Raw genomic sequence first — 115343 nt, 5'->3', positions numbered from 1 at the left:
TTCTGCGCGGTGGCGACGGCGTCGGCGAAGGGCTTCGCGGCGTCGGGGCCGAACTGGGCCGTCGCGAAGCCGACCTCTTGTTCAGCGGTCCGGAGCTCGTCGTCGATGGTCACGAGCGCGGCACCCGCTGTGCGCTCGAGGTCCGCCAGGGACGCCTGCTGCGCCTTGGTCGCGGCGGCGGTCTTCCGCTTGTTCCGCGTCCGGATCACGAGCACGATGACGACGATCGCGACCACCACGACGAGCAGCAGGATCCAGAGCCACGTGAGGTTCGGCGGCTGCTGCGTCTGGGCGAGTCCGTTCGCGAAGGCGGTGGCGGCCCCTGCCCAGTCGTCCGCCTTGAGCTTGGGGAGCAGGTCGTCGTTGACGGCTGACTCGACGTCGCCGGAGCTGATGGAGGTCTCGTTGGTCTGCTGGACGTCGTAGTTGCGCTCGTCCACCGCGATCGAGAGCAGGATGCTGTCGTTCTGGATCTGGTTCTTGCTCATCACCGCGTCGCCCCAGGCGCCGTGGTCGGTCGGATCCGTGAACTCCGGCACGAACACGACGTAGAGCTGCGTCTTCGTCTCCGAGTAGAGGTCCTGGACCGCCTGCTCGACGTCGGACTGCTGCGACGACGTCAGCGCATCGGCGTCGTCGAGGACGTACGCGCCATCGAGGCCGACCGGCGCGGTCGCCCGAGCCGCGGTCGCCGGCGCGAGCACCAGCAGGGCGGTGATCGTCGCCGCAGCGAGTCGCGCTGCCCAGCGCCTGGACGTCCCCCTGCCCGTGATCGACCCGATCCTGCTCGATCCGCCCTGGACCGCTCGCATCCGTCCTCCGTCCGTCGGCGGCACCGTCCCGACCGTCCCGGTGCATCCCCGGAACGCCGCGGAAGGGCGCCGTCGCCCGGAGTCTATCCAGGCAGCGCAGCCCTCGTCCGGGAAGCGTCGCACCTGTGGAGAACACTCACGGGGGACACCGTCTGTCCCCCGATCGGGGTAGTATCCGCGGTGACCGTTTCGACGACGAAAGGGGTCGACGATGGAACGAACGACCAGCACCGAGGTAGTCCCGCTCGAGGACGGCTTCCACCGCGTCTCGACGCCCGCCAGTGGGGTGATCGGTTTCGTGCGCGAGCACGACGGCCGCTACGAGGTGCTCCGTGGACGCGTGCGCCAGGCCACCCGATCCGAGGGGCTGTACTCGACGATGAACGTCGCGCTCATCGCACTGACGCACGCCTGATCACCGCGGACTCACCGAGACACCGCACGACCTCCGAGACACCGCCGCATCCGGCGGTGTCTCGCTGTGTTCGCAGGACGTCGGCACGCGCGGTCGTATGGTGCGTGTGTGGGTGATCCGGGCCTCCAGACCGTGTCGGTGCGCGTCAGCGCGCCCGGCGTGACGCGGACGGCCGACCGGGAGGCCCTGCTCGCGTTCGTCGCGGAGGTCACCGGAGCGGACCCCACGACGGTTCGCGGCGGGCGCCGGTGCGCGCACTGCGGCAGCACCGCGCACGGGCGGCCGTGGGCCGCGGTGGAGGGCTGGGCAGCGCACACCCGGATCGGCGTGAGCCTGTCGCGGACGGACGGTGCCCTCGCACTCGCGGTCGGTCCTGCAGCGCTCGGCGTCGACGTGGAGCGCGTCGGACGGGTGGCCGCCGCGCCCCTCGACGCGTTCACGGCGGGGGAGCGCGCGCGGTCTGCGGGCGATGCGGCGCTCCTCGCGGCGTGCTGGGCCGGCAAGGAAGCCGTCCTGAAGCGCGACGGCAGGGGCATTCGCGTCGACCCCGGCGCGGTCGACGTCGACGTGACGACCGGGTCGGCCGCCCTCGAGGGGGTGGCGCATCCGGTATCCCTCGTGCGCCTCGAGGAGGACCTCGTGCTCGCCGTCGCAGCGGACGGGGTGCCGCTGGAACTCGAGGACCGCCGCTAGGGGAGTTCCGGGACGCCCGGGTCGTCGATCCACGGTGCGACGACGGCGTCGATCGCCGTCACCGATCGGTCGGACGCCGTCGCGAATGCGTCCAGCACGTCGGACGGCGCGACGGTGCCGTGGCGGTGTCGCTCGGTGATCGTGCGCAGCCCGTCGAAGAACGCGTCGTCGCCGATGGTCCGACGCAGTGCGTGCAGTGCGAGTGCGCCGCGCTTGTAGACCCGGTCGTCGAACATGTCCTTCGGCCCGGGGTCCGCGACGACGAGGTCCTCCGGCTGGTCGAGCAGTCCGGCGCGGTGCTCGTCGGCCAGCCGATCGGCGTCGTCACCGCCGCGGTGCTCGGACCAGAGCCACTCCGCGTAGCAGGCGAAGCCCTCGTGCAGCCAGATGTCCCGCCACCGTCCGAGCGTCACAGAGTTGCCGAACCACTGGTGCGCGAGTTCGTGGGCGATGAGTCGATCGGTACCGTGCTCACCGTCGACGTGGTTCCGGCCGAAGACCGCCAGCCCGTGGGCCTCGAGCGGGATCTCGAGCTCGTCGTCGGTCACGACCACGCCGTACGCGGGGAACGGGTAGGGCCCGAACCGGTCGGCGTAGAGCGCGAGCATGTCGGGCACCTGCCCGAAGTCGGACTTCGCCGCAGCGGCCAGGTCGGCCGGGTGGTGCAGCGTCACGGGGACGTCGGCACCGCGGATCGCGTGCGTCCGGTAGCGCCCGATCTGCACGGTCGCCAGGTAGGTGGCCATCGGGTCGGTCGTCGCGTACGTCCACCTGGTGCCGCGACCGGTGCGCTCCTTGCCGAGCAGCTCGCCGTTCGCGACGACGTCGTACCCGGTCTCGCACGTGATCTCGAAGCGGTAGGTGGCCTTGTCGTCCGGTCGGTCGTTGCACGGGAACCACGACGGCGCACCGGTGGGCTGGGCGGCGACGATGACACCGTCGGTCAGTTCCTCCCAGCCGATCTGGCCCCACGGGCTCCGGAGCGGTCGTGGGGTGCCGCGGTACCGGACGTGCACGGTGAACTCGGTGCCCGACGTGATCGGGGTCGCCGGCGTCACCGTGCTCTTATGGACGGCGGTGGTCGTCTTCCGCGCACGCTGCCCGTCGATGTCGACCCGATCGACCGACAGCCCGTGCAGGTCGACGACGACCTTGTCCAGGTCCTCGAGCGCGGTCGCGGTGATCGTCGCGGTGCCGTCGAGGCGGTTCGTCGCGACGCGGTAGTCGAGCCGGAGGTCGTAGTGGTCGGCACGCCAACGACGGTCTCCACTGTGCGGGGTGTACGGGTCGGCTGCGTTCGTCGGCTTCACGGTGCCGTCGAGTCTGCCACGCGGGCGGACGGCCCATCCCAGGCGGAGTCCCCGGGGGAGTCCTCCCACGGGGCGATGGGGTTCCCTGCCCAGCGGGTGCCGCCAGGGACCTGCTCGCCGCGCATCACCAGGGACGCCGGTGCGACGGTGGCTCCCGGGCCGATCCCGGCGGCGGGCAGGACGACGCTGTGCGGCCCGAGGGTGCCGCCGGCGTCGACGCGGACCTCGTCGAGCTGCATGACGCGGTCGTGGAACAGGTGCGTCTGCACGACGGTGCCGCGCGCGATGGTCGCCCCGGCACCGATCGTGACGAGGTCGGCCTCCGGCAGCCAGTACGTCTCCAGCCAGGTGCCCCGCCCGATCGTCGCGCCGAGGCTCCTGAGCCACGCGGCCAACGCCGGCGTCCCCGTCGCCTGCTCGGCGAACCACGGCCGTGCGACGGTCTCCACGAACGTGTCCTGCACCTCGTTCCGCCACACGAAGGACGACCAGAGCGGGTGTTCCGTGGCGGTGATCCGCCCGACGAACGCCCACTTCGCGATCGTCGACACGATCGCGGCAACGGCCCCGGCGACGATCAGGACGGGCGCGGCGAGGAGGACCGTCCACCCGATCCCGACGGCCGACCACAGCGCGACGAGGGAGGCGCCGACACCGAGCGCGATCGCCGCGGAGACCATCGGTGCGAGCACCCGCAGCACCTCCCAGCAGCCGCGGGCGACACGGAGGCGCGCCGGCGGACGGAAGGTGCGCTCCTCGTCGAACGTCGTCGCGGCACGTCGGAGCCGGACCGGCGGGGAGCCGAGCCACGACGACCCGCGCTTGGCCTTCTTCGGCACGGCGGAGAGCACCGCGACGAGCGCCTCGCGCGGGACGTTGCGCCCGGCGCCGGTCATGCCGCTGTTGCCGAGGAACGCGCGACGCCCGACCTTGGACTTCCCGATGGTGACCCGGCCACCGCCGAGCTCGTACGTGGCGACCATGGTGTCGTCGGCGAGGAACGCACCGGATGCGATCTGCGTGAGGGAGGGCAGGAGGAGCACCGTGGAGATCTCGGTGTTGCGACCGACCCTGGCACCGAGGAGCCGGAGCCACGGCGGCGTCACCAGGCTCGCGTACAGGGGGAACAGCAGCGTCCGTGCCGCGTCGAGGACCCGCTCGGTGCACCACGCCTGCCAGCCGATCCGGGAGCGGACGGGGTGCCTGCCCTCGTGCAGGGCGATCCCGAGCAGCCGGACGACCGCCACGACGAGCCCGGCGTACACGGCGCCGGCCACGATCGTCGCGAGGGGGACCACGGCGAGGGCGTGCAGCACGGCGGCGCCGAGCGACGTGGCGCCGCCGACGATCGCGACGGCGACCAACAGGCCGACGGCGACGCCGATCACCGGCAGACCGGCCACGGCCACCGACCCGGCCCCGTACGCGACGAGCCATCGACGTCGGGCCGGGGGACGGGCCTCCCGGTCGTGCCTGGCCGAGCCGACGCGTTCCGCCGGCGATCCCGCCCAGCGTTCCCCGTCCGGGACCTGCCCGGCGACGGCGGAGCCGGCCTCGATCTCGGCACCCGCGCCGACCGCTGCACCAGGCATGAGCGTCGTCCGGCTGTGCACGACCGCGTCCGCGCCGACCTGGACGCGCCCGAGTCGGAACACGTCGCCGTCGACCCAGTGGCCAGCGAGGTCGACCTCGGGCTCGATCGACGCACGCTTGCCGATCGTGAGCATGCCGGTGACCGGCGGCAGCGTGTGCAGGTCGACGTCGCGGCCGATCGTCGCACCGAGGGCCCTGGCGTAGTAGCTGATCCACGGGGCGCCGGCGGTGGACGGGCCGTCGACGGCCTCGGCGATCCGTTCCGCGAGCCAGACCCGGACGTGTACCGATCCGCCGCGCGGGTGGTCTCCCGGTCGGACGCCGAGCAGCACCAGCCGGACCAGGGCGACGGTGAGCGCCATCTTCCCGATCGGGGTGACGAACACGAGCAGTGCGAGCACCAGCACCGGGACCGGCAGCGCCGGCAGGAACGGCAGCGTGGTGACGTGCAGCACCCCGGCGACGAGCGCCGTCCACGTCAGGACCCGCAGGCCGCGGAGCAGCTGCACCGGGAGGCCGAGGAGCGTCAGGGCCAGCCCCGTCGCCGGCGGTGTCGGACGGACGTCGCGCGACGCGGCGGCGACCGGTCCCGATGCGTCGAGCGCATCGGCCAACGCCCCGATCCGCGGGTGGTCGTACACGTCGGCCACGGTCGTCGTCGGGTAGCGCTCACGGATCGCGGACACGAGCTGCGCGGCCGTCAGGGACCCGCCGCCGTGGGCGAAGAAGTCGTCGTCCTCGCCGGTGACGGGCACGCCGAGGATCGCGGTCCAGCGCTCGGCGATCCAGGCGACCGTCGGCGGGAGCACCGCGGTGTCGCCGCCGGCGGGACCGGTCAACGGCCAGGGGAGCGCGGCACGGTCGACCTTGCCGGACGTCCGGGTGGGCAGGGAGTCGACGACGGCGAGGAACGGGACGAGGGCCGCAGGCAGTTCCTCGCGGAGCCTGGCATTCGCTGCTGCGGTGTCGATCGTCGCACCGGCGACGGGGGCGACGTACCCGACGAGGACCTGGTTGCCCGCCGGGGTCCGCTGCACGACGGCGGCACCGCCCGCGACGTCGTCGAGGGCCTGCAGTGCGGCGTCGATCTCGCCGAGTTCGATGCGGCGGCCGCCGAGCTTCACCTGGTCGTCCGCACGACCCTGGAACACGAGACCCTCCTGGTCGTACCGGACCAGGTCGCCGCTCCGGTACGCGCGCTCCCACCCGAGCGACGGGAACGGCGCGTACTTCTCGGCGTCCTTCGCCGGATCGAGGTACCGGCCGAGTCCGACGCCGCCGATGACGAGTTCGCCGACCTCGCCCGGCGCGACCCTGGCGCCCGCCGGGTCCACGACGGCGAGGTCCCAGCCGTCGAGGGGCAGGCCGATGCGGATCGGTGCCGACCCGTCCATCAGGGAGCCGCAGGCGACGACGGTGGCCTCGGTCGGACCGTAGGTGTTCCAGACCTCGCGGTCCCTGGAGGCGATGCGGGCGGCGAGCTCCGGCGGGCATGCCTCGCCGCCGAAGATCACCAGACGGACCTGCTCGAGGGCGTCGTCCGGCCAGAGTGCCGCGAGGGTCGGGACGGTGGACACGACGGTGATGCCGTGCACGATGAGCCACGGACCCAGGTCCACGCCGGTCCGGACGAGGGAGCGGGGCGCCGGCACCAGGCACGCGCCGTGCCCCCACGCGAGCCACATCTCCTCGCAGGACGCGTCGAACGCCACGCTCAGCCCGGCGAGCACGCGGTCCCCCGGTCCGATCGGTGCGCGCTGCAGGAAGATCCGCGCCTCGGCGTCGACGAAGGCCGCCGCGGAACGGTGGGTGACCGCGACGCCCTTCGGGACGCCGGTGGAGCCAGACGTGAAGATGATCCATGCGTCGTCGTCGACGGTCGGAGCCGCCGTCGGCGACTTGTCCCCGTCGTCGCCGACCGGGATCGCGGCGCCGTCGCGGGTGCGCAGCACCCCGCCCGCTCCGATCACGCCGACGACGCCGGCCTCGCCGAACACGAGCGTCGCGCGCTCCTCGGGGTCGTCCGCGTCCACGGGCACGTACGCCGCGCCGGCAGCGAGCACCGCGAGGATGGACAGGTACAGGTCACGGCCGCCGGACGGGATGCGAATGCCCACCCGGTCGCCCCGCCGGACACCGCGAGCCGCGAGGTCGTCCGCTCGCTCGCGCACCAGCGACACGAGCGTCCGGTAGTCGATCGTCCCGTCCGGGTCCTCGAGCGCGAGGGCCTCCGGGTGCGCGTCCGCGGTCGCGGTGAGGACGTCGAGCAGCATACGCGGATCGGCGGCGAGGTCGCCGCGGGCGAGTTCCCGCTGCGGGTTCCCGGTGACGATGGGCATCGCGTCCTCTTCCCGGTCGTGGACTGGTCGACCGGCCGGTGATCCTAGGGGGCCGAGGTGTCGTGCTCGGAAACACCCCGGACGCCGAGGGCGATCCTGGCCTCGTCGAGCGCCGTCGCGAGTCCGATCGAGTCGTCGAGCCCGTGCAGCGGCGACTCCGTCCGGCCGTCCGCGACGTACCGCGCGAGCGCTGCCGCCTGCCACGCCAGACCCTGCCTGCCGCGGAGCCCGGTCGGTTCGGACCACCGGTCCTCACCGGCCGCGTGGTGCAGCACGAACGACGCGGGGAAGACGAAGTGGTCGGTGTACCGAACGGTCGCCTCGGTGCCCGCGACGACGGCGAGACCGGGCGTCCACGCCGTCATCGACGTGGTCACCACGGACTGCGCGCCGCCGGTGGCCGTCGACACGGTGACGGACTGGAGGTCCACCCCGCGATCCGAGACCGCCCCCGTCGTCCGGCTGGTCACCGGGGCACCGGTGGCGAAGCGGGCGAACCAGTGGCCGTAGACGCCGGCGTCGAGGAGCGCGCCTCCGCCGGCCTCCGGGTCGAACATCCGGTCTGCCGGGTCCGGCTCGTGCGGCCAGCCGACGTCGACGGTCGCCAGGTGGACGTCGCCGAGGACACCGTCCGCGATGAGCTGTGCGATGACGGTGGTTCCAGGGAGGTACCTGGTCCACATCGCCTCCATCGCGAGCACCCCGGCGCCGCGGGCCGCGTCGGCGAGGCGTCTGGTGTCCGCGGCCGAGGTCGTCATCGGCTTCTCGACGAGGACGTGCTTGCCGGCGGCGATCGCGAGGAGTGCGTGTCCGAGGTGCTGCGGGTGTGGAGAGGCGACGTAGACGACGTCGACCGCGGGGTCGGCGACGAGTGTCTCGTAGGAGCCGTGCACGCCGTCGACCCCGTGTCGGGCGGCGAAGGCGGCGGCGCGTTCGGGGGAGCGTGACCCGACGGCGACGACGCGCTGGTCGGAGTTCGCGTGCAGGGTGCTCGTGAAGTCGTGCGCGATCTTGCCGGGCCCGATCACACCCCAGCGGAGTGTCGGCCCGCCTCGGAGCGGCTCAGCGGTGTGCACCGGAAACGAGAACATGCACCGCACGCTACCGGGACTGGTGCGTTCCGCCCCGGAGGTGACCACGGGGGAACGGTCGCGGCCTGCCGCGATGTCGCGCGCTGCCGACCGAGCGCAGCGAGGACGACAGCTTGCGCGGGAATGTCACTGTGCCCCCAGGAGGATTCGAACCTCCGCCCCTGCCTCCGGAGGGCAGTGCTCTATCCCCTGAGCTATGGGGGCCCTGGGTGGGAACAACCGTAGCAGGTCCCGACCCCGCCCCGGGACCACCGGCTGCAGCCCGGGCGTGCCCGACTTCCGCCAAGATCGTCCCATGCAGCCAGGAGCGCGTCCCGTCCTCGCCGTGGTCGACGTCAGCGACGCCGACCGACACGATCCCGCGTTCCACGACGCCCTCACGACGCTCACCGGTCGTGCCGTCGAGGTCGCCCGCGCCGCGGGGTGGGAGCCGCGTCGGGTGGCTGCCGAGCAGCTCGGGCCCGCTGGACTGCGGCGGGCGCTGGCGGACGCCGACGGCGTGCTCGTGATGGGCGGCGAGGACGTCGCCCCGGCGCACTACGGCGGCCCCGAGGACTACGAGGGGCGCGGGCAGCACTTCGCCGTCGCCGACCTCGCGCAGATCGAGGCGGTCCGTGCGGCGGTCACGGACGGGCTGCCGACGCTCGGCATCTGCCGTGGCATGCAGGTGATCAACGTGGCGTTGGGTGGCGACCTGGTCCAGCACCTCGAGCACGGCGGGCACGTGGCGCCGGGGGACCCCGCGGAGAGCATGGTCGACCACCGGGTGTCGGTGGCGGCGGGCAGTCGGCTCGCGTCGGTGCTCGGATTCGAGGAGCTCGACGTGCGGTCGTCGCACCACCAGGCGGTCGGGCGGGTCGGCGACGGACTCCGCGTGGTCGCCACCGCGCCGGACGGCACGGTCGAGGCGGTCGAGCACGAGACTGCGCCGCTCTGGGCGGTGCAGTGGCACCCGGAGGACTCCGGTGCCCGTGGCACCGCGCTCCGCGACCTGCTGGTCGCGATGCTGCCGTCACGCGACTGACGACCGACGGGAGGCTCGTGGCGGTCCGGCACCGCGCCTCCAGTCGGTCCGACCCGCGTCAGCCTGCCGGAGTCGCGGTCGAGGAGGCGGCCGGCGCGAGGGCCTGGCGGACGGCATCGACGACCGGCTGGGCGGAACCCGGCTCGGTGAACAGCGTCGAGGACGTGGTGATCCAGTACGGGTCGGCGAACGCGTCGGCACGGCCGACGTCGTCGGTCAGGGCGAAGTACCCCTCCACGCGGTAGGTCGGCACCGACCCGCCGCGTTCGTAGAGTGCGTCCTTGAGGTTCGTGAGCGACTTCTCAGGCAGGTCCGCGACGGCCAGCGTGATCGTCATGGACTCGTCCGTCACCTCGTGGAAGACGCAGACGCGGCCGCGCTGCTGCGCGATCTTCGCCGCTGCCGATCCCTTCTCCGGGGTCGCGGACGCGTCGAGTTCGAACTGCTTCCCGTACACGGCGAAGGTGGTGTCCGGCACGAGCTCAGCGCACGTCTGACTGATGCGCTTGCCGATCGGGGCGGCCGTGGCGCTCGCACTCGGAGCCGTCGTCGGGGTCCGCGTGGGGGACCCGCCGGAGTCGCCGCCGGAGCAGGCGGCGAGCACGAGGGCTGCGGGGACGGCGAGCGCGGCGACGCTGATCGCCCGGGCGGATCGTCGGGTGGTCATGCGGACATGATGCTGCACGTCGCCGGGTGCGACCGGTGGGTCGTCGCTCGCCCGGTAGACTCGTGCGCCGTGACTCCTGCCGAACTCTCCGCCGCGTACCTGTCGATCCTGACCGGGATCGTCGAGCGCCGAGGCGCGTCCGACACCGTGACCGTCGAGGAGTCGCACGTCGCCCTCGAGCGCCCCAAGAACCGGGCGCACGGCGACTGGGCGTCGAACGCCGCGATGCAGCTCGCGAAGCGCCTCGGCACCAACCCGCGGGAGCTCGCGACCGAGATCGCCGGCGAGCTGACCGAGCTCGACGGTGTCGCCTCGGTGGACGTCGCGGGCCCCGGCTTCATCAACATCACGCTCGAGGCTGCGGCGGCCGGCGAGATCGCCCGCACCATCGTGGAGTCCGGCGAGTCCTTCGGGCACGGCGACCTGTACGACGGTGTGCGCATCGACCTGGAGTTCGTGTCCGCGAACCCGACCGGACCGATCCACATGGGCGGTGTCCGCTGGGCGGCGGTCGGCGACAGCCTCGCCCGGGTCTTCCAGGCGCAGGGCGGCCTCGTCACCCGCGAGTACTACTTCAACGACCACGGCAGCCAGATCGACCGGTTCGCCCGGTCGCTCGTCGCGTCGGCGCTCGGGGAACCGGCACCGGAGGACGGCTACGGCGGCGCGTACATCGCCGAGATCGCGGCCCGCGTGCTCGCCACCTTCGACGGGGACGTCCGCGACATCCCCCGCGACGAGGCGCAGGAGATGTTCCGCCGTGAGGGCGTGGACTTCATGTTCGCCGACATCAAGCAGTCGCTCCACGAGTTCGGCGTCGACTTCGACGTCTACTTCCACGAGAACTCGTTGCACGAGTCGAAGGCCGTCGAGCGCGCCATCGAGCGCCTCCAGGAGCAGGGCCAGATGTACGAGGCCGACGGCGCCCAGTGGCTCCGCACGACCGACTTCGGCGACGACCGGGACCGTGTCGTCATCAAGTCCGACGGGGAGCCCGCGTACATCGCCGGCGACCTGGCGTACTACCTCGACAAGCGCGAGCGCGGGTTCGAGCGGAACCTCATCATGCTCGGCGCGGACCACCACGGCTACGTCGGCCGCATGATGGCGATGTGCGCCGCGTTCGGTGACGAGCCGGGCAAGAACCTCGAGATCCTCATCGGCCAGATGGTCAACCTGCTGAAGGACGGCCAGCCGTTCCGGATGTCGAAGCGCAACGGCACGATCGTCTCGATGGAGGACCTCGTCGAGGCAGTCGGTGTCGACGCGGGCCGGTACGCGCTCGTGCGGTTCGCGATCGACACCGCGATCGACATCGACCTCGACCTGCTGACCAAGCGCACCAACGACAACCCGGTGTTCTACGTGCAGTACGCCCACGCCCGCACGCAGTCCGTCGCGCGGAACGCCGCGGCCTCGGGTGTCGACCGTTCGGCGTTCGACGCGTCGCTCCTCACGCACGACACCGAGGGTGCGCTCCTCGGGGCCCTCGCCGAGTACCCGCGCGTGGTCCGGCAGGCCGCCGAGCTCCGGGAGCCGCACCGCATCGCGCGGTACATCGAGCAGCTCGCCGGCCTCTACCACCGCTGGTACGACGCCTGCCGGGTGACGCCGCTCGGGGACGAGGACGTGACCGACCTGCACCGCACGCGGCTCTGGCTGAACGACGCGACGGGCCAGGTCGTGCGCAACGGCCTCGGGCTCCTCGGCGTGGGCGCCCCCGAGCGCATGTAGTCTCCGCGCGCCGGCCGCGCTGGCGTCGGCGCCGCACCCCACCACGAACATCGCGCCCCGTCACGACGGGGCGCGATGTTCGTCAGCGGGCGCAACCGGCGACCGCGCCACGCGCCGGACCCGCGCCGAGCCTCCAGGCGGGCTGCCGGGGGAGGCTGGCAAGGTGGGACGCATGTCCACCGCAACCGACACCCCGAAGCGGCGCCGCCGCGGCCGCACCCTGACGATCGTCGTGATCGGCATCGTGGTCGTGCTCGCCGCGCTCGTCGTCATCGCCGAGTTCGTGCTCCGCGGCGTCGTGGACCGGATGATCGCGCAGCAGGTGGAGCAGTCCCTGCCTGCCGGGACCGAGGGGACGGTCGACGCCCACGCGAACGGCGTCCTCATCCCGCAGCTGATCGGCGGCTCCCTCGACGAGGTCGAGATCTCGTCGGAGAAGATCACGGTCGACGGCGTCCCGCTCGCCGCCGACGTCACGGCGCACGACGTGCCGATCGACGGCGCAGGAGCCGTGCACGACGTGGACGGCACCGTGACGCTCGCGGCGTCGAGCGTGAAGGACCTGTCGAAGTACAGCCCCCTGTTCGACCGGATGTCGCTCGTCGACGGCGGCGTGCAGCTGTCCGGCACGACCGCGGTGCTCGGCTACGACATCTCGTACGAGGCCCGCGGTTCCGTCGTCGCCCAGAGCGACGGCAAGGGCATCACGATCACCCCGAAGACGGTCAGGATCACGAACTCGGCACTCGACCTCAAGGTTGACGACATCCCCGGGGTGACGAACACGCCCGTGTCGGTGTGCACGGCGCAGTTCCTCCCCGAGTCGCTGCGGGTCCGGTCGCTCGACGTGACGGCGGCGCACGCGACGGTGCGCGTCACGGCGGACGAGCTCCCGCTGAGCGAGCAGGGTCTCCAGACCACCGGAACGTGCTGACAGCTCCACAGCGGTTTCGTCCACAGCGGTTTTGTCCACAGCGGCGTAACGCAGGCCGGGAGGCCCGTCCCGGCTCGGTAGGATCGGGTCCCGTGAGCGAGAACCCACTTGCCCCGCCGCGGCTGCGGTTCCCGACGGACGCCTCCGCGCTGACCGCGCGGATCTGGCCCGCCTCCGCGACCAGGACGGACGACGGCTCGCTCGCGGTCGGCGGCGTGTCCGCCGACGACCTGGTGGCCGAGTACGGCACGCCGCTCTACGTGGTCGACGAGCGCGACGTGCAGTCCCGCGCGGTCCGGGTGCGCGACGCCTTCGCCGAGGCGTTCGGTCGCATCGGCACGACGGCGCACGTCTACTACGCGGGCAAGGCGTTCCTCACGACCCAGGTCGCCGCGTGGATGGCCGAAGCAGACCTCCGCGTCGACGTGTGCACCGGGGGAGAGCTCGCGGTCGCCCTGGCCGGCGGGGTCGACCCCGGTCGGCTCGGGTTCCACGGCAACGACAAGTCGGACGCCGAGATCGCCCGCGCGGTCCAGGTCGGTGTCGGCACGATCGTGCTCGACAGCCACGAAGAAGTGCAGCGGGTCGCGGACGCCGCAGCGGCCGCCGGGGTCGTCCAGCGTGTCCGCATCCGGATCAACAGCGGGGTGCACGCCTCGACGCACGAGTACCTCGCGACGGCTCGGGAAGACCAGAAGTTCGGCATCCCGTTGACCGAGGCGGTCGCCGCCGCGGAGACGATCCGATCCCTGCCGTCCCTGGCGTTCGTCGGGCTGCACTCGCACATCGGTTCGCAGATCTTCGACGAGTCCGGTTTCCGTGAAGCCGCTCGTCGTCTGATGGACGTGCACGCGACGCTCGTGCAGTCCGGTCCGGTGCCGGAGCTCAACCTCGGCGGCGGGTGGGGCATCGACTACACCGAGGCGGACTCGGCGTTCGAACCAGAAGACGTGGCGGACGCCCTCGCGACGATCGTGGCGGATGCCTGCGCCGAGCGCGGCATCCCCGTTCCGGAGATCGCCGTGGAGCCAGGGCGGTACATCGTCGGGCCGGCGGGGCTCACGCTCTACCGTGTCGGCACGATCAAGCCCGTGACGCTCGAGACCTCCGACGGGCACGACCAGGCGACGCGCACCTACGTGTCGGTGGACGGCGGCATGAGCGACAACGCGCGTCCCGCCCTGTACGGCGCCGAGTACACCGCGCGCCTCGCCCGCACCTCCGACGCCGATGCGGTGCTCACCCGCGTCGTCGGCAAGCACTGCGAGAGCGGGGACATCGTCGTCCACGACGAGTACCTCCCCGGGGACGTCCACCGCGGCGACCTGCTGGCGGTCGCGGCGACCGGTGCCTACTGCTGGAGCCTCGCGAGCAACTACAACCACGTCGGTCGCCCGCCGGTCGTGGCGGTCGCCGACGGCCGAGCCCGTATCCTCGTCCGTGGTGAGACGGTCGACGACCTCCTCGCCCGCGACACCGGGGTGTCGCCCGCGGCCGCAGCCGGTGCCGCGCGGTGAGCCCCCGAGATCCCGGAGACACGCACCACATGATCGAATACCGCAACGTCCGCGTCGCGCTGCTCGGAGCCGGCTCGGTCGGCTCGCAGGTCGCGCGACTCCTCCTCGAGCACGGCGACGAGCTCGCCTCGCGCGCCGGCGCCGGCCTGGAACTCGTGGGCATCGCCGTCCGTGACGTCGACGCCCAGCGCGACGTCGACCTCCCGCGGGAGCTCTTCACCACGGACGCCGGTTCGCTGATCCTCGGCGCGGACATCGTCGTCGAGCTCATCGGCGGCATCGAGCCGGCACGTACCCTCGTGCTGCAGGCGCTGCAGTCCGGTGCCGACGTCGTGACGGGCAACAAGGCGCTCCTCGCGACGCACGGCCCCGAGCTCTTCGCCGCGGCGGAGCAGGTCGGCGCGCAGCTCTACTACGAAGCCGCCGTCGCCGGGGCGATCCCGATCATCCGCCCGTTGCACGACTCGCTCGCGGGGGACCGCATCGAGCGGATCATGGGCATCGTCAACGGCACCACGAACTTCATCCTCGACCTGATGGACCGCGAAGGCGCCACGTTCGAGGACGCCCTCGCGACCGCGACGGAGCTCGGGTACGCCGAGGCCGACCCGACCGCCGACATCGAGGGGTACGACGCCGCGCAGAAGGCCGCGATCCTGGCGTCGCTCGCGTTCCACACCTCGGTGCCGCTCGCCGCCGTGCACCGCGAGGGCATCACCTCGGTGACCATCGAGCAGGTCCGTGCCGCGCGCAAGGCCGGCTACGTCGTGAAGATCCTCGCGACGTGCGAACGCCTGACGGACGAGAACGGTCGCGAAGGCGTCAGCGCCCGCGTGTACCCGGCGCTCGTCCCGGACACCCACCCGCTCGCGAGCGTCCACGGCGCGAAGAACGCCGTCTTCGTCGAGGCAGAAGCCGCCGGCGACCTGATGTTCTACGGCGCAGGTGCCGGTGGTGTCGAGACCGCCTCCGCGGTCCTCGGCGACCTGGTCTCCGCTGCTCGTCGGCACGTGATCGGCGGCCCCGGCGTCGCCGAGTCGACGCAGTCCGCGCTGCCGGTCTTCCCGATCGGCACCGTCCGGACGAGCTACCAGATCACCCTGCACGTGACGGACGCCCCCGGCGTGCTGTCGACCGTCGCGGGCGTGCTCGCGAAGCACGGCGTGAGCGTCGAGACCGTCGAGCAGTCCAGCGCGCACGGCGAGGGCGGCACCGCCACCCTCGTGATCGGCACGCACGAAGCACGCGAGTCCGACCTCGCCGACACCGTCGCAGCCCTCCGTGGCGAGGCGACCGTGACCGACGTCGCCAGCGTGCTCCGCGTCGTCGGCGCCTGAGCAGCACCGTCCCGACCAGCACCGCCCCCGTTCCACCAGCCCCGAAGCACCAGACAGAGAGAGAACCCTGATGGCCCACCAGTGGCAGGGAGTCCTGCGCGAGTACGCCGACCGTCTCGACGTGACCGAGGCGACGCCCGTCATCACGCTGGGGGAGGGCGGCACGCCGCTCATCCCGGCGCGTCGGCTGTCTGAGCGCACCGGCGCGGACGTCTACGTGAAGTTCGAGGGCATGAACCCGACGGGCTCGTTCAAGGACCGCGGCATGACGATGGCGATCTCGAAGGCCGTCGAGCACGGCGCGAAGGCCGTCATCTGTGCATCGACCGGCAACACGAGCGCCTCGGCCGCCGCGTACGCGACGCACGCGGGCATCACCGCCGCCGTGCTCGTCCCCGAGGGCAAGATCGCGATGGGCAAGCTCAGCCAGGCCGTCGCCCACGACGCCCAGCTGCTGCAGGTCCAGGGCAACTTCGACGACTGCCTCGACATCGCGCGCGACCTCGCCGCGAACTACCCGGTGCACCTCGTCAACTCCGTGAACAACGACCGCATCGAGGGGCAGAAGACCGCCGCGTTCGAGGTCGTCGACGTCCTCGGTGACGCGCCGGACTTCCACTTCCTGCCGGTCGGCAACGCCGGCAACTACACGGCGTACTCCCGCGGCTACCGCGAGGACGTGGCCGCCGGTCGTTCGACCAAGATGCCGCGCATGTTCGGCTTCCAGGCTGCCGGCTCGGCGCCGATCGTCAACGGCGCCGTCGTCGAGCACCCCGAGACGGTCGCGTCGGCGATCCGCATCGGCAACCCCGCTTCGTGGAAGTTCGCTCTCGAAGCGCGTGAGGAGACGGACGGCTACTTCGGTGCGATCACCGACGCCGGCATCCTCGCCGCACACCGCATCCTGTCGGCCGAGGTCGGCGTCTTCGTCGAACCCGCATCGGCCATCGGTGTCGCGGGACTCCTCGAGCGCGCCGACGCCGGGCAGATCCCGAAGGGCGCAACGGTCGTCATCACGGTGACGGGCCACGGCCTGAAGGACCCGCAGTGGGCCCTCCGCACCGAGGACGGCAGCGACGTGACGCCGACGAGCGTCCCGGTCGACACCGCGGCGATCGCGGACGTGCTCGGACTGGCCGGCGCGCAGTGAGCACCGACCGCTCGTCCGGGCCGGACGGGGGCGTCACCGCCCGCAACGCTGTACCGGCCGGACGGGCGGTCCGCGTGCGGGTACCGGCGACCTCCGCCAACCTCGGCCCGGGGTTCGACTCGCTCGGCCTCGCGCTGTCCCTGTACGACGAGGTCGAGGTCCGTGTGCGGCCCGAGCCGGGTGCGACCGTCACGGTCGACGGTGTCGGTGCTGGCGAGGTCGCGACCGACGACACGAACCTCGTGGTCCGTGCGATCCGGCGTGGTCTCGAGCACGCGGGCGTCGAGCAGCCGGGGCTCGAGCTGCACGCGGTGAACGCGATCCCGCACGGCCGCGGCATGGGGTCCTCCGCCGCCGCGATCGTCGCCGGGCTGATGGCGGCCAGGGGACTGCTCGAGGGCATCGTCGACCTGGACGCGTCGACCCTGCTGACCCTCGCGACGGAGATGGAGGGGCACCCGGACAACGTCGCGCCGGCGCTCTTCGGCGGGCTCACCATCGCGTGGATGACCGCAGAGGGCCCCGCGTACAAGCGACTCCTGGTGCACCGCGGCGTCTCGCCGGTGGTCTTCGTGCCGACCTCGACGCTGTCGACCAAGCTCGCGCGGTCCCTGCAGCCGGCCAGCGTGCCGCACGCCGACGCCGCGTTCAACGTGTCCCGCTCGGCACTCCTCGTCGCGGCGCTCATCCAGAGCCCGGAGCTCCTGCTCGCTGCGACCGAGGACCGGCTCCACCAGACGTACCGGGCGAGCGCGATGCCGGAGACCGACGCGCTCATCCGGCTGCTCCGGCAGCACGGGCTCGCCGCCGTCGTGTCCGGTGCCGGGCCGAGCCTGCTGGTGCTCGGGAGCGATCCCGCGCAGCGTCTCACCGCCGCCGGGCTGGTGGAACGACACGCCGAATCCACCTGGCGCGCGCTCATGCTGGCCGTCGATCTGGGTGGTGCTACAGTGGTGCCGCACCCGGCGGTCCACGAAGAACGCCCCTAGCGCGGCTCGACAGTCAGCAGGGAATCTCCGACCCCAGGTGTGATCTCCCTCAGATCACCGATTCCCGGCCCGTCGTCTGAACGGCGGCCGATGCACTGCGCTTGCCCACCCGTGCAAGTGCGCTCCGTGCGGGAGTCGGTGAAAAATCTCCGCGCTCTGCGGTTCGGAAGGAACACAGGAACTTGACCGACGTGAACAACTCTGCCGACACGGTGGAGATCCCCAGCGACCTGCGCGCACTGCGCCTGCCCGAGCTGCAGCGCATCGCCTCCTCCCTCGGCATCACGGGGCTCTCGAAGCTCCGCAAGGGCGACCTCATCGCCGCCATCGAGGACAAGCGCCCCGCCGAGGCGACGACGCCAGACACCACGGCCCCCGCGGCTGCCGCGCAGGCGCCCGAGCAGCCCACCCTGCCCGAGGTCGAGGCACCCGCCGCCGAGGCACCCGCCGCCGAGGCCCCCGCCGCCGAGGCGACCACGACCGAGGCGCCCTCGCGTGCTCGTCGCTCGCGCCGCGCCACCTCCGGCGGCAACGTGACCACCGCGCCGACCACGGCAGCTGAGCACACCAACCACGGTCAGACCGGTACCGAGGACCTCCTCGCCGGGCTCGACCAGGTCCGCGCCGAGAAGGACGCAGCCGAAGCCGGCCAGAACGGTGGCCAGCCCGCAGGCCAGAACGGTGGTCAGCGTCGTCGTCGTGGGCAGAAGCCCGCCGAGCAGGCTCCGACCAGCGCCGCCGAGGCACCCGTCGCCGAGTCGTCGACCGACGCGGTCGACGACCAGTCGAACCAGAACGACCAGTCCAGCCAAAACGACCAGAACGACCAGCAGAACGACCAGAACGGCGAGCACGAGGGCGGTCAGCGCCGCGGTCGTCGCAGCCGTGGCCGTGGTCGCGGACGTGGGCAGAACGCCGACACCGCCGACCAGCAGGGCCAGCAGGGCCAGCAGGGCCAGCAGGCGCAGGACGACCAGAACGGTCGCCAGCAGAACGGCAAGCAGGACGCCGACAGGGGCGACCAGCAGAAGCAGGGCGACCAGCAGAAGCAGGGTCAGAACCAGGGCGACCAGCAGAAGCAGCAGCAGCAGCAGAAGCAGGGCCAGAACCAGCAGGGCCAGCAGAAGCAGAACCAGGGCCAGAGCAGCCAGAACCAGCGCGACGAGCAGCAGCGTCACAACGACGAGGCCGAGAGCGGCCGCAGCCGTCGCCAGCGTGACCGCAAGCGCGGCCGTGGTGGCCAGAACGACGACTTCGAGCCGGAGATCACCGAGGACGACGTCCTGATCCCGGTCGCCGGCATCCTCGACGTGCTCGACAACTACGCGTTCGTGCGGACGACCGGGTACCTCCCGGGCCCGAGCGACGTGTACGTCTCCCTCGGCCAGGTCAAGAAGTACCACCTGCGCAAGGGCGACGCGGTCGTCGGCGCGATCAAGCAGCCGCGCGACAACGAGCAGCAGAGCCGCCAGAAGTACAACGCCCTGGTGAAGATCGACACGATCAACGGCCAGTCCGCCGACGACGCCGCGAACCGCGTCGACTTCCAGGACCTCACGCCGCTGTACCCGAACGAGCGCCTGCGCCTCGAGACCGAGCCGGCGAAGCTGTCGACCCGGATCATCGACCTGGTCGCCCCGATCGGCAAGGGCCAGCGCGGCCTGATCGTCTCGCCGCCCAAGGCCGGCAAGACCGTCGTGCTGCAGGCCATCGCGAACGCGATCTCGAAGAACAACCCCGAGGCGCACCTGATGGTCGTCCTCGTGGACGAGCGGCCCGAAGAGGTCACCGACATGCAGCGCACGGTGAAGGGCGAGGTCATTGCCTCGACCTTCGACCGCCCAGCCGAGGACCACACCACGGTCGCCGAGCTCGCCATCGAGCGTGCGAAGCGCCTGGTCGAGCTCGGTCACGACGTCGTCGTGCTCCTCGACTCGATCACCCGACTCGGCCGCGCCTACAACCTCTCGACGCCGGCCTCCGGTCGCGTGCTGTCGGGTGGCGTCGACTCGTCCGCGCTGTACCCGCCGAAGCGCTTCTTCGGCGCAGCGCGCAACATCGAGAACGGCGGCTCGCTCACCATCCTCGCCACGGCGCTCGTCGAGACCGGGTCGAAGATGGACGAGGTGATCTTCGAGGAGTTCAAGGGCACCGGCAACATGGAGCTCCGCCTGAACCGTCACCTGGCGGACAAGCGGATCTTCCCGGCCGTGGACGTCAACGCATCCGGCACCCGTCGCGAGGAGCAGCTGCTCTCCGCCGACGAGGTCAAGATCACGTGGCGACTGCGTCGTGCCCTCGCCGGGCTCGACCCGCAGCAGGCGCTCGAGATCGTGCTGCGGAACCTCAAGGAGACGCAGTCCAACGTCGAGTTCCTCGTCCAGGTGCAGAAGTCGGTCCCGGCGACCGGCAACGGTCACCACGGCCACCAGGAGTAACCGGTGTTCGAGTCGGTAGCAGGGCTGCTGGCGGAACACGAGGACCTGACGCAGCAGCTGTCGGACCCCGCGCTCCACGCCGATCCGGCCCGGGCGAAGAAGGTCAACCGCCGCTTCGCCGAACTGAACCAGATCAAGTCCGCGTACGAGGCCTGGACGGCGGCGGGGGACGACCTCGCCGCCGCCCGGGAGCTCGCGCGCGAGGACCCGGCGTTCGCCGAAGAAGTCCCCGCGCTCGAGGAACAGCTCGCGGAGCGCCAGGAGCGTCTCCGCCGGCTGCTCGTCCCGCGTGACCCCGACGACGGCCGCGACGTCATCATGGAGATCAAGGGCGGCGAGGGCGGCGAGGAATCGGCGCTCTTCGCGGCCGACCTCCTGCGCATGTACTCGCACTACGCCGAGTCCAAGGGCTGGAAGATCGAGCTCCTCGAGCGCACCGAGAGCGATCTCGGCGGCTACAAGGACGTCCAGGTCGCGATCAAGTCGAACTCGTCCGACCCCGCACAGGGCGTCTGGGCGCACCTGAAGTACGAGGGCGGTGTGCACCGCGTCCAGCGTGTGCCGGCGACCGAGTCCCAGGGGCGCATCCACACCTCGACGACGGGCGTGCTCGTCTTCCCCGAGGTGGACGAGCCCGAAGAGGTCGAGATCAACCAGAACGACCTGAAGATCGACGTGTACCGGTCCTCGGGCCCCGGCGGTCAGTCGGTCAACACGACGGACTCCGCGGTCCGCATCACCCACCTGCCCACGGGCATCACGGTCGCGATGCAGAACGAGAAGTCCCAGCTGCAGAACCGAGAGGCGGGCATGCGCGTCCTGCGCGCCCGCATCCTCGCGAAGCAGCAGGAGGAGCTCGACGCGATCGCGTCGGACGCCCGTCGTTCGCAGATCCGCGGCATGGACCGGTCCGAGCGCATCCGCACGTACAACTTCCCGGAGAACCGCATCGCGGACCACCGCACCGGGTACAAGGCGTACGACCTGGACCGCGTGATGAACGGTGCGCTCGAGCCCGTCATCGAGTCCGCCATCCGAGCGGACGAAGAAGCACGCCTGGCCGCCGTCGGCGACCAGAGCTGAACCCCGGACTGGAGGCTCGGCTCCTGTCCGGCACGCACGGCGCGCATCCAGCGGATCGCCTCCTCGACGAGGCGACCGCTGCGCTCGTCGCGCACGGAGTCCCGACACCGCGCGTGGACGCGGAACTCCTGCTCGCGTGGGCGACCGACACCTCGCGCGGTGCCGTCCAGGCGCGTGCGATGACGAGCGGGGCGATCGCGGGGGAGCACGTCGAACGGTTCCGTCAGGCCGTCGCGCGACGCATGACCCGTGAGCCGCTCCAGCACATCACCGGCGAGGCGCACTTCCGCGCGCTGACCCTCGCCGTCGGTCCAGGGGTGTTCGTCCCGCGGCCCGAGACCGAGGGCGTCGTGCAGTTCGGCATCGACGCGCTCCGGGCGACGGCGGTGCCGGAGCCGATCGCCGTGGACCTGGGGTCGGGGAGCGGCGCCATCGCGATCGCCATGGACACCGAGGTGCCGAACGCGCTCGTCTACGCCGTCGAACGCTCGGCCGAGGCCCTGCCGTGGACCCGTCGCAACGTCGAGCGGTACGGCGGCACGGTCCGACTCGTCGAGGGCGACCTCGCCGACGCGTTCCCGGAGCTCGACGGGACCGTCTCGGTCGTCGTGTCGAACCCGCCGTACGTCCCCGACGACGCGATCCCGGTGGATCCGGAGGTCCGTGACCACGACCCGGCGCTCGCGCTGTACGGCGGACCGGACGGTCTCGATGCCGTCCGTGCCCTCGCCGGGACCGCCTGGCGCCTGCTCGTCCCCGGCGGCGCGCTCGTCATCGAGCACGCCGAGCCGCAGGGCGCAGCCGTGCGGGACGTCCTGGCGCGCCGGGGGTTCCGATCCCCGGAGACGCACCAGGACCTGACGGGCCGCGACCGCACGACCACCGCGACCCGCTAGGCGGACGCCCCCCGAGCCTCCCGTCCGCCTTGTCGAATCGCGCGTAGGCGACCGATTCGCGCGTAGGGGGTCAGACGTTCCGACCTCCTACGCGCGATTCGGCTTCCTAGTGCACGTGCGATGGGACAGAACGCGCGACGAAGGCGCGGACCGCCTCCCGCAGGTCGGTGTCGTGCTCCACCAGCACCGCGGAGATGCCGACGCTCCTGGCGCCCTCGATGTTCTCGGGCATGTCGTCGGCGAAGAAGGTGTCCTCCGCCCGCGCGCCGTGGTGTGCGAGCGCACGGCGGAAGACCTCGGGGTCGGGCTTCCTGGCACCGAAGTTGCTCGATGTGTCGAGGTGCTCGCCGAACAGCGGCGGCAGTGACGGTGCCCATCGGTGGATCCAGCGACCGGCGAGCGGACCGTTGTTGGTGAGGAGCGCGACACGCCCGTGTTCGCTGGCGATGCGGACCGCCTCGATGCGCTGCGGGAGCTCGGTCATCGCGGAACCGCGGATCCGCGCCCACTCCGTCTCGGGGACCTCGCACTCCATCGCGGCCGCGAACGCGGCGAGGTACGCGTCGCCGTCCGGGAAGTGTCCGGCCTCGGCACGGGACTCGTTGCCGGACAGCCACCACCGGCGGCGGAGCTCGTCGAGCTCGTGCCCGGTGAGGTCGGTCAACCCGGCCATCCGGGTCTTCCAGTCGTAGCGGACGAGGACGTCGTCCATGTCGAAGAGGAACAGGAGTCGGGGCGCTGGCGTCTCGTTCACGATGTCCTCCATTGTGTCGCACTATCATCGTCGAGTCATGGCATCCCGATACGACTGCACCGACCCCGACGGACTCCTGACCGGGATGCGGCTCGCACGTGCCGCACTCGGCCGGGGAGAACTCGTCGTCGTCCCCACCGACACCGTCTACGGCCTCGCCGCCGACGCCTTCGACGCGGCCGCCGTCCAGCGGCTCCTCGACGCGAAGGGGCGGACCCGGCAGTCGCCGCCGCCGGTCCTCATCCCCGGTCCGCCGACGCTCGACGCGCTCGCGAGCGAGGTCCCGCAGCAGGTGCGCGACCTGGTCGCCGAGTTCTGGCCGGGCGGACTGACCGTGATCCTGCACGCGCAGCCCTCGCTGGACTGGGACCTGGGGGAGACCCGCGGCACGGTCGCACTCCGTATGCCCGACTCCCGGATCGCGCTCGAGCTCCTGCAGGAGGTCGGCCCGCTCGCGGTGTCGTCGGCGAACTCGACCGGTGATCCTGCCGCGATGACGATCGACGCCGCCGAGTCGATGCTCGGCGACAGCGTGTCCGTCTACCTCGACGGCGGTTCCCTCGAACCGCACGACGGGTTCGAGGCGTCGACGGGGTCGACCATCGTCGACGCCACCGGGCTCTCCACGGGTGGCGGGCTGCGCATCGTGCGGCACGGCGTGATCCCGGACTCGGAGATCGAACGGGTCGTCGGGGCCGACCTCGTCACGTGAAGTACTACCTGCTCGCGGGGCTCATCTCCGCGGTCGTGAGCTTCCTGGTCAGCTGGCTGGTCTGGAAGCTCGGCCTGAAGTACAAGTGGTACCCGAAGGTCCGCGAACGCGACGTGCACCGCACCCCGACGCCGCGGCTGGGCGGGATCGCGATGTTCATCGGCGTGATGGTGTCGCTGCTGTGCGCGTGGTTCCTGTTCCCCGAGATCGCGGGCGTCGACTACTTCCGCCTGGTGTTCGCCGAACCCGGGCGCGTGCTGGCGGTGCTCGCCGGGGCGACGATCATCGTGGTGCTCGGTGTCGCCGACGACATCTGGGACCTCGACTGGATGACGAAGCTCGCCGGCCAGATCATCGCCGCGGGGATCCTGGCGTGGCAGGGCGTCGCGATCGTGTCGCTGCCGATCGGCAACACGCTCGGCGTCGGGTCGTCCTACATGAGCCTGATCTTCACGGTGCTCGCCGTCGTGCTGGTGATGAACGCCGTCAACTTCATCGACGGGCTCGACGGGCTCGTCGCCGGCGTCGCGATCATCGCCGGTGGGGTGTTCTTCCTCTACACGTTCTTCATCAACCGCGTGGTCGTGCAGACCGAGTTCTTCTTCAACCTGCCGTCGCTGCTGACGGCGGTCCTCGTCGGCGCGTGCTTCGGGTTCCTCATCCTGAACTGGCACCCGGCGAAGCTCTTCATGGGGGACGCCGGCGCGCTGCTCGTGGGCTTCCTGATGGCGACGAGCGCCGTGTCGATCACGGGCAACATCGATCCGGCTGCCGTGCGCACCCGGACCGACCTGCTGCCGGCGTTCATCCCGATCCTGCTGCCGTTCGCGATCCTCATCGTGCCGATCCTCGACTTCGGGCTCGCCGTCGTCCGGCGACTGAGCGCGGGGAAGTCGCCCTTCTCGGCGGACCGGAAGCACCTGCACCACCGGTTGCTCGACATGGGGCACTCGCACTTCCACGCCGTGCTGATCTTCTACGCGTGGACGGCGACCGTCGCGATCGGCTGTCTGCTCTTCCTGTTCCTGCAGTGGTGGTGGGTCGTGGCCTTCGTCGCGGTCGGGTTCACGATCTGCGCGATCGCGACGTTCGCCCCGCTCGGCCGGAAGCGAGCGGAGATCGCCGCCCAGAGCCGTGCAGGAACGGGAGCGGCCGTCGATGCCCGGCTCGACCCGCTCGACCGCGCGGCAGCCACCCGCGACATCCCGACCCCAGGAGACCCCTCGTGACCACGCCGAACGGCCTCGACCACGTCAGCCCGCTCTTCCGCCGCATCCTCGTGCAGGGGGCCGTGCTCGCGGTCGCCCTCGCCGTCGTCGGGGGAGTCGTCGGCTTCTTCGTCGCCGGCACGCCGGGGCTGGTCGGCGGACTGATCGGCGCGGTGATGAGCGTCGTGTTCTGCGGGCTCACGGCGGTGAGCGTCCTGCTGGCGATCCGGTTCTCCCGCGGGCAGATGATCTCCGGCGCCTTCTTCGGCACGATCATGGGGATGTTCCTCGTGAAGTTCGTGCTCTTCATCGTGGTGCTCGTGCTGCTGAAGGACCGGGACTGGGTGAACACGCCGGTACTCGCGATCGCGATCATCGTCGGCGTCATCGGGTCGCTCGTGATCGACGTGACGGTCATCGCCAAGGGACGTGTGCCGATCGACGTGCCCCTGCCCGGCTCTGCGGACGCTGAGAAGGACGACCCGGGCGTCTGAGAGCCCGGGAAGGCTCTCACACCTGATAGGGTTTGAGGAGTCCGCGCCCGGAGCCATGCTCGGAGCGGACGAGCCTCCACACAGTCCACCATCGCGTGCCATGACGTGCGCGCGCCGACACAGGAGACAGCGCTGCTATCCCACGCTCTTCCCCTGTCCCTCACCGCTGCGGCCAACACCGTTGCGGCGGGGAGCAGTAAGGCCGCCGAGTTCCATGGTCCGTCGATCAACGAGTTCTTCCCCGACCCGATCTTCTTCGCGGGGACGCCGTTCGAGATCGACCGGATCGTCATCATCCGCTTCATCGCGGTCGCAGTGCTGCTCGTCTTCGCGTTCGCGGGGACCCGGGCGCTCAAGCTGATCCCCAACCGCGGTCAGGCGTTCATCGAGTACGGCTTCGACGTCGTCCGCCGGAACACCTTCGACAACCTCGGTGAGAAGGACGGCAAGCGGTTCCTCCCGCTCCTGGCGACCATCTTCTTCGGCGTCCTGTTCATGAACCTGACGGGGCTCATCCCGTTCATGAACATCGCCGGCACGAGCCGCATCGCCATGCCGCTGATCCTCGCGATCGTCGCGTACGTCGCGTTCATCTACGCCGGTCTCCGCAAGCACCCGGGAACGTTCCTCCGGAACTCGCTCTTCCCGCCCGGGGTGCCGTGGTACCTGTACATCATCGTGACGCCGATCGAGCTCGTCTCGACCTTCGTCCTCCGTCCGGTCACCCTGACCCTGCGACTCCTGATGAACATGGTGGTCGGCCACCTGCTCCTGGTGCTGTTCTTCTCGGCCACCTGGTTCTTCTTCTTCGACTCGCACAGCCTGCTGGCGTTCTTCGGGATCGGCACGCTCGCGTTCGGCATCGCCTTCAGCTTCTTCGAGATCCTCGTCGCGCTGCTCCAGGCGTACGTCTTCATGCTCCTCACCGCCGTCTACATCCAGCTGGCGCTGGCAGACGAGCACTGATTCCTCACTGACCCCCTACGGGGCCGGCAACCGTCGGGCCCGCACCTCGAAAGGAAAACACGTGGACGCAACGACCGTTCTCGCGGAGATCAACGGCAACATCGCGACGGTTGGCTACGGCCTCGCTGCGATCGGCCCGGCCATCGGCGTCGGCATCGTCGTCGGCAAGACGATCGAGTCCGTCGCTCGCCAGCCCGAGCTCCAGGGCCGACTGACGACCCTCATGTACATCGGTATCGCCTTCACCGAGGCCCTGGCCTTCATCGGTATCGCCACGTACTTCATCTTCACCAACTAAGGTTCCTCGATGCAGAACGCACTCATCATCGCGGCGGAGGAGACCCACAATCCGCTGATCCCGCCGGTGTACGACATCGTGTGGTCTGCGGTGGCCTTCGTCATCATCTTCCTGGTGTTCTGGCGTGTCGTCACGCCGCGCATCACGAAGATGCTCGATGAGCGCACCGAGGCCATCGAAGGCGGCATCAAGAAGGCCGAGGCCGCTCAGGAGCAGGCTGCTGCTGCGCTCGAGGAGTACAACAAGCAGCTCGCCGACGCCCGTGCCGAGGCCTCCCGCATCCGCGAGCAGGCCCGTGCCGACGCCACGGCGATCGGCAACGAGGTCCGCGAGCAGGCTGCTGCCGACGCCGCGCGCATCACGTCGAACGCCCAGGCGCAGATCGAGGCAGAGCGCCAGAGCGCGCTCCAGTCGCTCCGCACCGAGGTCGGCTCGCTCGCACTCGACCTCGCGTCTGGTGTCATCGGCGAGTCCCTCAAGGACGACGCCAAGGCCACCGCGGTCGTCGACCGCTTCCTCGCCGACCTCGAGTCGTCGAAGGACGCGCAGGCGTCGCAGGCAGAGACGGAGCGCTGAGCATGCGGAGCGCCACTCGTTCAGCACTCTCGTCGACGCAGGCGGTCCTCGCCGAACTCGGCGGGAGCGCCGACCTGGCGACCGGTGCTGAGATCCTCGCCGCCGGGCGAGTGGTCGCCGGTTCTTCGCAGCTCCTCACGCTGCTCGCGGACCCCACGGCGGACGTCGTCGGCAAGAAGGCGGTCATCGACCGCGTCTTCGCCGGGCAGGCGACCACCACGCGGGCCGTCCTGACGGCGGTCGCCGGGGCGCGCTGGTCTTCCCAGCAGGACCTGCTCGCCGGTATCGAGGACGCGGGCATCCGCGCCGTCGCGGCCACCGCCGAACCCGGGACCTCGATCGAGGCGGAGCTCTTCGCCTTCGAGACCGCCGTCCGGTCCGACGCGGGCCTCGAGCTCGCGCTCGGCACGAAGCTCGGCAGCCCCGCTGAGAAGAGCGCGCTCGTCGAGCGGCTCATCGGCGGCAAGTCGTCGGCGCAGACGGTGACGATCCTGTCGGCACTCGTCCAGCAGCCCCGCGGCCGCCGGATCGGTGAACTGGTCCGCGATGCCTCGCGCATCGTCGCCGACCAGGCCGAGAAGGTCGTGGCGACGGTCATCACCGCGACGGCGCTGTCGGAAGCACAGGCGGCTCGTGTCGCCCGTGGGCTGTCGGCACGCTACGGCAAGGACATCATCGTCAACCACGTCGTCGACCCCAAGGTCGTCGGCGGGGTCCGGGTGCAGGTCGGCGGCGACGTCATCGACGGCACCGTGTCCACGCGCCTCGCCGACCTCCGGCTCCAGCTCGCGGGCTGAGCGTACGGTCGTACCCGACACCCCAAGTCCACAACGGGAACTGTCCTGACCGGACAGCATCACCCTCTCGGAGCCGAAGGGCCCCGGAAACCAACAAGGAAAATCCCATGGCAGACATCACCATCAGCCCCGATGAGATCCGTGATGCCCTGAAGGACTTCGTCTCGAACTACGAGCCGACGAAGGCCTCCACGGCCGAGGTCGGGCACGTCACCGACGCCGGTGACGGCATCGCCCACGTCGAAGGCCTCCCCGGCGTCATGGCCAACGAGCTCATCCGTTTCGAGGACGGCACGCTCGGCCTGGCCCAGAACCTGGACGAGGACGAGATCGGCGCAATCGTGCTCGGCGAGTTCGCCGGCGTCGAAGAGGGCCAGGAAGTCACCCGGACGGGCGAAGTCCTCTCCGCCCCCGTCGGTGACGGCTTCCTCGGTCGCGTCGTCGACCCGCTCGGCGCCCCGATCGACGGCCTCGGCGAGATCGTGGCAGAGGGCCGCCGTGCCCTCGAGCTGCAGGCGCCGGGCGTCATGTCGCGCAAGTCGGTGCACGAGCCGCTGCAGACCGGCATCAAGGCCATCGACGCGATGATCCCCGTCGGCCGTGGCCAGCGTCAGCTGATCATCGGCGACCGCCAGACCGGCAAGACGGCGATCGCGATCGACACGATCATCAACCAGAAGGCCAACTGGGAGTCCGGCGACGAGGACAAGCAGGTCCGCTGCATCTACGTCGCGATCGGTCAGAAGGGCTCGACGATCGCCTCCGTGAAGGGTGCGCTCGAGGACGCCGGCGCGATGGAGTACACCACCATCGTCGCCGCCCCGGCATCCGACCCGGCCGGCTTCAAGTACCTCGCCCCGTACACCGGCTCGGCCATCGGCCAGCACTGGATGTACCAGGGCAAGCACGTCCTCATCATCTTCGACGACCTGTCGAAGCAGGCAGAGGCCTACCGTGCGGTGTCGCTCCTCCTGCGTCGTCCGCCGGGACGCGAGGCCTACCCGGGTGACGTCTTCTACCTGCACTCCCGTCTGCTGGAGCGTTGCGCGAAGCTGTCCGACGAGCTCGGCGCCGGCTCGATGACGGGTCTCCCGATCATCGAGACCAAGGCGAACGACGTCTCGGCGTACATCCCGACCAACGTCATCTCGATCACCGACGGCCAGATCTTCCTGCAGTCGGACCTCTTCAACGCGAACCAGCGTCCGGCCGTCGACGTGGGCATCTCGGTGTCCCGTGTCGGTGGTGACGCCCAGGTGAAGTCGATCAAGAAGGTCTCCGGCACGCTGAAGCTCGAGCTGGCGCAGTACCGCTCGCTCGAGGCGTTCGCGATGTTCGCGTCCGACCTCGACCAGGCCTCGCGTCGTCAGCTGGACCGCGGTGCCCGTCTCACCGAGCTCCTCAAGCAGCCGCAGTACTCGCCGTACCCGGTCGAGGAGCAGGTCGTCTCGATCTGGGCCGGCACGAACGGCAAGCTCGACACGGTCCCCGTGCCGGACGTGCTCCGCTTCGAGTCCGAGCTGCTCGACCACCTGCGTCGCAACTCCGACGTCCTCACGACGCTGCGCGAGACCAACCAGCTCAGCGACGAGACCGTCGCCGAGATGTCGAAGCAGATCGACGAGTTCTCGAAGAGCTTCCAGACGAGCGACGGCAAGACGCTCGGGTCCGAGCAGTTCGACGCCGCCGACGCCGAGGACGTGGACCAGGAGCAGATCGTCAAGGGTCGTCGCTAGATGGCAGCGCAGGTCCGGGTCTACCGACAGCGAATCAAGTCGGCGAAGACCACGAAGAAGGTCACTCGCGCGATGGAGCTGATCTCGGCGTCGCGGATCCAGAAGGCACAGGCCCGCATGGCCGCGTCCGGCCCGTACTCGCGGGCCGTGACGCGGGCGGTGTCGGCCGTGGCGACGTTCTCGAACGTCGACCACGTGCTGACCACCGAGCCGGAGTCGTCGACGCGTGCGGCCGTGGTGCTGTTCACCTCGGACCGTGGCCTCAACGGTGCGTTCAGCACGAACGTCCTCAAGCAGGGCGAGGAGCTCGCCTCCCTGCTCCGCAGCGAGGGCAAGGACGTCGTGTACTACCTGGTCGGGCGCAAGTCCGTCGGGTACTTCGCGTTCCGTGAGCGCCCCTCCGAGCAGCAGTGGGTCGGCAACACCGACCAGCCCGAGTTCTCGACGGCGAAGGAGATCGGCGACGCGGTCGTGTCGAAGTTCCTCCAGGACACGGCAGAGGGCGGCGTGGACGAGATCCACATCGTGTTCAACCGCTTCCTCAGCCTCGCGACCCAGGAGCCGCAGGTCGTTCGCCTGCTCCCGCTCGAGGTCGTCGAGGGTGTCGAGGAGCCGACGGACAACGAGCCGCTCCCGCTGTACGAGTTCGAGCCGGACGCCGATGCGGTGCTCGACTCGCTGCTCCCGGTCTACATCGAGAGCCGCATCTTCAACGCCATGCTCCAGTCGGCTGCCTCCGAGCACGCCGCCAGGCAGAAGGCGATGAAGGCGGCCAGTGACAACGCCGACTCGCTGATCCGTGACTTCACCCGTCTCGCGAACAACGCACGCCAGGCCGAGATCACCCAGCAGATCTCCGAGATCGTCGGCGGCGCCGACGCCCTCTCGTCGAAGAAGAAGTAGTCCGCGTCGTTCGCGGACAGATACCCACCCTCAGGAAGGCACCAGCCATGACCGACACCGCAACCACCGCGGTCGAGACGTCGTCGGCGCCCGGTGTCGGCCGGATCGCCCGTGTCACGGGTCCCGTCGTCGACATCGAGTTCCCGCACGACGCAATCCCGGAGATGTACAACCTCCTGTTCACGACCATCACCATCGGTGACTCGTCGCAGGAGATCGGCCTCGAGGTCGCGCAGCACCTCGGCGACGACCTCGTCCGTGCCATCTCCCTGAAGCCGACCGACGGCCTCGTCCGTGGTCAGGAGGTCCGTGACTCGGGCGCCCCGATCTCGGTCCCCGTCGGCGACGTCACCAAGGGCAAGGTCTTCGACGTGCTGGGCAACGTGCTCAACACCGACGAGAAGCTCGAGATCACCGAGCGCTGGCCGATCCACCGCAAGGCCCCCGCGTTCGACCAGCTCGAGTCCAAGACCTCGATGTTCGAGACCGGCATCAAGTCGATCGACCTCCTCACCCCGTACGTCCAGGGTGGCAAGATCGGTCTGTTCGGTGGTGCCGGTGTCGGCAAGACCGTCCTCATCCAGGAGATGATCCAGCGCGTCGCGCAGGACCACGGTGGTGTGTCGGTGTTCGCCGGTGTCGGTGAGCGCACCCGTGAGGGCAACGACCTCATCGGTGAGATGGAAGAGGCGGGTGTCTTCGACAAGACGGCCCTCGTGTTCGGCCAGATGGACGAGCCGCCGGGAACGCGTCTGCGCGTCGCCCTGTCGGCGCTGACGATGGCGGAGTACTTCCGCGACGTCCAGAAGCAGGACGTGCTCCTCTTCATCGACAACATCTTCCGCTTCACGCAGGCCGGCTCCGAGGTCTCCACGCTGCTCGGCCGCATGCCGTCCGCGGTGGGCTACCAGCCGAACCTCGCTGATGAGATGGGTGTGCTCCAGGAGCGCATCACCTCGACGCGTGGTCACTCGATCACCTCGCTGCAGGCGATCTACGTCCCGGCCGACGACTACACCGACCCGGCGCCGGCGACCACGTTCGCGCACCTCGACGCCACGACCGAGCTCTCCCGTGAGATCGCGTCGCAGGGCCTCTACCCCGCGATCGACCCGCTGACCTCCACGTCGCGGATCATGGACCCCCGGTACCTGGGCGCCGACCACTACCAGACGGCGACCCGCGTCAAGCAGATCCTCCAGAAGAACAAGGAACTGCAGGAGATCATCGCCATCCTCGGTGTCGACGAGCTCTCCGAAGAGGACAAGATCACGGTCGAGCGCGCTCGTCGTATCCAGCAGTTCCTCTCGCAGAACACGTACATGGCGAAGAAGTTCACCGGTGTCGAGGGCTCCACGGTCCCGCTCAAGGACACGATCGAGTCCTTCCGCGCCATCGCCGACGGCGAGTTCGACCACGTGGCCACGCAGGCCTTCTTCAACGTCGGTGGCATCAACGACGTCGAAGAGAAGTGGGCGCAGATCCAGAAGGAGAACCGCTGACATGGCGGGTCTCACCGTGAGTGTCGTCTCGGCGGACCGCGAGGTCTGGACGGGCGACACCACCATGGTCGTCGCACGCACGACAGAAGGCCAGATCGGCATCCTGGCGGGTCACGAGCCGATGCTCGCGATCCTCGCCCAGGGCCAGGTCCGCATCACGCGGGCCGACGGCTCGACCGTCGCGGTCGACGCTGAGGACGGGTTCCTCTCCGTCGAGCACGACACGGTCACGATCGTGGCGCGGCAGGCCGCGCTGGCCTCCTGACCGGACTGACCGTCCTCCTCCCGCCTTCGGAGACGAAGCGGGAGGGCGGGGACACGGGAACCACCCTCGACCTGGGTGGTCTCTCGTTCCCGGAACTGACCCGAGAGCGGGCCGCGGTGATCGCCGCGGCCCGCTCCGTCAGTTCCGAGGAGTCCACCGCGCGGACGGCGCTCAAGCTCGGACCGAAGTCGATCGCCGAGCGGTTCCGGAACCTCTCGCTGGACACGTCGCCGACGCTGCCGGCGATCGAGCGGTACACCGGGGTGCTCTACGACCCGCTGGACGTCCCGTCGGCCTCTGCGGAGGTCCGTTCCTGGTGGTACCGGCACGTGGTCGTCCAGTCCGCGATGTTCGGGCCGATCGGTGCGGGGGACCGGATCCCGGCCTACCGGTTGTCGCACGATTCGCGCCTCGGGTCGTTGCGCCTCGCGTCGCACTGGCCCGCAGTCGCGACCGCAGCGTTGTCCGTGAGGAGCGGGGGACTGGTCCTGGACCTGCGCTCGGAGGGCTACCGCGCGCTCGGTCCGGTCGACGGCGCCGTGGCCCTGCGGGTCGTGAGCGTCGACGGCAGCGGCCGCCGGAAGGCGCTGAACCACTGGAACAAGACCGCGAAGGGGCGACTGGTGTCGTTGCTGGCCCGGACCGGTGCGTCGATCGAGTCGATGGACGACCTCGTCGCGTGGGCGACGTCCGTGGGCGTGCTGGTGGAGCGTTCGGAGACGGGGTGGGACCTGGTCGCCGAGAGCCTGGAGCCGGCCTCCGTCTGATCGGCGGCCGTTCCTCCACAGGCGCCCCGTCCGTCGCGGTCACCACGGACTCGCCTCCGTCACCGCTCTGGAGGCGCGGTGCGCGTTTCGATGGACGCATGAACCTCGACGTCGCACGATCGTCCAGCTCCCCGTTCGTCCGTTACCCGCGCGAGATCGCGGCAGCCGTGACCCTGCCGGTCGCCGCCGCCGCGCTCGTCGCGCCCGGCACCGCGCTCCTCGACACCGCCGGCCGGTCGGCCGTCGCGACCGCGTGCGCCGCACTCGCGACCCGGATGGCCCTGATGCGGTTCATCGCTGCCGCATCCGGACCGGACCTGCGGGCGGTCCGTCCGTTCGATCCCTTCACGGATCCGACCCCGCCGGCGTTCCACGGCCGCGGCCCGGCCCCGTCGCGCGACCGCATCCGGACCGCTGGCGCACGGTGCACCGCGGTCTGGCACGGCTGGAAGCAGCAGGGCTCACCTCGTGACGAACGTCGGGGCGTCGCGGGAGCGGTCGCGCTCGGCGCCTGGTGCTCATGGGCGATCGGTGCGTTGACGGAGGCCGAGGTCCGAGCCGGGTACGCGCTCGACGTGGTGCCGGACGACGCGTTGGCGCTCGTCGTCCATCGATCGGCCCGGGCCGGTGCGCGCCCGGAGTGGTGGGGGTGACGGGGCGTGCACCGGATCGTCTACGGTTGTGAGACCGCACCGCTGGCAGGACGCAGGGAGGCACCACGTGCACGACGACGCCGATGACGTCGAGGACACGGTGATCCGTCCTCGGTCGCGGCCACTCGGCTCCGCTCGCGCGCAGGACGCGATCGACGACACGGTCCTCCGGGTCCCCTCGGGTGCTGGGTCGCACGGATCGGACCTGCTCGACGACGGCCCGCTCGGGGACACCGTCATCCGTGCGCCGCGCACTGCGCCGGACCCGTCGACGGTCCCCGAGGACACGGTTCTCGGAACGCCTCGGACTGCACCATCCACGCGGCCGACGGCCTCCCAGCCGGACGCGCCCCCGAGCCTCCCTGCCGTCCCGGAACCGCCACGCACCCGCGTGCCGTCGATCCGCGTCGGCGGACGCGTCATCCGACTCGACCACCCGGTGGTGATCGGCCGGCGTCCCGCGTTGCCGCGTGTCGTCCGTGGGCCGGCGCCCGAACTCGTGACCGTGCCGTCGCCGCTCGGACAGGTGTCGTCGTCCCACCTGCTCGTGCACGCCGAGGGCGAAGCCGCGGTGGTGGACGACCTGCGCTCGACCAACGGGACCGTCGTCCGGCCCGCCGGCTCGGCGCCGTACCGGATGTCGTCGGGTGCGTCGATCGTCGCGCTGACGGGTACGGTAGTCGAGATCGGGGACGGCATCGCGGTGGAGATCCTCTCGCCGCACCTCCGGCTCACGCCAGGGGCCGTCGGTGTCCCGCCGTCGCTCCACCAGCCTCCGACCCATCAGACCGGCACGCCCCGAACCCCCAGAGAGCGATCCTGAAACGTGACCGAACTCGGCCGAGCAGCCGCCGCCCACGCCATCGACGTCCCCGGAACGGACGGCGCCACCCTGACGCTCTCGTGGGGAGCCGCGACCGACGTCGGTCGTCGCCGAGACCACAACGAGGACAGCTACATCGTCGAAGCACCGTTCTTCGTCGTCGCGGACGGCATGGGTGGACACCTCGCCGGTGACCGCGCGAGCGACGCCGTGGTCCGTCGCCTCGGTGACTCGGTCGACGGGCCGTTCGGGACCCGACAGTCGATCCAGCGCGCGCTCCTGCTCGCCACGGCGGACATCGAGCGTGCGGCGGGCGGCAACGCGATCGGTGCCGGCACCACCGTGACCGGACTCGCGCTCGTCGCGTCGAACGGGCAGCCGGCAGCGCTCGTCTTCAACGTGGGCGACTCGCGCACCTACCGGGTCGACGACGGCGTCCTCCGTCGGATCACGGTCGACCACTCGGTCGTGCAGGAGATGGTCGACGCGGGTGTGCTGCGGGCAGAGGACGCCGAAGCGCACCCGGACAGCAACGTCATCACCCGCGCGGTCGGCTTCGGTGAACCGCCGGAGCCGGACTGGTGGACGTTGCCGCTCCGCACCGGCGACCGGTACATCGTGTGCTCGGACGGTCTGACGAAGGAGATCGGCGACGCGGTCATCGGCCGCATCGCCGCGAAGGTCGCCGACCCGCAGGAGCTCGCCGAGCGCCTGGTGGGCGATGCCCTCATCGCAGGTGGTCGCGACAACGTCACCGTCGTGGTCCTCCAGGTGGAGGACGCACCGCAGGACGGCGACCTCGAGGACACGCTGCCTCGCCACTGACGTCCCCCGAATTGGGGGCAGCGGATGGAATCCCGTACTCTGGTGTGCGGAATTCCGGCCGGCTCGTTTCCGTAGACTGAAGGGCCGAGGGGACGATCGGCTGCGGCCGGGGAGGAGAGGGTGCCATGGCGCGACGGCTGCCGTCCACCCCTCCCGTGATCGCCGGGTTCAGCCCGGTGCACGTCCTCGGCTCCGGCGGCTTCGCCGACGTGTTCCTCTACGAGCAGGACATGCCGCGGCGCCAGGTCGCGGTGAAGGTCCTGCTCGACGAAGTCGTCGACGACCGGGTCCGGCAGATGTTCCAGGCCGAGGCGAACCTGATGGCTCGGCTGAGCACGCACCCGTCCATCCTCACCGTGTTCCAGGCGAGCGTCGCGGCTGACGGACGTCCGTACCTCGTGATGGAACTCTGCTCGTCGTCGCTCAGCGAGCGCTACCGACGCGAGCCGATCCCGGTCTCCGAGGTCCTGTCGATCGGGGTCCGCATCGGTTCCGCGCTCGAGACGGCGCACCGTGAAGGCGTGCTGCACCGCGACATCAAGCCGTCCAACATCCTGCTCACCGCGTACGGCAACCCCGTGCTGTCCGACTTCGGCATCGCGGCGACCATCGGTGAGTCGGATCCCGACGAGCCGATCGGCATGTCCATCCCGTGGTCGGCGCCAGAGGTCCTCATCGACGAGTCCCGCGGGACCATCCAGTCCGAGGTGTACTCCCTCGCGGCGACGGTCTTCTCGCTCCTCGCCGGGCGCAGCCCGTTCGAGGTCCCCGGCGGCAAGAACGGTGCCGCCGACCTGATGGCGCGCGTGGACAAGGGCGGTGTGAAGCCGTCCGGTCGCACGGACGTGCCGCCGTCGCTCGAGCGACTGCTGGCGACGGCGATGTCCCGCAAGGTCCAGCAGCGTCCGGCCACCGTGATGGAACTCGTCCGCGGGTTCCAGCAGGTCCAGGCCGAGCTCGGCATCCCGCAGACTGCTGCCGACGTCGCGGTCGAGGCATGGGCCGTCGCCACGCCCACGCCGGAGGGTGACCGCACGATGATCCGGGAGCTCCAGCCGCCGAGCCGGGTCGGTCGTCGGCGCCGGACGCGTCGCCCGGTGCAGGGCGGTGTGGCGGCCACCGGTTCGCGGAGCGTCGGCACCGTCCACCGGACCGGCTCGGTCACCCGGGCCCGACGTCGATCCCGCCGAACCGTGATCTGGGCGTCCTCGGTCGCGGCTGCGGTCGTGGTCGCCCTCGCCGTGACCTCCTTCGTCCTCGTGACACGCGTCGGTTCCGGGGCGATCCCCACGGTCTCCGACGTCCGCGCGTCGACCGCCGGTCAGTCCGTCACGTTCCGCTGGAGCGACCCAGGACTCCGGAACGGCGACACCTACGTGATCTCCTCGAACGGCGCGTCGAGCCAGCAGTCGGGCACGTCGTTCGTCGTCTCCGGCAGCAAGGGCGACGAGGAGTGCATCTCGGTCGCGGTGAACCGCGACGGCAAGACCGGCGTCGCGAGTGCCGAACGGTGCGCCACGATCGGCGGTGGATCGTGATCCGGCGGCTCATCGCACAACACCGGTCCGCCGCGATCACCGTCGGCGCGTCCGTGGTCGTCGCTGCGCTCGTCGCCGGGGCCGCCGTCGTCTCGAGCGGGTACCACACGCAGCGGGTCGCGCTCGGGGACGGCACCGTCTGGGTGCCCTCGTCGCAGTACGGGGCGGTCGGCCGCGCGAACACCGCGGTCCTGCAGCTGAACACCGCGGTGGAGTCGTCCACGGACGCGCTCTCCGTGCTGCAGAGCGGATCGATGGTCTACAGCGTCGACGAGACCAAGGGCACGGTCGCCAAGGTCGACGTCGCGGACGCGACGATCGGTGACCCGGTCACGCTGCCCTCCGGGTCACCGCAGGTGTTCTTCTCGGGATCGACCGCGGTCATCGGCAACCAGGAGACCGGTGAGGTCTGGTCCACGCCGGCCAAGGAGCTCGCCGATTTCGACGCATCGACCAAGGCGGATCTGACGCTCGGCGCGGACGCGGTGTTCGACGCGTCGGACGAGCACGTCGCGGTGTACTCGCCGCGGACCGGGACGGCGTCCCTCGTCGAGGTCGGCTCGACCCTGTCCGTCGCGAAGCGCTGGACCGTGCGGATGGACCGCAAGGACGACTTCCAGGTCGCGGCGTTCGGCTCCCACATGGCGGTGCTCGACCAGACGACCGGCGCGCTCTCGGTCGACGGCGACACGGTCGACCTCGGCGACCGGGTCGGTGGGTCCCCGGCTCTCCAGCGGTCCTCGGCCGACGGGGACTCGGTGGTCGTCGCCGGTGCCGCGGGTCTCGTCCGCGTCACGCCGTCGGGCGCAGCGACCACCACCGCCCTGGCGGTGTCGGGACGCGCGGCCCGACCCTACGTCGACGGCAACTGCACGTTCGGGGCGTGGAGCGGCGGGCAGGCGATCGACACGTGCGCCGGCCGCGCGCTGCAGCAGCTCGACCGGGTGCCCGGCGGTGCCGCCCTCCAGATCGTCCACAACGCCGACACCGTCGTCGCCAACGACCCGGCGACCGGGCGCTCCTGGGCGATCGACCGCAGCGGTCAGCTCATCGACAACTGGTCCGACCTGATCAAGCGGGACGACGACCAGCAGCAGGAGCAGATCTCGGACGACAACCCCGAGGTCGACAAGGACCAGAAGCCGCCGGTCGCCGTGGACGACGACCTGGGAGCCCGTCCGGGACGCACCACGAGCCTCCCGGTCCTGCTCAACGACTACGACCCCAACGGCGACCCGATCATCGTCAGCGAGGTCGGGTCCGTCGACCAGGCCGCTGGGAAGGTCGCGATCGTCGACGACGGGCAGCGGCTGCAGATCGCCCTGTCGGACAGCGCGTCCGGGACCGTGACGTTCCCGTACACGATCACCGACGGCAACGGCGGCTCGGCCACCGCGACCGTCCGGGTCAGCGTGCGACCCGAGTCCGAGAACGACGCGCCCAGGCAGGTCAGGGACACCACGGCCGACGTGGTCCAGAGCGGGCACGTGTCGAGCAACGTGCTCGGCGACTGGGTCGACCCCGACGGCGACCCGGTGTACCTGAAGTCGGCGACCGCGACGGACGGGGACGAGGTCTCGACGACGCCGGACGGCCTGCTCGACTTCCGCAACAAGAGCGGTCGCACCGGCGACCGCAGCGTCCAGCTCGTGGTGAGTGACGGTCGCGCGGACGGCCGTGGATCCCTCACCGTGCACGTCGCCGCGCAGGGGAGCGTGCCGCTCCGGGCAGACGCGTTCCCGGTGAAGGGCTACGCGGGCAAGTCCTTCACGGTGAACCCGCTCGAGCACGTGCGGGGCGGCAACGGGAGCATCACGCTGACGAGTGTCTCGTCGGCGAGCGGCGTGACGATCACCCCGAGCTACGACGCCGGGACCTTCCGGGTGCAGAGCGACGCAGTGGGGGACCACCAGGTCGAGTACACCGTGACGGACGGTACGAAGACGTCCAGCGGGATCGTCCGCATGACGATCGCGGCACCGCCGGACGCCTCGACCGCGCCGATCACGACCCCGAAGACCGTCTTCGTCAACACGCTGTCGACGAAGGACACCGACGTCACCGCCACCGACATCGATCCGGCGGGCGGGGTCCTCCTCGTCACGGCGCTCGACGGACCCGCGCGGGGTTCCGGCGTGCAGGCGAGCATCCTCGACCAGCACACGATCAGGACGACCCTGTCGGCACCGCTCGACGGACCGGTGACCTTCACCTACACCGAGACGAACGGCTTGGCGTCGTCGCCCGGCACCGTCACGGTCGTCGAGATCCCGAAGCCGGACCGGATCCAGCCGCCCGTGGCGCAGCCGGACACCGCGACGGTCCGGGTCGGGGACGTCGCGAACATCGACGTCCTCGCGAACGACACCCAGCCGGAGGGCGAGCCGCTGACCCTGCAGCCGGACCTCGTGCAGAACGTCCCCGGCGACGGCGGGCTGCTCTTCGCCTCCGGCGACCACCTCCGGTACCTCGCGCCGAAGACCCCTGGCAACTACACGGCGGTGTACCGCGTCGCCGGCCCGGACGGACAGTCCGCGGACGCCGCGGTCTCGATCTCGGTCCGTGAGAAGGACAGTGCCACCAACAACCCGCCGGTGCCACAGACGGTCACGGCTCGTGTCGTCGCGGGCCAGGCGGTCAGCATCTCCGTGCCGCTGAACGGCATCGACCCGGACGGCGACTCCGTGCAGCTGGTCGGGGTGGCGTCGAACCCCGACAAGGGTTCGGTCAGCGACATCGGTTCCGACTCCCTGACCTACGAGGCCGGGGACTACTCGGCCGGCACCGACGAGTTCACCTACACGGTCGTCGACGCGCTGGGCGCTCGCGCCACGGGCACCATCCGCGTCGGCATCGCACCGCGGGCCGAACAGGCGTCGAACCCGGTGGCCGAGGCGGACCACGTGACGATCCGGCCGGGCGGCTCCGTGACGGTTCGCGTGCTCCAGAACGACTCGGACCCCGAGGGCGGCGACCTCACCGTCTCCAAGGCCGAGCCGACTGCCAAAGACGTCACCGCGAAGGTCCTGCGGAAGCAGGAGATCCGCGTCACCCCGCCGAAGACCGCGAAGAGCGGAGACTTCGCGGTGCTCTACACGGCGTCGAACGAGAGCGGCGGCGCGAGCACGGCGTTCCTCACGGTCACCGTGGACAAGGACGCGCGCCCGCTCCGTCCCGAGGTCGACGACACCACGCTCGACCTGCAGGACATCCTGCACCGGCAGAGCGTGACCGTCGACGTGCTGAAGAACGTGTTCTTCGCCGAGGGGTCGACGTCGTCCCTGACCGTCGGTGTGGTGGACGGCTACGGCGACACCGCCCGCACCACGACCGACGGTCGGATCTCCGTTCGGCTCACGAACGACTCGCAGGTCATCCCGTTCTCGGTCGCCCGGCAGGACCACCCGGACATCGTGTCGTACGGGTTCATCCACGTCCCGGGGTTCGACGACGCCCTCCCGCAGGTCAACCGGTCAGCAGGCGCGATCACGGTGAAGAGCGAGTCGACCATCAGGATCCCGCTGTCGAAGTACGTCGTGACCGCGAACGGGCAGACCGCCAAGATCACCGACCCCGGCACGGTCAAGGCCACACACGCGAACGGCGACGACCTCACCGTCGACTCGTCCACGTTGCAGTTCACGTCGGCGAAGCTGTACTACGGCAACGCGTCGATCTCGTTCGAGGTCACCGACGGCTCGAACGCCAACGGCGGCAAGGGGCGGGTCGCGACCCTGGTCCTCCCCGTGAAGGTCACGCCGCGCTCGAACCAGCCGCCCGCGTTCACCGGGTCCTCGATCGAGATGCAGCCGGGCGACTCCCGGACGCTCGACCTCACGCGGCTGACGGACTACCCGTACCCGAAGGACCTGCCCGAGCTGCAGTACTCCGTCGTCAGCCAGCCGGCCTCCGGGACCACAGCCACGATCTCCGGCCAGCGACTGACGATCAAGGTCGCGGACTCCGCGCAGAAGAACACCTCGGCGACGATCGGCGTCGGCGTCGCCGATGCCGCGAACGCCGGCCGGTCCGGCCTCGTGACCGTCGGGATCGTCGCGTCAACCCGGCCACTCGTGCAGCCGGGGGCGGACAGCGCCGTCGCGAAGCGCGGATCGTCGACGACGATCGACGTCCTCGCGAACGACCAACCGACCAACCCGTTCCCGAACGAACGCCTGCGGGTGGTGAACATCCGCGGGCTCGCCGGCGGGCTGCCCTCCGGCGTCACAATCACCCCGAGTGCCGACAAGTCACGGCTCCAGGTGTCCGTCTCGGGCACCGCCAAGCCCGTGAACACCAACCTGCAGTACCAGGTCGCCGACGCGACGAACGACCCCGACCGGTACGTCTGGGGCGACGTCACGATCTCGGTGCAGGACGTCCCGGACGCCCCCGGTACCCCGACACGCACCGGGTCGTACGACGGCGGGCAGATCACGCTCACCTGGTCGGCGCCGCAGGCGAACAACTCGGCCATCACGGGGTACCGGGTCACCGGGACGAACGGCGTGTCGAAGGACTGCGGGACCTCCACCGTCTGCACGCTCACTGATCTCGACCCGAGCGCGTCCTACCGGTTCTCGGTCACCGCGGTGAACGCCGTCGGGACGTCCGATCCGTCGCCGCAGTCGGCGCCGATGAGCGCGGACTTCGTCCCCGCTCCACCGGACGGCATGAAGGCGGAGGCGAACACTTCGACGCCCAACCGGCTCGACCTGTCGTGGAATGCCGTCCCGCGTCCCGGGCGAGGAACCGCCGTCGATGACTACGTGGTCACGATCGACGGTCCGGGCACCTCCGCCAGCAAGAGCGTCGGGACGGCGACGTCGACGTCGTTCGACGGGCTGACGAGCGGTGGCAAGTACACGTTCACCGTGTCTGCGCGCAACAACGCCGGCCGGGACGGCAGCCCCGTGCAGTGGAACAGCGCGAGCACCTCAGGCGTCGCCGTCGGCCAGCCCGGAGCTCCTGGCCCCGTCAGCGCAACCGCGAAGGCGAACGCCAACCAGTACGGAAAGTCACCGGTCACGATCACCTGGTCGTCGGCCGATCCCGCAGGCGGGAGCTCGGTGAGCTACTCCGTCTATCGCATCGACTCCGGCAACCCGCCCTGCACGTCCCTGAACGGGTCGTCGCTGGGTTCGACGAGTCCGGTGGTCGACGATCAGCCGAGCAACGGCGCCCAGCGGTATGCGGTCGTGTCCAACAACGGCCTGTTCTGCAACGCCGCGTACGTCACGGCCACGACGTTCGACCGTTCCACCAGCACGGACCCGGCGACCGTGGACGTCTCGCAGTCCGGCGCGAACTCGTGGAACGCCGTCGTGACCGCGCCGTCGACGAGCGCACATCACTACAAGCTCGACACCGGGAACGGCAGCACCGTCGACCTGGCACCCGGGCAGTCCTACTCCTACGTGCCAGGCGGCAGCTACAACGTCCCGACCTCGTTCGCGCTCTATGCGTGCGGTGGTCCGGGCGACACGTTCTGTGCAGCCGAGCAGAATCGGTTCGACGGCACAGCGGTCGCGCTGAACACCGCGGTGTCCGTCTCGAGCGCTGTGTCGGGGAGTCCGATCGTGGTCAGTGGACCTGCCCTCGGCACCGGCATGACGGTGAAGTACGTGGCGCACTGGTACCTCACCGATGACACTTCCGGAGACGGCATCGAGCAGAGCTGGAACGGCGATCAGACGGCACCCAGTCCTCCTGCACTCGCCCAGTTCGTCCGCGTCTCTGCGAAGGTCTCCTGGAGTGGAACCGCCATCTCCGAGGAAGGCGCCAAGTCCGACCCGGTTGCGGTCACTGCGCCTCCGGCGAACGAACAACCGACCCCCTGACCCACGACACCCACCGAGGAACCCCTTCACATGAGCATGACCCCCGAGCAGGCCACCTGGTTCGCCGACGTCTCCGGCCGCATCGTGACCAACGTCGAGCAGGTGCTCCTGGGGAAGACGTTCGTGATCCGACTCGCGGTCACGGCGATGCTCAGCGAGGGCCACCTGCTGCTGGAGGACGTCCCCGGCACCGGGAAGACGAGCATGGCGCGGGCGCTGGCGCAGAGTGTGCAGGGCTCGACGAACCGGATCCAGTTCACCCCGGACCTGCTGCCTGGTGACATCACCGGCATCAGCGTCTACGACCAGCGCGCGCAGGAGTTCGAGTTCCACCGCGGCCCGGTCTTCGCGAACATCGTGCTCGCCGACGAGATCAACCGCGCGAGCCCGAAGACGCAGTCTGCGCTCCTGGAGGCGATGGAGGAATCCGCGATCACGGTCGACGGTGTGAACCACCGGCTCGCAGCGCCGTTCATGGTCATCGCGACGCAGAACCCCATCGAGCAGGCGGGCACGTACCGGCTCCCGGAGGCGCAGCTCGACCGCTTCCTGATGAAGACGTCGATCGGCTACCCGGACCACGCGGCGACGGTGAAGATCCTCGAGACCTCCTCGGCGCCGGCGTCGTCGGTGCCGCTCGCGAGCGTGGTGCCCGCTGCGACGATCACGGAGATGGCGGCGCTGGCCCGCACGGTGCACGTCGACGCGACGATCGCCGACTACGTCGCCCGCCTCGTGGACGCCACGCGTTCGGCGAGCGAGGTCCGCCTCGGCGTCAGTGTCCGCGGTGCAATGGGACTCATGCGCGCGTCGCGCGTGTTCGCGGCACTGAGCGGCCGGCACTACGTCACCCCCGACGACGTCAAGGCACTCGCGGAGCCCGTGCTCGCCCACCGTCTCGTGCTCGACGCCGAGGCGGAGTTCGACGGTGTCAGTGCCTCGAGCGTCGTCTCCCAGCTCCTGGTGGAGACCCCGCCGCCCGCGGACCGGGTCACGTCGTGACGGACCGCCGGCCCGTCTCCACGCGCTCGCGCCGTCCCTCGTCGACGCGGTCGCGTCGTTCGAGCACGGCGTACGAGCGCACGGGGACGGTCGCCGGCCTGACGAACGTCCGCACGCGGCTGGTCGGCGACCGCGACGGCGTCGCCGCCGACGCGGTCGTCGGGATCGTCCGTCTGTGGCACACGGCCTGGAGGCTCGTGGCACGCGGGTGGACCGAGGTCTCGTCGGTGGTCACCGGCCTGGGCTGGACGGTCGCCGCGCTCACGCTCGTCGCGTTCGTCACGGGGTACGTCTTCGGCCTGCGCGAGGTCGTCGTCGTCGGCTTCGCCGGTGCCCTGCTCGTGGTCGTCGCGGCCGTCGCGCTCATCGGCGGGTCGAGGCTGCTCATCCGGATGAGCCTCCCGGTCCGCCGCGTCGCGGTCGGTGACCCGGCGGGCGTGACCGTCACCGCGGAGAACCCCGCACGTCTGCCGTCCGTCCCGATCACGGTCGAGGTGCCGGTCGGCGCCGGACTCGTGGACGTCGCGATCCCGACCATCGCCCCGCGGGGCACGTTCGAACGAGAGGTCCCCGTCCCGACGGTCCGCCGAGGGGTCCTCGACGTCGGTCCGGTGACGGGCGTCCGCGCCGACCCGGTGGGCCTCGTGCGCCGGGAGATCGTCTGGACGGCTCGCGAACAGGTCATCGTGCACCCGAGGACGGTCGCGATCCCGTCGACCAGCACCGGTCTGGTCCGGGACCTCGAGGGGCAGGCGACGACCGACCTCTCGCCTGCCGACATCTCCTTCCACGCGATCCGTGAGTACATGCCGGGTGACGATCCCCGGAACATCCACTGGAAGTCGACGGCGAAGACCGGCGCGCTCATGGTGCGCCAGTTCGAGGACACGCGTCGGTCGCACCTGGTGATCGCGCTCGGCATCTCCAGGACCGAGTTCGTGGACGACGAGGAGTTCGAGCTCGCGGTCAGCGCCGCGGCGTCCCTCGGCAGCCGTGCGGTGCGAGACGGCCGAGAGGTCACGGTCGTCGTGTCCGAACGCACCCCGGAGTTCGCCAAGCGCGCCGTCTACGCCGTGCACCGCCTGCCGACCGTGACCCCGACGCGACTGCTGGACGACTTCGCGACCGTCGGCCTGGCGGACGCCTGCCTGCCCGTCGCCGAGGTCGCTCGCATCGTGGGCAACGACACCGCCGGGATCTCGGTCGCGTTCCTCGTCGTCGGATCTGCGGTCGAACTCCCCGCGCTCCGCCTCGCTGCCACCCGCTTCCCGATCGGCGTCGAGGTCGTCGCCGTGATCTGCGAGCCCGAGGCCGTCCCGCGGTTCGTGCGAGTACCAGGGTTGACCGTGATGACGATCGGCTACCTCGACGACCTCCGGCACGCGCTGCACCGATCGGCCGCCGCATGAGCGCCCCCGCGGTGGTGCCGTCGCGCGCACGGCGAGACACGCGACGTCGGGCCCGGCGGGTGCCGGCGTTCCGGCTCGTCGGCGGCACGCTCGTCGTGTGGCTGCTCCTGGCGGTCGCGAGCGTCGCGTGGTGGCCGGTGTACCGCGACGACGGCATGGTCGTCGCCGCGGTCACCGCGGTGCTCGTCGGTTCGCTCGTCGCGCTGCTCGGCGCCGTCTTCCGTCTGCCGACCGCGGTCGTCGCGATCGCGACGGTCGCGGCGTTCACGGTGACCGGTGTCCCCGCCGCCGTGCCGGGGGAGGCGAACGGGGTGCTCCCGACCGGCCAGGGCCTCCTGGACCTCTTCTCCGGCGTCGCGCTCGGCTGGAAGCGGCTCGTCACCATCAGCCTGCCGGTCGGGACCTACGAAGCCCTCCTGGTGCCGTTCTTCGTGACGATCCTCCTCGCGACGGTGACGTCCGTGAGCGTGGCGACCCGTGCCTCCAGGCAGGAACTGGCGAGCATCCCGGCACTGGTGCTGTTCGCCGCCGGTGTCGTCGTCGGGCCGAGCCGTCTCGACACGTCGCTCGCCCTCGCGGTCGTGCTCACCGGCATCGCGCTCGTCTGGGCGCTCACGGTGCGCCACGCGCGCCGCGCGGTCGCGGTGGCCCAGACGATCGGCGCCCGTGTCACGGTGACCAGGTCCGTCGTCCGGCCGGCCCTGGTCGGGACGGGGACGATCGTCGCTGCGGCGGTCGTCGCGACCGGACTGGGGCTGGTCGCGCCGCCGACCACCGCGCGGACCGTCGCGAGGACGGACGTCGTCAAGCCGTTCGATCCCCGCGACTACGTCAGCCCGCTCAGCGGCTTCCGGGCCTACGAGGAATCGACCGAGGCGGACACCACGCAGCTCCGTGTCACCGGCCTGCCGGAGAACGGGTTCGTCCGGATCGCCACGCTGGACACGTACGACGGCGTGGTCTACCGCGTCGGCGGGACGGACGGCTCGTCGGCATCGGGCACGTTCGAGCGTGTCCCGACGTCGGTGGACGTCCGCGGCGTGAGCGGGACCACCGTGCACGTCGGGGTGACCGTGGACGGCTACTCCGGGGTCTGGCTCCCGACCGTCGGCGACCTCGAACGCGTCGAGTTCGCGGGCGCTGCGGGGGAGCGGGAGCGCAGTGCGTTCTTCTACAACGCATCGACCCGCACCGGAGCGGTCGTCGGCGGGGTGCAGGACGGCACGCGGTACGACCTCACCGCGGTGGTCCCCGACCAGCCGACGGAGGAACAGCTGGCGACCGCGCGTCCGGGAACCGCGTCTGTCCCCGCCGCCCGCAACGTCCCGGACGCCGTGCGTGACACCGTCGAGTCCACGACCACCGATGCACAGAGCGACGGGGCGAAGCTCGTGGCCGTGGTGCAGGCACTGCAGCGGAACGGGTACGTCAGCCACGGTGTGGGTGACGACCGGGTCAGCCGTTCGGGCCACGGTGCCGACCGCATCCAGGAACTCCTCACCTCGCCGCTGATGCTCGGCGACCAGGAGCAGTACGCCGTCGCGGCGGCGCTGATGTCCGAGTCGATCGGCTTCCCCACCCGGGTCGTGCTGGGCTTCGCAGCGGGGGGTGACTCCGGATCGACGCCGTCCTCCTCTGGTGCTGCCGGCACGACGACCTTCCGCGGTTCCGACGTGACGGCCCGCATCGAGGTGGACACGGCGCAGTGGGGATGGGTCACCCTGAACCCCAACCCGACCGTCCGGGAGATCCCGAAGGAGCAGGAGCAGACCCCGCAACCGGTCACCAGGCCCGAGACGGTGGTGCCGCCGCCGCCCGTCGACCAGCAGGACCAGGACCAGCAGACGCCGCCGCAGAGCGACCGGAACACCCCGGACCAACCACCGCTCTGGTTGCAGATCCTGCTCGCCGCACTGCCGTGGGTGCTCGGGACCCTCGCGTTCATCGCCCTGGTGTTGCTGCCGTTCGGCGTGATCGTGCTGCTGAAGCGGATCCGTCGTCGTCGCCGTCGCCGCGCCGCGACTGCCAGGGGCCGCATCGTCGGCGCGTGGGACGAGTACCGGGACGCGTTGCTCGACCGCGGACACGACGTCCGTGCGGAGTCGACGCGACGAGAGGTCGCGTCGAGCGCCCCGGGGGACGGTGGAACCGGACTCGCCGCGCTGGCGGACCGAGCGGTGTTCGGCCCGAGCGAGGCGGACGACCGAACTGCCGACCGCATGTGGGAGGCCACCGACACCGCGATCGACGACCTCCGCGACGGACGGACCCGGCGGGAGCGCATCCGCACCGCCGTGTCGACGAGGTCGCTGCGCAGCACCGCACCGGGGGCGGCCGTCGCACGTGTCGGCGGCGCACTCCGACGGCGGGTGGGTGCCGGCCAGCGACGGCGTGGAGCCGGCGGTGACTACGATGTCCGGAGGCCCGACGAGCGTCACGGCGGGCCGGACGAGGACAGAGGCAACCTGTGATCAGATGCGAACACTGCGGATCGGTGCTCCCGGACGGAGCGATCTTCTGCGGTGAGTGCGGTCGAGCGGTGAACGCGGCTCCCGGGCGACGATCCGTCGCGCCCGAGCCCGTCGACCGTGCGACACCGCCGCCGCTCCAGCAGCCGGACCAGCACGGCCGTCGCCAGGACCCCGCCGCAGAGGCGTGGCTGCCGGAGTCGACGCTCGACCCCGCCACCAGAGCCTGGCTCACCGGTGCCGATCGCCGGCAGGCCGGTCCGACCGCACCCGTTCCCGTCCGGACGCCGGACGCCTATGCGCCCCGCTCCGCGCCGACCCACGTGCACGGTGCCGGCAGCGGCCTCGGTGCGTGGACGGGCGGCGAGGGTTCTCCGAGCACGCAGGCGCCGTCGGAGCCGCCGCTCGACCCGGACGCGTTCCCGTCCGAGGCCGTTGCCGTCGAGGACGACCCGGAGGTCACCCGCGTCGCACCCCGCTCCGGCGCAGGAACCACCCCGGTGCCGCCGACGTTCCAGCCGTCGCAGCCCGAGGCCGGGGCCGCCGCCGCGCCGTTCTGGGCGCCGGAGCCTGCACCCGCGACCGCTCCGAGCGCGCCCTCGTGGTGGATCGGTCGAGCCGTCGACGAGCAGTCGGCCGCTGCCGAACCGGTGACGGAGTCGGTGTCCGCCGATCGCGACGACGCAGTCTCGCCAGCCGAGGCGTCGGCCGCGCAGGTTCAGGACGAGGCCACGCCCGATGTCCTTCCCGAGGGCGACACCGGTGCGCGGCCGGGCGACACCGCGGTCGTCGAGCCGCTGGTCGACCGCCGGTCGATGCGTCCCGCACCATTGGTCCAGCCCGGGCTGCAGCCGACGACGTGCCACGTGTGCGGCCACCGGCTCGAGCCCGACGACATCTTCTGCGGCGAGTGCGGGGCGGTCCGTCCCGCGGTCACCGCCGCGTTCACCGGTCCCGTGATGCCGTTGCCGATGGACCGTCCCGACTGGGCGGCGAACGACGACGGGTCGCCGGTGGAAGCACCGGACGACGAGATCCCGGTCGACGCGCCGACGGACGACGCCGAGCGGACGGACGACCCCGAGCCGACGGACGAGGTCGGACCGACGGACGACGTCGAGCCGACGGACGACGTCGAGGCGACGGACGACGCGAAGCCGACGGACCAGGTCCAGGCGGCGGACGACGTCGAGGTCTCGCGACAGGATGTGCCCGCGCGCGAGGACGCACCCGTCCCGACCGCAGCACCCCTCCCGCCTGTCCCGACCGTCGCGCCCCTGCCGCCCATCCCCGGTGCGGAGCCTGCTCGACCGTTGTCCGACGCAGACGTCGTGCCCTCGAGCACCGACGCCGACGAGTCCGCGCAGCTCGACGAGGACGTGGACGAGACGCGGATCGTCACGAAGACCCCGACGCGTGCGCCCTTCGTCCTGCACTTCAGCACCGGCGAGCGCATCGGCGTCCACGGGACCGGACTGCTCGGGCGTCTGCCGCGCCCCGAGCCCGGCGAACGGTTCGACGACCTGCTGACGATCCACGACCCGGGCAAGTCCGTGTCGAAGACGCACCTCGAGCTCGGGCGCGATGACGCCGACCTCTGGGTGTCCGACCGGTTCTCCGGCAACGGGTCCGTCATCCGGCACATCGACGGATCGATCCGCCGATGCGAGCCGGGTCGTCGGTACCGGGTGGAGCGCGGAGCCCGGGTGGACATCGGCGAGCAGTTCTTCCTCGTGCAGTAGCGCGTCCCTGCACACGACGGCGGGCGCCGGGGTTCTCCACGGACTCCGGCGCCCGCTCACGTTCGTCGACCTGGTGCGATGGACTCGACGGCATGGGAGCACCCGCCGTTCGATGGTCCGTGCTGGCCGTCGCCGCCGTGGCCGGAGCTGCCGCGTCGCTCCCGGGCCCACCAGGACAGCGAACCACTTCTCTCGCAGCGGCCGTCATCCTCGGTGCGATCGCGTCGGTCGTGCGGTCGCGGTCGGCGAACAGGGAGCGCCCCGCGCCGATCGAGGTCCGCTTCCCCATGGACGAGGTGGTCGTCGACCTGGTACCCGATGGCCGTGCGCTCGACAGCGGTGCGCTGCACGTCGGCCGGGTGATCGGGGGAGGACCCGTGTCGATCGACCGCCTCGACGGCGTGCTGGTCGTCGGTCGCGGCGCACTGGCCGCCGGTGTCTTCGCGGCGGTCACGGCAGGCCTCGGGGCGACGGCGACCGCCGATCAGGAGCTCCGGGTCGCCCACGGCGCCGACGTCGTCCTGCCCGAGCTGGCCTGCGCGCCCGTCGCGACGCTGCCGTCGGGTTTCGCGGTGGCCGTGCTGGTCGGCGCCGACGGCAGCAGGGACGGCTCCGTCGTGCTCGTTCCCGATCTCCGGTGCCGACCACGCCGTCCCTGTCCCACCATCGAGGTCACCCGCTACGGCTGCACGCTCCGCAGCGACCCGGACGAACCCGTCGGGATGGCACTGGCCCCGGTGCTCCCGGGCCTCGACCCGCCTGCGGTCTAGCGGAGCCCGGCACCGGGGCGGATCGACCCGACCGGGAAGCCGCCGCCCAGGACCTTCTCGCCGGTGGTGCCGAGCACGTCGGCGACACCGTCCGCCGAGACGACGCCGTTCCGCTCGAGCAGCGTGAGCGCTGCCAGCGTGCCGGCGCGGAGTGCTCCGTCGAGGACCTTGACGACGACCGCGGCACCGCCGGGCGCAGCCATGACCATGACCCCCTCGGCACCGAGCTTGGCGACGAGCCCGAGCCGCTCGATCGTGACCGTGTTCGCTCGCCCGACCCCGTCGATCGCCCAGGGGTTCGCGAGGATCGCGTCGGTGAGGGCAGCCGTGTCGGCGTCGCCGCGCTGCACCACACCCGCGATGCCACGGGCCATGCCGGTGAACGTCAGCGGGAACACCGGCGCCCCGCACCCGTCGACGCCGACCACGTCGACGACCTCCCCGGTCGCGTCCTCGACGGTGGCCCGGACGGCGCGCTGCATCGGGTGGTCGATGTCGAGGTAGGTCGCGGCGTCCCACCCGTTCACCCGGCAGGCGGCGAGCATGCCGGCGTGCTTGCCGGAGCAGTTCATCGCGAGCCGACGGGGCTCGGTCATGGTCCGCGCCGTCGCCCGGTCGTACGGCATGTCCGGCGGACATCCGAGGTCGGCCTCGACGTGGTCGAAGGAGGCCAGCATGTGCTCGGCCAGCGCCTGGTGCGACGGCGTTCCGGCGTGGCTCGCCGTCGTCATCACGAGTTCCGCGTCCGAGAACCGCGCGCCGGCCCGTCGGATGGCGAGCGCCTGGAACGGCTTCATCGTGGAGCGCGGGTAGATGCTCGCGGAGATGTCCCCGACGGAGTCGATCACCGTGCCCGAGGCGTCGACGACGACACCGGCTCCGATGTGCCGGCTCTCGTCGAAGCCGGAGCGTTCGAGCACCGCGAGCTCGACGGAGCCGTCGGCGGTGAGAGGATGGCGGTCGGTGCGGACATCGGAGCTCTCCGTCATACCGAGATCGTACCGAGCCGCACGGCACCGGATCGCCCTGGAAGGGGAGCAGGCATGCACGACCACACCTACGAGGTCGAGGTCCGCTGGACCGGCGACCGTGGGACCGGCACCAGCGGGTACCGCGAGTACGGGCGCGACCACGTGGTCTCCGCCACCGGCAAGCCCGATGTCCTCGGGTCCGCCGACCCGACGTTCCGTGGCGACCGCGATCGCTGGAACCCGGAGGAGATGGTGACGGCGGCGCTCGCCCAGTGCCACATGCTCAGCTACCTGCACGTCGCGGTGACGCAGGGATTCACCGTCCTCGCCTACGAGGACCGTGCCACCGCCTCGATGAACCTGAACCGCGACGGCTCCGGCGAACTGACCGGCGCGACGCTCCACCCGGTCGTGACGATCGCCGAAGCCGATCGCGTCGCTGATGCCGAGGCGGCGCACGCGGCCGCGAACGCCCTCTGCTTCATCGCCCGGTCGGTGGCCTTCCCGGTCCACCACGACGCCACGACCATCGTCGCCGACCCGGCCGGTCGACCAGGCGAACCCCGACTCGGAGCCGACTCATCGACGAGTGAGGCAGACTAGGTGCCCGTGAAGCGTCTCCGCCTGCTCCCGATCGCCCTGGTGCCCGCCGTCGTCCTCGGACTGGCCGCCTGCTCCGGTTCCGGTTCCACCGACTCGTCGGCGACGCCGTCCGCGTCGTCCAGCGCGACCGCGTCGGCGATCACCAGCTGCCCGAAGCCAGGGAAGGCCTCGGCTGCGATCGACGTCTCCGGTGACTTCGGCGGCAAGACGGCCCCGACCGTGACGTTCTCCAAGGGGATCAAGGCGACGCCGCCGCAGGCGACGACCGTCACCAAGGGCTCCGGCGCGGCGCTGAAGAACGGCGACTACACGCAGGTCGCGTACAGCGTCTACCAGGCGTCGGACGCCAAGAAGCTCGGGACGGTCGGGTTCGACCAGGGCAACGCCCAGGTCCTGTCCGTCGGTGGCAGCGGTTTCGGTGCGCTCCTCGCGTGCTCGCACGTCGGCGACCGCATCGCTGCCGTCGGCGCTTCGTCGGCGCTCGGGTTCAACACCGGCGGCAACATCGTCGTCGTGGCCGACGTCATCGCGCAGACGCCGACGAAGTCCACGGGGGCGGCTCAGACGCAGAACCCCGACCTGCCGACCGTCAAGGACAAGTCCGACGGCGAACCGGAGATCACCATCCCGGACACCACCGCTCCGACCAAGACGACCGCCGAGGTCATCAAGCAGGGCGACGGCGACGAGATCGCCGAGGGGGACACCGCGCTGGTGCAGTACAAGGGCGTCCTCTACGACGGCGGCAAGGAGTTCGACTCCTCGTGGTCGAAGGGCGCGCCGACGACCTTCACCATCGCCGAGGGCTCCCTGATCAAGGGCTTCGTGACCGGACTGGTCGGCCAGAAGGTCGGCTCCCAGGTCATGATCGTCGTCACCCCGGAGGATGGCTACGGCGCCACGCCTCGAGAGGGATCGGGAATCCCGAAGAACGCGACGCTCGTCTTCGTCGTCGACATCCTCGCAAAGGGCTGATCCGTCGGCACACAGACGAGCGGGCGACGGTTATCCGTCGCCCGCTCGTTCGTTCTCTCGAGTGCTTCAGCCCTTCGTCACCGCGAGATCTTCACGACCGTGACCGGCCGTGCCCAGCTGATCGTCACACCAGCGCTGTAGTTGTACGCGGCTCCGTTCGACGCCGCGTAGCTCGTGCGGCGATCCCCAGCTCCGACGCGGACGATGTTCTTCCAGCTGCCAGTTCGTGTTCCGCTGCCGGTGTAGCCATACGGAACTCCCGAGGATGACGTCATACACGCACTGGTCGTCGTGCAGCCAGGAGTCACAGGCGTGAGTGCTCGTGCTGAGGAGCGGAATGCTGCCAGCACTTCACCGGTGTCCGGATCGACCAGCGCCTGGACGTTGCCCCCGCTCGCGAGAATGCGCTCCGCATCGGCCGTGGACTGGGTCTCCTGCAGAGCAGCGAGACGCGCATCGATCGCGGCATACCCATCCGCCCCAGTGGTCGCGAACGCTGCTTGCGGTGTCACGGCTGCTCCTGCGACCACGATTGCGGTCGCGGCGATCGTGATGAGTCTGTTCTTCATTTTCTTCCCTCCCATGGTGACCATCTGGTCCCTCGCAATGTAGCAGCGGTGAAACTCTGGCGGATGGATATTGCAGGTTGACATCCGAGCTCCCGATCGGGACCGAGTAGGTTGGGGGATCATGCACGCCACCCCCGAACGCCGCCGCATCATCGTCCTCGGCAGCACCGGCTCGATCGGCACGCAGGCGCTCGACGTCGTCGCCCGCAACCCCGACCGCTTCGAGGTCGTCGGCCTCACCGCGGGGACGAACGCCGCCACGATGGCCGAGCAGGCTGCCGAGTTCGGCGTCCGCGACACCGCGCTCGGGGCCGCCGACGCCGAGCGCCTGATCCGCAGCGTCGAGGCGGACGTCGTGCTCAACGGCATCACCGGCTCCGTGGGCCTCGGCCCGACGCTCGCGACGCTCGAGACGGACGCCACCCTCGCCCTGGCGAACAAGGAGAGCCTGATCGTCGGCGGCCCGCTCGTGCAGGCGGCGGCGTCACCCGGCCAGATCGTGCCGGTCGACAGCGAGCACTCCGCGATCGCGCAGGCCCTCCGCTCGGGCACCGACGCCGAGGTCCGCCGCCTGGTCCTGACGGCCAGCGGCGGCCCGTTCCGCGGCAGGTCCCGTGCGAGCCTCGTCGACGTGACGCCGCAGCAGGCGCTCGCGCACCCGACGTGGGACATGGGCCTCGTGGTGACGACGAACTCGGCCACCCTGGTGAACAAGGGCCTCGAGGTGATCGAGGCGCACCTGCTCTTCGGCGTGCCGTACGACCGCATCGACGTCACCGTGCACGCCCAGTCGATCGTGCACTCGATGGTGGAGTTCACCGACGGTTCCACGATCGCGCAGGCATCGCCCCCTGACATGCGGCTGCCGATCGCGCTCGGGCTCGCGTGGCCGCACCGTGTCCCCGGTGTCGGGGTCCCGCTCGACTGGACGTCGGCGAGCACGTGGACGTTCGAGCCGCTCGACGACGAGGCGTTCGGTGCGGTGGCGCTGGCGAAGCGGGTCGGCGAACTCGGCGGCACGTACCCGGCCGTGTTCAACGCCGCGAACGAGCAGGCCGTCGCCGCGTTCCACGCCGGCGCGATCGGCTTCCTCGACATCGTGGAGACGATCGAGCGGGTGGTGGAGTCGCACGAGCCCACGGAGCCGTCGCTCGACGGCGTCCTCGCGTCGGAGCGGTGGGCACGCACCGCTGCGGACCGCGCGCTGGCCCGCTGACGCGGAGGAGGCACGGGTCACCACCCAGGACACGCTCGGCTGCTTCTTTGCCAGCGTCCCGTACGCTTCTCCGGTGACCGTCGGAACCGTGCTCCTCTTCGTCCTCGGCGTGGTCGTCTTCATCGTCGGCCTGCTGATCTCGATCGGGCTCCACGAGCTCGGTCACCTCGCGTTCGCGAAGCTCTTCGGCGTGAAGGTGACGCAGTACTCGCTCGGCTTCGGCAAGGCGCTCTGGTCGTTCCGTCGGGGCGAGACCGAGTACGGCATCCGCCCGATCCTGCTCGGCGGCTACATCTCGATGGTCGGCATGCTGAAGCCCCGCGCTTCCGGCCGCGCCATCACGAACACGGGCATGTACAGCGCGTTCGTGCAGGACGCCAGGCAGGCCAGTGCCGAGCAGATCGCGGAGTCCGGCGGCGACGACTCGCGGGCGTTCTACCGGTTGACCCCGTGGAAGCGCATCATCGTGATGGTCGCCGGGCCGGCGATGAACCTGGTGATCGGGATCGTCCTGTTCGGTGTGCTGCTCGTCGGGTTCGGCGCGCCGACCACGACCTTCACGTCGAGCGTCGACTGCGTGCTCCCGACGACCGCGACGACCACGTGTTCACCAGGGGACGCCGTCTCCCCGGCGAAGGAAGCGGGGATCCGCTCCGGCGACGTGGTCCTCGCCGTCGGCGGCAAGGAGAACCCGACGATCGCCGAGGTCTCCGACACGTTCCAGGAGTCGGCTGGCAAGTCGGTCGAGGTCGTCGTCGAGCGCGACGGTGCACGGAAGACCCTCGAGGTCACGCCGGCGCTGGCCACCCGCGACGTCTACGACGCGCAGGGGAAGGTCGTGAAGAACGATGACGGCACCGCGAAGACCCAGCAGGTCGGTGTGGTCGGGGTCTCGATCGGCCAGACGCTCGTGCGGCAGTCGCCCGCTGCGGTGCTCCCGGCCACCGGGGCGCAGATCGGGGCGTCCGCCCACCTCATCATCGACCTCCCGCAGCGCCTCGTCGCGGTCTGGAACGCGGCCTTCGGCGCCCAGGAGCGTTCGTCGGACAGCCCGGTGTCCGTGGTCGGTGTCGGTCGGGCGATCGGCACGGTGTCGTCGATGAGCGGCGTCCCCGTGGTCGACAAGATCTACACGATCCTCGGGCTGCTGGCGTCGCTGAACATCGGCCTGTTCGTGCTGAACATGGTGCCGCTCCTGCCACTCGACGGCGGCCACATCGCCGGCGCCCTCTGGGAGGCGATCAAGCGTCGCGCCTTCAAGCTCGTCGGCAAGGCGGACCCCGGTCCCATCGACCTCGCGAAGACCATGCCGCTCACGATGGTCGTCGTGGTGTTGCTCGCCGGCATGAGCGCACTGCTGATCTACGCCGACATCGTGCGGCCGGTGAACCTGTTCGGATAGGCCCCGCCAGCACTACGCTCAGCGCATGAGCACAGCGCCCGAGGTCCGTGCCGTCGAACGGCAGGGCATCGACGTCATCGCCGAGTCCGAGCGGAAGGGGCGGCCCCGTGGGCTGTTCTGGCCGTGGTTCGCCGCCAACATCTCCGTCCTCGGGCTGAGCTACGGCTCGTTCGTGCTGGGCTTCGGGATCTCCGTGGTCCAGGCGACCGTGGTGTCCGTCATCGGGGTCGTGTTCTCGTTCCTGCTGTGCGGCATCGTGGCGATCGCCGGCAAGCGCGGTTCTGCGCCGACGATGGTCCTGAGCCGCGCGGCCTTCGGCGTGCGGGGCAACCGACTGCCGTCGTTCCTGAGCTGGATCCTCACCGTCGGATGGGAGACCTCGCTCGCCGCGCTGGCGGTGCTCGCGACGTCGACGGTGTTCCGGGAGCTCGGCTGGGACGACGGCGTCGTGACGAAGCTCGTCGCGCTCGTGGTCGTCGCCGCGCTGGTGATCGGCGCCGGCATCGCCGGGTTCGACGTGATCATGCGGCTGCAGGCGTGGATCACCGTGATCACCGCCGTGCTGACGGTCGTCTACATCGTGCTCGTCGCCGGGTCGATCGACTTCGGCGCACTCGCGGCGCTGCCATCCGGGAGCGCGCAGAACGTCGTCGGCGCACTGGTCCTCGTGATGACCGGGTTCGGCCTCGGCTGGGTGAACGCCGCCGCCGACTACTCCAGGTACCTGCCGCGGTCGGCCTCGACGGGCGGGGTGGTGTGGTGGACGACGTTCGGGGGAGCGCTCGCCCCGGTGGTGCTCGTCGTCACCGGGGTCCTGCTCGCGGGGTCGTCGAAGCAGCTGAACACCGACATCAGTGCCGACCCGATCGGCGCGCTCACCACGCTGCTGCCGGTCTGGTTCCTCGTGCCGTTCGCCATCGTCGCCATCCTCGGCCTGGTCGGCGGTGCGGTCCTCGACATCTACTCCTCCGGACTCGCACTGCTGAGTGCCGGGATCCGCATCCCGCGCCCGGTCGCCGCGGGGGTGGACGGCGCCTTCATGGTCGCCGGTGCGATCTACGTGGTGTTCTTCGCGACCGACTTCATCTCGCCGTTCCAGGCGTTCCTGGTGACGCTCGGCGTCCCGATCGCGGCGTGGTGCGGCGTCTTCGTGGCCGACGTCGTCCTGCGCCGGAAGGCCTATGCCGAGGGGGAGCTGCACGCGACGACCGGCCGGTACGGTGACGTCCGCTGGGGAGCGATCGGGCTCGTCGTGCTCGGGACCGCGCTCGGTTGGGGACTCGTGACGAACACGTACGGCGTCCCATCGTGGCTCAACTGGCAGGGGTACCTGCTGGAGCCGTTCGGACTCGGCGGTCGCACGGGTGCATGGGCGTACGCGAACCTCGGTGTGCTGGTGGCCCTGGTCGTCGGGTTCCTCGGGACGCTGCTCTTCGCCCGCCGGTCGATCCGCGAGCAGGAGGCACTGCCGGTGACCGAGCCGATCGACAGCGTCCCCGCGACGGAGCTGCACCCGTGACTCCTGCACCGGACACCGGCGACGCGTGGCTCGTCGTGATCGACATGCAACGCGTCTTCACCGGTGACAGCCAGTGGGCCGCGCCACGCTACGACGACGCTGCTGCGGGGATCCAGCGCCTGCTCCCGCGGTTCTCGGATCGGACGGTCCGTACCCGCTTCGTCGCGCCGGAGCACCCACAGGGTGCATGGGGCGACTACTACCGCGACTGGCCCTTCGCGCTCGTCCCCGCCGACGATCCGCTGTACGACCTGACGGAGCCGTTCGCGGCCCTGGACGGCCCCGTCGTCACCGAGACGTCCTTCGGCAAGTGGGGGACGGGCCTCTCCCACGCGCTCGGCCGTCACGCCGCTCCGCAAGCTCCGCGGCGCGCGGAACCGGCGCGCGGGGCCCAGTCCGTCGTCGGCGACCAGCCGCACCTGGTCCTGACCGGCGTGTCGACGGATTGCTGCGTCCTGTCGACCGCGCTCGCGGCGGCGGACGCCGGCGCCCGCGTGACGGTCGTCGCGGACGCCTGCGCCGGCGCGAGTGACGCGCACCACGAGCGCGCCCTCGTCACCATGCGCCTGTACGCCCCGCTGATCACGGTCGTCGACACGCTCTGAGGTTCGCGCGCACCCGGAGCGCGTAGAGTTCGATGCGTGCCCGCAGTGAATCTCGGTATGCCCAAGGCCCCGGAAACCCTCGCCCCCCGTCGCAAGTCCCGGCAGATCCGGGTCGGCAAGGTGCTGGTCGGTGGCGACGCGCCGGTCTCCGTGCAGTCGATGACCACGACGCCGACCACGAACATCAACGCGACCCTGCAGCAGATCGCTGAGCTCACGGCGTCCGGCTGTGACATCGTCCGCGTGGCGGTGCCGACCCAGGACGACGCCGACGCGCTGCCGATCATCGCGAAGAAGTCGCAGATCCCGGTGATCGCCGACATCCACTTCCAGCCCAAGTACGTCTTCCAGGCGATCGACGCCGGATGTGCCGCCGTCCGCGTGAACCCGGGCAACATCCGCAAGTTCGACGACCAGGTGGGCGCGATCGCCGCGGCGGCCAAGGCGGCGAACGTCAGCCTCCGTATCGGGGTGAACGCCGGGTCGCTCGAGCCGAGCCTGCTCCAGAAGTACGGCAAGGCCACCCCGGAGGCGCTCGTCGAGTCGGCCGTCTGGGAAGCGAGCCTGTTCGAGGAGCACGACTTCCACGACTTCAAGATCTCGGTCAAGCACAACGACCCGATCGTGATGGTGAAGGCCTACCGGCAGCTCGCCGAGCGCGGCGACTGGCCCCTGCACCTCGGCGTGACCGAGGCCGGTCCGGAGTTCCAGGGCACCATCAAGAGCGCCACCGCGTTCGGCATCCTGCTCAGCGAGGGCATCGGCGACACCATCCGCGTGTCCCTGTCTGCGCCCCCCGCGCAAGAGGTGAAGGTCGGCCTGCAGATCCTGCAGTCGCTGAACCTCCGCGAGCGCAAGCTCGAGATCGTCTCGTGCCCGAGCTGCGGCCGCGCCCAGGTGGACGTCTACCAGCTCGCGAACGACGTCACGACGGGGCTCGAGGGCATGACCGTGCCGCTCCGCGTCGCCGTGATGGGCTGCGTCGTGAACGGCCCTGGTGAAGCCCGCGAGGCCGACCTCGGCGTCGCGTCCGGCAACGGCAAGGGCCAGATCTTCGTCAAGGGCCAGGTCATCAAGACCGTGCCGGAGGCCGAGATCGTCGCCACGCTCATCGCGGAGGCGAACCGCCTGGCCGACGAGATGGGTCCTGCGGCCGCGACCGGCAAGCCCGAGGTCATCACCGCGTAGTCCCGGTCTGGAGGCCCGTGGCGGCTCCTCCACGCCGGTACCGGTCCGTCGCACGACCGGTTCCACCGCCGCTAGGCTTGCGTCCGTGGTCACACGGCTTTCGCATCTCTTCCTCCGTACGCTCCGCGACGACCCCTCCGACGCCGAGGTGACGAGCCACAAGCTGCTCGTCCGCGCCGGGTACGTCCGTCGCCAGTCCCCGGGGATCTTCGCGTGGCTGCCGCTCGGGCTGCGCGTGCGCGCCAAGATCGAGGGCATCATCCGCGAGGAGATGGTCGCCGCCGGCGCGCAGGAAGTCCTGCTCCCGGCGCTCCTGCCGCGTGAGCCGTACGAAGCGACGAACCGCTGGACCGAGTACGGCGACGGCATGTTCCGCCTGCAGGACCGCAAGGGTTCCGACTACCTGCTCGCCCCCACGCACGAGGAGATGTTCGCGCTCCTGGTGAAGGACCTGTACTCGTCGTACAAGGACCTGCCGGTCACGCTCTTCCAGATCCAGGACAAGTACCGCGACGAAGCGCGTCCCCGTGCCGGGCTCCTGCGCGGTCGCGAGTTCACCATGAAGGACGCGTACTCGTTCGACCTCGACGACGCCGGGCTCGACCGCAGCTACCAGGTGATGCGCGACGCCTACGAGAAGATCTTCGCCCGCCTGGGGCTCGAGTACGTGATCGTCAAGGCCGATGCCGGCGCGATGGGCGGCTCCAAGTCGGAAGAGTTCCTGCACCCGATCGCGGTCGGCGAGGACACCTTCGTGCGCAGTGCCGGCGGGTACGCGGCCAACGTCGAGGCGTACGTCACCCCGGTCCCCGACGCCCTGCCGATCGACGGCCAGCCCGAGCCCGTGCTGCTGCCGGCGTCGGACACCCCGACGATCGACACCCTCGTCGAGCACGCCAACCAGGTCGCTCCGCGTGACGGTGCGCCGTGGACGGCCGCCGACACGCTCAAGAACGTCGTGCTCGCGCTGACGCACCTCGACGGCACGCGGGAGATCGTCGTCGTCGGGCTCCCCGGCGACCGCGACGTCGACATGAAGCGGGCAGAGGTCTCGTTCGCCCCCGCCGAGGTCGAAGCCGCTGGTGACGACGACTTCCGGAAGCACAAGGGCCTGGTCAAGGGCTACATCGGCCCGCAGGTCCTCGGCGAGGACAGCGCGACGGGCATCCGGTACTTCGTCGATCCGCGCGTCGTCGACGGCACGGCGTGGGTGACCGGCGCGAACGAGCGCGGCCTCCACGTCTCGGGCCTCGTCGCCGGGCGTGACTTCGTCGCCGACGGCGTGGTCGAGGTCTCCGACGTCCGTGCCGGCGACCCCGCACCCGACGGCTCCGGCCCGCTCGAGACCGCCCGCGGCATGGAGATCGGCCACGTGTTCCAGCTCGGCCGCAAGTACGCGGAGGCCCTCGGGCTCAAGGTGCAGGACGAGAACGGCAAGCTCGCCACCGTGACGATGGGCTCGTACGGCATCGGCGTCACCCGCATCCTGGCGATCCTGGCCGAGGCGCACAACGACGACAAGGGCCTCGCGTGGCCGAAGCACGTCGCGCCGTTCGACGTGCACGTCGTCGCCACGGGCCGAGACGAGACCGCGTACGACCTCGCCACGTCGATCGTCGCCTCGCTCGAGGACGACCGGTACGACGTGCTGTACGACGACCGTCCGAAGGTCTCTCCCGGCGTCAAGCTCCGCGACGCCGAGCTGCTGGGCATGCCGATCGTGATCGTCTCCGGTCGTGGTGCTGCCGACGGCATCGTCGAACTGTGGAACCGTGCGAGCGGTGAGCGTACCGAGGTGCCGGTCGCCGACCTGCTCGAGGCGGTCCGCGCGATCTAGCAGGCTGACACCGCGGTGCGGCCGAAACGCCGCGACCGCGTCGAGACGCCGCCGATTTCGGCGGCGTCTCGTCGTTCCGCGACCGTTTCGGAGATCTGGGCGCGCCACGCACCGGACGGGAGGCTCGGTGCGGGCTGGCACCGTGCCTCCAGTCCGCAACGGCGCGGCCGGGTCGCCACCAGCAGTGCGGTAGTCTGGACGCCGACTTCTGCGCGGTTCCAGTGCGCGGGAGCGACTCAGCTGAATACGGAGGCCCTCGGTGAAGATCGATCTCGCAGTCCTGCGACTCATGGAGCGTGAACGGGAGATCCCGTTCGAAGAACTCGTCCAGATCATCGAGTCGGCCATCCTGACCGCGTACCACAAGCACACCGACGAGAACGGCGAGCCGGCCGACGCGCAGTCCCGCGTCGAGCTCGACCGGAAGACCGGCGAGGTCAGCGTCTTCGTGCCGGAGCGCGACGACGAGGGCACCGTCATCGGCGAGGCCGTCGACCAGCCGAGCGACTTCGGCCGCATCGCGGCGTTCGCGGCGAAGCAGGTCATCAACCAGCGACTCCGCGACATCGGCGACGACAAGATCCTCGGCGAGTTCCGCGGCAAGGAAGGCGACATCGTCGCGGGTGTGGTCCAGCAGGGTCCGAACCCGAAGATGGTGCACGTCGACCTCGGCACCGTCGAGGCCATCCTGCCGCCCGAAGAGCAGGTCCCGGGGGAGACGTACACGCACGGCTCCCGCCTCCGCGTCTACGTGACGAGCGTCGGCCGCGGCAACAAGGGCCCGCAGATCACGGTGTCGCGCACGCACCCGGGTCTGGTCCGCAAGCTGTTCGCGCTCGAGGTCCCGGAGATCGCCTCCGGCGTCGTGGAGATCACCTCGCTCGCTCGTGAAGCCGGTCACCGCACGAAGATCGCGGTCAAGGCGAACGAACCGGGCGTCAACGCGAAGGGCGCGTGCATCGGCGAACTCGGTGCCCGCGTGCGCGCCGTGACGACCGAGCTCGGTGCCGAGAAGATCGACATCGTGGACTGGTCGCCGGACCTCGCGACGTTCGTGGCGAGCGCGCTGTCGCCGGCGAAGGTGACGAGCGCCTTCGTGCTCGACGTGTCGACGAAGGCGGTCCGAGCCCTGGTGCCGGACTACCAGCTGTCGCTCGCGATCGGCAAGGAAGGGCAGAACGCCCGACTCGCCGCGAAGCTCACGGGTGCGCGCATCGACATCCAGCCGGACAGCATCCTCGACGGGGACGACGAGTCGTAGCGGGCGCGTTTCGCGCTCGGCGTGCCCCGTCCGGGCGCGCCGGATCGCGGTCGTCGGAGGCAAGGAGTAGAGTGGTCGCCGTCAGAACGTGCATCGGCAGTCGTCGTCGCGCATCCCGATCCTCCCTCCTCCGAGTCGTCGCCCTGGGCGACGGACGTGTGGTGGCGGATCCGAAGGCAGTCATGCCGGGCCGGGGAGCGTGGCTCACACCGACCGTCGAAGCCTACGAGCTGGCCGTCAAGCGCAGGGCTTTCCGCCGGGCGCTGCGGCTGGATCGCGAACCGGACACGTCTGCGGTGCTCGACTACCTGCGGAGCCTCCCTCACCCGAGGGACCTCGCGGAAGAGCGCCCGGACACGACAGAACAGGCTGAACGGCTTATGGACAACTGATGAGCGGCTCGAAATGAGACCCATCATCCAGTGAGTCCTGCCCCTTGACGGGGTGGGACCCGTGAAGGAGAACAGTGGCGAAACCACGCGTACACGAGATCGCAAGCGAGCTCGGCGTCGACAGCAAGACCGCACTCGAGAAGCTCAAGGAGCTGGGCGAGTTCGTCAAGGGACCGAGCTCGAGTGTCGAGCCCCCCGTGGCACGGAAGCTCCGTGCCGCCCTGCAGGCAGAAGGTGCTTCGGCGTCCGCCAAGCCCGCTGCAGCAACACCCGCGCCGGCGGCGACGTCCGCAGCGCCCAAGCCAGGTGGCCCGAAGCCCGGACCCAAGCGTCCGGCGCCGACCCCGGAGCCCGAGGCCGCAGCACCCGCCGCGGCAGCACCTTCGGACGATTCCGACGTGCCCGTCACGCCGGCCCCGAAGACCGTCGCACAGCGACAGGCCGAGGCAGAAGCAGCCAGGAAGGCGGCAGCCGAGTCGAAGAGCTCCGGTTCCGCTGACGGCCCCGCCAAGACCGACGCCGTGAAGCCCGGTGGCCCGAAGCCCGCAGCGGCTGCCGGCCCGAAGCCGGGTGGCCCGAAGCCTGGTGCACGACCGGGCAACAACCCCTACGCGTCCAGCCAGGGCATGGGCTCGCGCCCGCCCCGTCCGGGCAACAACCCCTACTCGTCGAACCAGGGCATGGGCCAGCGCCCCGCCGGCGGTGCCGGTGGCGGTGGGATCCCGCGTCCGCAGCCCCCGCGTCCCGGCGCGCCCCGTCCGGGTGCTCCGCGTCCGGGTGGTCCCGGTCAGGGCAACCGTCCGAACGGCTTCGGGCAGCGCCCGGGCCAGGGTGGCGGCGGTCGTGGCGGCCCCGGTGGTCGTCCGGGTGCCGGTGGTGGCGCCGGTGGCGGCTTCCCGCGTCCGGCGTTCAGCGGCCCGCGTCCCGCCGGTGGCGGTGGCCGCGGTCGTGGCCCCGGTGGCGGTACCGCCGGTGCGTTCGGTCGTGGTGGCGGCAAGAGCCGTGCCCGCAAGTCGAAGCGGACGAAGCGCGCCGAGTACGAGATGCGGCAGGCCCCGTCGCTCGGCGGTGTGCAGGTCCCTCGTGGTGACGGCAACACGGTCGTCCGACTCCGTCGTGGTGCGAGCATCTCGGACTTCGCGGACAAGATCGACGCCAGCCCCGGCAACCTCGTGACGGTGCTGTTCCACCTCGGTGAGATGGCGACCGCCACGGAGTCCCTCGACGAGGCGACCTTCGAGGTCCTCGGCGACGAGCTCGGCTACAAGATCCAGATCGTGTCGCCGGAAGACGAAGACCGCGAGCTCCTCGAGGGCTTCGACATCGACATCGATGCCGAGTACGCAGAGGAAGACGACTCCGTCCTCCAGCAGCGTCCCCCGGTCGTCACCGTCATGGGTCACGTCGACCACGGTAAGACCCGACTGCTCGACGCCATCCGCAACTCCAAGGTGGTCGAGGGCGAAGCCGGCGGGATCACGCAGCACATCGGTGCCTACCAGATCACCACCGAGCACGAGGGCATCGAGCGCCCGATCACCTTCATCGACACCCCTGGACACGAGGCGTTCACCGCCATGCGTGCCCGTGGTGCGCAGGTGACGGACATCGCGATCCTCGTGGTCGCGGCGGACGACGGCATCATGCCCCAGACGATCGAGGCGCTGAACCACGCGCAGTCGGCGAACGTGCCGATCGTGGTCGCGGTGAACAAGATCGACAAGGAAGGCGCGAACCCCGCCAAGGTCCGCCAGCAGCTCACCGAGTACAACCTGGTGGCCGAGGAGTACGGCGGCGACGTCATGTTCGTCGACGTGTCTGCGCGGCAGAACATCGGCATCCAGGAGCTCCTGGACGCCGTGCTGCTCACCGCGGACGCCGGGCTCGACCTGCGTGCGAACCCCGACAAGGACGCACGTGGTGTCGCGATCGAAGCGCGCCTCGACAAGGGCCGCGGTGCCGTCGCGACCGTGCTCATCCAGTCGGGCACGCTCCACGTCGGTGACGCCATCGTGGCGGGCACGGCCTACGGCCGCGTCCGTGCGATGACCGACGAGGACGGCAACGCGGTCGCAGCAGCGACGCCGAGCCGCCCGGTCCAGGTGCAGGGTCTGTCGTCGGTGCCCCGCGCCGGTGACACGTTCCTCGTCACCGAAGAGGACCGCACGGCACGCCAGATCGCCGAGAAGCGTGAAGCCGCCGAGCGCAACGCCCAGCTGGCCAAGGCCCGCAAGCGCATCTCGCTCGAGGACTTCACCCGCGCACTCGAAGAGGGCAAGGTCGACTCGCTCAACCTCATCATCAAGGGTGACGTCTCCGGTGCCGTCGAGGCACTCGAGCAGTCGCTCCTCGACATCGAGGTGGACGACAGCGTCCAGCTGCGCATCCTGCACCGCGGTGTGGGTGCGATCACGGAGTCGGACATCGACCTCGCCACGATCGACAACGCGATCGTCGTCGGCTTCAACGTCCGTCCGGACGTCAAGGCCCGCGAACGCGCTGCCCGTGAAGGCATCGACGTCCGGTTCTACTCGGTCATCTACAACGCACTCGAGGACATCGAGCAGTCCCTCAAGGGCATGCTCAAGCCCGAGTACGAAGAGGTGCAGTCCGGTGTCGCCGAGATCCGCGAGGTCTTCCGGTCCTCGAAGTTCGGCAACATCGCCGGTGTCATCGTCCGTTCCGGCACGATCACGCGCAACGCCAAGGCGCGCGTCATCCGTGACGGCGTGGTCCTCGCGGACGGGCTGGCCATCGAGTCGCTCCGTCGCTTCAAGGACGACGTCACCGAGGTCCGTACGGACTTCGAGGCCGGTATCGGTCTGGGCAAGTACAACGACATCCAGATCGGTGACGAGATCGAGACCACCGAGCTCGTCGAGAAGCCACGCGACTGATCGTGTGACCACCATGGGCCCCGGCCTCTCCTTCGCGGGAGGGGCCGGGGCCCGACCCCGTTCCACCACCGCCCCAGGAGGCACCCATGGCTGATCCGCAGCGCGCACGCAAGATGGCGGACCGCATCAAGGAAGTCGTCGCCCGCCGGATCGACAAGGGCCTGCGTGACCCGCGACTCGGGTTCGTGACCATCACGGACGTCCGCGTCACCGGTGACCTGCAGCACGCGTCGGTCTTCTACACCGTGTACGGCACGGACGAGGAACGTGCCGACTCCGCCGCGGCGCTCAAGGCCGCGACCGGCATGCTCCGCACCGAGGTCGGCAAGAACATCACCGCTCGGCTGACGCCGTCGCTCGAGTTCATCGCCGACGCCCTGCCGGACACCTCGGCGCACATGGAAGACCTGCTGGTGCAGGCCAAGCTGCGCGACGAAGCGGTCCGGAACGCCTCGGCCGGCGCGACGTACGCCGGCGACGCCGACCCGTACAAGCACGACGACGAGGACGACGACGCCGAGGAACGCGCCTAGTCGGTTCCGACGCTCAGTCTGACCCGTCCGGCAACCGGTAGCCGCTCGCGTCGTCGCCGACGGCCAGTCCGTCCCGCAGGAGCGACGCGAGCGCCCGGTCCCGCTGATCGTCGTCCGGCCACACCATCCGGATCTCGTCCGGGGTGACCGGCACGTCGCTCGCGCGGAGCTCGGCCATCACGAGCCCGCGGACCTGTCGGTCGCTCCCGGCGAACTTCGCCTGTCTCGGGGCGCGCGGCCCGTCGTGTTCCGGGTACCCGGCCGCTCGCCAGGCGCAGCGGTCCGCGATGGGGCACACGTCGCACGCGGGGGAGCGGGCGACGCACACGAGTGCGCCGAGCTCCATCACGGCGGCGTTCGTCGTCGCCGCGTCGTCGCGGTCCTCCGGCAGCACCGACTCCATCAGCGGCAGGTCCTGCTTGGCCTTCGCCGGTCCTGCTTCGCCCTCGCCGAGGATCGCTCGGGCGAGGACCCGGCGCACGTTGACGTCGACCACCGGGTGCCGGTCACCGTACGCGAATACCGCCACCGCCCTGGCCGTGTAGTCACCGATCCCCGGGAGTGCGAGGAGCGCGTCGACGTCGCGGGGCACCACGTTGTCGTGCTGCTCGGCGATCGCCGTCGCCGCGGCGTGCAGCGCGAGCGCGCGTCTCGGGTAGCCGAGCCGGTCCCAGGCCCGCACCGCGTCGCCAGGAGGCGAGTCGGCGAGGTCGCGAGGCGTCGGCCACCGGGTGAGCCATGCCTCCAGTCGGGGGACCACCCGCGCGACCTGCGTCTGCTGGAGCATGATCTCGCTCACCAGCGTGCCCCAGGCCGGGAACCCGGGGCGTCGCCACGGCAGGTCGCGCGCCTCGGCGCGGTACCAGGCGATCAGCGGGGTCGCGATGTCCAGATCGGTCGAGTTCTCCACAGGCTGCCTGGAGGCTCGACTCGCGTTCACCACGACAGCCTACGGTGGGTGCATGGCACGCTGGGCACCAGAAGAGACCGACACGATGGCCGCGATCGCGAACGAGGTGATCGCGCAGGTCGGCACGAACCGCACCGTCGTCGGCATCGACGGGCAGGACGGCGTCGACCTCGAGCGGGTGGCCGCTGCGCTCGTCGCGGGGTTCGAGCAGCAGGGCGTCTCCGCGATGGCGGCCGCCGCGAGCTCCGCGGACGCCGACGCGTTGCGGAACGACCTGGTGGCGCCGTTCCGGTCGACGGGCGAAGGTCCCGGCGTGCTGGTGGTGCACGGGCACGGCGTCCTCGGCGCCGGCGCGCGTGGACTGTGGCGGTGGTCGATGTGGGTCGAGCAGGAGTCCGGCCGGCTCGAGCGCCGCGCCGACGTCAAGATCGCGGCGTCCGCGGTGCTCGACGTCACCGATCCGGCGCATCCCCGGCGTGAGTGGAACGATGCCTGCTGACGCCGCTGGCGTCCCGCCGCGCTGGTAATCTGCTGCGGTGCTCGCAACCGCTCCCGACGGCATCCTCCTCGTCGACAAACCGCAGGGGATCTCGAGCCACCGTGCCGTGTCCATCGCGCGTCGACGGCTCGACCTGAAGAAGATCGGCCACGCCGGCACGCTCGACCCGATGGCGACGGGGCTGCTGCTCCTCGGCGCCGGCCCCTCCACCAGGCTCCTGACGCACCTCGTCGGGCTCGACAAGACCTACACCGCGACGATCCGCCTCGGAGTCTCCACCGACTCCGACGACGCTGACGGCACGCCGGTCGCAGCGGTCGGCGTCGGCTCTGCCGACGTCTCCGATGCTGCGATCGAGGCGGCCGTCGCCACGCAGCGCGGCCCGATCTCGCAGGTGCCCTCGACGGTCAGCGCCATCAAGGTGGACGGTCGGCGCGCGTACGACCTGGCCAGGAGGGGTGAGGAAGTGACCCTCAAGGCGAGGGCGGTGACGATCTCGCGCTTCGACGTGACCGGCCGGAACGACCGTGTCGTGTCCGTGCTCGACGCGTCGGTGCCCGTCGTCGACCTCGACGTCGTGGTCTCGTGTTCGTCGGGCACGTACGTGCGGGCACTCGCCCGTGACGTCGGCGCAGCGCTCGGTACCGGCGCGCACCTGACAGCCCTGCGTCGCACCCTCGTCGGACCGTTCTCGGTCGACGACGCGGTCGACCTGGAAGACGACTCGGTGGACGTCCGCGGGGCACTCGTGCGGCCTGCCGACATCGCCCGCACGCTGTTCCCGGTCGTGACGCTCGACGCCGTCGACGCGAAGGACCTCGCGGACGGCAAGCGGATCGGTGCCGACCACCCGGACACCGACGGACCCGTTGCCGCCGTCACCGCGCGCGACGACCGGCTCATCGGCCTCGTGTCGGTGCGCAGGGGGCTGCTGCGCGTCATCACCAACTTCCCGACGACGACCGGAGCCAACGCGTGATCGAGTGCTTCATGTGGGTGCAGTTCGTGCTCGCCGTCGTGATCGGCATCTTCGCCGTGGTGGTCGGGTTCATCGGGTGGAAGCCGAACGACTACACCGTCGGATCGCTCGTCCTCGTCGAACTGCTCCTCATCGCGCAGCTCGTCGTCTCGCTGGTCGCACCAGCGGTCGGCAACCCACCGCGGGGCAACGTCCTCGAGTTCTGGGTCTACGCGGTGTCCGTCCTGCTCGTGCCACCAGCCACCATCGTGTGGGCGCTCGTCGACCGCACGCGGTGGAGCACCGTGGTCCTGGGCGCCGGGGCCTTCACCGTCGCGGTGATGCTCTACCGGATGTACCAGATCTGGTTCGCGCTGAACTGAGGTCGGTCCGCGTCACCGGGGGACCAGGTGTGCCGCGGTGGTCTCCCGGCGTCGGTAGAATCGGTGCAATGGCGACCAAGACCTCACTCGCGACCGGCATCGGTCGCGTCCTCATCGCCGTGTACGGCATCCTCGCGCTCGCGGCCACCGGGCGGAGCGTCGTCCAGATCGCGGAGAAGTTCTCGTTCGCCCCGTTCGCGTACACGCTGAGCGCGATCGCCGCGGTCGTGTACATCGTCGCGATGATCGCCCTGATCGTCCCCGGTCGGTTCTGGTACCGGGTGGCGTGCGTCACCATCGTGTTCGAGATGACCGGCGTCCTGGTGATCGGCACGCTGTCGCTGTTCGACCGTCAGCTCTTCCCGGACGACACCATCTGGTCGTACTACGGCCTGGGGTACGCGTTCGCGCCGCTCGTCCTGCCGATCGCCGGTCTGTGGTGGCTCCGCAAGCACCACCGCACCGCAGGACGACCCGTTGCCGAGCCCGTCGTGACGGCCGGCGAGTAGGCGGGGGAGCAGCATGCAGTACTACGAGGACGTCGACGACGTCGCAGAGGGATTCGGGCCGAGTGCCGTCACGATCGGCAAGTTCGACGGCGTGCACGTCGGGCACCGTGCCGTGATCGCCCACCTCGAGCGGGCTGCCCGGCAGCACGGGCTGGTGTCCACCGTCGTGACGTTCGACCGGCACCCGCTGAGCATCATCGACCCCGGCAAGGTGCCCCCGGCGCTCACGAGCATCGCGCAACGCCGCGAACTGCTCGAAGATGTCGGGGTCGACGCCACACTGCTGCTCCGGTTCGACGCGGAACTGCAGTCGTGGACGCCGGAGACCTTCGTGTCCCGGATCCTCGTCGAGACACTGCATGCCCAGCTCGTCTTCGTCGGGAGCGACTTCCGGTTCGGTGCGAAGGGGGCAGGCGACGTCGCACTCCTGCGGACCCTCGGTGCGCAGCACGGGTTCTCCGTCGAGCTCATCGACGACGTGGACCTGGTCGACGACGTCCGCCCCGACGGGGAGCGACGCGTCTCGTCGACGTGGATCCGCGAGCTCCTCGGCGAGGGTCGTGTCGCGGAGGCCGCCAGGCTCCTCGGCCGCGAGCACGCGGTCCGCAGCGTGGTGGTGCACGGCAACCAGCGTGGTCGCGCGATGGGGTACCCCACGGCGAACCTCGACCCGTCGTGCGAGGGGTTCGTCCCGGCCGACGGCGTGTACGCCGCCCGGGTGCTGCACGACGGCACGGTGTACCCGGCCGCGGTGTCGGTGGGGAACAACCCGACGTTCGAGGGGGTGCCCGCGAAGCAGATCGAGGCACATCTGTTGGACGTCGACATCGACCTCTACGGGGAGACCATCTCGGTGTTGTTCGTCTCCTACGTGCGCGGGATGGTGAAGTTCTCGTCGATGGACGAGCTCGCTGCCCAGATGCGACAGGACGACCGGGACATCAGGACCCTGCTCGGGCTCCCGGCGCCCGTCTGACCACCGGGTCTCGCCCGACGACGAAGGCCCCGGCGGATCCGCCGGGGCCTTCGTCGTGGGTGGGGCAGCGTCAGCGGTCGCGCTGGGTCAGCTGCCGAGCGCGTCGAGCCAGATCTTGCGGGCGTCGAGGGCTTCCTGGGCGTCCTTGATCTTGCGGGCGTCCCCGGATGCCTTCGCCGACTCGAGTTCGGATTCGAGCTTGCCGATCGCGTCCTCGAGCTGGCTCGCGAGCCCGGTCGTACGGGCCTTGCGCTCCGGGTTCGACTCGCGCCAGTGCGCGTCCTCGAGCCCGCGGACGTGGTCCTCCACCGCGCGGAGGCGGTCCTCGATGCGGCGGACGTCCCCGCGGGGGACCTTGCCGATCTCGTCCCACCGGCGCTGGATGTCCGTGAGGGCCTTGCGGGCCGCGACCCGGTCGTTCTGCTGGAGGAGTGGCTCGGCCTCGGTGAGGACGGCGAGCTTCGCGTCGAGGTTGGCGGAGTACTCCTCGTTCTCCGCGGCGCTCTCGGCGTGGCGCTGCTCGAACAGCACGTCACCTGCGGCCTTGAACCGTGCCCAGAGCGCATCGTCGTGGCGCTTGCCCGCACGCCCGGCGCGCTTCCAGTCGTCGAGGAGCTGGCGGTAGGTGGGGATGGCGTCCGAACCACGGGGCGCGAGGGCTTCGGCCTGCTGGACGAGCTCCTGCTTGCGGGTACGGGCGTCCCGGTGCTGCGCGTCGAGTTCGGAGTAGAACGCGCGACGGTGCTGGTCCACCGTGGACCGTGCGGCACGGAACCGCTTCCACAGCTCGTTCGCTTCGTTCTTGGGGATCCGCGGCCCGTCGTGCTGGTGCTGCTGCCACCGCGCGAACACGTCGTCGAGCTGCGCGGTGATCTGCTTCCACTGCGCACGTGCCGGGTCGACCGCTGCGAGCGCCTCGGCTTCCTCGACGAGGGCGGTGCGGAACGCGAGTGCCTCGGCGAGGGCCTGCTGGGCCTGCTCTGCCTGCTCCTTGGTCAGCGACCCGAGCTGCTCGGAGAGCGCTGCGACGCGGTCTTCGAGGGATTTGACGTCGCCGACGACGCGGGCTTCGCCCACGAGCGCGGTCAGGTGCTCGACCGTCCTGGCGACGTCGTTCGCGGACGCGCCGCGCTGCACGCGCTGCTCCGCGATCTTCACCTGACCTTCGAGGTCGGCGTACTTGCGCGCGAAGTAGGCGAGTGCTTCTTCGGGGGTGGCGTCCGGGTACTCACCCACGACACGCTCGGTGTCCTGGTACCGGACGTACACGGTGCCGTCATCGTCGACCCGCCCCCAGGTCGTTGCTTCGTCAGATCCCACAGGTCTCGCCTCGATCGTGGTCGTGCATCACCGACGTCACCGTCGGTACGGTCAGGAAGCCACCCTATTGCACTGGCGAGCCCCGCGACCCGCCAGTGTGCTGGTCTGTGGACTACTGCTCCTGCTTGATCGTCGCGCCGGTGATCGTGGTCTTCACCTTCGGCTCCCCGGTGCCGTCCGAACCGGCGTCGGAGATGCCCTTCGACGTGATCTTCGACACCAGGTCCGACAGGCCGCTGGTGACCTTGCCGACCACGGTGTAGCCGCCGGTCGAGCCGTCGAGCGTGGTGTCGCCGTAGACGATGAAGAACTGCGTCGACTGGGAGTACGTGGACGAGCTGCGGGCGATCGCGATCGTGCCCTTGTCGTAGACGTCGTCGCTCGGCGTGTTCTCGATCGGTCCGTACTGGAAGCCAGCGTCGCCCGTGCCGTCGCCGTTCGCGGAACCGCACTGCAGGAACTCGAACCCGTCGCTGTCGGCGAGCCGGTGGCAGCTCGTGCCCTCGTAGAACTGCTTGCGGATCAGGTCGATCTCGACGCTCGTGGCCTGCGGCGCCTTCTTCCCGTCGAGTTCGATCCCGAGCTTCACGTCCTTGTTCAGCGTGAGCGACCCCGTCCACGTCGAGTCCTTCGCGATGGACTTGCTCGGGACGTCCCCGGTGTTCGCAGGGGTGGCGCTGGCCGAGGGAGTGGGCGTGCTGCTGGCGCTGGCGCTCGCACTCGGCTTCGCGTCGGGCTGCGATCCGGCGAAGGCGAGCTGGGACCCGGTCGCGAGTGCCGCGACGGCGACGAGCGCGCTGATCCCGATGACGTTGTCCCGCACACGTCGCCGGCGTTGCCGGTCGTGGAGGCCCTGTCGAGCCTCGTAGAGACGGAGCCGCTCGCGCGCCTCACGGTTGTCACGCGCCTGGTTCTTCGGTGCCACGGTGCTGGTCTGCCCTCTCGTCGCAGTGTGCTTGCGAGCGTATCGGACCCGCTCCCATGAGTCGGCTGTCAGTGGTTCCACCTACGATTGGGGACATGGCATCGGATCGATCGGGCATGACCGCGCCCACGACCGGTGGGCGTGTCGGTCTGGCGCAGGGCTCCGTGCCGCTCGCCGTCCGGATGCGTCCGACCAGCCTCGACGAAGTCGCCGGTCAGCAGCACCTCCTCGGGCGCGGTTCGCCGCTCGTGCAGCTCGCGACCGGCACGCGTGAGAACCCCGGCGGTGTCTCCGTGATCCTCTGGGGACCCCCCGGCACCGGCAAGACCACCCTGGCGCAGGCGATCGCCCGCCAGTCCGGACGCGAGTTCGTCGAGCTCTCCGCGGTGACCGCCGGCGTCAAGGACGTGCGAGAGGTGATGGAGAAGGCCCTCACGCACCGTGACCTCTACGGCTCGACCACGGTGCTGTTCCTCGACGAGATCCACCGCTTCAGCAAGGCGCAGCAGGACGCGCTGCTCCCCGGGGTCGAGAACGGCTGGGTGATCCTCATCGCGGCCACGACCGAGAACCCGTCGTTCTCGGTCATCTCGCCGCTGCTGTCCCGGTCGCTCCTGCTCACCCTGAAGCCGCTCACCGACGCCGACCTCGGCATGCTCGTCGACCGTGCGGTGGAGGACCCCCGTGGCCTCGGTGGGTCCGTCGTCCTCGGCGACGAAGCACGCTCCGCCATCGTCCGGCTCGCATCCGGCGACGCCCGTCGTGCGCTCACGGCGCTGGAAGCCGCCGCCGCCTCGGCCGGGGCTGCACAGGACGACGACGACGACAGCGTGCCGGTGGTCGACGCCGACACCGTCGCGGCCGCCGTCGACCGCGCGCTGCTCCGCTACGACCGGCAGGGCGACGAGCACTACGACGTCATCAGCGCGTTCATCAAGTCGGTGCGGGGGAGCGACGTCGACGCCGCGCTGCACTACCTGGCCCGGATGATCGAGGCAGGAGAGGACTCCCGGTTCATCGCCAGGCGCATCATCATCTCCGCGTCCGAGGACATCGGCATGGCAGACCCCCAGGCGCTCCCGATCGCCGTCGCCGCGGCACAGGCGGTGCAGCTGATCGGCATGCCGGAGGGGCGGATCCCCCTGGCAGAAGCGGTCGTGTACCTGGCGACGGCGCCGAAGTCGAACGCCGCGTACAACGGCGTCAACGCGGCGATGGCCGACGTCAAGGCCGGCCGGATGGGTGTCGTGCCGAACCACCTCCGGGACGCCCACTACGCCGGTGCGAAGCGGCTCGGGCACGGCAAGGGCTACATCTACTCCCACGACGCCGAGCACGGTGTGGCGGAGCAGCAGTACCTCCCCGACGCGCTCGAGGGCACCGAGTACTACACGCCGACCGCGAACGGCTACGAGCGAGAAGTCGGGCCGCGGCTCGACCGGCTCCGGAAGATCACGCGCGGCACTTCTGGGGACGCCTGAAGCCTGCTATCGTTGACGGGCCTACGTCCTGGTCCCCGCGTGCGGCTGCGTCGGGGACAGAGTGCCACACAGCGCAGAGCGTTGTGGCGGCACGGGGGCAGAGGTTCGGACTGTAGCCGTCCGATCCCACAGGCTCATCCCTCTGGATCCCTTCACGGGGTTCGTCGGCACGTGCGCGTGCCGAGACCCGTGTTCAGTTCAGCAACAACAGAGAAAAGGACCCTGTGTCTACCAAGTCACGTACCCGCAGCAAGACCCGCCTGTCTCGCGCGCTCGGCATCCCGCTGACGCCGAAGGCGGCCCGGTACCTCGAGAAGCGCCCCTACGGCCCCGGTGAGCACGGCCGCACGCGTCGTCGTGCCGACAGCGACTACGCCGTCCGCCTCCGTGAGAAGCAGCGTCTGCGCGCCCAGTACGGCATCCGCGAGAAGCAGCTGCGCATCGTCTTCGAAGAGGCCCGCAAGACCAACGGCCTGACCGGTGAGAACCTGGTCGAGCTGCTCGAGCAGCGCCTCGACGCCCTCGTGCTGCGTGCCGGCTTCGCCCGCACCACCGCGCAGGCCCGTCAGCTGATCGTGCACCGCCACATCCTCGTCGACGGCAAGCTCGTCGACCGCCCCTCCTTCCGCGTCAAGGAGGGCCAGCTGATCCACGTCAAGCAGCGCTCCGAGTCGCTCGAGCCCTTCCAGGTCGCCGCTGCCGGTGGCCACCAGGAAGTCCTCCCGAAGGTCCCTGGTTACCTCGAGGTCGAGATCGACAAGCTCCAGGCCCGCCTCGTGCGTCGCCCGAAGCGCGCCGAGGTCCCCGTGACCTGCGAGGTCCAGCTGGTCGTCGAGTACTACGCGGCTCGCTGATCCAATGCACCGCCTGAACGGCGGGTCGTCCACATCGGACGGCCCGCCGTTCTGCGTTCCCGGAGCGACGACTAAGCTGGTCGGACGCGCGCCACGGCGCGTGCGAGAGGGAGGCACCGTGAAGCAGCTGTTCGCCGTCGCCGTCGGCGTCGTCATCGGGTTCCTCGTCGCCCACCGGGTCAGCAGGACCTCGTCGGGTGCGAAGTTCTTCGCCGAGGTCGATGCCCGCACGAAGGCCTTCACCGGTGCCGTGGCCGACGGGTACCGCTCCCGTGAAGCCGAGCTCCGCACCGACGACTGACCGTTGCACCGACACGCGGGGACACCGTCGCACCGCACAGCCCCAGCGCCCGTACCCGTTCCACGTCATCAGGAAGCACCATGCAGACCGCAGAGATCCGCCGCCGTTGGCTCCAGTACTTCGGTGACCGCGGCCACACCGTCGTCCCGTCCGCCTCGCTCGTCTCGGACGACCCGTCGCTGCTGTTCACGGTGGCCGGCATGGTCCCGTTCATCCCGTACCTGACCGGGCTCATCCCCGCGCCGTACCCCCGCGCGACGAGCGTGCAGAAGTGCATCCGCACCAACGACATCGAAGAGGTCGGCAAGACCCCGCGGCACGGCACGTTCTTCCAGATGAACGGCAACTTCTCCTTCGGCGACTACTTCAAGGAGCAGGCGATCCAGTACGCCTGGGAGTTCCTCACCTCGCCGGAGCCCGACGGTGGGCTCGGCTTCTCGCCTGACGACCTGTGGGTCACGGTGTACGAGGACGACGACGAGGCGATCGCGTTCTGGAAGCAGCACTCGTCCCTGCCCGACGAGCGCATCCAGCGACTCGGCAAGGACACGAACTACTGGTCGACCGGCCAGCCCGGTCCCGCCGGCCCCTGCTCGGAGATCTTCTTCGACCGCGGCCCGGAGTACGGCATCGACGGTGGTCCGGCGACGGACGACGACCGCTACGTCGAGATCTGGAACCTCGTGTTCATGCAGTACCAGATCGCCGACGTGCGGTCGAAGTACGACTTCGAGATCACCGGCGAGCTGCCGAACAAGAACATCGACACCGGCATGGGGCTCGAGCGCGTCGCGTTCATCAAGCAGGGCGTCGACAACATGTACGAGATCGACCAGGTGCGCCCGGTCCTCGACAAGGCGGCTGAGGTCTCCGGTCGTCGTTACGGCGCGGTGCACGAGGACGACGTCCGCATGCGCGTCATCGCGGACCACGTGCGGTCCTCGCTCATGCTCATCGCCGACGGCGTCACGCCGTCGAACGAGGGACGCGGCTACATCCTCCGCCGTCTGCTGCGCCGCACCGTCCGCGCGATGCGTCTCCTCGGCGTCGAGGGTGCGACCTTCCCCGAGCTGTTCCCCGCGTCGCGTGACGCCATGCGTGACGCCTACCCCGAGGTCGCGTCCGACTACGACCGCATCTCGCGCATCGCCTACGCGGAGGAAGAGACCTTCCTCCGCACCCTGGCACAGGGGACGACGATCCTCGACGTCGCGGTGGACCGTGCGAAGCAGGACAACCAGCCGTCGATCGGCGGGGACACCGCGTTCCTGCTGCACGACACGTTCGGCTTCCCGATCGACCTGACGATGGAGATGGCCGAGGAAGCCGGCGTCCACGTCGACCGCGCGGCGTTCGACACCCTGATGTCGGAGCAGCGTGCGCGTGCCAAGGCGGACGCCAAGAGCAAGAAGACCGCGCTGGCCGACCTCAGTGTCTACAGCGCGTTCCGTGCCTCCGGCGAGACCACCTTCCTCGGGTACGACGCCCTCGAAGCCGAGTCCCGCGTGCTCGGCCTCATCGTCGACGGCCAGAGCGTCGACCGTGCGGTCGCCGGCGACATCGCCGAGGTCGTCCTCAGCGAGACCACGCTGTACGCGGAGTCCGGCGGGCAGGAAGCCGACCAGGGCTCGATCGTCGGCAACGGCTTCGACCTCGAGGTCCTCGACGTGCAGCGACCGGTGTCCGGACTGTGGAGCCACAAGGTGCAGGTCCGCTCCGGTGAGGTCGGCGTCGGCGACGCAGCCACCACCGTGGTCGACGCCGAGTACCGCAGGGGCGCGACCCAGGCCCACTCCGCCACCCACCTCGTGAACGCGGCGCTCCGCGACATCCTCGGGCCGGAAGCGCTGCAGGCCGGTTCGTACAACAAGTCCGGCTACATGCGCCTGGACTTCTCGTGGAGCCAGCCCGTCTCGCTCGAGACCCGTTCCGAGATCGAAGAGGTCGTGAACACCGCGATCCGCTCCGACCTCGAGGTCTCGACCAGGATCATGCCGCTCGACCAGGCGAAGGAACTCGGTGCGCAGGCGCTGTTCGGCGAGAAGTACGGCGCCGAGGTCCGCATGGTCGACATCGGTGGCCCGTGGTCGCGTGAGCTCTGCGGTGGGACGCACGTCGCGTCCAGCTCGCAGGTCGGTCTCGTGAACCTGGTCGGCGAATCCAGCGTCGGTTCCACCAACCGTCGTGTCGAGGCCCTCGTCGGACTCGAGGGCTTCCGCGACCTCGCGGTCGAGCGCACGATCGTGTCGCAGCTCTCGAGCGCGCTGAAGGCCCCCCGCGCCGACCTCCCCACCCGTGTCCAGTCCCTGATGGAGGACCTCCGTGTCGCGCAGAAGCGCATCGCGGAGTTCGAGTCGGCCGGGCTCCAGCAGCGTGTACCGGCGATCGCCCGTCAGGCGACCACGATCGGCGGGACCACCGTGGTCGCCGAGTCGGTCGAGAACCTCGGGTCCGCGGACGACCTGCGGTCGCTCGCCACCGGTGTCCGCGCCCAGCTCGGCGACGGAGCGGCGGTGGTCGTGCTCGGCGCCGTGGTCAACGACAAGCCGGCCGTCATCGTCGCGACGAACGACGCCGCTCGTGCGGCCGGAATCCAGGCCGGACCGCTCGCCAAGGAAGCCGCCGGTGTCCTCGGCGGTGGGGGTGGCGGGAAGCCCGACCTCGCACAGGGTGGCGGCACGAACGCCGCGGCACTGCCAGAAGCGCTCCGTGCGGTGACCGCGCGGTTGTCGGCCTGACCATGACGATCCGATCCGGACGCCGGCTCGGCGTCGACGTCGGACGCGCCCGGATCGGTGTCGCCGTCTGCGACCGCGACGGACTCCTCGCCACGCCGGTGGAGACCGTCGCGCGCGACGACGACGCTGATCTGCGGCGGATCCTGACGATCGCCGAGGAGTACGACGTGCTCGAGATCGTCGTCGGGCTGCCGCTGTCGATGTCCGGCGCGGACACGCCGTCCACGACGGACGCACGGGAGTTCGCGGCCAGGATCGCCGAGCACCGACCCGTCCGTCTGGTCGACGAGCGACTGTCGACGGTGACCGCCCAGCGGGGGATGCGGGAGGCGGGACGCAACGCCAAGAAGTCGCGGTCCGTGATCGACCAAGCGGCCGCTGTTATCATTCTGCAACATGCGCTCGACCACGAGCGCGCGTCCGGCGCCCCACCCGGGGCCACGCTCCCCGAGTAGGGCTGCCCTCCCGTCACCACCGCAGCGACGGAGCCCCCGCGGAGTCTTCCCGACCGAGAGACCGAGGACCGTTGGCAGACGACCTGGACTGGAACGCGATCATCGCGCCCGGCAACGACGCCGAGCGGCGGGCGAAGCCCGCCGACGGTGCACCCGATGGACGCGACGACGTCCGCTCCGCCGACGGCGCCGCAGCGCGCCCGCTGTCCCGACGGGAGGCTCGTGCCCGGGAAGCGACGTCGGCTCGCGCGGCCGCCGGGTCGCCCCGGGACGACGCGGAGCGGCCGGTCTCACCGGCCGACGCTCCGGTGGCACGGTCCGTCGACGAGCTCCACCCGGAGGTGCACGGCCTGCTCACCGAGGGGGTGGCAGCGCCTGCACCGGGCGACGGCGACGGTGCCGGCAGCGCCGGTGGCGGATCGGCGGGAGGCGGCGGACGTGGGCGTCGAGGCGGACGCGGTGGAGCCTCCAGGCCGCCCCGTGAGCCGCGTCGTCGGTCGCGCGGCGCACTGATCGCCGGCATCGTCATCGTCGCCGTCGTGCTGGCGGCCGGCATCGGCGCGTACACGTTCGCTGCGCCGAAGGTGCAGCAGGTCATCGGAGCGCTCACCGGCGCGAAGGAGACCGACGACTACACCGGGAACGGGACCTCGAAGGTCACCATCACCATCAAACAGGGCGACATCGGCGAGGACGTCGCGAAGACCCTGCAGCGGAGCGGCGTCGTGAAGACGTCGACCGCGTTCTACAAGCTCCTGCTGGCATCCGGCGACGTCCAGTTCCAGCCGGGTTCCTACGCGCTGAAGAAGCACATGAGCTCGAAGGCCGCGCTCGCGGCGCTGCAGGACAAGGACAACAAGGTCACCGCGTCCATCGTGATCCCGGAGGGCACCGCGCTCAAGGACATCGAGGCCGGCATGGTCTCGAAGGCCGGGCTGAGCGAAGCCGAGGTGTCGTCGGCCGCGAAGGACGTCTCCGCGTACGGGCTGCCGAGCGGCGTGACCACCCTCGAGGGCTGGCTCTTCCCGGCGACGTACCCGATCAACCCGGGTTGGACCGCGAAGCAGTACTTCCAGTCCATGGTCGACACGATGAAGCAGCACCTGAAGGACGCCGGCGTGGCCGAGGCGGACCAGGAGCACGTCATCGTGTTCGCGTCGCTCGTGCAGAAGGAAGCCGGCCTGGCAGCCGACTACCCGAAGGTCGCCCGCGTGTTCCAGAACCGCCTCGACCAGGGCATGAAGCTGCAGTCGGACGCGACCGTCGCGTACGGCACGGGGAACACCCACCGGGTGACCACCACCGACGCCGAGCGGAACGACGCCTCGAACCCGTACAACACGTACCAGCACGAGGGACTGCCGCCCGCGCCGATCTCGAACCCCGGTGACATCGCCATCAAGGCGGTCACCCAGGAGGCCACCGGCAACTGGCTGTACTTCGTCACGGTGAACCTCGAGACGGGCGAGACGGTCTTCTCGGACACCTACGCCGAGCACCAGCAGGCGGTGAAGCAGTTCCAGGCGTGGCTCCGCGCGAACCCCTCGTACCAGTAACGACTCGGGCCCTGGCGCTGTGGGAGGATGGACACCATGCTTCGTTGGTTGACCGCTGGTGAGTCCCACGGACCCGAACTGATCGCGATGCTCGAGGGCCTGCCCGCCGGCGTCCCGGTGTCGTTCGAGTCCATCCGTACCGACCTCGCGCGGCGCAAGCTCGGCTACGGCCGCGGCTCGCGCATGAAGTTCGAACAGGACGAGCTGCACGTGTCCGGCGGCGTCCGGCACGGGTACTCCCTCGGCAGCCCGATCGCGATCCGCATCGGCAACACCGAGTGGCCGAAGTGGGTCGAGGTGATGAACCCGGAGCCGGTCGAGCAGACCGAGCTCTCGCGTGGTCGCAGCGCCCCGCTGACCCGCCCGCGTCCGGGGCACGCCGATCTGGTCGGCATGCAGAAGTACGGGTTCGACGAGTCCCGCCCGATCCTCGAACGTGCCTCGGCTCGCGAGACCGCGGCGCGCGTCGCCCTCGGTGCCGTCGCGAAGTCGTTCCTCGCCGAACTCGGAATCCGGTCGGTCGCGCACACGCTGCAGGTCGGGACCGTCCGCGTGCCCGACGGCACCGCACTGCCCCAACCCGACGACGTCGACCGGCTCGACGAGGACCAGCTGCGCTGTTTCGACGCCGACACCTCTGCCCGCATGGTCACCGAGGTCGAGGCGGCGAAGAAGGACGGCGACACCCTCGGCGGTGTCGTCGAGGTGCTGTTCTACGGCGTCCCGCCGGGGCTCGGCTCGCACGTGCAGTGGGACCGTCGTCTCGACGCGCGTCTCGCCGCGGCGATCATGGGCATCCAGGCGATCAAGGGCGTCGAGATCGGCGACGGATTCCAGACGGCTGCCCGCCGCGGTTCCGAAGCGCACGACGAGCTGTTCCGCGAGGACGGCGAGATCATCCGCACGAGCGACCGCGCCGGTGGGACCGAGGGCGGCATGTCCACCGGGACCGTGCTGCGCGTCCGCGCGGGGATGAAGCCGATCGCCACGGTCCCGCACGCGCTGCACACCATCGACGTCGCCACGGGTGAGGACGCCTCCGCGCACCACCAGCGCTCGGACGTCTGCGCCGTCCCGGCCGCCGGTGTGGTCGCCGAGGCCATGGTCGCGCTCGTGCTCGCCGACGCCGTGCTCGAGAAGTTCGGTGGCGACAACGTCGTGGAGACCAAGCGCAACCTCGAGTCGTACCTCGCGTCGATCCCGGAGACCCTGCGTTCACGCCGCACCGAGCCGGCTGAGCCCTCCAGCACCTGGTGAGCGACGAGCGCGCCGCGGCTCCCGTCGTCATCATCGGACCGATGGGCGCCGGCAAGTCGAGCGTGGGCAAGCGCGTCGCGAAGCAGCTCGGCGTGCCGTTCACCGACACCGACCGGGTGATCGTCCGAGAGCACGGACCGATCCCGGGGATCTTCGCGGACCGGGGCGAACCGGCGTTCCGGGCGCTCGAGGCCGATGCGGTGGCCGCGGCGATGGCGTCGGGTGGCGTGGTCGCCGTGGGTGGGGGAGCCGTGACCCACGCGGCCACGCGTGACGCGATGGCCGGGGCGCGCGTCGTCCTGCTCACCGTCTCACCCGAAGCCGTCGCCGAGCGGATCAACGGCTCGGACCGGCCGTTGCTGGCTTCCGGCGGCATCGACGCCTGGCAGACCATCATGGACGAGCGCGCCGCGACCTACGCGGAGCTGGCGCACATCGTCGTCGACACCTCCCGCCGCCCGATGTCGCACGTCGTCGACGACGTCGTCGCGTGGGTGCGGGGGACAACAGGAGGAACACCGTGACCGAGTCGATCCTGCCAGAGGGCACCACCGAGATCCGCGTCGGGGGCGACGACGGGTACGTCGTGGCGGTCGGCAACGGCTTGCTCGGCTCCGTACCGGCGCTCCTCGGACCGCGGGTCGCCAAGGTGCTCATCGTGCACGCGCCGACCCTCGGTGCACGCGCTGAGGAGCTCCGCGTGCAACTGGTCGACGCCGGCCTCGAGGCGCTCATCGCCGAGGTCCCGGACGCCGAGGCCGCCAAGCGCATCGAGGTCGCCGCGTTCTGCTGGCAGATCATGGGGCAGTCGGACTTCACCAGGACCGACGCCGTGATCGGGCTCGGTGGGGGAGCCGTCACCGACCTCGCCGGGTTCGTCGCCGCGACGTGGCTTCGCGGCGTGCCGTACATCGCGATCCCGACGAGCGTGCTCGGCATGGTGGACGCGAGCGTCGGCGGCAAGACCGGCATCAACACGAACGAGGGCAAGAACCTCGTCGGCGCGTTCTACCCGCCGAAGGCGGTCGTCGCGGACATCGACCTCGTGCTGACGCTGCCGCGCAACGACGTGCTCACCGGGTTCGCGGAGATCGTGAAGGCCGGGTTCATCGCCGTGCCGGAGATCCTCGACATCGTCGAAGCCGACGTCGACCGCGCGACCGACCCCACGACGCCGGAGTTCCGCCGAGTGGTCGAGCTCGCCATCGAACTGAAGGCGCAGGTGGTGTCGGACGACTTCACCGAGCAGGGCCGCCGCGAGATCCTCAACTACGGGCACACGCTCGGGCACGCGATCGAGCACGCCGAGCGGTACCAGTGGCGGCACGGAGCGGCGGTCTCGGTCGGCATGGTGTTCGCCGCGGAACTCGCCCGGTTGACCGGGCACCTCGACGACGCGACCGTGGACCGGCACCGTGCCGTCCTCGATTCGCTGTCGCTGCCCACCACATACCCGCTCGGCCGGTGGGAGGGGCTCCTCGCCACGATGCGCCGCGACAAGAAGGCGCGTGCCGGGATGCTGCGGTTCATCATCCTCGACGGGGTCGGCAAGCCCGTCACGCTCGAGGGGCCGGAGGACCACCTGCTCTTCACCGCCTACCAGGAGGTCGGGGTCTAGCCGATCGCGTCGTTCATCGGAGCACGCGGAGCGTGCGGCGCCACCACCAGCGAAGCCGCAGGGAAAGGGTCAGCACGTCCGTGCGTTTCCACTCTCGGAATTCTGCGATGGTTGCTCCGTTGACCCAGGCGTAGTACTCGTCGTGTCCGTCGACGTCCGGGTCAGGCGCGTCAGGGAGGGGCGCCAGCAGTTTCATCGGGGGTGATCCTTTCGCGGTGTACTCGAGTCTTCGGCTGATGCTCCGTGATCGTTGGCGATCATGCGTCGAAGAGCGCGTCGTGCCAATCGGCGGTCGGCTTCGGACCACCACGTTACGTCTTCGAGGTTCTGCAGCACCGTTTTCGAGATGTCGTATTCAAGGCTGCCCCGTCGGGCCTCCAGTGCCCAGACGAAGCGCTCCCAGGCGTGGTGACCAGGCAGCAGAAGCGAGCCGATCTGTGGGGCGTGATCCGAGCCTCCCGGCTGTGGAGGAGCCGTCTGCGGAAGCCCAGCCCGGGGGAGCATGCTGGCCGAGTGCCCAACCCACCCCGCCTGAGCGACCTCGGCGCCGGGCCGGCGGCGGAGCCCGGAACGCTCCGCACCCGCGCGCGCCGGTTCGCCGAGCTCCTGTCCATCGCCCGTCGACACGGCCTGGTGCCGTTCCGGCGGCTCGACTTCTCACGCGACCCGGAGACGTCCGACAAACGCCGCGGTCAGGCGGAGCACCTCCGCCGCGCGCTCGAAGAAGCCGGCGGCGGGTTCGTGAAGATGGGGCAGCTGCTGTCGACCAGGGATGACCTGTTGCCCGACGAGTGGACCGAGGGCCTCGCGCACCTGCAGCGCAACGTGACGCCGGCGGACCCCGCCGCCGTCGCTGCGCTGCTCGCCACCGATCTGCACGCGCCCGTCGACGAGGTCTTCCAGTCGTTCGACACGACACCCGTCGCGGCCGCGTCGATCGCGCAGGTCCACCGTGCTCGACTGCACGACGGCACGGCGGTCGCCGTGAAGGTGCAGCGACCCGGCATCGACGACGCCGTCCGACGCGACGTCGACATCGCGCTCCGGGTCGTCCGGTTCATGGCCCGCACCTCGACCGAAGCCCGGCAGATCGGCGTGCAGGACGTGGCGGCGCAGTACGCGGCCGACCTCATCAGGCAGGTCGACTTCACGTCGGAGCTCCGCAACCTCGAGGCACTCCGCGCGGCGCAGGCACGGAGCGCCCGTCCGGACGAGGTGCGCTTCCCCGACCCGTACCCGGAGCTGTCCGGCCGGCGCGTGCTCGTGATGGAGTTCCTCGAGGGCGACACCCTGAGCGCGATCCGCGCCGCGCGCTCCGACCGCGACCTGGACGAGCCGATGCGGGCGATCCTGCGTGTGTTCCTCCGGCAGGTGGTCTTCGACGGCATCTACCACGCCGACATGCACCCGGGGAACGTGCTCCTGCTCCCCGACGGTCGGCCGGCACTGATCGACTTCGGGTCGGTCGGACGGCTCGATCCGGGGCTCCGCGACATCGTGCAGGAACTGCTCGCGTCCTACCTGCAGGACGACACCTCCCGGATCGCGGACGCGGTGCTGCGGATGGCCCCGGTCCGGCGGGCGCAGGACGAGCCGGACTTCCGGCGGGACATCGCCCGCTTCGTGGCCGAGGAACTGGGGCCCGGTGCGCGCATCGGCGTCGAGACCGTCGACCACGCGGTCGAGGTGTTCGGGCAGTACCGGCTGAAGGCCCCGCCGGACTTCGTGGCCGCGGCCAGGGCGCTCGCGATCTTCGAGGGGACGCTCCGCACCCTCGTGCCGAGTTTCGATCTGCTCGAGGAATCGCGGAACCTCGCGCGCGAGCAGATCCGCGATCAACTGCGCCCCGGCAAGCTGCGGGACGTCGCGCTGAAGGAGCTCTTCGGGCTCGTGTCGACCGCCCGACGCCTGCCGCGCCGCGTCGACCGGATCGGCGAGGCGATCGAGACCGGGAAGCTGACCGTCAACATCCGGCTCTTCGCGGATCAACGGGACCGTCGGACGCTGTCCGGTCTGATCCGCCGGGTGCTCCTCGTGCTGCTCGGCGCAGGAGCGGGCGTGCTCGCCATCGTCTACCTGGCGTCGCCCGCGCGACCGACGGCGGCGTTGAGCACCGCGGCGGCCGGTGGTCTGCTCGGTGGCGCAGCGGTGGTGCTACTGGTCTGGGCGGCGATCGACGCGTGGCGGGCACAACGGCGGGAGTGACGCCGTCGGCTACACTCGACCGGGGCGCGCGCCCGACACCGGGCGCCAGCCGCCCGACACCGGGCGCCAGCCGCCCGGACACTTCACTCATCAATACGAACGGGACATCGAAGACTCATGGCCAGTACCACTGACATCAAGAACGGCGCCGTTCTCATCATCGACGGGCAGCTCTGGTCGGTCGTCGAGTTCCAGCACGTCAAGCCCGGCAAGGGCGGTGCGTTCGTGCGCACCAAGCTGAAGAACGTCGTCTCCGGCAAGGTCGTCGACCGCACGTTCAACGCGGGCGCGAAGATCGAGACCGCGACGGTCGACCGTCGCGACTACCAGTTCCTGTACGAGGACGGCGACTCGTACGTGTTCATGGACACCGACACCTACGACCAGATCCCGGTCCCCGCGACGGTCGTCGGCGACGCGAAGAACTTCCTGCTCGAGTCCGCGATGGTCACCATCGCGATGAACGAGGGCAACCCGCTCTACATCGAGCTCCCGACCTCGATCGTCACCGAGATCGAGACCGAGCCCGGCCTGCAGGGCGACCGCTCGTCCGGCGGCACCAAGCCCGCGACGATCAAGGCCACCGGTTACCAGATCCAGGTGCCGCTGTACCTGGAGACCGACACCAAGGTGAAGATCGACACGCGCGACGGCAACTACCTCGGCCGCGTCAACGAATGAGCGCTCGTTCCAAGGCCCGCAAGCGCGCCCTTGACATGTTGTACGTGGCGGAGGTCCGCGATCTCCCGATCGCGGACGTCCTCGCCACGGAGACCGTCAGGCACCTCGACCAGCCCGAGCGTGCGTCCAGCTGGGACTACGCCCGGCAGGTCGTCACCGGCGTCGAGGAAGCGCGCGCCGAGATCGACGCCGTGATCGTCGACCACGCCCAGGGCTGGTCGATCGCGCGGATGCCGGTCCTCGACCGGTGCATCCTGCGCATGGGGGTCTGGGAGATCCGGTTCAACGCCGACGTGCCCGACGGCGTCGCCATCGCCGAGGCGGTCGAGCTGGCGCAGTCGCTGTCGACCGAGGAGTCGGCCGGGTTCGTCAACGGCGTCCTCGGTGCCGTCGCCGGGGGCCGTGCACCGTCCGGCCGGACGGTCGCAGGGGACCAGGAGTCCCGGTAGGGTTGACCACGTCAGCATCCTTTAAATGCCGTCCTGAGAGGCGGGGAAGGAGGTCGGCGTGGGTACCAGAACGGTCCTGCAGCACCCCGACATCACGCGTGCTCTGACACGCATCGCCCACGAGATCCTCGAGGCCAACCACGGCGGCTCGGATCTCGTGCTCCTGGGCATCCCGACGCGCGGAGCCGTGCTCGCCGATCGTCTCGCGACAATCCTGGCCGGCATCGAGCCCGACTGGGCCGATCAGCGCGACCAGCGCGTCGGCACGCTCGACGTCACGATGCACCGCGACGACCTCGGCCACGGCATCGGTCGTGCGCCGCACCGCACGACGATCCCGACGACCGGCATCGACGGCAAGGTCGTCGTGCTCGTCGACGACGTGCTGTACTCGGGCCGCACCGTCCGCGCGGCGCTCGACGCGCTGCAGGGGATCGGCCGGCCGCGCGCCGTCCGGCTCGCCGTGCTCGTGGACCGGGGGCACCGCGAGCTCCCGATCCGTGCCGACCACGTCGGCAAGAACCTGCCGACGGCGTCCGACGAGCGCGTGACGCTCCGGCTGACGGAGACGGACGGCACCGACGAGGTCGTCATCGAACAGAGCGAGCAGCAGGGCGGGACGCCGGGGGCCGCCTCGTGAAGCACCTCCTCTCCACCGCGGACCTCTCCCGCGCCGAGGCGATCCACATCCTCGACGTCGCCGAGGAGATGGCCGAGGTCAACACGCGAGAGGTCAAGCGGCTGCCTGCGCTCCGCGGCAAGACCGTCGTGAACCTCTTCTTCGAGGACTCCACGCGCACCCGCATCTCGTTCGAGGCCGCCGCGAAGCGTCTGTCCGCCGACGTCATCAACTTCGCCGCGAAGGGCTCCAGCGTCTCGAAGGGCGAGTCGCTCAAGGACACCGTGCAGACCCTCGGTGCGATGGGCATCGACGGCATCGTCATGCGCCACGGCGCGTCCGGCGCCCCGCGGGTGCTCGCCGACGCGGACTGGATCGACGTCCCGGTGGTGAACGCCGGCGACGGGACGCACGAGCACCCGACCCAGGCCCTGCTCGACGCCTTCACGATGCGCCGCCGCCTGCACGGCAGTGCCTCACGCGGCCAGGGCCTCGACGGTGTGCGCGTGCTGATCGTCGGCGACGTGCTGCACAGTCGCGTCGCACGGTCCAACGCGTGGCTCCTCCGCACGCTCGGTGCCAGCGTCACGTTCGCGGCGCCGCCGACGCTGCTGCCCGCCACCACGACCCCGTTCGGCGCCGCCGTGCACCACGACCTCGACGCGGCCCTCGCCGAGGACCCCGACGTCGTGATGACGCTGCGCATCCAGCAGGAGCGGATGAACGACGCGTTCTTCCCGAACCCACGCGAGTACACCCGGCACTGGGGGCTGACCGCGGCCCGGTTCCAGCGGCTGTCCGAGCGCACGCTCGTGATGCACCCCGGCCCGATGAACCGCGGGCTCGAGATCGCCGGGGTCGCCGCGGACGACGCCCGCTCGACCGTCGTCGAGCAGGTCGCCAACGGCGTGAGCGTCCGCATGGCGGTGCTGTACCTGGCACTGACCGGAAACGAAGCGAAGGAGACCATCGCATGACCGCCCACCTCATCCGCGGCGCGCAGCTGGTCGACGGCACCCGTGCCGACATCCGACTGGAGGCCGGGCGCATCACCGCGGTCGGGTCCGGTCTCGACGCGGCCGGTGCCACGGCCGTGGACGCGGACGGCCTGATCGCCATGCCCGGTCTCGTGGACCTGCACACCCACCTCCGCGAGCCCGGCTTCGAGGAGTCCGAGACGGTCCTGTCCGGCTCGCGCGCCGCGGCCGCCGGCGGCTTCACCGCCGTCAACGCGATGGCGAACTCGAGCCCGGTGGCCGACACGGCAGGGGTCGTCGAGCAGGTCCAGGCCCTCGGCGACGACGCCGGCTACGTCACGGTCCGCCCGATCGGTGCCGTCTCGCAGGGCCTGCAGGGCACGCACCTGTCCGAGATCGGCGCGATGGCGACGTCCAGGGCGAAGGTCCGGGTGTTCTCGGACGACGGCTCGTGTGTGTCCGACCCGCTGCTGATGCGGCGCGCGCTCGAGTACATCAAGGGCTTCGACGGTGTCCTGGCGCAGCACGCGCAGGAACCCCGCCTGACGATCGGCGCGCAGATGAACGAGGGGCGGCTGTCGTCGGAGCTCGGGCTCGCCGGCTGGCCGTCGGTGGCGGAAGAGGCGATCATCGCCCGCGACGTCCTGCTCGCGGACCACGTCGGTGCGCGGCTGCACGTGTGCCACGTCTCGACCGCCGGCAGCGTGGAGGTCATCCGCTGGGCGAAGTCCCGCGGGATCGACGTCACCGCGGAGGTCACACCGCACCACCTCGTGCTCACCGAGGACCTCATCGCCGGGGTCGACGGTGCACCGGGGTACGACGCCAAGTACAAGGTGAACCCCCCGCTCCGCTCCCGCGAGGACGTCGACGCCCTGCGCGCCGCACTGGCCGACGGCACGATCGACATCGTCGCGACGGACCACGCGCCGCACACGGCAGAGGCCAAGTGCTGCGAGTGGCCGGCGGCCGCCAACGGCATGGTCGGCCTCGAGTCCGCGCTGAGCGTCGTGCACGCCGCGGTGGTCGAGGACGGCCGACTGGACTGGGCGGACGTGGCGCGCGTGCTCTCCAGCGCTCCGGCCCGGATCGGGCAGGTCGCCGGTCACGGGCACGCGATCGCTGCCGGTGCCCCCGCGGAGATCACGCTGTACGACCCGAGCGCGGTCCGCGAGTTCGCGGTGACCGACCTCGCCGGACAGTCGCAGAACTCGCCGTACCTCGGCATGCGGCTCCCGGGTCGGGTCGTCGCGACCTTCCATAAGGGCTACCCGACGCTCCTCGACGGCGTCCTGGTCGACGCCGAGACCGTCGCCGCCGCAGCGGCGGCGACGGCCGGGACGGCGGCGACCGCATGAGCGGTGACGCCGCACGCTGGCTGCTGGGCGGGGTGATCCTGCTCGCCGTGGCCGCGCTGTTCGTCGCCATGGCACGCACCTGGCGGACGCGGGCCCGCAAGCAGGCGGAATCCGTGCCTCCCGTCAGCGTGCCGGCCGACCCCGGGCCGGAAGCCGGGTCGTGGGACGGGTTCACCGTCGCGACGACCCGGGCCGACACGCCGCTCGAACGCATCACCGCAGGCGGACTCGGCTTCCGCGGCCGCGGCGGCGTGACCGTCCACCGGGACGGCGTGGTCCTGCACCTCGCCGGAGCCGACGACCGCTGGGTCGCCCGGGACGCCGTCCGCGGCGCCGACCGCGCCACCTGGGCCATCGACCGCGTGGTCGAACCCGGGGGACTGGTCCGTCTGCGATGGACGGCGACCGGCGCCGCAGGTGCGACGGACCTCGACACCTACTTCCGGTTCCCGGAGGGCGACGCAGCAGCACTGCACGCGCTCCAGGAGCTGGCGACGAAGCACAACCACCCGCACCACGCGGGCGAAGGGACGAACTGATGACACGCGAACGGGCCGTGCTGGTCCTCGAGGACGGCACCCGGTACGACGGATGGGCCTACGGCGCCCGCGGGCGCACACTCGGCGAGGTGGTCTTCGCGACCGGGATGACCGGCTACCAGGAGACCCTGACCGACCCCTCGTACGCCGGGCAGATCGTGGTGCAGACCGCGCCGCACATCGGCAACACCGGGGTCAACGACGAGGACCCCGAGTCCCGCCGCATCTGGGTCGCCGGGTACGTCGTCCGCGACCCCAGCCGCGTCGTGTCGAACCACCGCGCGAACGCCTCCCTCGACGACCACCTCGAGCGTGACGGCATCGTCGGCATCTCCGGCATCGACACCCGTGCGCTCACCCGGCGCATCCGGGACGCCGGCGCGATGAAGGGCGGCGTGTTCAGCGGCCCGGACGCCGCGCTGGCGCCCGAGGAGCAGGCGCGCCTCGTGCGCGAGCAGGCCGACATGGCCGGCGCGAGCTTCTCCGCGACGGTGTCCACCCCCGAGACCTACGTCGTGCCCGCCGTCGGCGAGCAGATCGGCACCCTCGCGGTGCTCGACCTCGGCGTCAAGGCGTCGACCACCCGCTACCTCGCCGAGCGGGGCTTCGAGGTGCACGTCCTGCCCCAGGACGTCACGATCGAGGCGCTCCGAGCGCTCGCCCCCGACGCCCTGTTCTACTCGAACGGTCCTGGCGACCCCGCTGCGTCCGACGCCCAGGTGACGCTCCTGCAGGAGAGCCTGCACGACGGCCGCCCGTTCTTCGGGATCTGCTTCGGCAACCAGCTCCTCGGCCGCGCGCTCGGCTTCGGCACGTACAAGCTGCCGTTCGGCCACCGCGGGATCAACCAGCCGGTCCTCGACACCACGACGGGCAAGGTCGAGATCACGAGCCAGAACCACGGCTTCGCGGTCGACGCCCCCGTCGGCGAGGTCCTCGAGTCGCCCGCCGGTTTCGGCCGCGTCGAGGTCTCGCACTACTCCCTCAACGACAACGTGGTCGAGGGCCTCCGTGCGCTCGACATCCCCGCGTTCAGCGTGCAGTACCACCCGGAGGCCGCCGCGGGACCGCACGACAGCATGTACCTCTTCGACCGCTTCCGGGACATGGTCGTGGCGCGAGCGGAAGGCCGTCCGCTGGACGCCGCCACCGCCGACGCGACGACTCCCGCAGCAGACACCACCAAGGAAGCGAACTGATGCCCAAGCGCTCCGACATCAACTCCGTCCTCGTCATCGGCTCGGGTCCGATCGTCATCGGCCAGGCCGCCGAGTTCGACTACTCCGGCACCCAGGCCTGCCGTGTCCTCCGTGCAGAGGGCATCCGCGTCATCCTCGTGAACCCGAACCCGGCGACGATCATGACCGACCCCGACTTCGCCGACGCGACGTACATCGAGCCGATCACGAACGCCTCGCTCGAGGAGATCATCCGCATCGAGCAGCCGGACGCCGTCCTGCCGACCCTCGGCGGCCAGACCGCCCTGAACGCGGCGATCGCGCTCGACGAGGCCGGGATCCTCGAGAAGCACGGCGTCGAGCTGATCGGTGCCAAGGTCGACGCGATCCAGCGCGGCGAGGACCGGTGGCTCTTCAAGGAGCTCGTGCTCGAGTCCGGCGCCGACGTGGCCCGCAGCCACATCGCGCACACGCTGGAGGAGGCGAAGGCGTTCGCGGCCGACCTCGGCTACCCGCTCGTCGTCCGTCCGTCCTTCACGATGGGCGGCCTCGGCTCCGGCTTCGCGTACAACGAGGACGAGCTCGTCCGCTTCGTCGGCGACGGGCTGCAGTCCAGCCCGACGACCGAGGTCCTGCTCGAGGAGTCGATCCTCGGCTGGAAGGAGTACGAGCTCGAGCTCATGCGGGACAACTACGACAACACCGTCGTGGTCTGCTCCATCGAGAACGTCGACCCGGTCGGCGTGCACACCGGCGACTCGATCACGGTCGCCCCGGCGCTGACGCTCACCGACCGCGAGTACCAGAACCTCCGCGACATCGGCATCGACATCATCCGTCGCGTCGGCGTCGACACCGGTGGCTGCAACATCCAGTTCGCGATCGACCCGTCCAACGGCCGCGTCATCGTGATCGAGATGAACCCGCGTGTGTCCCGCTCGAGTGCCCTCGCGTCGAAGGCGACGGGCTTCCCGATCGCCAAGATCGCCGCGAAGCTCGCCATCGGGTACCGCCTCGACGAGATCCAGAACGACATCACGCGGGTCACCCCGGCGAGCTTCGAGCCGACGCTCGACTACGTCGTGGTGAAGACCCCCCGGTTCGCGTTCGAGAAGTTCCCGGCCGCCGACGCCACGCTGACCACGACGATGAAGAGCGTCGGCGAGGCGATGGCCATCGGCCGGAACTACGCCACCGCCCTGCAGAAGTCGCTCCGCTCGCTGGAGAAGCGCGGCTCGAGCTTCCACTGGGACACCCCGGCCGCCGAGCTCGACAAGGACGCACTGCTGGCGAAGTCGGCGATCCCGACCGACGGCCGCATCGTCACGGTGCAGCAGGCCCTGGTCGCAGGCGCCACCGCAGAAGAGGTCTTCGACGCCACGAAGATCGACCCGTGGTTCATCGACCAGATCGTGCTCATCAACGAGGTCGCCGCCGAGGTCGCCGCGGCAGCGGAACTCGATGCCGACACGATCCGGTGGGCCAAGGAGCACGGCTTCAGCGACATCCAGATCGCGGCGCTGCGCGGCGTCACCGAGCAGGACGTCCGCAACAGCCGTCACGCGCTGGGCATCCGTCCGGTGTTCAAGACGGTGGACACCTGCGCCGGCGAGTTCCCGGCACTCACGCCGTACCACTACTCGTCCTACGACACCGAGACCGAGGTCGCACCCAGCGACCGCAAGAAGGTCGTCATCCTCGGCTCCGGCCCGAACCGCATCGGCCAGGGCGTGGAGTTCGACTACTCCTGCGTGCACGCGTCCTTCGCGCTCTCGGACGCCGGGTTCGAGACGATCATGATCAACTGCAACCCGGAGACGGTATCCACCGACTACGACACCTCCGACCGCCTGTACTTCGAGCCGCTGACCACCGAGGACGTCCTCGAGGTCATCGAGGCCGAGGCGGCGTCCGGCGAGCTGGTCGGCGTCGTCGTGCAGCTCGGCGGCCAGACGGCCCTGGGGCTCGCGAAGCCGCTCGAGGCAGCCGGCATCCCGATCCTCGGCACCAGCCCGACGGCGATCGACTCCGCCGAGGAGCGCGGCCAGTTCTCCGCGATCCTCGAGGAGGCCGGGCTGCTCGCCCCGCGCAACGGCACCGCGCACGACCTCGCCAGCGCGACCGCGGTGGCCGAGGAGATCGGGTACCCGGTGCTCGTCCGCCCGTCGTTCGTCCTTGGTGGCCGCGGCATGGAGATCGTCTACGACTCCACCGCGATGGCCGACTACTTCGACCGGATGGCCGACCAGGCGATCATCGGCCCCGATCTGCCGCTCCTGGTGGACCGGTTCCTCGACGACGCCGTGGAGATCGACGTCGACGCGCTCTTCGACGGTGAGCGGCTCTACATCGGCGGCATCATGGAGCACATCGAGGAAGCCGGGATCCACTCCGGCGACTCGTCCTGCACGCTCCCGCCGGTCGGGCTCGGCCGCGGCGAGATCCAGGCCGTCGTCGACGCGACCGAGAAGATCGCGCGCGGCATCGGCGTCCGAGGGCTGCTCAACGTGCAGTTCGCGATCGGTGCCGGCGTGCTCTACGTGCTCGAGGCGAACCCGCGTGCCAGCCGCACCGTCCCGTTCGTCTCCAAGGCGCTCGGCATCGCGCTGGCGAAGGCCGCTGCCCGCATCATGACCGGGACCACCGTCGACGGACTCGTCGCCGAGGGCCTGCTGCCCGAGCGGGACGGCGCGTTCGTCCCCGCACAGGCGCCGGTCGCGGTCAAGGAGGCCGTGCTGCCCTTCCGCAGGTTCCGCACCGCGGACGGCCAGGTCGTCGACTCGGTCCTCAGCCCGGAGATGCGCTCCACGGGCGAGGTCATGGGCATCGACCGCGACTTCCCGCGGGCGTTCCTCAAGTCGCAGGAGGCCGCGTACGGCGGACTGCCGACCTCCGGCACGGTCTTCGTGAGCGTCGCCGACACCGACAAGCGCGCGATCGTGCTGCCGGTGCACCGCCTCCAGCAGCTCGGCTTCACGATCACCGCGACCGAGGGCACCGCCGAGGTGCTCCGCCGCAACGGCATCCAGGTGTCGGTCGTCGGCAAGTACAGCCAGGGCGGCGACAGCGTCGTGGAGATGCTCGCCCGCGACGAGGTCGACATCGTGATCAACACCCCGTCGGGCGCGTCGGGTCGCGCGGACGGCTACGAGATCCGCGCGGCCACCGTCGCAGCGGACAAGCCGCTGTTCACCACGATCGCGCAGCTCGGTGCGGCCGTCGCGGCGATCGAGACGATCGGCACGCAGCACAGCGTCCGCAGCCTGCAGGACTACGCGCTCGAGCGGGCGGGCTGGTGACGGACCGCCTCGACGCCGCAGACCGGTCGGGAGGCCCGGAGCCGTTCGGCGTCCGGCTCGCGGCCGCCATCGGGTCGCGGTCCGCGCTGTGCGTCGGGATCGACCCCCATGCCGCCACCCTGGCGGCGTGGGGGCTCGGTCGTGACGAAGCGGGTCTGACCGAGTTCGGCCGCGTCCTGGTGGACGCGGCCGCCGGCCGCGCCGCGGTCGTGAAGCCGCAGATCGCCTTCTTCGAGGCCGCGGGGGTGGACGGATACCGTGCACTCGACGCGACGATCCGCCGGGCACGCGATGCGGGCCTCCTGGTCGTCGCCGACGTGAAGCGCGGCGACATCGGATCCACCGGGGACGACTACGCGCTCGCGTGGCTGGACCGCGACGGGCCGTTCGCCGCCGACGCGATGACGGTCTCGCCGTACCTCGGCTACGGCTCGCTCGCCGGCACGGTCGACGTCGCGCGCCGGAACGGCGCCGGCGTGTTCGTGCTCGCGGCGACGAGCAACCCCGAGGCCCGTGTCCTGCAGACCGCAGTGTTGGCGGAGGGCCCGCGTGCGGGGCGCTCCGTCGCGGCCGGTATCGTTCTCGACGTGGCAGACGACAACCCGGCCGTGGGCGACCAGGCCATCGGCGACGTCGGGCTCGTGCTCGGCGCGACCCTCTCCCTGCAGGACTTCGGCATCGGCGCGGACGAGATCGGCACCTCGCCGATCCTGGCTCCGGGGTTCGGTGCCCAGGGCGCCCGCATCGAGGACCTCAGGTCCCTGTACGGCTCCCGTGCCGAGCAGGTGCTCGTGAGCGAGTCCCGCGGGCTGCTCACCGACGGGCCGGACGGCGTCGCGGCACTCGTCACCGACCGTGCCGATCGGATCGCGGCGGCGCTGGCTGGGGCAGGGGCATGACCGAGGACCGCAGCCAGCTGCCCGCGCACCGCAATCCACCGGAGGTGGACCGGGTCGCGGCGGCACGTGCGGCGGTCGCCGCGCGTCGCGCCCGGGCCGCGGTGAAGGCCGCCGTCGCGTCGGGGGAGCGGTCGGCACTCGACGTCGCGCGCACCGCATGGAGCGACGAGGACGCACCGGCCGAGAAGTCCCTGCGCGTCCGTGACCTCCTCACCAGCCTGAGCGGGATCGGTCCGGCGCGGGCCGAGGGAGTCATGGGCACGCTCCGGATCGCCCCGTCGAAGCGGCTCGGCGGGCTCGGGACCCGGCAGCGGACCGCGCTGTCGGACTGGCTCGTCGCACGTGGCCGCAAGCGTGGCGTGTCGAAGCTCGTCGTGCTCGCGGGTCCGACCGCCGTCGGCAAGGGCACCGTGAGCGCGTACATCCGCGAGCAGTACCCCGAGGTGAACCTCAGCGTGTCCGCGACGACGAGGAAGCCCCGTCCCGGCGAGGTCGACGGCGTGCACTACTACTTCGTCGACGACGCCGAGTTCGACCGGATGATCCGGGACCGCGAGCTCCTCGAGTGGGCGACCGTGCACAACTCGTACCGATACGGCACCCCGCGTCCGCCGATCGACCGCGCGCTCGACGCCGGCGACAAGGTGATGCTCGAGATCGACCTGCAGGGCGCTCGGCAGGTCCGTGACGCCATGCCCGAGGCGGTGCTCGTGTTCCTGCTGCCGCCGACGTGGGACGAACTCGTCCGCCGGCTGATCGGTCGCGGCACGGAATCCGCAGAGGAACAGGCCCGTCGGCTCGAGACCGCGAAGGTCGAACTCGCCGCGCAGGACGAGTTCGACGTGCGCATCGTGAACTCCGATGTCAGCACCGCGGCACAGGAAGTCGTAGACTTGTTCACTGCGCCCTAGCCGGGTGCCACTGCGCCCGCTCGGGCGCGACTGCGCCCCGCCGGGTGCGACCGAACTTCCGTCGACAGGAGACACCATGGCCAACCCCCAGGGCATCATCGACCCGCCCATCGACGACCTGCTCTCCAAGGTCGAGTCGAAGTACGCGCTCGTCATCTTCGCGTCGAAGCGCGCGCGCCAGATCAACGACTACTACGCCGACCTGCACGAGGGCTCGCTCTTCGACAACGTCGGTCCGCTCGTCGACTCCACGATCGACGACAAGCCGCTGTCGGTGGCCCTCCACGAGATCAACGAGGACAAGCTCACCGCCACCAAGCAGCAGCCGCAGCCCACCGTCTGACCCCGGTGACGTCCAGCACCCTGCGCCTCTTCACGTCCGAGTCGGTCACCGAGGGGCATCCAGACAAGATCTGCGACCAGATATCGGACAGCATCCTCGACGCCCTCCTCGCGGCGGACCCGCACGCGCGCGTCGCCGTCGAGACGATGGTGACGACCGGGCTCGTTCACGTCGCGGGCGAGGTCACGACGTCGGGCTACGTCGAGATCCCGAAGATCGTCCGTGACGTCATCACGGGCATCGGGTACAACTCGTCAGAGGTGAGCTTCGACGGCCACACCTGTGGTGTCGAGGTCTCCATCGGCGCGCAGTCCCCGGACATCGCGCAGGGCGTCGACCAGTCGCTCGACGCCCGCTCGGGTGCGGGCGTCGACCCGCTCGACCGCCAGGGCGCCGGTGACCAGGGCATCATGTTCGGCTTCGCGACGAACGAGACGCCCGAGTACATGCCCGTCGCGATCTGGCTCGCGCACCGGCTGGCCGAGCGTCTCGCCGCCGTCCGCAAGTCCGGTGAACTGCCGTTCCTGCGTCCCGACGGCAAGACCCAGGTCACCGTCGGGTACGACGGCGTCGTCCCGAAGACCGTCGAGACCGTCGTCGTGTCGACGCAGCACTCGCCGAGCGTCACGCTCGACGAACTGACCGCGGCGATCACCGAGCACGTCATCCGACCGGTCCTGGCCCTGTCGGAACTGGACTCGTCCGGCGTCGAGGTCATCGTGAACCCGACCGGTCGCTTCGAGATCGGCGGTCCCCAGGGCGACGCCGGACTCACCGGCCGCAAGGTGATCGTGGACACGTACGGCGGTGCCTCCCGGCACGGTGGTGGCGCGTTCAGCGGCAAGGACCCGTCGAAGGTCGACCGCTCCGCTGCCTACGCCCTGCGCTGGGTCGCGAAGAACGCCGTCGCCGCCGGCCTCGCCGACCGGCTGGAGGTCCAGGTCGCCTACGCGATCGGCCGCGCGAAGCCCGTCGGGCTCTACGTGGAGACGTTCGGCACCGGGCACGTCGACGACGCCACGATCGAAGCCGCCATCCGACAGGTCTTCGACCTCCGTCCGGCCGCGATCATCCGTGACCTCGACCTGCTCAAGCCGCGCTACGCGCAGACCGCGACGTACGGCCACTTCGGCCGGGAGCTCCCCGGGTTCACCTGGGAGCAGCTCGACCGCGTCGAGGAACTCCGCCAGGCGGCAGGACTCGTCTCCGTCGCCGTCTGAGGGCACGCGTGACCACCGTCGCGCGCGTCGTCCTCGACTCGCCGCTCCCGCAGCTCGACCGTCTGTTCGACTACCGGGTGCCGGCTGAGCTCGAGGACGACTGCGTGCCGGGGGTCCGCGTGAAGGTGCCACTGCGCACCGGGGCACGGATGTCCGACGCGTACGTCGTCGAGGTGCTGCACGAGGGCGGCTACCCGGGAGAGCTCAGCGCGATCGAGACGCTCGTCAGCCCGGTGCCGGTGCTCGCGCCGGAGATCTGGAAGCTCGCGCGCGCGGTGTCCGACCGGGCAGCCGGGGTGGCATCGGACGTGTTGCGCCTGGCCGTGCCGACGCGGCAGGTCCGGGCCGAGAAGGCCTGGCTCGCGCGGGACACGTCCGCGGTGCCACCCGTGGTCGTCGCCCCGACCGTGACGGGCTACGGGGACGGCGTGCTGGAGGGCATCCTGGCGAAGGACGGCCGTGCGGCGGTCGCAGCGGTCCCACACCCCGTCGACCTGGGGTCCGCCGATGAACCGGTCTGGGTCCCCGGCTGGGCCGCGACGCTCGCGCAGGCCGCCGCGCGGACCCTCGCCACCGAGCGGTCGGCCGTGATCGCGGTCCCGGACTTCCGCGACGTGATGGACCTGGAACGGGCGCTGCACGCGCTCGTCCCCGTCGAACGGGTGGTTCGGTTCGACGCCAAGCAGACGAACGGTCAGCGCGCGAAGGCGCTCTTGCAGGCGCGGACGCACCCGGTGGTGGCGATCGGGAACCGGACGGCGATGTACGCGCCCGCCGACGACCTCGGGCTGATCGCGATGTGGGACGACGGCGACCAGTCCTTCATCGAGCCGCGAGCGCCCTACGTGCACACGCGCGACGTCGCCCTCGTCCGGGCAGCGCAGTCCGGCGCCGCACTGCTGTTCGCCGCACACGCCAGGAGCACCGACGTCCAGCGGCTCGTCGAGCTGCAGTGGCTCGAGGACGTCGTGCCGTACCGCCAGCCCGTGCCGAACGTCATCCCGACCGCACAGCAGGTGAACGCCGACGGTCCGGCCGCCCAGGCCCGGATCCCGAGCAGCGCGTGGCGTGCCGCACGAGAGGCCAGCCGGACGGGCCCGGTGCTCGTGCAGGTCGCGAACCCGGGCTTCGGCACCGGGCTCGTCTGCGCCGACTGCGGCGAGCGGGCGCACTGCCGGGTGTGCGGCGGCCCGCTCGGCAGCCCGACGCACGGTGCCGTCCCGCAGTGCCGCTTCTGCGGTGCCCTCGCGGCCGGGTACCGCTGCCCGACGTGCGGTGGGGGCAAGTTGAAGCCCGTCGGTCAGGGTGCCCAGCGCACCGCGGACGAGCTCGGTCGGGCGTTCCCCGGCACCCGGATCATCGTCGCGGACGGGTCACGGCCGATCGACGAGGTCCCGGCGAGACCCGCGGTGGTCGTCGCGACACGGGGAGCAGAGCCGTCGACACCGGGTGGGTACGCCTGCGTGCTGCTGCTCGACGGCGAACGCATGCTCGCGCGGGAGGGCCTCCGCGTGCAGGAGGAAGTGCTGCGCTTCTGGACGAACGCCGCCGCGAAGGGCGCACCGGGTACCGAGGTCTACCTGGTCGGCATCGGTGGCCGTCTCGCGACCGCGATGGCCCTGTGGCAGCTCGACGGTCCCGCGCACGACGAGCTCGTCGACCGCCGCGAGCTGCTCTTCCCGCCGGCCGTCCGGGTGGCGACGCTGACCGGGACGGAGCAGGCGGTGACCGCGGCGGTCGAGGCGCTCGGCGACGCCCCGGTCGGTCCCGTCCTCGGTCCCGTGCCCGTCGACGACCCGGTCCCCGGCACGGTCCGCGCGATCGTGCGCTTCCCGTACGCGCACGGCACCGAGGTCGCGGCGACGCTCAAGGCCGAGGTCATCCGGCGCTCCTCGACACGTCGGGTGCTCCCCGGCGGCGAGAAGCGGCGTGCGGCTCCTGCGCTCCGTGCGCGGCTCGACGACGCCGAGCCCTTCTCCGAGGTCTGACGCGCGGCGGCTGGTCGCGCCCGTGTCCCGCGCCCGCCCCTGCCGCGACGTGTGCCAGGGTGGAGGGCGGTGACCACGAGTCGCCGTCAGACGACATTCACGACGAGGTGAACGCGATGCGAGCGCTGTACAAGCCCGACGCCGCCCCGGGACTGGTCATGGTCGACCGTCCCGTGCCGGTCCCCACCGAGGACGAGGTCCTGATCCGGGTGCTCCGGACCGGCATCTGCGGCACCGACCTGCACATCAGACGATGGGACGACTGGGCAGCCTCCGCCGTCACCGCGCCGCTGGTCCCCGGGCACGAGTTCTTCGGCGAGGTCGTCGAGGTGGGCGCCGCCGTCCGGGACGTCTCGGTCGGGGACCAGGTCTCCGGCGAGGGGCACATCGTGTGCGGCACCTGCCGGAACTGCCGCGCCGGTCGCCGTCAGATGTGCATCCGCACGAAGGGACTCGGCGTGCAGCGGGACGGCGCCTTCGCCGAGTACCTGACGCTCCCCGGCGCGAACGTCTGGGTCCACCACGAGACGATCGAGCCAGAGGTCGGCGCGCTGTTCGACCCGCTCGGGAACGCCGTGCACACCGCTTTGGCCTTCCCGGTCATCGGCGAGGACGTGCTCGTGACGGGGTGCGGACCGATCGGCCTCATGGCGATCGCGGTCGCCCGGCACGCCGGAGCCCGGTTCGTGGTGGGGACGGACGTCAGCGCGAACCGCCTGGCGATGGCGACGGAGATGGGCGCCGACGCCGCGGTCGACGTCCGGGCCGGCGGTGCCGAGGCGATCCGCGCGGCGCAGCACGACCTCGGCATGCGCGAGGGGTTCGACGTCGGCTTCGAGATGTCCGGAGCGCCGGACGCACTGCCCTCGATGGTCGCGAACATGAACCACGGCGGTCGGATCGCGATGCTCGGCCTGCCGTCGAGCACGATCGCCGTCGACTGGGGGCTCGTCGTGACGCACATGCTCACCGTGAAGGGCATCTACGGCCGCGAGATGTTCGAGACCTGGCAGGCCATGAGCTCGATGCTGCAGACGAGCACGGCGCTGCGTGACCGCATCGGCTCACTCGTGACGGCACGGTTCCCCGCGGACGCGTGGGAGCAGGCATTCGACGCGGCAGCGACCGCAGACGGCGGCAAGGTCGTCATCGACTGGACGGAGCACTGATGTACGGCGCGATCAAGGACCACCTGGCGAGCGAACTCGCGGGCATCGAGGACGCAGGCCTCACCAAGCACGAACGGGGCATCGCTGGTCCCCAGCGCGCCGCGATCGACGCGGACGGGCGCGAGCTCCTCAACTTCTGCGCGAACAACTACCTCGGGCTCGCCGATTCGACGGACCTGGTCGGCGCGGCGAAGGACGCGCTCGACCGCTGGGGCTACGGGATGGCGAGCGTCCGGTTCATCTGCGGCACGCAGGACCTGCACCTCGACCTCGAACGCCGGGTGTCGTCGTTCCTCGGCACCGAGGCGACGATCCTGTACTCGTCGTGCTTCGACGCGAACGGCGGGCTGTTCGAGGTGCTGCTCGGCCCCGAGGACGCGATCATCTCCGACGAGCTGAACCACGCCTCGATCATCGACGGCGTCCGACTCTGCAAGGCACAGCGGTACCGCTACCGGAACCGCGACATGCAGGACCTCGAGGCGCAGCTCGTCGCCGCGGGGGACGCGCGCTTCCGGGCGATCGTCACGGACGGCGTGTTCTCGATGGACGGCTTCATCGCACCGCTCGCAGAGATCTGCGACCTCGCGGACCGCTACGACGCCCTGGTCATCGTGGACGACTCGCACGCCGTCGGCTTCATCGGGGAGCACGGTCGCGGAACGCCGGAGCACTGCGGGGTCGCGGACCGGGTCGACGTCTACACCGGCACCTTCGGCAAGGCACTCGGCGGCGCGTCCGGCGGGTACGTGTCGAGCCGGAAGGAGATCGTCGACCTGCTCCGGCAGCGCTCGCGCCCGTACCTCTTCTCGAACTCGCTCGCGCCGGTCATCGCAGCGGGGACGGTGGCGGCGCTGGACCTCATCGAACGCTCCGACGACGCCAGGGCCCGCCTGGTGCGGAACGCCGAACACTTCCGGACGCGGATGACCGACGCCGGGTTCGAGCTGCTCCCCGGTGAGCACCCGATCGTGCCGGTCATGTTCCACGACGCGGCCCTGACGGCACGGATCGCCGACGAGATGCAGACCAGAGGGGTCTACGTCACCGCGTTCAGCTACCCCGTTGTGCCGAAGGGGCGTGCCCGCATCCGCGTGCAGCTCTCCGCCGCGCACACCGAGGAGCAGATCGAGGCGTGTGTGCAGGCGTTCACCGAGTCGCGGGACGCGGCGACGACGACCTGAGGCATGGGAGGATCGAACCCATGCGTCTCGTCGTCGCCGGCAGCCCCGCTGCGGCCGTCCCCACCCTCCGCCGGCTCGCGGCCTCCGACCACGAGATCGCCGCGGTGCTGACGCGTCCGCCGACGCCGCAGGGCCGGAAGCGCGTGCTCACCCCGACCCCGGTGGCGCGGGTCGCCGAGGAGCTCGGACTCCCCGTCATCGAGGCGTCTCGCGTCGACGACGACGTCACCCTGCAGCTCGTCGACCTCGACGTCGACCTCGGCGTCATCGTCGCCTACGGCGCGCTGCTCCGCCGTCCGGCGCTCGACGCGCCGCGGCACGGCTGGATCAACCTGCACTTCTCCGACCTGCCGGCGTACCGCGGCGCGGCCCCCGTGCAGCGTGCCGTCATGGCGGGGGACACGACGACCGCCGCGACCGTGTTCCAGCTCGTCGAGGCGCTCGACGCCGGGCCGGTCTTCGCCGCCGAACCATTCGTCATCGGACCGGAGGCCACGTCGGGCGAGGTCCTCGCCGCGATGGCCGAGACGGGCGCAGCGGTCGTCGCCCGCGTCGTCGACGGCATCGCCGCCGGGACCGCCACCGCCACCGAGCAGGTCGGCGAGCCGACCGTCGCCCCGAAGACCACGATCGAGGACGGCCGGATCGACTTCGCCGAGCCCGCCTCCGCCGTGCACGCCCGCATCCGCGGCGTGACGCCGGAACCAGGAGCGTTCGCGCACCTGGGGGAGACGCGCGTCAAGCTGCTCCGCGTGGCACGGTCGGGAGGCCCGGGAGACCCCGCCCCGTCGCTCGCCCCCGGCGCGCTGGCCGTCCAGGGCGGTCGGCTGTTCGTCGGGACCGGTGACGGTCCGCTGGTGCTCACCGAGGTCCAGCCGGCGGGCAAGAAGGCGATGGACGCCGCCGCCTGGGCCCGCGGGCTCGGCGAACTCGACGGGAAGACCCTCGCATGAGCCCCCACCAGCAGCACCAGCAACCGGCGCGCACCGTCCGCGGACCGAGCGCACGCCGCGTCGCGTTCGACGTCATCCGGGCCGTGCAGGTCGACGACGCCTACGCGAACCTGCTCCTCCCGACCCGCATCCGTCGAGCCGCGCTCTCCGCTCGCGACGCCGGGTTCGCCACCGAGCTGACGTACGGCACGATCCGGATGATCGGCCGGTACGACGCCATCGTGGAAGCGGCTTCGGGACGACGGGTCGCGAACATCGAGGCGGACGTACTCGACGTCATGCGCCTCGGCGTCCACCAGCTCCTCGCGATGCGCACCCCGGTGCACGCCGCCGTGTCCGCGACGGTCGAGCTCGCCCGCGAGGTCGGTGCCCGCCGTGCCACGGGCTTCGTGAACGCCGTCCTGCGCAAGGTCGCCGCGAAGACGCCGGACGAGTGGGACGCCGAGATCACCCGCGGGCTGTCCGGGGACGCCCTCCTCGCGACCAGGTGGTCGCACCCGACCTGGGTCGTGTCGGCGCTCCGCGATGCCCTCGCCGCCGAGCGCTCCCGCGACGAACTCGTGGCGTTGCTCGCGGCGGACGACGTCGCACCCCGTGTGCAGCTCGCCGCGCTGCCCGGTCTCGCGACGGAGGACGACCTCGCCACCGCGACCACCGCGGTGGAACCGGCCACCGACGAACCGGAGGCCGACGACGCGGACGGTGCCGAGCCTCCCGTGCCGGTGTCCCAGGTCGTGACGGACGCCGACGCTCTGCCGGTGTCGCCCGTCGGGATCCGCGGCGTCACCGGCGATCCCGCCCGCGTGCCCGGGGTCGCGGCCGGGCGACTGCGGGTGCAGGACGAGGGCTCGCAGCTCGCCGCGCTGGCACTGAGCCGAGCGTCGGCGGTCCGCGCGGGGGAGCGCTGGCTCGACCTGTGCGCCGGCCCAGGCGGCAAGGCCGCGCTGCTCGCCGCCGAGGCTGCGCAGGGCGGCGCGACGCTCGTGGCCAACGAACTCGTGCCAGCGCGTGTCGGACTCGTGAAGCAGGCCCTCGCGGGGTTCGGCGACACGGTCACCGTCGTCGAGGGAGACGGCCGGCGGTACGGGCTCGACGGCTCCGGCGTGACGTTCGACCGCGTGCTCCTCGATGCGCCGTGCACCGGACTCGGTGCGTTGCGCCGGCGGCCGGAGGCACGCTGGCGGAAGGTACCGGAGGACGTGCAGGAGCTCGCGGCGCTGCAGGCCGAGCTGCTCGACGCGGCGGTCCGGGTGCTGGCACCCGGCGGGACCCTGGCGTACGTGACGTGCTCGCCGCACCTGGCAGAGACACGCGGGCAGGTCGACGCGCTGATGGCACGGCACGGCGGGGTGCTCGAGCAGGTCGACACGGCGTCGGTCGTGCGGTCGGTGGCCGCGCGTGACCCGCAGGTCCCCGACGGCATGACGGCGCAGCTCTGGCCGCACCGCATCGGTACGGACGCGATGTTCATCGCGCTGTTCCGACGAGCGTCCTGACGACGCGGTCAGCGGTCGACGCGGAAGACGAAGGCGGGCTTCGTCACCAGGCGGGCCGCGGCTCGCACGAAGCGGGCGCCCTTGCCCTGGTTGCCGTCGGCGGTCGGAGCGCGGTGCTCCTCGGCCTCGCGGATGCGCCAGGCCAGGTCGGTTCCACGAGCCTCGTACGCGACTCGCTCCATTGCCTCCAGGACGTGCTTCTCGGCGTCGTCGACCGTCGTGGCGCCGGTCGCGGCCGTGCTCGACCATGCCGCGCGCAGCACCGCCTCGACGGCGGTCACCCCGTCGAGGACCTCGGGGTGGGTCAGCCCGAGGCCGCCGGACATGACCAAGCGGAGGTCCATCGAGACCGGCGTGCCGTGATCCAGCTCGTCGAGCCGCACCTGCCCCCGGCCTCCGCCGTGCTCCCACCGGCGGGCATCGCCGTGCGCGAGGAAGAAGGCGAGGTCGACCGTTTCGTGCACGTCCTCGAGCGCACCGATCGTGTCGCCCAGCGGTACGCCATGGTCCTCGGCGAACTCGACCCGCACGCGGATCGACTCCGCGTCCGTGCGGATCTGATCATCGGTCACGATCTGCAGCCTACGTGCGCCGGTAGGCTCGTGGGGTGACGATCCGCATCTCGCCGAGCATCCTGTCCGCCGACTTCGCGAACCTCGAGCGTGAGCTCCACCGCATCGCGACCGCCGACATGGTGCACGTCGACGTGATGGACAACCACTTCGTGCCGAACCTGACGCTCGGGCTGCCGATCGTGCAGCGCCTGCAGCAGGTGTCGCCGGTGCCGCTGGACGTGCACCTGATGATCACCGACGCCGACAGTCAGGCCCCGCAGTACGCCGAGACGGGTGCCGCGAGCGTCACGTTCCACTTCGAGGCGGCCACCGACCCGGTCGCGACCGCGGCGGCCATCCGGTCGAACGGCGCCCGCGCGGCGATCGCGGTGAAGCCGGGGACCCCGATCGCGCCCGTCCTGGAACACCTCGACGCGTACGACATGATCCTGCTCATGACGGTGGAGCCCGGCTTCGGCGGGCAGTCGTTCATGCCGGAGGTCATGCCGAAGCTCGCCGACGCGCGGGCAGCGGTCGACGCCTCCGGGCTCGACGTCTGGCTCGAGGTCGACGGCGGCATCGGGGTCGACACCGTGCCCCAGGCGGTGCAGAGCGGCGCGGACACCCTCGTCGCAGGCTCGGCCGTCTACGGCGGCGAGCCCGCATCGCGCATCGCCGACCTCCGCGACGCGGCGCAACGTGCGCTCGCAGGACGGTAGCCTGGGAGCGTGAAGACGTTCGACGACCTGTTCGCGGAGCTGACCGAGAAGGCCGCCACGCGCCCCGAGGGCTCCGGCACCGTCGCCGAACTGGACGCCGGAGTGCACCAGATCGGCAAGAAGATCGTGGAAGAGGCCGCAGAGGTCTGGATGGCCGCCGAGTACGAGGGCGACATCCGCACGGCCGAGGAGATCTCCCAGCTCGTCTACCACCTGCAGGTGCTGATGGTCGCGAAGGGCCTCACCCCGGCGGACGTCTGGCGACATCTGTAGGCCTCGCCTCCAGAACCGTCACCAGACCTCCACCAGAAAGCAGATCCCCTGATGCTCCGCATCGCCGTGCCCAACAAGGGCTCACTCTCCGAGACCGCCTCCGAGATGCTGCGGGAGGCCGGGTACGCCGGTCGCCGTGACCCGAAGGCGCTCCACCTCGTCGACGACCGCAACGGGGTGGAGTTCTTCTTCCTGCGCCCGCGGGACATCGCCACGTACGTCGGGTCCGGCGCGCTCGACGTCGGGATCACCGGCCGCGACCTGCTCCTCGACTCCGGGTCGACCGCGCACGAGGTCGATGCGCTCGGCTTCGCCGACTCCACGTTCCGCTTCGCCGGTACGCCCGGTCGGTTCACGGCCCTGCAGGACCTCGACGGCGTCCGGGTCGCCACCAGCTACCCGGGACTCGTCGGGGAGTTCCTCGCGAAGCACGGCGTCACCGCGACGCTCGTCAAGCTGGACGGTGCCGTGGAGAGCGCCGTGCGCCTCGGTGTGGCCGACGCCGTCGCGGACGTCGTCTCGACGGGCAGCACCCTCCGGCAGGCCGGGCTCGAGATCTTCGGGCCGGTGATCCTCGAGTCGACCGCGCTCCTCATCACCACCGACGAGACGATCGCGGGCATCGACGTGCTCCGCCGCCGGCTGCAGGGCGTCCTCGTCGCTCGCGGCTACGTGATGCTCGACTACGACATCCCCACCGAACTGCTCGAGCAGGCGACGGCGATCGCGTCCGGCATCGAGTCGCCGACGGTCTCGCCGCTGCACGGACGCGACTGGGCTGCCGTCCGCGTGATGATCCCGCGCGACGACGCGAACCTGATCATGGACGCCCTCTACGACCTCGGCGCACGCGCCATCCTGGTCAGCCCGATCCACGCGGCACGACTGTGACCGCGGCGACCGGAGGCGTGGGCGGCACTCGCGGCGGGGTCGCGGTCCGTGTGATCCCGTGCCTCGACGTGTCCGGTGGACGCGTCGTGAAGGGCGTGAACTTCCTCGACCTGCAGGACGCCGGCGACCCCGTCGAGCTCGCGGCGCGCTACTACGAGCAGGGTGCGGACGAGCTGACGTTCCTGGACGTCGGCGCGACCGTCGAGAACCGGTCCACGATGTACGAGACCGTCACGCGCACCGCCGAGCAGGTCTTCATCCCGCTCACGGTCGGCGGTGGCGTCCGGAGCGTCGACGACGTGTCACGACTCCAGCAGTGCGGCGCGGACAAGATCGGCGTGAACAGCGCCGCCATCGCCCGGCCCGACCTCGTCGGCGAGATCGCGGACCGGTTCGGCGCGCAGGCCGTCGTCCTGTCGCTCGACGTGAAGCGGTCGGACCGGATGCCCTCCGGGTTCGTCGTGACGACCCACGGTGGCCGCACCGAGTCGGACCTCGACGCGATCGCCTGGGCGCGGGAAGCCGTCGAGCGGGGCGCGGGAGAGCTGCTCGTCAACTCGATCGACGCCGACGGCACGAAGAACGGGTTCGACCTCGAGCTGACCGCCGCGGTCCGTGCGGTGTCGTCGGTGCCCGTGATCGCCTCCGGCGGCGCCGGCAGCCTCGACCACTTCGCCCCGGCCGTCGACGCCGGCGCGGACGCGGTCCTCGCCGCGAGTGTGTTCCACCGCGGGGAGATGACCATCGGGGACGTCAAGGACGCGCTGCGGGGGACCGGGCACGCCGTACGCTAGGAGCCTCATGACCGACAGCACCAGCACCAGCACGGACGCGGTCCTCGACCGCGCACGCTTCGGTGCGGACGGGCTGCTCCCGGCAGTCGTGCAAGAGGAATCCAGCAAGGACGTCCTCATGCTCGGCTACATGGACCGGGAAGCCCTCCGCCGCACCCTGACCGAGGGGCGGGTGACCTTCTGGTCCCGCTCGCGGCAGGAGTACTGGCGCAAGGGCGACACCTCCGGTCACGCCCAGTACGTCCGGGCGGCGGCGTTCGACTGCGACGCCGACACGCTCCTCGTCACCGTGCAGCAGGTCGGTGCCGCATGCCACACCGGTGCGCACCGGTGCTTCGACGTCGACCCCCTGGAGCCGGTGACGGCGTCCGCTCCGGTGACCACGGCAGTGGAGGAGACCCGATGACCACCGCGACGCTCGTCGAGCAGCCGCACACGACCTCCCGTCCGGAGTTCGACGGCCTGGTGGCGGACGGCCACCGCGTCGTCCCCGTGGTGCGCGCGCTCTACGGCGACAGCGAGACGCCGGTCGGTGTCTACCGGAAGCTCGCGGACGGCCGTCCCGGGTCGTTCCTGCTCGAGTCGGCCGGCCAGGGCGGCCTGTGGTCGCGGTGGTCGTTCGTCGGCGTGCGGAGCTTCGGCGTCCTGACCCAGGACGGCGACCGTGCGGCGTGGATCGACACCGGCATGAGCGCCGAACGCGCCGTGGGATCCCTCGACGGTGCGCCGCTCGACGTGCTCGCACGGCTCCACGAGCGTTGGGCGACCCCGCGCGTCCCCGGCACGCCGCCGCTCGTCGGCGGCACGGTCGGGTTCATCGGCTGGGAGGCCGTGCGGCAGCTCGAGCACCTGCCGAACGTCCCGCAGGCCGACTTCGACGTCCCGGGCCAGTCGCTCGCCTTCGTCTCCGAGCTCGCGGCGCTCGACCACCGCACCGGACTCGTCCTGCTGGTCGCGAGCGCGCTCAACGACGGCACCGACGACACCGACGTGCTCTGGGCCGCGGCGCAGGAGCGCCTCGACCGGATGCAGGCCGACCTGGTCCAGCCGACCGTCGCGACCGTGGCCGAGGCGTTCGACATCGCCGAGCCGACGCCCCGGCACCGGTCGACGCCGGACGAGTACATGGCGGCGGTGACCCGGTCGAAGGACTTCATCCGCGACGGCGACGTGTTCCAGGTCGTCATCTCGCAGCGGTTCGACCACGACGTCACGGCAGAGCCGCTCGACGTCTACCGGGTGCTCCGGACGCTGAACCCCAGCCCGTACATGTACTTCCTGTCGATGGAGGACACCGCGGGCAAGCCGTTCTGGATCGTCGGCGCCTCGCCGGAAGCGCTGGTGAAGGTGCAGGGCGGCCGGGCCATCACGCACCCGATCGCCGGGTCCCGTCCGAGGGGCGCCACCCCGGAAGAGGACGTGCGCTTCGGCGAGGACCTGCTCGAGGACCCGAAGGAGCGCGCGGAGCACCTGATGCTCGTCGACCTCTCCCGCAACGACCTGCAGAAGGTCTGCGAACCGGGCACCGTCGCCGTCACCGAGTTCATGACCGTGGAGCGCTTCAGCCACATCATGCACCTGGTGTCGAGCGTGGAGGGCTCCGTCCGTCCGGAGGCGTCGGCGATCGACGTGTTCCGTGCGACGTTCCCGGCCGGCACGCTGTCCGGTGCGCCGAAGCCGCGCGCGCTCGAGATCATCGACGAGCTCGAACCGGCCAAGCGCGGCGCGTACGCGGGGGTCGTCGGGTACTTCGACTTCGCCGGTGACGCGGACCTGGCCATCGCGATCCGCACCGCCCTGATCCAGGACGGCGTCGCGCGGGTGCAGGCGGGCGCGGGGCTCGTCGCCGACTCCGACCCCGAGACCGAGCACACCGAGGCCGTCAACAAGGCAGCGGCCCCGCTCCGAGCCGTCGCGACCGCCAACAAGATGCGGGAGGTCCGCTCGTGAAGCGCTCCCGTCCGCTCGTCGTCGTCATCGGGTTGGCGGTCGCCGGCATCGTGATGCTCTCGTGGACCCAGACCTGGTTCACGGTGCACCTCGACGCCGCCTCGGCCGTGACCACCACCGTGGACGCCGACGGCTCGAAGGCGGTGCCGCAGTACACCGCGCTGGCGATCGCGTCGCTCGCGCTGTTCCTGGCCATGACGATCGCCGGACGCGTCGTCCGCGTCGTCCTCGCGGTGATCGAGGTCCTGCTCGGCGTCGCGATCGTCGTCGCCGGCATCAACGCGCTGGCCGATCCGGTCGCCGCCGCGAGGGGGGCCATCGGCGAGGTCGCCGGCGTGAGTGACCTGTCAGCCGTCCGCCGGGTCGTCACGAGCGTCGACGTCTCCGCGTGGCCCGTCGTCGGCATCGTCGGGGGAGTCCTCGCGGTCCTGCTCGGCGTGGTGGTCCTGGTCGTGCAGCGGTCGTGGCCGGGGCCGAGCCGGAAGTACGCTGCGACGCCCTCCGCAACGCCGAAGGCCGCGCCCGTGGAACGGGACGCCGTCGTCGACTGGGACGACCTGAGCGCAGGCGTCGACCCGACCTCCGTCGCCCGGACGGACGGGACGGACGCGGCGGACGGGATGGACGCCGCCGACGGGACGGACGCCGCCGCCGACACGGTAGGCTGGGAACCGCGCCGCTCGACCGACGGCGCCACCGACCACGAGGAGCACCGTGAGCACCACTGAGCCCGCAGAACTCGGCGAAGGCCACTCGCCGGCAGCCTGGACGTCCGTCATCATCATGCTGGTGGCGTTCGCGATCGGCACGATCTGCTTCTGGTTCAGCATCGTGTGGGGTGTGTGGGCTGCCGCCGCGCTGCTCGTCGTCGGCCTCATCGTCGGCTGGGTCATGGGCAAGGCCGGCTACGGCGTGAACGGTCCGAAGTTCGTCCCCAAGCACCACAACGAGTAGGTCCGGCATGCCGAACGTGCTCGAGACCCTCGTCGCGGGCGCGCTCGAGGACGCCGCTGCCCGTCGCGCCGACCGTCCGTACTCGGACGTCGAACGCGACCTCGACCGGGTCGCGTTGCCGCTCGACGCGCTCGAGTTCCTCGCACCGGGTGACCGCGTGAAGGTCCTCGCCGAGGTCAAGCGCGCGAGCCCGTCGCGCGGTTCGATGGCGCCCATCGCGGACCCGGCTGCCCTCGCCGCCGAGTACGAGCGTGGCGGCGCCTCGGCGATCAGCGTCCTGACCGAGGGGCGGAAGTTCCTCGGCAGCCTGGCCGACCTCGAAGCCGTCAAGGCACGCGTCTCGGTGCCGGTCCTGCGCAAGGACTTCATCGCCGATCCGTACCAGGTGATCGAGGCCCGTGCCTCCGGAGCGGACATCGTGCTGCTCATCGTCGCGGCGCTCGAGCAGCAGCAGCTGGTCGAGCTCCACGACCTCGCGGAGCAGCTCGGCATGCGTGTCCTGGTGGAGGCCCACTCCGCCGACGAGGTCGCGCGCGGGCTCGACGCAGGTGCGCGCATCCTCGGGGTGAACGCCCGCGACCTGACGGACTTCTCGCTGGACCGCGACCTGTTCGGCGCCCTCGTCGGCGCGATCCCGGACGGGGTCGTCCGTGTCGCCGAGTCCGCCGTCGCCGGTCCCGCCGACGTCGCCCACTACCGCGCTGCGGGTGCCGACGTCGTCCTGGTGGGGGAGGCGCTCGTGACGGGCGCCGACCCCGCTGCTGCACTCGCGTCGTTCATCGACGCCTGACCCTTCGTCCGGCCAGGTGCCGGACACGTTCCGGGAGCACCATCGTGACCTCACTCCGTGACCTCCACGGCCCGTACTTCGGCGACTTCGGCGGACGCTTCGTCCCCGAGTCCCTCGTGCTGGCCCTCGACGAACTCGAAGCCGCCTTCCGCGAGGCCTGGGCGGACCCGGCCTTCCACGAGGAACTCGACGCCCTGCAGCGCGACTACACCGGACGCCCGTCGATCATCACCGAGGTGCCGCGGTTCGCGAAGCACGCCGGTGGTGCCCGGGTGATCCTCAAGCGCGAGGACCTCAACCACACCGGTTCGCACAAGATCAACAACGTCCTCGGCCAGGCCCTCGTCGCGAAGCGGCTCGGCAAGACGCGCCTGATCGCCGAGACCGGCGCCGGTCAGCACGGTGTCGCCACGGCGACGGCTGCCGCCCTCTTCGGCATGGACTGCGTCGTGTACATGGGTGCGGTCGACACTGACCGGCAGGCGCTCAACGTCGCCCGCATGCGGCTCCTCGGCGCCGAGGTCATCCCGGTCGAGACCGGATCGAAGACGCTGAAGGACGCGATCAACGACGCGCTCCGCGACTGGGTGGCGAACGTCGACTCGACGCACTACCTGCTCGGCACGGTCGCGGGGCCGCACCCGTTCCCCGAGATGGTGCGCGAGTTCCACAAGGTGATCGGTGTCGAGGCACGCCAGCAGGTGCTCGACCTGGTCGGCCGCCTGCCCGACGCCGTCGCCGCGTGCGTCGGTGGCGGGTCGAACGCGATGGGGATCTTCGAGGCGTTCCTCGACGACGAGTCGGTCCGCCTGCACGGCTTCGAGGCCGGTGGCGACGGCGTCGAGACCGGTCGGCACGCGGCCAGCATCACCCTGGGCCGCGAAGGCGTGCTGCAGGGGACGAAGTCGTACCTCATGCAGGACGAGGACGGCCAGACGATCGAGAGCCACAGCATCTCCGCCGGCCTCGACTACCCGAGCGTCGGCCCGGAGCACGCGTACCTGGCGTCGATCGGCCGTGCCCGGTACGAGCCGATCACGGACGCCGAGGCGATGGAGGCCTTCCGGCTGCTCAGCCGCACCGAGGGCATCATCCCGGCGATCGAGTCGTCGCACGCGCTCGCGGGGGCGATGAAGCTCGGCAAGGAGCTCGGCCCGGAGGGCGTCGTCCTGGTGAACCTGTCCGGTCGCGGCGACAAGGACGTCGCATCGGCCAGCCGGTACTTCGGCATCCTCGACGAGAACGCGGTGCAGCTGTGAGCACGACGAACACGAACACGGTCGCGACGACGATCGACCAGGCGAACGCGGACCGCGCCGGAGCCGTGGTCGGGTACCTGCCCGCCGGGTTCCCGGACGTCAGGACGAGCATCGACGCCGCCGTCGCCCTCGCCGAGAACGGCGTGGACGTCATCGAGCTCGGCCTGCCGTACTCGGACCCGGTGATGGACGGCCCGGTCATCCAGCGCGCGGCCGAGGAGTCGCTCGCGAACGGGTTCCGCGTGGCGCAGGTCTTCGACGCCGTGCACGAGATCACCGAGCGCGCCGGCATCCCGGTGCTCGTCATGACGTACTGGAACCCGGTGCTCCGCTACGGCGTGGACCGGTTCGCGGACGACCTCGTGGCCGCCGGCGCCGCTGGGCTCATCACCCCTGACCTCATCCCGGACGAGGCCACCGAGTGGCTCACCGCGTCCGAGCGGACCGGTCTCGACCGGGTGTTCCTCGCCGCACCGTCGTCGACCGACGCGCGCATGCGCCAGGCCGTCGAGTCGAGCCGCGGGTTCGTCTACGCCGTCTCGACCATGGGGGTCACCGGCGCGCGCGTCGGCGTCGACGCCGCAGCACGCACCGTCGTGTCCCGGCTCCGCGACGCCGGCGTCGACCGGACGTGTGTCGGGCTCGGCATCTCGACGGCCGACCAGGTCGCCGAGGTCCTCGACTACGCCGACGGCGCGATCGTCGGCTCGGCCTTCGTCCGTGCCCTCGCCGACCTCGGTGTCACCGGTGCCGGCCAGCGCGCTGCTGAGCTGACAGCGGGCGCGCAGCGCCGCTGAGAACCGGGACGGGAGGCCCGGCGGACGTCAGCCGATCGGCTCACGTCCGCCGGGCCTCCCGTCCACCCGCATCACGGTTTCCACAGACAGCCGCCGCCGGGTCCTGACCACCGTGCCACCCGCGCTACAGTGATCCGGGATCGTCGCGACTGCGACGCCCGCGGCGCACACCGAAAGGCGACAGCACCTCCATGCCCCTCCTGAGCATCCCGAGCCCCAGCACCGCCTGGCAGTACTTCGATCTGACCGCTTGGCTGCGCGACGCGTTCGGGTGGTCGCTGCCCCTCGACTTCCGGATCCACGCGTACGCGATCTGCATCCTGCTCGGCATCGTCGCCGCCGTCGTCGTCACGAACCGACGGCTCAACGCCCGCGGCGTGGAGCGCTGGATCATCATCGACATCGCGATCTGGGCGGTGCCGGCCGGCATCATCGGCGGGCGCTTGTTCCACGTCTTCACCCACGTCAGCGACTACTTCGGTCCCGGGCGCGACCCGCTGTCCTTCCTCTACATCTGGGAAGGCGGCCTCGCGATCTTCGGGGCGCTCATCCTCGGGTCGGTCGGTGCCTACATCGGATGCCGCCAGGTGGGGCTGCGGTTCACCGCCTTCCTCGACGCCGTCGCGCCCGCGATGCTGCTCGCGCAGGCGTTCGGCCGGCTCGGCAACTACTTCAACCACGAGCTGTTCGGCATGCCGACCAGCCTGCCGTGGGGGCTGCAGATCGAGTCGTCCAACGCGGCCTACCCGACGGGGCTGCCGGAGGGCACGCTGTTCCACCCGACCTTCCTCTACGAGATCATCTGGAACGTCCTCGGCTTCGTCGTGATCATCCTGATCGACCGCAAGTTCAGCCTCCAGTGGGGCCGCGTGCTCGCGCTGTACCTGATCTGGTACGGCCTCGGCCGGTCGTTCCTCGAGTCGATCCGCGTCGACACCTCCGAGACCTTCTTCGGCATCCGGACGAACGTCTGGGCGTCCTTTGCGGCGATCCTGCTGGGCCTCATCATCTTCTGGATCCAGTCGAAGCGGCACACCGGCAAGGAGCCGAGCCCCTACCTGCCCGGTCGCGGGCCCCGTGCGAACTCGGATGTAGACTCGGACGACACCTACTCGGAGCACGGGGACGACGCACCCCTCGCCGCCGACTCCGAACCGGTCGCCACAGCAGCCGACCGTTCCTGAGGGGTCCGCTGCACCGACCCGCTCAGCGCACCAGACAAACCGCGCACCAGACAAACCGCGCACCAGACAAACCGCGCACCACACAAACCGCGCACCACCACAGCAACAGGTCCACCACAAGCGGGCCAGAACACCTCCGCACGCCGCAGGGCAACTCGCTGACGGCGTGCACGGGCACCAGTCCCGCCCACACGGGCGGCACGCACCGCCGGGCCACCGCTGTCCCTGTTCCACTTCCTCGTGAGGACGGTTCCCCATGGCGCTCCTGCCACCACAGTCCACGTCTCGTCCGGCCGCAACGGGCCGGGCCACGGCGCTCCTGCCTGCGCACCGGCGGTTCTCCGCGATCCCGGACGCGACGGGGATGTACGACCCCGCCAACGAGAAGGACGCGTGCGGCCTGGCGATGGTCGCGACGCTCCGCGGGACGCCAGGACACGACATCGTGGACGCCGCGCTCGGTGCGCTCCGCAACCTCGAGCACCGCGGTGCCGTCGGTTCGGACGCCGGCACCGGTGACGGCGCCGGCATCCTCTGCCAGGTGCCCGACGCGTTCTTCCGCGACGAGGCGCCGTTCGAGCTGCCCGCCGCGGGCGAGTACGCCGTCGGCACCGCCTACCTGCCCGTGGACGACGCCGACCGTGCCGCGGTGAAGGCCGCCGTCGAGTCGTACGCTGCCGAGGAGGGCCTCCGGGTCCTCGGCTGGCGTGTGGTCCCGGTGCGTCCGGACGTCCTCGGGACGCTCGCACGTGCCGCGATGCCGGCATTCGAGCAGCTGTTCGTGGCGTCCGACCGGCACGACGAGCAGGGCGCCGCCTGGAGCGGCATCGCCCTCGACCGCCAGACCTTCCGTCTCCGCAAGCGCGTCGAGCGCGAGCAGGAGGTCTACTTCATGTCCCTGTCGAGCCGGACCATGGTCTACAAGGGCATGG

Annotated in this window: 104 protein-coding genes and 1 tRNA gene (2 of these 105 cut by a window edge); 91 read left to right on the top strand and 14 right to left on the bottom strand. The window is 70.9% G+C overall.

Features of this window, described 5'->3' with window-relative positions:
• Positions 1-812: the 5' portion of a TPM domain-containing protein gene (locus ACIPJ2_RS11415; protein WP_402728894.1), read on the bottom strand. It extends 1180 nt beyond the left edge of the window; only the first 812 of its 1992 coding nucleotides appear in the window; the start codon lies at positions 810-812; its stop codon lies beyond the left edge, outside the window.
• Between the two features lie 211 nt (positions 813-1023).
• On the opposite strand from ACIPJ2_RS11415, the gene ACIPJ2_RS11410 reads away from it, so the two are divergent.
• Together ACIPJ2_RS11410 and ACIPJ2_RS11405 are read left to right on the top strand one after the other, a co-directional pair.
• Positions 1024-1227 (top strand): hypothetical protein, encoded by a 204-nt coding sequence (locus ACIPJ2_RS11410; RefSeq protein WP_144765352.1) that lies wholly within the window; start codon positions 1024-1026, stop codon positions 1225-1227.
• Between the two features lie 108 nt (positions 1228-1335).
• The gene (locus ACIPJ2_RS11405) at positions 1336-1920 is read left to right on the top strand and encodes a 4'-phosphopantetheinyl transferase family protein (protein WP_402728893.1); all 585 of its coding nucleotides are present in this window, start codon (positions 1336-1338) and stop codon (positions 1918-1920) included.
• On the opposite strand, the gene ACIPJ2_RS11400 is transcribed toward ACIPJ2_RS11405, so the two are convergent.
• From ACIPJ2_RS11400 to ACIPJ2_RS11385, 4 genes are all read right to left on the bottom strand, one after another.
• Entirely contained in the window at positions 1917-3230 is a 1314-nt protein-coding gene (locus ACIPJ2_RS11400) for a M1 family metallopeptidase (RefSeq protein ID WP_402728892.1), read from the bottom strand. The two genes, ACIPJ2_RS11405 and ACIPJ2_RS11400, sit on opposite strands and share 4 nt — an antisense overlap.
• The gene (locus tag ACIPJ2_RS11395) at positions 3227-7162 is read right to left on the bottom strand and encodes a Pls/PosA family non-ribosomal peptide synthetase (RefSeq protein ID WP_402728891.1); all 3936 of its coding nucleotides are present in this window, start codon (positions 7160-7162) and stop codon (positions 3227-3229) included. The genes ACIPJ2_RS11400 and ACIPJ2_RS11395 overlap by 4 nt, the downstream gene beginning before the upstream one ends.
• A gap of 44 nt (positions 7163-7206) precedes the next feature.
• Positions 7207-8253, bottom strand: a complete 1047-nt coding sequence (locus ACIPJ2_RS11390; RefSeq protein WP_402728890.1) for a Gfo/Idh/MocA family protein — start codon at positions 8251-8253, stop codon at positions 7207-7209.
• A gap of 132 nt (positions 8254-8385) precedes the next feature.
• Positions 8386-8457: transfer RNA gene (locus ACIPJ2_RS11385), tRNA-Arg, on the bottom strand.
• A 91-nt stretch (positions 8458-8548) separates the two neighbouring features.
• Here ACIPJ2_RS11385 and ACIPJ2_RS11380 point away from each other — a divergent pair.
• Positions 8549-9277: a gamma-glutamyl-gamma-aminobutyrate hydrolase family protein gene (locus tag ACIPJ2_RS11380; RefSeq protein WP_402728889.1), complete on the top strand. Its 729-nt coding sequence runs from the start codon at positions 8549-8551 to the stop codon at positions 9275-9277.
• A gap of 58 nt (positions 9278-9335) precedes the next feature.
• Here the strand turns inward: ACIPJ2_RS11380 and ACIPJ2_RS11375 are convergent, their stop codons facing one another.
• On the bottom strand, positions 9336-9944 hold the full coding sequence (locus ACIPJ2_RS11375) for a hypothetical protein (protein WP_402728888.1): 609 nt from the start codon (positions 9942-9944) through the stop codon (positions 9336-9338).
• A gap of 69 nt (positions 9945-10013) precedes the next feature.
• Here ACIPJ2_RS11375 and argS point away from each other — a divergent pair, with 69 nt between their 5' ends.
• The 9 genes from argS (at position 10014) to prmC (ending at position 22022) form a co-directional block, all read left to right on the top strand.
• The gene (gene argS / locus ACIPJ2_RS11370) at positions 10014-11678 is read left to right on the top strand and encodes an arginine--tRNA ligase (protein WP_402728887.1); all 1665 of its coding nucleotides are present in this window, start codon (positions 10014-10016) and stop codon (positions 11676-11678) included.
• Positions 11679-11850: 172 nt separating this feature from the next.
• A complete protein-coding gene (locus ACIPJ2_RS11365) occupies positions 11851-12612 on the top strand; it encodes an LmeA family phospholipid-binding protein (protein ID WP_281264759.1) in 762 nt (253 codons plus the stop codon).
• A 92-nt stretch (positions 12613-12704) separates the two neighbouring features.
• Positions 12705-14129: a diaminopimelate decarboxylase gene (gene lysA, locus ACIPJ2_RS11360; RefSeq protein WP_402728886.1), complete on the top strand. Its 1425-nt coding sequence runs from the start codon at positions 12705-12707 to the stop codon at positions 14127-14129.
• Between the two features lie 29 nt (positions 14130-14158).
• The gene (locus ACIPJ2_RS11355) at positions 14159-15466 is read left to right on the top strand and encodes a homoserine dehydrogenase (protein WP_402728885.1); all 1308 of its coding nucleotides are present in this window, start codon (positions 14159-14161) and stop codon (positions 15464-15466) included.
• Between the two features lie 70 nt (positions 15467-15536).
• Entirely contained in the window at positions 15537-16616 is a 1080-nt protein-coding gene (thrC, locus tag ACIPJ2_RS11350) for a threonine synthase (protein WP_402728884.1), read from the top strand.
• A gap of 74 nt (positions 16617-16690) precedes the next feature.
• Positions 16691-17605: a homoserine kinase gene (thrB, locus tag ACIPJ2_RS11345; protein WP_402728992.1), complete on the top strand. Its 915-nt coding sequence runs from the start codon at positions 16691-16693 to the stop codon at positions 17603-17605.
• 182 nt (positions 17606-17787) lie between these two features.
• Positions 17788-20043 (top strand): transcription termination factor Rho, encoded by a 2256-nt coding sequence (gene rho / locus ACIPJ2_RS11340; protein ID WP_402728883.1) that lies wholly within the window; start codon positions 17788-17790, stop codon positions 20041-20043.
• 3 nt (positions 20044-20046) lie between these two features.
• Positions 20047-21126, top strand: a complete 1080-nt coding sequence (prfA, locus tag ACIPJ2_RS11335) for a peptide chain release factor 1 (protein WP_281264754.1) — start codon at positions 20047-20049, stop codon at positions 21124-21126.
• Positions 21127-21149: 23 nt separating this feature from the next.
• Positions 21150-22022, top strand: a complete 873-nt coding sequence (prmC, locus tag ACIPJ2_RS11330) for a peptide chain release factor N(5)-glutamine methyltransferase (RefSeq protein WP_402728991.1) — start codon at positions 21150-21152, stop codon at positions 22020-22022.
• Positions 22023-22128: 106 nt separating this feature from the next.
• Here the strand turns inward: prmC and ACIPJ2_RS11325 are convergent, their stop codons facing one another.
• On the bottom strand, positions 22129-22776 hold the full coding sequence (locus ACIPJ2_RS11325; RefSeq protein ID WP_402728882.1) for an HAD-IA family hydrolase: 648 nt from the start codon (positions 22774-22776) through the stop codon (positions 22129-22131).
• 37 nt (positions 22777-22813) lie between these two features.
• On the opposite strand from ACIPJ2_RS11325, the gene ACIPJ2_RS11320 reads away from it, so the two are divergent.
• The 22 genes from ACIPJ2_RS11320 to ACIPJ2_RS11215 all read left to right on the top strand — a co-directional run bounded on the left by ACIPJ2_RS11320 (position 22814) and on the right by ACIPJ2_RS11215 (position 50070).
• A complete protein-coding gene (locus ACIPJ2_RS11320) occupies positions 22814-23488 on the top strand; it encodes an L-threonylcarbamoyladenylate synthase (RefSeq protein ID WP_281264752.1) in 675 nt (224 codons plus the stop codon).
• Positions 23485-24717, top strand: a complete 1233-nt coding sequence (locus tag ACIPJ2_RS11315) for an MraY family glycosyltransferase (RefSeq protein WP_281264751.1) — start codon at positions 23485-23487, stop codon at positions 24715-24717. Before ACIPJ2_RS11320 ends, ACIPJ2_RS11315 begins: the two co-directional genes overlap by 4 nt.
• Positions 24714-25190, top strand: coding sequence for a hypothetical protein (locus ACIPJ2_RS11310; RefSeq protein WP_402728881.1), 477 nt, complete (start codon positions 24714-24716; stop codon positions 25188-25190). The genes ACIPJ2_RS11315 and ACIPJ2_RS11310 overlap by 4 nt, the downstream gene beginning before the upstream one ends.
• Positions 25191-25295: 105 nt before the next feature.
• The gene (atpB, locus tag ACIPJ2_RS11305; RefSeq protein WP_402728880.1) at positions 25296-26156 is read left to right on the top strand and encodes a F0F1 ATP synthase subunit A; all 861 of its coding nucleotides are present in this window, start codon (positions 25296-25298) and stop codon (positions 26154-26156) included.
• A gap of 61 nt (positions 26157-26217) precedes the next feature.
• On the top strand, positions 26218-26454 hold the full coding sequence (atpE, locus tag ACIPJ2_RS11300) for an ATP synthase F0 subunit C (protein WP_027465781.1): 237 nt from the start codon (positions 26218-26220) through the stop codon (positions 26452-26454).
• 9 nt (positions 26455-26463) lie between these two features.
• The gene (locus ACIPJ2_RS11295; RefSeq protein ID WP_281264748.1) at positions 26464-27030 is read left to right on the top strand and encodes a F0F1 ATP synthase subunit B; all 567 of its coding nucleotides are present in this window, start codon (positions 26464-26466) and stop codon (positions 27028-27030) included.
• 2 nt (positions 27031-27032) lie between these two features.
• Positions 27033-27827: a F0F1 ATP synthase subunit delta gene (locus tag ACIPJ2_RS11290; protein ID WP_402728879.1), complete on the top strand. Its 795-nt coding sequence runs from the start codon at positions 27033-27035 to the stop codon at positions 27825-27827.
• Positions 27828-27934: 107 nt separating this feature from the next.
• The gene (gene atpA / locus ACIPJ2_RS11285) at positions 27935-29563 is read left to right on the top strand and encodes a F0F1 ATP synthase subunit alpha (protein WP_281264746.1); all 1629 of its coding nucleotides are present in this window, start codon (positions 27935-27937) and stop codon (positions 29561-29563) included.
• A complete protein-coding gene (locus ACIPJ2_RS11280) occupies positions 29564-30466 on the top strand; it encodes a F0F1 ATP synthase subunit gamma (RefSeq protein WP_281264745.1) in 903 nt (300 codons plus the stop codon). It abuts the gene before it with no gap.
• 47 nt (positions 30467-30513) lie between these two features.
• Complete coding sequence (gene atpD / locus ACIPJ2_RS11275; protein ID WP_144765305.1) at positions 30514-31968, top strand: F0F1 ATP synthase subunit beta; 1455 nt, start codon at positions 30514-30516, stop codon at positions 31966-31968.
• A 1-nt stretch (position 31969) separates the two neighbouring features.
• Complete coding sequence (locus tag ACIPJ2_RS11270) at positions 31970-32233, top strand: F0F1 ATP synthase subunit epsilon (RefSeq protein WP_056124084.1); 264 nt, start codon at positions 31970-31972, stop codon at positions 32231-32233.
• Positions 32230-33000 (top strand): YaaA family protein, encoded by a 771-nt coding sequence (locus ACIPJ2_RS11265; protein WP_402728990.1) that lies wholly within the window; start codon positions 32230-32232, stop codon positions 32998-33000. The genes ACIPJ2_RS11270 and ACIPJ2_RS11265 overlap by 4 nt, the downstream gene beginning before the upstream one ends.
• A gap of 98 nt (positions 33001-33098) precedes the next feature.
• Complete coding sequence (locus ACIPJ2_RS11260) at positions 33099-33653, top strand: hypothetical protein (RefSeq protein ID WP_402728878.1); 555 nt, start codon at positions 33099-33101, stop codon at positions 33651-33653.
• A gap of 67 nt (positions 33654-33720) precedes the next feature.
• Positions 33721-34476: an FHA domain-containing protein gene (locus ACIPJ2_RS11255; protein ID WP_402728877.1), complete on the top strand. Its 756-nt coding sequence runs from the start codon at positions 33721-33723 to the stop codon at positions 34474-34476.
• Positions 34477-34479: 3 nt separating this feature from the next.
• Positions 34480-35301 carry a PP2C family serine/threonine-protein phosphatase gene (locus tag ACIPJ2_RS11250; RefSeq protein ID WP_281264742.1) on the top strand — a complete coding sequence of 274 codons (822 nt, stop codon included), beginning with the start codon at positions 34480-34482 and terminating at the stop codon, positions 35299-35301.
• Between the two features lie 125 nt (positions 35302-35426).
• A complete protein-coding gene (locus ACIPJ2_RS11245) occupies positions 35427-36839 on the top strand; it encodes a serine/threonine-protein kinase (protein WP_402728876.1) in 1413 nt (470 codons plus the stop codon).
• A complete protein-coding gene (locus ACIPJ2_RS11240; RefSeq protein WP_402728875.1) occupies positions 36836-42679 on the top strand; it encodes an Ig-like domain-containing protein in 5844 nt (1947 codons plus the stop codon). Before ACIPJ2_RS11245 ends, ACIPJ2_RS11240 begins: the two co-directional genes overlap by 4 nt.
• A 30-nt stretch (positions 42680-42709) precedes the next feature.
• Positions 42710-43681: a MoxR family ATPase gene (locus ACIPJ2_RS11235; RefSeq protein ID WP_281264739.1), complete on the top strand. Its 972-nt coding sequence runs from the start codon at positions 42710-42712 to the stop codon at positions 43679-43681.
• The gene (locus ACIPJ2_RS11230; RefSeq protein WP_402728874.1) at positions 43678-45090 is read left to right on the top strand and encodes a DUF58 domain-containing protein; all 1413 of its coding nucleotides are present in this window, start codon (positions 43678-43680) and stop codon (positions 45088-45090) included. Before ACIPJ2_RS11235 ends, ACIPJ2_RS11230 begins: the two co-directional genes overlap by 4 nt.
• Positions 45087-47561, top strand: coding sequence for a transglutaminaseTgpA domain-containing protein (locus ACIPJ2_RS11225; RefSeq protein ID WP_402728873.1), 2475 nt, complete (start codon positions 45087-45089; stop codon positions 47559-47561). Before ACIPJ2_RS11230 ends, ACIPJ2_RS11225 begins: the two co-directional genes overlap by 4 nt.
• Before the next feature lie 68 nt (positions 47562-47629).
• Complete coding sequence (locus tag ACIPJ2_RS11220) at positions 47630-49300, top strand: hypothetical protein (RefSeq protein ID WP_402728872.1); 1671 nt, start codon at positions 47630-47632, stop codon at positions 49298-49300.
• Between the two features lie 92 nt (positions 49301-49392).
• Complete coding sequence (locus tag ACIPJ2_RS11215) at positions 49393-50070, top strand: hypothetical protein (protein ID WP_402728871.1); 678 nt, start codon at positions 49393-49395, stop codon at positions 50068-50070.
• On the opposite strand, the gene ACIPJ2_RS11210 is transcribed toward ACIPJ2_RS11215, so the two are convergent.
• Positions 50067-51059: an asparaginase gene (locus tag ACIPJ2_RS11210; RefSeq protein WP_402728870.1), complete on the bottom strand. Its 993-nt coding sequence runs from the start codon at positions 51057-51059 to the stop codon at positions 50067-50069. The genes ACIPJ2_RS11215 and ACIPJ2_RS11210 overlap by 4 nt on opposite strands.
• 54 nt (positions 51060-51113) lie before the next feature.
• Between ACIPJ2_RS11210 and ACIPJ2_RS11205 the strand changes: the two genes are divergently transcribed.
• Both ACIPJ2_RS11205 and ACIPJ2_RS11200 read left to right on the top strand, forming a co-directional pair.
• On the top strand, positions 51114-51644 hold the full coding sequence (locus tag ACIPJ2_RS11205; RefSeq protein WP_402728869.1) for an OsmC family protein: 531 nt from the start codon (positions 51114-51116) through the stop codon (positions 51642-51644).
• A 6-nt stretch (positions 51645-51650) separates the two neighbouring features.
• Entirely contained in the window at positions 51651-52619 is a 969-nt protein-coding gene (locus ACIPJ2_RS11200) for an FKBP-type peptidyl-prolyl cis-trans isomerase (RefSeq protein ID WP_402728868.1), read from the top strand.
• Positions 52620-52696: 77 nt separating this feature from the next.
• On the opposite strand, the gene ACIPJ2_RS11195 is transcribed toward ACIPJ2_RS11200, so the two are convergent.
• On the bottom strand, positions 52697-53188 hold the full coding sequence (locus ACIPJ2_RS11195) for a hypothetical protein (protein ID WP_402728867.1): 492 nt from the start codon (positions 53186-53188) through the stop codon (positions 52697-52699).
• A 121-nt stretch (positions 53189-53309) separates the two neighbouring features.
• On the opposite strand from ACIPJ2_RS11195, the gene dxr reads away from it, so the two are divergent.
• From dxr to rbfA, 10 genes are all read left to right on the top strand, one after another.
• Complete coding sequence (gene dxr / locus ACIPJ2_RS11190) at positions 53310-54404, top strand: 1-deoxy-D-xylulose-5-phosphate reductoisomerase (RefSeq protein WP_402728866.1); 1095 nt, start codon at positions 53310-53312, stop codon at positions 54402-54404.
• A 73-nt stretch (positions 54405-54477) separates the two neighbouring features.
• On the top strand, positions 54478-55806 hold the full coding sequence (locus ACIPJ2_RS11185) for a M50 family metallopeptidase (protein WP_402728865.1): 1329 nt from the start codon (positions 54478-54480) through the stop codon (positions 55804-55806).
• Positions 55807-55831: 25 nt separating this feature from the next.
• Positions 55832-57325 (top strand): purine-cytosine permease family protein, encoded by a 1494-nt coding sequence (locus ACIPJ2_RS11180; RefSeq protein ID WP_402728864.1) that lies wholly within the window; start codon positions 55832-55834, stop codon positions 57323-57325.
• Entirely contained in the window at positions 57322-57930 is a 609-nt protein-coding gene (locus tag ACIPJ2_RS11175) for a cysteine hydrolase family protein (protein WP_402728863.1), read from the top strand. Before ACIPJ2_RS11180 ends, ACIPJ2_RS11175 begins: the two co-directional genes overlap by 4 nt.
• A gap of 57 nt (positions 57931-57987) precedes the next feature.
• Entirely contained in the window at positions 57988-59118 is a 1131-nt protein-coding gene (gene ispG / locus ACIPJ2_RS11170; protein ID WP_402728989.1) for a flavodoxin-dependent (E)-4-hydroxy-3-methylbut-2-enyl-diphosphate synthase, read from the top strand.
• Positions 59119-59203: 85 nt separating this feature from the next.
• The gene (locus tag ACIPJ2_RS11165; protein WP_281264726.1) at positions 59204-60955 is read left to right on the top strand and encodes a proline--tRNA ligase; all 1752 of its coding nucleotides are present in this window, start codon (positions 59204-59206) and stop codon (positions 60953-60955) included.
• A gap of 259 nt (positions 60956-61214) precedes the next feature.
• Positions 61215-62216: a transcription termination factor NusA gene (gene nusA / locus ACIPJ2_RS11160; protein ID WP_402728862.1), complete on the top strand. Its 1002-nt coding sequence runs from the start codon at positions 61215-61217 to the stop codon at positions 62214-62216.
• A gap of 71 nt (positions 62217-62287) precedes the next feature.
• A complete protein-coding gene (locus tag ACIPJ2_RS11155; RefSeq protein WP_281264724.1) occupies positions 62288-62608 on the top strand; it encodes a YlxR family protein in 321 nt (106 codons plus the stop codon).
• Positions 62609-62682: 74 nt separating this feature from the next.
• Positions 62683-65505, top strand: a complete 2823-nt coding sequence (infB, locus tag ACIPJ2_RS11150; protein WP_402728861.1) for a translation initiation factor IF-2 — start codon at positions 62683-62685, stop codon at positions 65503-65505.
• An 86-nt stretch (positions 65506-65591) separates the two neighbouring features.
• The gene (rbfA, locus tag ACIPJ2_RS11145) at positions 65592-66038 is read left to right on the top strand and encodes a 30S ribosome-binding factor RbfA (RefSeq protein WP_281264722.1); all 447 of its coding nucleotides are present in this window, start codon (positions 65592-65594) and stop codon (positions 66036-66038) included.
• Between the two features lie 13 nt (positions 66039-66051).
• Here the strand turns inward: rbfA and ACIPJ2_RS11140 are convergent, their stop codons facing one another.
• Complete coding sequence (locus ACIPJ2_RS11140; RefSeq protein WP_402728860.1) at positions 66052-66978, bottom strand: A/G-specific adenine glycosylase; 927 nt, start codon at positions 66976-66978, stop codon at positions 66052-66054.
• Positions 66979-67000: 22 nt separating this feature from the next.
• Between ACIPJ2_RS11140 and ACIPJ2_RS11135 the strand changes: the two genes are divergently transcribed.
• From ACIPJ2_RS11135 to ACIPJ2_RS11115, 5 genes are all read left to right on the top strand, one after another.
• On the top strand, positions 67001-67447 hold the full coding sequence (locus ACIPJ2_RS11135) for a hypothetical protein (protein WP_402728859.1): 447 nt from the start codon (positions 67001-67003) through the stop codon (positions 67445-67447).
• 37 nt (positions 67448-67484) lie between these two features.
• Complete coding sequence (gene truB, locus ACIPJ2_RS11130) at positions 67485-68426, top strand: tRNA pseudouridine(55) synthase TruB (protein WP_402728858.1); 942 nt, start codon at positions 67485-67487, stop codon at positions 68424-68426.
• Positions 68423-68788, top strand: coding sequence for a hypothetical protein (locus ACIPJ2_RS11125; RefSeq protein WP_402728857.1), 366 nt, complete (start codon positions 68423-68425; stop codon positions 68786-68788). Before truB ends, ACIPJ2_RS11125 begins: the two co-directional genes overlap by 4 nt.
• A gap of 68 nt (positions 68789-68856) precedes the next feature.
• Positions 68857-69297, top strand: coding sequence for a hypothetical protein (locus ACIPJ2_RS11120; RefSeq protein WP_402728856.1), 441 nt, complete (start codon positions 68857-68859; stop codon positions 69295-69297).
• Positions 69298-69310: 13 nt separating this feature from the next.
• Entirely contained in the window at positions 69311-70273 is a 963-nt protein-coding gene (locus ACIPJ2_RS11115) for a bifunctional riboflavin kinase/FAD synthetase (protein WP_402728855.1), read from the top strand.
• Between the two features lie 87 nt (positions 70274-70360).
• On the opposite strand, the gene ACIPJ2_RS11110 is transcribed toward ACIPJ2_RS11115, so the two are convergent.
• Both ACIPJ2_RS11110 and ACIPJ2_RS11105 read right to left on the bottom strand, forming a co-directional pair.
• Positions 70361-71593 carry a DUF349 domain-containing protein gene (locus ACIPJ2_RS11110; protein ID WP_281264716.1) on the bottom strand — a complete coding sequence of 411 codons (1233 nt, stop codon included), beginning with the start codon at positions 71591-71593 and terminating at the stop codon, positions 70361-70363.
• Positions 71594-71705: 112 nt separating this feature from the next.
• A complete protein-coding gene (locus ACIPJ2_RS11105) occupies positions 71706-72518 on the bottom strand; it encodes a peptidylprolyl isomerase (protein ID WP_402728854.1) in 813 nt (270 codons plus the stop codon).
• A gap of 116 nt (positions 72519-72634) precedes the next feature.
• Between ACIPJ2_RS11105 and ACIPJ2_RS11100 the strand changes: the two genes are divergently transcribed.
• From ACIPJ2_RS11100 to aroB, 9 genes are all read left to right on the top strand, one after another.
• Positions 72635-73999: a replication-associated recombination protein A gene (locus tag ACIPJ2_RS11100; protein WP_281267588.1), complete on the top strand. Its 1365-nt coding sequence runs from the start codon at positions 72635-72637 to the stop codon at positions 73997-73999.
• 224 nt (positions 74000-74223) lie between these two features.
• Complete coding sequence (gene rpsD, locus ACIPJ2_RS11095) at positions 74224-74853, top strand: 30S ribosomal protein S4 (RefSeq protein ID WP_281264714.1); 630 nt, start codon at positions 74224-74226, stop codon at positions 74851-74853.
• Between the two features lie 118 nt (positions 74854-74971).
• Positions 74972-75154: a hypothetical protein gene (locus ACIPJ2_RS11090; protein ID WP_281264713.1), complete on the top strand. Its 183-nt coding sequence runs from the start codon at positions 74972-74974 to the stop codon at positions 75152-75154.
• A gap of 80 nt (positions 75155-75234) precedes the next feature.
• Entirely contained in the window at positions 75235-77892 is a 2658-nt protein-coding gene (gene alaS / locus ACIPJ2_RS11085; RefSeq protein ID WP_402728853.1) for an alanine--tRNA ligase, read from the top strand.
• A 2-nt stretch (positions 77893-77894) separates the two neighbouring features.
• On the top strand, positions 77895-78347 hold the full coding sequence (gene ruvX, locus ACIPJ2_RS11080) for a Holliday junction resolvase RuvX (protein WP_402728852.1): 453 nt from the start codon (positions 77895-77897) through the stop codon (positions 78345-78347).
• A gap of 71 nt (positions 78348-78418) precedes the next feature.
• A complete protein-coding gene (gene mltG / locus ACIPJ2_RS11075; RefSeq protein WP_402728851.1) occupies positions 78419-79903 on the top strand; it encodes an endolytic transglycosylase MltG in 1485 nt (494 codons plus the stop codon).
• A 36-nt stretch (positions 79904-79939) separates the two neighbouring features.
• Positions 79940-81160 (top strand): chorismate synthase, encoded by a 1221-nt coding sequence (aroC, locus tag ACIPJ2_RS11070; protein ID WP_281264709.1) that lies wholly within the window; start codon positions 79940-79942, stop codon positions 81158-81160.
• Positions 81157-81684, top strand: a complete 528-nt coding sequence (locus ACIPJ2_RS11065; protein WP_402728850.1) for a shikimate kinase — start codon at positions 81157-81159, stop codon at positions 81682-81684. Before aroC ends, ACIPJ2_RS11065 begins: the two co-directional genes overlap by 4 nt.
• Before the next feature lie 11 nt (positions 81685-81695).
• Positions 81696-82778 carry a 3-dehydroquinate synthase gene (gene aroB / locus ACIPJ2_RS11060; RefSeq protein ID WP_281267587.1) on the top strand — a complete coding sequence of 361 codons (1083 nt, stop codon included), beginning with the start codon at positions 81696-81698 and terminating at the stop codon, positions 82776-82778.
• A 13-nt stretch (positions 82779-82791) separates the two neighbouring features.
• Here aroB and ACIPJ2_RS11055 read toward each other — a convergent pair whose 3' ends face one another.
• Positions 82792-82974, bottom strand: a complete 183-nt coding sequence (locus tag ACIPJ2_RS11055) for a hypothetical protein (protein ID WP_402728849.1) — start codon at positions 82972-82974, stop codon at positions 82792-82794.
• A gap of 317 nt (positions 82975-83291) precedes the next feature.
• Between ACIPJ2_RS11055 and ACIPJ2_RS11050 the strand changes: the two genes are divergently transcribed.
• The 18 genes from ACIPJ2_RS11050 to ACIPJ2_RS10965 all read left to right on the top strand — a co-directional run bounded on the left by ACIPJ2_RS11050 (position 83292) and on the right by ACIPJ2_RS10965 (position 104246).
• Positions 83292-84983, top strand: a complete 1692-nt coding sequence (locus tag ACIPJ2_RS11050) for an ABC1 kinase family protein (RefSeq protein ID WP_402728848.1) — start codon at positions 83292-83294, stop codon at positions 84981-84983.
• A 117-nt stretch (positions 84984-85100) separates the two neighbouring features.
• Entirely contained in the window at positions 85101-85664 is a 564-nt protein-coding gene (efp, locus tag ACIPJ2_RS11045) for an elongation factor P (RefSeq protein ID WP_144758338.1), read from the top strand.
• Complete coding sequence (gene nusB / locus ACIPJ2_RS11040; protein ID WP_281264705.1) at positions 85661-86113, top strand: transcription antitermination factor NusB; 453 nt, start codon at positions 85661-85663, stop codon at positions 86111-86113. Before efp ends, nusB begins: the two co-directional genes overlap by 4 nt.
• Before the next feature lie 58 nt (positions 86114-86171).
• Positions 86172-86753, top strand: a complete 582-nt coding sequence (gene pyrR, locus ACIPJ2_RS11035; protein ID WP_402728847.1) for a bifunctional pyr operon transcriptional regulator/uracil phosphoribosyltransferase PyrR — start codon at positions 86172-86174, stop codon at positions 86751-86753.
• Positions 86750-87709, top strand: a complete 960-nt coding sequence (locus ACIPJ2_RS11030; protein ID WP_402728846.1) for an aspartate carbamoyltransferase catalytic subunit — start codon at positions 86750-86752, stop codon at positions 87707-87709. Before pyrR ends, ACIPJ2_RS11030 begins: the two co-directional genes overlap by 4 nt.
• On the top strand, positions 87706-89067 hold the full coding sequence (locus ACIPJ2_RS11025) for a dihydroorotase (RefSeq protein WP_402728845.1): 1362 nt from the start codon (positions 87706-87708) through the stop codon (positions 89065-89067). The genes ACIPJ2_RS11030 and ACIPJ2_RS11025 overlap by 4 nt, the downstream gene beginning before the upstream one ends.
• On the top strand, positions 89064-89606 hold the full coding sequence (locus ACIPJ2_RS11020) for a hypothetical protein (RefSeq protein ID WP_402728844.1): 543 nt from the start codon (positions 89064-89066) through the stop codon (positions 89604-89606). The genes ACIPJ2_RS11025 and ACIPJ2_RS11020 overlap by 4 nt, the downstream gene beginning before the upstream one ends.
• Positions 89606-90805, top strand: a complete 1200-nt coding sequence (gene carA, locus ACIPJ2_RS11015) for a glutamine-hydrolyzing carbamoyl-phosphate synthase small subunit (RefSeq protein ID WP_281264700.1) — start codon at positions 89606-89608, stop codon at positions 90803-90805. Before ACIPJ2_RS11020 ends, carA begins: the two co-directional genes overlap by 1 nt.
• Positions 90805-94083 (top strand): carbamoyl-phosphate synthase large subunit, encoded by a 3279-nt coding sequence (gene carB, locus ACIPJ2_RS11010; protein WP_402728843.1) that lies wholly within the window; start codon positions 90805-90807, stop codon positions 94081-94083. Before carA ends, carB begins: the two co-directional genes overlap by 1 nt.
• Positions 94080-94982, top strand: coding sequence for an orotidine-5'-phosphate decarboxylase (gene pyrF / locus ACIPJ2_RS11005; protein WP_402728842.1), 903 nt, complete (start codon positions 94080-94082; stop codon positions 94980-94982). Before carB ends, pyrF begins: the two co-directional genes overlap by 4 nt.
• Positions 94979-95893: a guanylate kinase gene (gene gmk / locus ACIPJ2_RS11000; protein WP_402728841.1), complete on the top strand. Its 915-nt coding sequence runs from the start codon at positions 94979-94981 to the stop codon at positions 95891-95893. The genes pyrF and gmk overlap by 4 nt, the downstream gene beginning before the upstream one ends.
• A gap of 76 nt (positions 95894-95969) precedes the next feature.
• Positions 95970-96236, top strand: a complete 267-nt coding sequence (gene rpoZ / locus ACIPJ2_RS10995) for a DNA-directed RNA polymerase subunit omega (RefSeq protein ID WP_281264696.1) — start codon at positions 95970-95972, stop codon at positions 96234-96236.
• 5 nt (positions 96237-96241) lie between these two features.
• Positions 96242-97456: a methionine adenosyltransferase gene (metK, locus tag ACIPJ2_RS10990; protein ID WP_402728840.1), complete on the top strand. Its 1215-nt coding sequence runs from the start codon at positions 96242-96244 to the stop codon at positions 97454-97456.
• Between the two features lie 8 nt (positions 97457-97464).
• On the top strand, positions 97465-99444 hold the full coding sequence (locus ACIPJ2_RS10985) for a primosomal protein N' (RefSeq protein ID WP_402728839.1): 1980 nt from the start codon (positions 97465-97467) through the stop codon (positions 99442-99444).
• A gap of 116 nt (positions 99445-99560) precedes the next feature.
• On the top strand, positions 99561-100613 hold the full coding sequence (gene tdh, locus ACIPJ2_RS10980; protein WP_402728838.1) for an L-threonine 3-dehydrogenase: 1053 nt from the start codon (positions 99561-99563) through the stop codon (positions 100611-100613).
• Positions 100613-101797 (top strand): glycine C-acetyltransferase, encoded by a 1185-nt coding sequence (locus ACIPJ2_RS10975; RefSeq protein ID WP_402728837.1) that lies wholly within the window; start codon positions 100613-100615, stop codon positions 101795-101797. Before tdh ends, ACIPJ2_RS10975 begins: the two co-directional genes overlap by 1 nt.
• Before the next feature lie 20 nt (positions 101798-101817).
• Positions 101818-102750 (top strand): methionyl-tRNA formyltransferase, encoded by a 933-nt coding sequence (gene fmt, locus ACIPJ2_RS10970; RefSeq protein WP_402728836.1) that lies wholly within the window; start codon positions 101818-101820, stop codon positions 102748-102750.
• Positions 102747-104246: an RsmB/NOP family class I SAM-dependent RNA methyltransferase gene (locus ACIPJ2_RS10965; protein WP_402728835.1), complete on the top strand. Its 1500-nt coding sequence runs from the start codon at positions 102747-102749 to the stop codon at positions 104244-104246. The genes fmt and ACIPJ2_RS10965 overlap by 4 nt, the downstream gene beginning before the upstream one ends.
• A gap of 8 nt (positions 104247-104254) precedes the next feature.
• On the opposite strand, the gene ACIPJ2_RS10960 is transcribed toward ACIPJ2_RS10965, so the two are convergent.
• Positions 104255-104818, bottom strand: a complete 564-nt coding sequence (locus tag ACIPJ2_RS10960; protein WP_402728834.1) for a hypothetical protein — start codon at positions 104816-104818, stop codon at positions 104255-104257.
• A gap of 35 nt (positions 104819-104853) precedes the next feature.
• Between ACIPJ2_RS10960 and rpe the strand changes: the two genes are divergently transcribed.
• From rpe to gltB, 13 genes are all read left to right on the top strand, one after another.
• Positions 104854-105519: a ribulose-phosphate 3-epimerase gene (rpe, locus tag ACIPJ2_RS10955; RefSeq protein ID WP_402728833.1), complete on the top strand. Its 666-nt coding sequence runs from the start codon at positions 104854-104856 to the stop codon at positions 105517-105519.
• 9 nt (positions 105520-105528) lie between these two features.
• Positions 105529-105792, top strand: a complete 264-nt coding sequence (locus tag ACIPJ2_RS10950) for a phosphoribosyl-ATP diphosphatase (protein WP_402728832.1) — start codon at positions 105529-105531, stop codon at positions 105790-105792.
• A 51-nt stretch (positions 105793-105843) separates the two neighbouring features.
• Positions 105844-106683, top strand: a complete 840-nt coding sequence (gene hisG / locus ACIPJ2_RS10945; protein WP_281264685.1) for an ATP phosphoribosyltransferase — start codon at positions 105844-105846, stop codon at positions 106681-106683.
• 17 nt (positions 106684-106700) lie between these two features.
• Entirely contained in the window at positions 106701-107477 is a 777-nt protein-coding gene (hisF, locus tag ACIPJ2_RS10940; RefSeq protein ID WP_402728831.1) for an imidazole glycerol phosphate synthase subunit HisF, read from the top strand.
• Positions 107478-107484: 7 nt separating this feature from the next.
• Positions 107485-107883, top strand: coding sequence for a phosphoribosyl-AMP cyclohydrolase (gene hisI / locus ACIPJ2_RS10935; RefSeq protein WP_281264683.1), 399 nt, complete (start codon positions 107485-107487; stop codon positions 107881-107883).
• On the top strand, positions 107880-109427 hold the full coding sequence (locus ACIPJ2_RS10930) for an anthranilate synthase component I (protein WP_402728830.1): 1548 nt from the start codon (positions 107880-107882) through the stop codon (positions 109425-109427). Before hisI ends, ACIPJ2_RS10930 begins: the two co-directional genes overlap by 4 nt.
• On the top strand, positions 109424-110155 hold the full coding sequence (locus ACIPJ2_RS10925; protein ID WP_402728829.1) for a Trp biosynthesis-associated membrane protein: 732 nt from the start codon (positions 109424-109426) through the stop codon (positions 110153-110155). The genes ACIPJ2_RS10930 and ACIPJ2_RS10925 overlap by 4 nt, the downstream gene beginning before the upstream one ends.
• A complete protein-coding gene (locus tag ACIPJ2_RS10920; protein WP_402728828.1) occupies positions 110142-110381 on the top strand; it encodes a DUF6704 family protein in 240 nt (79 codons plus the stop codon). The genes ACIPJ2_RS10925 and ACIPJ2_RS10920 overlap by 14 nt, the downstream gene beginning before the upstream one ends.
• A gap of 16 nt (positions 110382-110397) precedes the next feature.
• The gene (gene trpC / locus ACIPJ2_RS10915; protein WP_402728988.1) at positions 110398-111171 is read left to right on the top strand and encodes an indole-3-glycerol phosphate synthase TrpC; all 774 of its coding nucleotides are present in this window, start codon (positions 110398-110400) and stop codon (positions 111169-111171) included.
• Positions 111172-111215: 44 nt separating this feature from the next.
• A complete protein-coding gene (gene trpB, locus ACIPJ2_RS10910; RefSeq protein ID WP_402728827.1) occupies positions 111216-112430 on the top strand; it encodes a tryptophan synthase subunit beta in 1215 nt (404 codons plus the stop codon).
• Positions 112427-113227: a tryptophan synthase subunit alpha gene (trpA, locus tag ACIPJ2_RS10905; RefSeq protein ID WP_402728826.1), complete on the top strand. Its 801-nt coding sequence runs from the start codon at positions 112427-112429 to the stop codon at positions 113225-113227. The genes trpB and trpA overlap by 4 nt, the downstream gene beginning before the upstream one ends.
• A 191-nt stretch (positions 113228-113418) precedes the next feature.
• Positions 113419-114411 (top strand): prolipoprotein diacylglyceryl transferase, encoded by a 993-nt coding sequence (gene lgt, locus ACIPJ2_RS10900; RefSeq protein ID WP_402728825.1) that lies wholly within the window; start codon positions 113419-113421, stop codon positions 114409-114411.
• A gap of 364 nt (positions 114412-114775) precedes the next feature.
• Positions 114776-115343 carry the start of a glutamate synthase large subunit gene (gene gltB, locus ACIPJ2_RS10895; protein ID WP_402728987.1) on the top strand. The gene runs 3950 nt beyond the window's last position, so only the first 568 of its 4518 coding nucleotides appear in the window; it begins with the start codon at positions 114776-114778; its stop codon lies off the right edge, out of view.

Origin of the sequence: Curtobacterium sp. NPDC090217 (assembly GCF_044746705.1) — a bacterium.
Lineage (GTDB): Bacteria > Actinomycetota > Actinomycetes > Actinomycetales > Microbacteriaceae > Curtobacterium.
Note: the sequence above shows the minus strand (reverse complement) of the source record. Positions and strands in the feature narration are given on the sequence as shown.

Coding starts and splice junctions, on each gene's coding strand:
- ACIPJ2_RS11410 (WP_144765352.1), top strand. CDS start 1,024: ATGGAACGAACGACCAGCACCGAGGTAGTCCCGCTCGAGGACGGCTTC.
- ACIPJ2_RS11055 (WP_402728849.1), bottom strand. CDS start 82,974: ATGAAACTGCTGGCGCCCCTCCCTGACGCGCCTGACCCGGACGTCGAC.
- ACIPJ2_RS11115 (WP_402728855.1), top strand. CDS start 69,311: ATGCAGTACTACGAGGACGTCGACGACGTCGCAGAGGGATTCGGGCCG.
- ACIPJ2_RS11355 (WP_402728885.1), top strand. CDS start 14,159: ATGATCGAATACCGCAACGTCCGCGTCGCGCTGCTCGGAGCCGGCTCG.
- ACIPJ2_RS11270 (WP_056124084.1), top strand. CDS start 31,970: ATGGCGGGTCTCACCGTGAGTGTCGTCTCGGCGGACCGCGAGGTCTGG.
- alaS (WP_402728853.1), top strand. CDS start 75,235: ATGCAGACCGCAGAGATCCGCCGCCGTTGGCTCCAGTACTTCGGTGAC.
- ACIPJ2_RS10930 (WP_402728830.1), top strand. CDS start 107,880: ATGACCACCGCGACGCTCGTCGAGCAGCCGCACACGACCTCCCGTCCG.
- atpD (WP_144765305.1), top strand. CDS start 30,514: ATGACCGACACCGCAACCACCGCGGTCGAGACGTCGTCGGCGCCCGGT.
- ACIPJ2_RS11020 (WP_402728844.1), top strand. CDS start 89,064: ATGAGCGGTGACGCCGCACGCTGGCTGCTGGGCGGGGTGATCCTGCTC.
- ACIPJ2_RS11245 (WP_402728876.1), top strand. CDS start 35,427: ATGGCGCGACGGCTGCCGTCCACCCCTCCCGTGATCGCCGGGTTCAGC.
- rbfA (WP_281264722.1), top strand. CDS start 65,592: ATGGCTGATCCGCAGCGCGCACGCAAGATGGCGGACCGCATCAAGGAA.
- ACIPJ2_RS11380 (WP_402728889.1), top strand. CDS start 8,549: ATGCAGCCAGGAGCGCGTCCCGTCCTCGCCGTGGTCGACGTCAGCGAC.
- hisG (WP_281264685.1), top strand. CDS start 105,844: ATGCTCCGCATCGCCGTGCCCAACAAGGGCTCACTCTCCGAGACCGCC.
- hisI (WP_281264683.1), top strand. CDS start 107,485: ATGACCGACAGCACCAGCACCAGCACGGACGCGGTCCTCGACCGCGCA.
- ACIPJ2_RS11235 (WP_281264739.1), top strand. CDS start 42,710: ATGAGCATGACCCCCGAGCAGGCCACCTGGTTCGCCGACGTCTCCGGC.
- fmt (WP_402728836.1), top strand. CDS start 101,818: ATGCGTCTCGTCGTCGCCGGCAGCCCCGCTGCGGCCGTCCCCACCCTC.
- ACIPJ2_RS11215 (WP_402728871.1), top strand. CDS start 49,393: ATGGGAGCACCCGCCGTTCGATGGTCCGTGCTGGCCGTCGCCGCCGTG.
- ACIPJ2_RS11120 (WP_402728856.1), top strand. CDS start 68,857: ATGGCGACCAAGACCTCACTCGCGACCGGCATCGGTCGCGTCCTCATC.
- aroC (WP_281264709.1), top strand. CDS start 79,940: ATGCTTCGTTGGTTGACCGCTGGTGAGTCCCACGGACCCGAACTGATC.
- tdh (WP_402728838.1), top strand. CDS start 99,561: ATGCGAGCGCTGTACAAGCCCGACGCCGCCCCGGGACTGGTCATGGTC.
- ACIPJ2_RS11290 (WP_402728879.1), top strand. CDS start 27,033: ATGCGGAGCGCCACTCGTTCAGCACTCTCGTCGACGCAGGCGGTCCTC.
- lgt (WP_402728825.1), top strand. CDS start 113,419: ATGCCCCTCCTGAGCATCCCGAGCCCCAGCACCGCCTGGCAGTACTTC.
- carA (WP_281264700.1), top strand. CDS start 89,606: ATGACACGCGAACGGGCCGTGCTGGTCCTCGAGGACGGCACCCGGTAC.
- ACIPJ2_RS11100 (WP_281267588.1), top strand. CDS start 72,635: ATGACCGCGCCCACGACCGGTGGGCGTGTCGGTCTGGCGCAGGGCTCC.
- ruvX (WP_402728852.1), top strand. CDS start 77,895: ATGACGATCCGATCCGGACGCCGGCTCGGCGTCGACGTCGGACGCGCC.
- ACIPJ2_RS10975 (WP_402728837.1), top strand. CDS start 100,613: ATGTACGGCGCGATCAAGGACCACCTGGCGAGCGAACTCGCGGGCATC.
- ACIPJ2_RS10965 (WP_402728835.1), top strand. CDS start 102,747: ATGAGCCCCCACCAGCAGCACCAGCAACCGGCGCGCACCGTCCGCGGA.
- ACIPJ2_RS11320 (WP_281264752.1), top strand. CDS start 22,814: ATGGCATCCCGATACGACTGCACCGACCCCGACGGACTCCTGACCGGG.
- ACIPJ2_RS11210 (WP_402728870.1), bottom strand. CDS start 51,059: ATGACGGAGAGCTCCGATGTCCGCACCGACCGCCATCCTCTCACCGCC.
- ACIPJ2_RS11025 (WP_402728845.1), top strand. CDS start 87,706: ATGACCGCCCACCTCATCCGCGGCGCGCAGCTGGTCGACGGCACCCGT.
- dxr (WP_402728866.1), top strand. CDS start 53,310: ATGCACGCCACCCCCGAACGCCGCCGCATCATCGTCCTCGGCAGCACC.
- ACIPJ2_RS11195 (WP_402728867.1), bottom strand. CDS start 53,188: ATGAAGAACAGACTCATCACGATCGCCGCGACCGCAATCGTGGTCGCA.
- gmk (WP_402728841.1), top strand. CDS start 94,979: ATGACCGAGGACCGCAGCCAGCTGCCCGCGCACCGCAATCCACCGGAG.
- ACIPJ2_RS11280 (WP_281264745.1), top strand. CDS start 29,564: ATGGCAGCGCAGGTCCGGGTCTACCGACAGCGAATCAAGTCGGCGAAG.
- ACIPJ2_RS11390 (WP_402728890.1), bottom strand. CDS start 8,253: ATGTTCTCGTTTCCGGTGCACACCGCTGAGCCGCTCCGAGGCGGGCCG.
- ACIPJ2_RS11260 (WP_402728878.1), top strand. CDS start 33,099: ATGAACCTCGACGTCGCACGATCGTCCAGCTCCCCGTTCGTCCGTTAC.
- ACIPJ2_RS11365 (WP_281264759.1), top strand. CDS start 11,851: ATGTCCACCGCAACCGACACCCCGAAGCGGCGCCGCCGCGGCCGCACC.
- ACIPJ2_RS11205 (WP_402728869.1), top strand. CDS start 51,114: ATGCACGACCACACCTACGAGGTCGAGGTCCGCTGGACCGGCGACCGT.
- nusB (WP_281264705.1), top strand. CDS start 85,661: ATGAGCGCTCGTTCCAAGGCCCGCAAGCGCGCCCTTGACATGTTGTAC.
- ACIPJ2_RS11395 (WP_402728891.1), bottom strand. CDS start 7,162: ATGCCCATCGTCACCGGGAACCCGCAGCGGGAACTCGCCCGCGGCGAC.
- ACIPJ2_RS11295 (WP_281264748.1), top strand. CDS start 26,464: ATGCAGAACGCACTCATCATCGCGGCGGAGGAGACCCACAATCCGCTG.
- ispG (WP_402728989.1), top strand. CDS start 57,988: ATGCCCAAGGCCCCGGAAACCCTCGCCCCCCGTCGCAAGTCCCGGCAG.
- ACIPJ2_RS11375 (WP_402728888.1), bottom strand. CDS start 9,944: ATGACCACCCGACGATCCGCCCGGGCGATCAGCGTCGCCGCGCTCGCC.
- rpoZ (WP_281264696.1), top strand. CDS start 95,970: ATGGCCAACCCCCAGGGCATCATCGACCCGCCCATCGACGACCTGCTC.
- ACIPJ2_RS11135 (WP_402728859.1), top strand. CDS start 67,001: ATGGCACGCTGGGCACCAGAAGAGACCGACACGATGGCCGCGATCGCG.
- carB (WP_402728843.1), top strand. CDS start 90,805: ATGCCCAAGCGCTCCGACATCAACTCCGTCCTCGTCATCGGCTCGGGT.
- atpA (WP_281264746.1), top strand. CDS start 27,935: ATGGCAGACATCACCATCAGCCCCGATGAGATCCGTGATGCCCTGAAG.
- ACIPJ2_RS11180 (WP_402728864.1), top strand. CDS start 55,832: ATGAGCACAGCGCCCGAGGTCCGTGCCGTCGAACGGCAGGGCATCGAC.
- ACIPJ2_RS11225 (WP_402728873.1), top strand. CDS start 45,087: ATGAGCGCCCCCGCGGTGGTGCCGTCGCGCGCACGGCGAGACACGCGA.
- thrC (WP_402728884.1), top strand. CDS start 15,537: ATGGCCCACCAGTGGCAGGGAGTCCTGCGCGAGTACGCCGACCGTCTC.
- efp (WP_144758338.1), top strand. CDS start 85,101: ATGGCCAGTACCACTGACATCAAGAACGGCGCCGTTCTCATCATCGAC.